At 53.0% G+C, this 84,773-nt stretch carries 88 protein-coding genes; 15 read left to right on the forward strand and 73 right to left on the reverse strand.

Annotated elements, in window-relative coordinates:
• Positions 1 to 238: 238 nt before the first annotated feature.
• The 10 genes from EVJ32_RS07275 to EVJ32_RS07320 form a co-directional block, all read right to left on the reverse strand.
• Entirely contained in the window at positions 239 to 649 is a 411-nt protein-coding gene (locus EVJ32_RS07275; protein WP_016510237.1) for a F0F1 ATP synthase subunit epsilon, read from the reverse strand.
• Between the two features lie 28 nt (positions 650 to 677).
• On the reverse strand, positions 678 to 2,096 hold the full coding sequence (atpD, locus tag EVJ32_RS07280) for a F0F1 ATP synthase subunit beta (protein WP_131457704.1): 1,419 nt from the start codon (positions 2,094 to 2,096) through the stop codon (positions 678 to 680).
• 34 nt (positions 2,097 to 2,130) lie between these two features.
• The gene (gene atpG, locus EVJ32_RS07285; RefSeq protein ID WP_131457705.1) at positions 2,131 to 2,988 is read right to left on the reverse strand and encodes an ATP synthase F1 subunit gamma; all 858 of its coding nucleotides are present in this window, start codon (positions 2,986 to 2,988) and stop codon (positions 2,131 to 2,133) included.
• A gap of 36 nt (positions 2,989 to 3,024) precedes the next feature.
• On the reverse strand, positions 3,025 to 4,533 hold the full coding sequence (gene atpA / locus EVJ32_RS07290) for a F0F1 ATP synthase subunit alpha (protein ID WP_131457706.1): 1,509 nt from the start codon (positions 4,531 to 4,533) through the stop codon (positions 3,025 to 3,027).
• A gap of 18 nt (positions 4,534 to 4,551) precedes the next feature.
• Positions 4,552 to 5,085: a F0F1 ATP synthase subunit delta gene (locus EVJ32_RS07295; RefSeq protein WP_131457707.1), complete on the reverse strand. Its 534-nt coding sequence runs from the start codon at positions 5,083 to 5,085 to the stop codon at positions 4,552 to 4,554.
• A complete protein-coding gene (atpF, locus tag EVJ32_RS07300) occupies positions 5,085 to 5,612 on the reverse strand; it encodes a F0F1 ATP synthase subunit B (protein ID WP_016510248.1) in 528 nt (175 codons plus the stop codon). The genes EVJ32_RS07295 and atpF overlap by 1 nt, the downstream gene beginning before the upstream one ends.
• A 71-nt stretch (positions 5,613 to 5,683) precedes the next feature.
• Positions 5,684 to 5,896, reverse strand: coding sequence for a F0F1 ATP synthase subunit C (gene atpE / locus EVJ32_RS07305; RefSeq protein ID WP_035386543.1), 213 nt, complete (start codon positions 5,894 to 5,896; stop codon positions 5,684 to 5,686).
• Positions 5,897 to 5,978: 82 nt separating this feature from the next.
• Positions 5,979 to 6,716, reverse strand: coding sequence for a F0F1 ATP synthase subunit A (atpB, locus tag EVJ32_RS07310; RefSeq protein ID WP_016510243.1), 738 nt, complete (start codon positions 6,714 to 6,716; stop codon positions 5,979 to 5,981).
• Positions 6,716 to 7,144 carry an ATP synthase subunit I gene (locus EVJ32_RS07315; RefSeq protein ID WP_070328179.1) on the reverse strand — a complete coding sequence of 143 codons (429 nt, stop codon included), beginning with the start codon at positions 7,142 to 7,144 and terminating at the stop codon, positions 6,716 to 6,718. The genes atpB and EVJ32_RS07315 overlap by 1 nt, the downstream gene beginning before the upstream one ends.
• On the reverse strand, positions 7,141 to 7,368 hold the full coding sequence (locus EVJ32_RS07320) for a hypothetical protein (RefSeq protein ID WP_131457708.1): 228 nt from the start codon (positions 7,366 to 7,368) through the stop codon (positions 7,141 to 7,143). The genes EVJ32_RS07315 and EVJ32_RS07320 overlap by 4 nt, the downstream gene beginning before the upstream one ends.
• 757 nt (positions 7,369 to 8,125) lie before the next feature.
• On the opposite strand from EVJ32_RS07320, the gene EVJ32_RS07325 reads away from it, so the two are divergent.
• Entirely contained in the window at positions 8,126 to 9,229 is a 1,104-nt protein-coding gene (locus EVJ32_RS07325; protein WP_442899283.1) for an ABC transporter ATP-binding protein, read from the forward strand.
• Positions 9,226 to 10,812 (forward strand): ABC transporter permease/substrate-binding protein, encoded by a 1,587-nt coding sequence (locus tag EVJ32_RS07330; RefSeq protein ID WP_131457710.1) that lies wholly within the window; start codon positions 9,226 to 9,228, stop codon positions 10,810 to 10,812. The genes EVJ32_RS07325 and EVJ32_RS07330 overlap by 4 nt, the downstream gene beginning before the upstream one ends.
• Before the next feature lie 91 nt (positions 10,813 to 10,903).
• Here EVJ32_RS07330 and EVJ32_RS07335 read toward each other — a convergent pair whose 3' ends face one another.
• From EVJ32_RS07335 to glyA, 10 genes are all read right to left on the reverse strand, one after another.
• Positions 10,904 to 12,055, reverse strand: a complete 1,152-nt coding sequence (locus tag EVJ32_RS07335; RefSeq protein ID WP_236636098.1) for a GGDEF domain-containing protein — start codon at positions 12,053 to 12,055, stop codon at positions 10,904 to 10,906.
• Positions 12,056 to 12,204: 149 nt separating this feature from the next.
• On the reverse strand, positions 12,205 to 12,834 hold the full coding sequence (upp, locus tag EVJ32_RS07340) for a uracil phosphoribosyltransferase (RefSeq protein ID WP_035386536.1): 630 nt from the start codon (positions 12,832 to 12,834) through the stop codon (positions 12,205 to 12,207).
• A 142-nt stretch (positions 12,835 to 12,976) separates the two neighbouring features.
• Entirely contained in the window at positions 12,977 to 14,338 is a 1,362-nt protein-coding gene (locus EVJ32_RS16475; protein ID WP_161568791.1) for an endo alpha-1,4 polygalactosaminidase, read from the reverse strand.
• 355 nt (positions 14,339 to 14,693) lie between these two features.
• Positions 14,694 to 15,935: a hypothetical protein gene (locus EVJ32_RS07350; RefSeq protein WP_131457712.1), complete on the reverse strand. Its 1,242-nt coding sequence runs from the start codon at positions 15,933 to 15,935 to the stop codon at positions 14,694 to 14,696.
• Positions 15,936 to 16,089: 154 nt separating this feature from the next.
• Entirely contained in the window at positions 16,090 to 16,761 is a 672-nt protein-coding gene (locus tag EVJ32_RS07355; protein ID WP_236636099.1) for a hypothetical protein, read from the reverse strand.
• Positions 16,762 to 16,877: 116 nt separating this feature from the next.
• Positions 16,878 to 18,116 carry a sensor histidine kinase gene (locus tag EVJ32_RS07360; RefSeq protein WP_131457714.1) on the reverse strand — a complete coding sequence of 413 codons (1,239 nt, stop codon included), beginning with the start codon at positions 18,114 to 18,116 and terminating at the stop codon, positions 16,878 to 16,880.
• 2 nt (positions 18,117 to 18,118) lie between these two features.
• A complete protein-coding gene (locus tag EVJ32_RS07365) occupies positions 18,119 to 18,796 on the reverse strand; it encodes a response regulator transcription factor (protein ID WP_131457715.1) in 678 nt (225 codons plus the stop codon).
• Between the two features lie 72 nt (positions 18,797 to 18,868).
• Complete coding sequence (locus EVJ32_RS07370; protein WP_131457716.1) at positions 18,869 to 19,138, reverse strand: hypothetical protein; 270 nt, start codon at positions 19,136 to 19,138, stop codon at positions 18,869 to 18,871.
• Between the two features lie 108 nt (positions 19,139 to 19,246).
• On the reverse strand, positions 19,247 to 20,185 hold the full coding sequence (locus EVJ32_RS07375) for a hypothetical protein (protein ID WP_131457717.1): 939 nt from the start codon (positions 20,183 to 20,185) through the stop codon (positions 19,247 to 19,249).
• Positions 20,186 to 20,188: 3 nt separating this feature from the next.
• Positions 20,189 to 21,442, reverse strand: a complete 1,254-nt coding sequence (gene glyA / locus EVJ32_RS07380; protein WP_070328192.1) for a serine hydroxymethyltransferase — start codon at positions 21,440 to 21,442, stop codon at positions 20,189 to 20,191.
• 130 nt (positions 21,443 to 21,572) lie between these two features.
• On the opposite strand from glyA, the gene EVJ32_RS07385 reads away from it, so the two are divergent.
• Entirely contained in the window at positions 21,573 to 22,358 is a 786-nt protein-coding gene (locus tag EVJ32_RS07385) for an alpha/beta hydrolase (RefSeq protein WP_236639497.1), read from the forward strand.
• A 38-nt stretch (positions 22,359 to 22,396) separates the two neighbouring features.
• On the opposite strand, the gene EVJ32_RS07390 is transcribed toward EVJ32_RS07385, so the two are convergent.
• The 10 genes from EVJ32_RS07390 to rho form a co-directional block, all read right to left on the reverse strand.
• Positions 22,397 to 22,930: a TIGR01440 family protein gene (locus EVJ32_RS07390; protein ID WP_131457719.1), complete on the reverse strand. Its 534-nt coding sequence runs from the start codon at positions 22,928 to 22,930 to the stop codon at positions 22,397 to 22,399.
• A 5-nt stretch (positions 22,931 to 22,935) separates the two neighbouring features.
• The gene (gene rpiB / locus EVJ32_RS07395; RefSeq protein WP_070328195.1) at positions 22,936 to 23,376 is read right to left on the reverse strand and encodes a ribose 5-phosphate isomerase B; all 441 of its coding nucleotides are present in this window, start codon (positions 23,374 to 23,376) and stop codon (positions 22,936 to 22,938) included.
• A 4-nt stretch (positions 23,377 to 23,380) separates the two neighbouring features.
• Complete coding sequence (locus EVJ32_RS07400; protein WP_131439172.1) at positions 23,381 to 23,881, reverse strand: low molecular weight protein arginine phosphatase; 501 nt, start codon at positions 23,879 to 23,881, stop codon at positions 23,381 to 23,383.
• Between the two features lie 21 nt (positions 23,882 to 23,902).
• Positions 23,903 to 24,913, reverse strand: coding sequence for an L-threonylcarbamoyladenylate synthase (locus tag EVJ32_RS07405; protein WP_131457720.1), 1,011 nt, complete (start codon positions 24,911 to 24,913; stop codon positions 23,903 to 23,905).
• On the reverse strand, positions 24,879 to 25,751 hold the full coding sequence (prmC, locus tag EVJ32_RS07410; protein ID WP_131457766.1) for a peptide chain release factor N(5)-glutamine methyltransferase: 873 nt from the start codon (positions 25,749 to 25,751) through the stop codon (positions 24,879 to 24,881). Before prmC ends, EVJ32_RS07405 begins: the two co-directional genes overlap by 35 nt.
• Positions 25,751 to 26,821: a peptide chain release factor 1 gene (prfA, locus tag EVJ32_RS07415; RefSeq protein WP_070328198.1), complete on the reverse strand. Its 1,071-nt coding sequence runs from the start codon at positions 26,819 to 26,821 to the stop codon at positions 25,751 to 25,753. The genes prmC and prfA overlap by 1 nt, the downstream gene beginning before the upstream one ends.
• Positions 26,822 to 26,933: 112 nt before the next feature.
• Positions 26,934 to 27,545, reverse strand: coding sequence for a thymidine kinase (locus EVJ32_RS07420; protein ID WP_070328199.1), 612 nt, complete (start codon positions 27,543 to 27,545; stop codon positions 26,934 to 26,936).
• Positions 27,546 to 27,661: 116 nt separating this feature from the next.
• Complete coding sequence (locus EVJ32_RS07425) at positions 27,662 to 28,885, reverse strand: cation:proton antiporter (protein WP_131457721.1); 1,224 nt, start codon at positions 28,883 to 28,885, stop codon at positions 27,662 to 27,664.
• Positions 28,886 to 28,984: 99 nt separating this feature from the next.
• Positions 28,985 to 29,227: a type B 50S ribosomal protein L31 gene (locus EVJ32_RS07430; RefSeq protein ID WP_021066109.1), complete on the reverse strand. Its 243-nt coding sequence runs from the start codon at positions 29,225 to 29,227 to the stop codon at positions 28,985 to 28,987.
• A gap of 82 nt (positions 29,228 to 29,309) precedes the next feature.
• A complete protein-coding gene (rho, locus tag EVJ32_RS07435; protein ID WP_131457722.1) occupies positions 29,310 to 30,650 on the reverse strand; it encodes a transcription termination factor Rho in 1,341 nt (446 codons plus the stop codon).
• A 377-nt stretch (positions 30,651 to 31,027) separates the two neighbouring features.
• Here rho and EVJ32_RS07440 point away from each other — a divergent pair, with 377 nt between their 5' ends.
• Positions 31,028 to 31,723, forward strand: coding sequence for a C40 family peptidase (locus tag EVJ32_RS07440; protein WP_131457723.1), 696 nt, complete (start codon positions 31,028 to 31,030; stop codon positions 31,721 to 31,723).
• A gap of 47 nt (positions 31,724 to 31,770) precedes the next feature.
• Here EVJ32_RS07440 and EVJ32_RS07445 read toward each other — a convergent pair whose 3' ends face one another.
• The 9 genes from EVJ32_RS07445 to EVJ32_RS07485 all read right to left on the reverse strand — a co-directional run bounded on the left by EVJ32_RS07445 (position 31,771) and on the right by EVJ32_RS07485 (position 39,068).
• On the reverse strand, positions 31,771 to 32,256 hold the full coding sequence (locus EVJ32_RS07445) for a DUF421 domain-containing protein (RefSeq protein ID WP_236634093.1): 486 nt from the start codon (positions 32,254 to 32,256) through the stop codon (positions 31,771 to 31,773).
• A gap of 56 nt (positions 32,257 to 32,312) precedes the next feature.
• The gene (locus tag EVJ32_RS07450) at positions 32,313 to 33,083 is read right to left on the reverse strand and encodes an ABC transporter permease (protein ID WP_131457725.1); all 771 of its coding nucleotides are present in this window, start codon (positions 33,081 to 33,083) and stop codon (positions 32,313 to 32,315) included.
• Positions 33,073 to 33,999, reverse strand: coding sequence for an ATP-binding cassette domain-containing protein (locus EVJ32_RS07455; RefSeq protein ID WP_131457726.1), 927 nt, complete (start codon positions 33,997 to 33,999; stop codon positions 33,073 to 33,075). The genes EVJ32_RS07450 and EVJ32_RS07455 overlap by 11 nt, the downstream gene beginning before the upstream one ends.
• A 100-nt stretch (positions 34,000 to 34,099) precedes the next feature.
• Entirely contained in the window at positions 34,100 to 35,068 is a 969-nt protein-coding gene (glpX, locus tag EVJ32_RS07460; RefSeq protein WP_131457727.1) for a class II fructose-bisphosphatase, read from the reverse strand.
• 17 nt (positions 35,069 to 35,085) lie between these two features.
• Positions 35,086 to 36,339, reverse strand: a complete 1,254-nt coding sequence (murA, locus tag EVJ32_RS07465; RefSeq protein ID WP_131457728.1) for a UDP-N-acetylglucosamine 1-carboxyvinyltransferase — start codon at positions 36,337 to 36,339, stop codon at positions 35,086 to 35,088.
• Between the two features lie 26 nt (positions 36,340 to 36,365).
• Entirely contained in the window at positions 36,366 to 37,016 is a 651-nt protein-coding gene (gene fsa, locus EVJ32_RS07470) for a fructose-6-phosphate aldolase (RefSeq protein ID WP_035385995.1), read from the reverse strand.
• Positions 37,017 to 37,242: 226 nt separating this feature from the next.
• A complete protein-coding gene (fba, locus tag EVJ32_RS07475; protein ID WP_131457729.1) occupies positions 37,243 to 38,097 on the reverse strand; it encodes a class II fructose-1,6-bisphosphate aldolase in 855 nt (284 codons plus the stop codon).
• A 156-nt stretch (positions 38,098 to 38,253) separates the two neighbouring features.
• On the reverse strand, positions 38,254 to 38,616 hold the full coding sequence (locus tag EVJ32_RS07480) for a response regulator (protein WP_236634094.1): 363 nt from the start codon (positions 38,614 to 38,616) through the stop codon (positions 38,254 to 38,256).
• Positions 38,617 to 38,723: 107 nt separating this feature from the next.
• Positions 38,724 to 39,068, reverse strand: a complete 345-nt coding sequence (locus EVJ32_RS07485; RefSeq protein ID WP_161567605.1) for a YxeA family protein — start codon at positions 39,066 to 39,068, stop codon at positions 38,724 to 38,726.
• A gap of 143 nt (positions 39,069 to 39,211) precedes the next feature.
• On the opposite strand from EVJ32_RS07485, the gene EVJ32_RS07490 reads away from it, so the two are divergent.
• Complete coding sequence (locus EVJ32_RS07490; RefSeq protein ID WP_131457731.1) at positions 39,212 to 39,631, forward strand: hypothetical protein; 420 nt, start codon at positions 39,212 to 39,214, stop codon at positions 39,629 to 39,631.
• A 44-nt stretch (positions 39,632 to 39,675) separates the two neighbouring features.
• Here EVJ32_RS07490 and EVJ32_RS07495 read toward each other — a convergent pair whose 3' ends face one another.
• The gene (locus tag EVJ32_RS07495) at positions 39,676 to 41,331 is read right to left on the reverse strand and encodes a glycerol-3-phosphate dehydrogenase/oxidase (protein ID WP_131457732.1); all 1,656 of its coding nucleotides are present in this window, start codon (positions 41,329 to 41,331) and stop codon (positions 39,676 to 39,678) included.
• 281 nt (positions 41,332 to 41,612) lie between these two features.
• Between EVJ32_RS07495 and EVJ32_RS07500 the strand changes: the two genes are divergently transcribed.
• The 3 genes from EVJ32_RS07500 (at position 41,613) to EVJ32_RS07510 (ending at position 44,012) form a co-directional block, all read left to right on the forward strand.
• Positions 41,613 to 42,728, forward strand: a complete 1,116-nt coding sequence (locus EVJ32_RS07500) for an NADH-dependent flavin oxidoreductase (protein WP_131457733.1) — start codon at positions 41,613 to 41,615, stop codon at positions 42,726 to 42,728.
• A gap of 264 nt (positions 42,729 to 42,992) precedes the next feature.
• Positions 42,993 to 43,205, forward strand: a complete 213-nt coding sequence (locus tag EVJ32_RS07505) for a hypothetical protein (protein ID WP_070328215.1) — start codon at positions 42,993 to 42,995, stop codon at positions 43,203 to 43,205.
• A gap of 39 nt (positions 43,206 to 43,244) precedes the next feature.
• On the forward strand, positions 43,245 to 44,012 hold the full coding sequence (locus EVJ32_RS07510) for a helix-turn-helix transcriptional regulator (protein ID WP_131457734.1): 768 nt from the start codon (positions 43,245 to 43,247) through the stop codon (positions 44,010 to 44,012).
• Here EVJ32_RS07510 and EVJ32_RS07515 read toward each other — a convergent pair.
• The 4 genes from EVJ32_RS07515 to rpoE all read right to left on the reverse strand — a co-directional run bounded on the left by EVJ32_RS07515 (position 44,004) and on the right by rpoE (position 47,878).
• Positions 44,004 to 44,558 carry a GNAT family N-acetyltransferase gene (locus EVJ32_RS07515; RefSeq protein ID WP_131457735.1) on the reverse strand — a complete coding sequence of 185 codons (555 nt, stop codon included), beginning with the start codon at positions 44,556 to 44,558 and terminating at the stop codon, positions 44,004 to 44,006. The two genes, EVJ32_RS07510 and EVJ32_RS07515, sit on opposite strands and share 9 nt — an antisense overlap.
• A gap of 42 nt (positions 44,559 to 44,600) precedes the next feature.
• Positions 44,601 to 45,416, reverse strand: a complete 816-nt coding sequence (locus EVJ32_RS07520; RefSeq protein ID WP_236636026.1) for a TVP38/TMEM64 family protein — start codon at positions 45,414 to 45,416, stop codon at positions 44,601 to 44,603.
• Positions 45,417 to 45,566: 150 nt separating this feature from the next.
• Positions 45,567 to 47,162 (reverse strand): CTP synthase, encoded by a 1,596-nt coding sequence (locus tag EVJ32_RS07525; RefSeq protein WP_131457737.1) that lies wholly within the window; start codon positions 47,160 to 47,162, stop codon positions 45,567 to 45,569.
• A gap of 236 nt (positions 47,163 to 47,398) precedes the next feature.
• Positions 47,399 to 47,878: a DNA-directed RNA polymerase subunit delta gene (gene rpoE, locus EVJ32_RS07530; RefSeq protein WP_070328219.1), complete on the reverse strand. Its 480-nt coding sequence runs from the start codon at positions 47,876 to 47,878 to the stop codon at positions 47,399 to 47,401.
• A 205-nt stretch (positions 47,879 to 48,083) separates the two neighbouring features.
• Here rpoE and EVJ32_RS07535 point away from each other — a divergent pair, with 205 nt between their 5' ends.
• Entirely contained in the window at positions 48,084 to 49,379 is a 1,296-nt protein-coding gene (locus EVJ32_RS07535; RefSeq protein ID WP_131457738.1) for a globin-coupled sensor protein, read from the forward strand.
• 45 nt (positions 49,380 to 49,424) lie between these two features.
• On the opposite strand, the gene mgtE is transcribed toward EVJ32_RS07535, so the two are convergent.
• From mgtE to EVJ32_RS07570, 7 genes are all read right to left on the reverse strand, one after another.
• Entirely contained in the window at positions 49,425 to 50,783 is a 1,359-nt protein-coding gene (gene mgtE / locus EVJ32_RS07540) for a magnesium transporter (protein WP_131457739.1), read from the reverse strand.
• Between the two features lie 96 nt (positions 50,784 to 50,879).
• Positions 50,880 to 53,009 (reverse strand): (Fe-S)-binding protein, encoded by a 2,130-nt coding sequence (locus tag EVJ32_RS07545; protein WP_131457740.1) that lies wholly within the window; start codon positions 53,007 to 53,009, stop codon positions 50,880 to 50,882.
• An 89-nt stretch (positions 53,010 to 53,098) separates the two neighbouring features.
• On the reverse strand, positions 53,099 to 53,815 hold the full coding sequence (locus EVJ32_RS07550) for a hypothetical protein (protein ID WP_131457741.1): 717 nt from the start codon (positions 53,813 to 53,815) through the stop codon (positions 53,099 to 53,101).
• 6 nt (positions 53,816 to 53,821) lie between these two features.
• Positions 53,822 to 54,340, reverse strand: a complete 519-nt coding sequence (locus EVJ32_RS07555; protein WP_131457742.1) for a GNAT family N-acetyltransferase — start codon at positions 54,338 to 54,340, stop codon at positions 53,822 to 53,824.
• A 47-nt stretch (positions 54,341 to 54,387) separates the two neighbouring features.
• Positions 54,388 to 54,816: a hypothetical protein gene (locus EVJ32_RS07560; protein WP_131457743.1), complete on the reverse strand. Its 429-nt coding sequence runs from the start codon at positions 54,814 to 54,816 to the stop codon at positions 54,388 to 54,390.
• Entirely contained in the window at positions 54,813 to 55,232 is a 420-nt protein-coding gene (locus EVJ32_RS07565) for a YwiB family protein (protein ID WP_131439225.1), read from the reverse strand. Before EVJ32_RS07565 ends, EVJ32_RS07560 begins: the two co-directional genes overlap by 4 nt.
• Positions 55,233 to 55,359: 127 nt before the next feature.
• The gene (locus tag EVJ32_RS07570) at positions 55,360 to 57,063 is read right to left on the reverse strand and encodes a glycoside hydrolase family 13 protein (protein ID WP_131457744.1); all 1,704 of its coding nucleotides are present in this window, start codon (positions 57,061 to 57,063) and stop codon (positions 55,360 to 55,362) included.
• Positions 57,064 to 57,283: 220 nt separating this feature from the next.
• On the opposite strand from EVJ32_RS07570, the gene EVJ32_RS07575 reads away from it, so the two are divergent.
• Complete coding sequence (locus EVJ32_RS07575; protein ID WP_236636024.1) at positions 57,284 to 57,745, forward strand: GNAT family N-acetyltransferase; 462 nt, start codon at positions 57,284 to 57,286, stop codon at positions 57,743 to 57,745.
• 199 nt (positions 57,746 to 57,944) lie between these two features.
• Here EVJ32_RS07575 and EVJ32_RS07580 read toward each other — a convergent pair whose 3' ends face one another.
• From EVJ32_RS07580 to EVJ32_RS07615, 8 genes are all read right to left on the reverse strand, one after another.
• Positions 57,945 to 58,598, reverse strand: coding sequence for a hypothetical protein (locus EVJ32_RS07580; RefSeq protein ID WP_131457745.1), 654 nt, complete (start codon positions 58,596 to 58,598; stop codon positions 57,945 to 57,947).
• Between the two features lie 76 nt (positions 58,599 to 58,674).
• Positions 58,675 to 59,376, reverse strand: coding sequence for a hypothetical protein (locus EVJ32_RS07585; protein WP_131457746.1), 702 nt, complete (start codon positions 59,374 to 59,376; stop codon positions 58,675 to 58,677).
• Between the two features lie 28 nt (positions 59,377 to 59,404).
• Positions 59,405 to 60,535: a glycosyltransferase family 4 protein gene (locus tag EVJ32_RS07590; RefSeq protein WP_131457747.1), complete on the reverse strand. Its 1,131-nt coding sequence runs from the start codon at positions 60,533 to 60,535 to the stop codon at positions 59,405 to 59,407.
• Positions 60,523 to 61,854 (reverse strand): nucleotide sugar dehydrogenase, encoded by a 1,332-nt coding sequence (locus EVJ32_RS07595; protein WP_131457748.1) that lies wholly within the window; start codon positions 61,852 to 61,854, stop codon positions 60,523 to 60,525. Before EVJ32_RS07595 ends, EVJ32_RS07590 begins: the two co-directional genes overlap by 13 nt.
• Before the next feature lie 10 nt (positions 61,855 to 61,864).
• Complete coding sequence (locus EVJ32_RS07600) at positions 61,865 to 63,232, reverse strand: phenylacetate--CoA ligase family protein (RefSeq protein WP_131457749.1); 1,368 nt, start codon at positions 63,230 to 63,232, stop codon at positions 61,865 to 61,867.
• A 24-nt stretch (positions 63,233 to 63,256) separates the two neighbouring features.
• A complete protein-coding gene (locus tag EVJ32_RS07605; protein WP_131457769.1) occupies positions 63,257 to 64,600 on the reverse strand; it encodes a phenylacetate--CoA ligase family protein in 1,344 nt (447 codons plus the stop codon).
• Positions 64,600 to 65,628, reverse strand: a complete 1,029-nt coding sequence (locus tag EVJ32_RS07610; RefSeq protein ID WP_131457750.1) for an NAD-dependent epimerase — start codon at positions 65,626 to 65,628, stop codon at positions 64,600 to 64,602. Before EVJ32_RS07610 ends, EVJ32_RS07605 begins: the two co-directional genes overlap by 1 nt.
• Positions 65,625 to 67,538 (reverse strand): polysaccharide biosynthesis protein, encoded by a 1,914-nt coding sequence (locus EVJ32_RS07615; protein ID WP_131457751.1) that lies wholly within the window; start codon positions 67,536 to 67,538, stop codon positions 65,625 to 65,627. The genes EVJ32_RS07610 and EVJ32_RS07615 overlap by 4 nt, the downstream gene beginning before the upstream one ends.
• A 448-nt stretch (positions 67,539 to 67,986) precedes the next feature.
• On the opposite strand from EVJ32_RS07615, the gene EVJ32_RS07620 reads away from it, so the two are divergent.
• Positions 67,987 to 68,739: a homing endonuclease associated repeat-containing protein gene (locus EVJ32_RS07620; protein ID WP_131457752.1), complete on the forward strand. Its 753-nt coding sequence runs from the start codon at positions 67,987 to 67,989 to the stop codon at positions 68,737 to 68,739.
• A gap of 35 nt (positions 68,740 to 68,774) precedes the next feature.
• Here EVJ32_RS07620 and EVJ32_RS07625 read toward each other — a convergent pair whose 3' ends face one another.
• The 4 genes from EVJ32_RS07625 to speE all read right to left on the reverse strand — a co-directional run bounded on the left by EVJ32_RS07625 (position 68,775) and on the right by speE (position 72,012).
• Positions 68,775 to 69,725 (reverse strand): sodium-dependent bicarbonate transport family permease, encoded by a 951-nt coding sequence (locus EVJ32_RS07625; RefSeq protein WP_131457753.1) that lies wholly within the window; start codon positions 69,723 to 69,725, stop codon positions 68,775 to 68,777.
• 198 nt (positions 69,726 to 69,923) lie between these two features.
• On the reverse strand, positions 69,924 to 70,292 hold the full coding sequence (locus tag EVJ32_RS07630) for a Na-translocating system protein MpsC family protein (protein ID WP_131457754.1): 369 nt from the start codon (positions 70,290 to 70,292) through the stop codon (positions 69,924 to 69,926).
• A gap of 2 nt (positions 70,293 to 70,294) precedes the next feature.
• Positions 70,295 to 71,176, reverse strand: coding sequence for an agmatinase (speB, locus tag EVJ32_RS07635; protein ID WP_131457755.1), 882 nt, complete (start codon positions 71,174 to 71,176; stop codon positions 70,295 to 70,297).
• Positions 71,173 to 72,012, reverse strand: a complete 840-nt coding sequence (gene speE / locus EVJ32_RS07640) for a spermidine synthase (protein ID WP_070328241.1) — start codon at positions 72,010 to 72,012, stop codon at positions 71,173 to 71,175. Before speE ends, speB begins: the two co-directional genes overlap by 4 nt.
• Before the next feature lie 205 nt (positions 72,013 to 72,217).
• On the opposite strand from speE, the gene EVJ32_RS07645 reads away from it, so the two are divergent.
• On the forward strand, positions 72,218 to 73,138 hold the full coding sequence (locus EVJ32_RS07645) for an EAL domain-containing protein (protein ID WP_201738335.1): 921 nt from the start codon (positions 72,218 to 72,220) through the stop codon (positions 73,136 to 73,138).
• A gap of 36 nt (positions 73,139 to 73,174) precedes the next feature.
• Here EVJ32_RS07645 and EVJ32_RS16200 read toward each other — a convergent pair whose 3' ends face one another.
• The gene (locus EVJ32_RS16200) at positions 73,175 to 73,327 is read right to left on the reverse strand and encodes a hypothetical protein (RefSeq protein WP_161566971.1); all 153 of its coding nucleotides are present in this window, start codon (positions 73,325 to 73,327) and stop codon (positions 73,175 to 73,177) included.
• Positions 73,328 to 73,565: 238 nt separating this feature from the next.
• On the opposite strand from EVJ32_RS16200, the gene cls reads away from it, so the two are divergent.
• On the forward strand, positions 73,566 to 75,095 hold the full coding sequence (gene cls / locus EVJ32_RS07650) for a cardiolipin synthase (protein WP_131457756.1): 1,530 nt from the start codon (positions 73,566 to 73,568) through the stop codon (positions 75,093 to 75,095).
• On the opposite strand, the gene EVJ32_RS07655 is transcribed toward cls, so the two are convergent.
• From EVJ32_RS07655 to ypfJ, 9 genes are all read right to left on the reverse strand, one after another.
• Entirely contained in the window at positions 75,071 to 75,604 is a 534-nt protein-coding gene (locus EVJ32_RS07655) for a TVP38/TMEM64 family protein (protein WP_236634096.1), read from the reverse strand. The two genes, cls and EVJ32_RS07655, sit on opposite strands and share 25 nt — an antisense overlap.
• A gap of 49 nt (positions 75,605 to 75,653) precedes the next feature.
• Positions 75,654 to 76,916, reverse strand: coding sequence for a dicarboxylate/amino acid:cation symporter (locus EVJ32_RS07660; RefSeq protein ID WP_131457758.1), 1,263 nt, complete (start codon positions 76,914 to 76,916; stop codon positions 75,654 to 75,656).
• 156 nt (positions 76,917 to 77,072) lie between these two features.
• Entirely contained in the window at positions 77,073 to 77,576 is a 504-nt protein-coding gene (locus tag EVJ32_RS07665) for a YwhD family protein (protein ID WP_070328246.1), read from the reverse strand.
• Between the two features lie 57 nt (positions 77,577 to 77,633).
• Positions 77,634 to 78,686: a DUF871 domain-containing protein gene (locus tag EVJ32_RS07670; RefSeq protein ID WP_131457759.1), complete on the reverse strand. Its 1,053-nt coding sequence runs from the start codon at positions 78,684 to 78,686 to the stop codon at positions 77,634 to 77,636.
• 53 nt (positions 78,687 to 78,739) lie between these two features.
• The gene (locus tag EVJ32_RS07675) at positions 78,740 to 80,113 is read right to left on the reverse strand and encodes a PTS transporter subunit EIIC (RefSeq protein WP_131457760.1); all 1,374 of its coding nucleotides are present in this window, start codon (positions 80,111 to 80,113) and stop codon (positions 78,740 to 78,742) included.
• 13 nt (positions 80,114 to 80,126) lie between these two features.
• Positions 80,127 to 81,020 (reverse strand): N-acetylmuramic acid 6-phosphate etherase, encoded by an 894-nt coding sequence (gene murQ / locus EVJ32_RS07680; RefSeq protein ID WP_131457761.1) that lies wholly within the window; start codon positions 81,018 to 81,020, stop codon positions 80,127 to 80,129.
• Positions 81,021 to 81,159: 139 nt separating this feature from the next.
• Positions 81,160 to 81,618, reverse strand: a complete 459-nt coding sequence (locus EVJ32_RS07685; protein WP_131457762.1) for a GNAT family N-acetyltransferase — start codon at positions 81,616 to 81,618, stop codon at positions 81,160 to 81,162.
• Positions 81,615 to 82,463, reverse strand: coding sequence for a MurR/RpiR family transcriptional regulator (locus EVJ32_RS07690; protein ID WP_070328251.1), 849 nt, complete (start codon positions 82,461 to 82,463; stop codon positions 81,615 to 81,617). Before EVJ32_RS07690 ends, EVJ32_RS07685 begins: the two co-directional genes overlap by 4 nt.
• A gap of 114 nt (positions 82,464 to 82,577) precedes the next feature.
• The gene (gene ypfJ, locus EVJ32_RS07695) at positions 82,578 to 83,432 is read right to left on the reverse strand and encodes a KPN_02809 family neutral zinc metallopeptidase (protein WP_131457763.1); all 855 of its coding nucleotides are present in this window, start codon (positions 83,430 to 83,432) and stop codon (positions 82,578 to 82,580) included.
• A 156-nt stretch (positions 83,433 to 83,588) separates the two neighbouring features.
• Here ypfJ and EVJ32_RS07700 point away from each other — a divergent pair, with 156 nt between their 5' ends.
• Positions 83,589 to 84,368 (forward strand): VLRF1 family aeRF1-type release factor, encoded by a 780-nt coding sequence (locus tag EVJ32_RS07700; protein ID WP_131457764.1) that lies wholly within the window; start codon positions 83,589 to 83,591, stop codon positions 84,366 to 84,368.
• A gap of 66 nt (positions 84,369 to 84,434) precedes the next feature.
• A complete protein-coding gene (locus EVJ32_RS07705) occupies positions 84,435 to 84,623 on the forward strand; it encodes a 2-hydroxymuconate tautomerase (RefSeq protein ID WP_070328254.1) in 189 nt (62 codons plus the stop codon).
• Positions 84,624 to 84,773: the final 150 nt, after the last annotated feature.

Raw genomic sequence — 84,773 nt, forward strand, 5'->3', positions numbered from 1 at the left:
ACAGCGTCGCCCCGAGGGCACGCCGACTCCCGGGGGAACAGCGGGCAAGGCGAGACCCAGCAGCGACATCGTCGCGATGCGGCTCGCTGACCGCCCCCAGGAAAGCGGCGTGCCGGACAGGGCGGCTTGAAGGGCAATGAAAGCAGAGGAGCGCCATCCCATCCGGGATGACGCTCCTCTGCTCAAAATTATTTGAAGTTTTTCAGTGCCCTCACTTAAACGTGAGAGAGGATGCTCATCATTCTTTAATATCGCGAATGCTCAAGCGGTTGACAGCTTTCTTGAGCGCCAGCTCCGCACGTCGGAATTCAGTATCCGAAATCTTCGAATCTTGAAGGCGACGTTCGGCGCGGAATTTCGCCGCAGAGGCGCGGTCGTAGTCAATCTTATCCGCCATTTCGGCCGTTTCAGCTAAGATCGTCACCATATCGGGACGAACTTCCATGAAACCGCCGCTGAGTGCGATCAGCGTGCGTCCACCATCTTCGTGGCGCAGTTTAAGGACCGAGACGTCGAGTGGCGTCACCATCGGGATGTGTTTCGGCAAGATACCGAGTTCACCTGTCACCGATTTGGCGACGACCATTCGTGCCTCGCCCTCGTAGGCTGCACCATCCGGGGTGACGACGTTGACGTGAAGAGTATTCATCGTCTAGTTTCCCCCTTCCGTGTAGGTCTTAGACCAACGTCTTCGCTTTTTCGATGACGTCTTCGATTGGACCAACGAGACGGAATGCGTCTTCTGGAAGATCATCGTGTTTACCATCGAGGATCTCTTTGAAGCCACGGACTGTCTCTTTAACTGGTACGTACGAACCTTGTTGGCCAGTGAACTGCTCAGCCACGTGGAAGTTTTGTGACAAGAAGAACTGAATCCGACGGGCACGGTGAACCGTGAGCTTATCGTCTTCAGACAACTCGTCCATACCGAGGATCGCGATGATATCTTGAAGCTCTTTGTAACGCTGAAGCGTCTGCTGGACGTTACGCGCGATTTCATAGTGCTCAGGTCCGACGATGTCAGGCGAGAGAGCACGTGAAGTCGATGCGAGCGGGTCAACGGCTGGGTAGATCCCCATCTCCGAGAGACGACGCTCAAGGTTGGTCGTTGCATCAAGGTGGGCGAACGTTGTCGCTGGAGCCGGGTCAGTATAGTCATCGGCTGGTACGTAAACCGCTTGGATCGATGTGACCGATCCTTTAGCTGTCGACGTGATCCGCTCTTGAAGCATACCCATTTCCGTCGCGAGTGTCGGCTGGTAACCTACGGCAGATGGCATCCGACCGAGAAGGGCCGATACTTCAGAACCTGCCTGTGTGAAACGGAAGATGTTATCGACGAAGAGAAGAACGTCTTGTCCTTGCTCATCGCGGAAGTATTCTGCCATCGTGAGACCCGTCAAGGCAACGCGTAGACGCGCGCCCGGCGGCTCGTTCATCTGACCGAATACCATCGCCGTCTGCTTGATAACGCCTGATTCCGTCATCTCGTGGAACAAGTCATTTCCTTCACGCGTACGCTCACCGACTCCTGCGAATACAGAAATCCCGCTGTGCTCTTGCGCGATGTTGTTGATGAGTTCCTGGATGAGGACGGTCTTACCTACACCGGCACCACCGAAGAGGCCGATTTTACCACCTTTGATGTACGGTGCGAGAAGGTCGACGACTTTGATCCCTGTTTCCAAGATCTCAACATTTGTCGACAATTCATCGAACGTAGGTGCGAGACGGTGAATCGGTGCCCGACGTGCAGTCGGTGAAAATTCTTTATCGTCGATTGGGTTACCAAGTACGTTGAAGACACGACCGAGCGTCTCTTCTCCGACTGGTACTGAAATCGGTGAACCTAAGTCAAGTACTTCCATGCCGCGGCGAACGCCGTCCGTTGAGTCCATCGCAATCGTACGGACCGTGTCATCCCCAAGGTGAATCGCCACCTCGAGCGTCAAGTCGACACTGACATCTTGCGCCGTCTCTGCCACGTACGTGACTTTGAGGGCGTTGTAGATGTTCGGTAAGTGGTCCTCGAACTTAACGTCGATAACTGGGCCCATGACTGCGACTACGCGGCCTTTCATGCCGTATTCGTTCATCGTGTTAGCCTCCTACAATCTAGAGGGCGTGCGCTTATTCAAGCGCAGCCGCACCTCCGACAATCTCTGTGATTTCTTGTGTGATCGCCGCTTGGCGCGCGCGGTTGAACTTGAGCTTGAGTCCGCGGATGAGATCATCCGCATTGTCTGTCGCGTTCGCCATCGCCGTCATCCGAGCCGCGTGCTCCGATACTTTCGCATCGAGAAGCGCGCCGTAGATGAGCCCTTCCGCGTAACGCGGGAGGAGCGCTGCTAAGATCGTTTCTTCTTCTGGTTCGTATTCATACATCACATTAGATGCGGTCTGTTCGATATTCCCAAGCGGAAGCAGTCGATCCATCTTCACTTCTTGGCTGATGACAGAGATGAACGAGTTGAAGCAGAGCTTCAATTCATCGATCTCGCCTTCACTGAACGCGCCGACCGTCTGTTTGACGATCTCCGCGACTTCAATGAATGTTGGCTGGTCGTTAAGTCCTGTCATCGCACTGTACACCGGAATGTTACGTGTCTTGAAGAACTGAACGCCGACCTTCCCGATCACGTACAGACGGTACTCGTCTGTCGAATCGTGTTTGGCTTTCAACTCGCGGTACACGTCGCGAAGGACGCTGGCGTTGTATCCACCAGCAAGTCCGCGGTCCGACGTGATGACGATGTAGCCGGTCCGTTTGACAGGACGGACTTGAAGCATCGGGTGTGTTGCGCCTGAAGTACCGCCGGCAATCGACGAGATGACTTCTTGCAACTTGGTCATGTACGGCTTGAAGTTGGCGTTGCTCCCTTGAGCGCGGTTCAATTTCGAGGCCGACACCATGTTCATCGCTTTCGTGATTTGCTTCGTGCTTTGGGTCGAGGTGATCCGCATCTGGATCTCACGTAATGATGCCATTTCGATTCACCACCTTAATAGACGCTCGTCACCGGATTAAACCGATGGCGAGAACGTCTTTTTGAATTCCGCAATTGCATCGACCATCGCCTCGTCAGCAGGAAGGTTTCCTGTTTGACGGATTTCACGGCAGAGGTCCGCACGGTTTTGGTCGAGCCATGCGTTCATGTCTTTTTCGAAACGACGGATGTCTTCGACTGGGACGTCATCGAGATGACCTTTCGTGAGGGCGTAGATGATGAACACTTGCTTGTCGACCGAGAGCGGTGCGTTCAATTCTTGCTTCAAGACTTCAACCGTCCGTTGTCCACGGTTCAACTTCGCTTGTGTCGCTTTGTCGAGGTCTGACCCGAACTGGGCGAACGCCTCGAGCTCACGGTATGACGCGAGGTCAAGACGGAGCGTACCGGCAACTTTCTTCATCGCTTTCACTTGAGCCGCACCACCTACACGCGATACCGAGAGACCGGCGTTGATCGCGGGACGTACCCCTGAGAAGAAGAGGTCCGACTGAAGGAAGATTTGACCGTCTGTGATCGAGATAACGTTCGTCGGGATGTAAGCCGAGATATCCGACGCTTGTGTCTCGATGAACGGAAGAGCTGTCAGTGAGCCGCCACCGAGTTCGTCGTTCAACTTCGCCGCACGCTCAAGAAGGCGTGAGTGGAGGTAGAAGACGTCACCTGGGTAGGCTTCGCGGCCTGGAGGACGACGGAGAAGCAGCGAGAGCTCACGATAAGCTGCCGCTTGTTTCGAGAGATCATCATACACGACGAGGACGTGTCGTCCGCGGTCCATGAAGTACTCACCCATCGATACCCCTGCAAACGGCGCGAGGTAAAGAAGTGGGGCTGGCTGTGAAGCCGAAGCCGAAACGATGATTGTGTAATCGAGGGCACCATTTTTACGGAGCGTCTCAACTACGCCACGGACAGTTGATTCTTTCTGACCGATTGCGACGTAGATACAAACCATGTTTTCTTCTTTTTGGTTGATGATCGCATCGATTGCGACCGATGTCTTACCAGTTTGACGGTCACCGATGATGAGCTCACGCTGACCGCGACCGATTGGTACGAGGGCGTCAATCGCCTTGATCCCAGTTTGGAGCGGTTCGTGAACTGACTTACGGGCCATAACGCCGTAAGCTTTACGTTCGATCGGGTTGTATGTGTCCGTCACGATCGGTCCAAGACCGTCGATTGGTTGTCCGAGCGGGTTGACGACGCGTCCGAGGAGCGCATCACCGACTGGTACTTCCATGATGCGGCCCGTACGTTTAACCGAGTCGCCTTCTTTGATACCTTTGTAGTCGCCGAGGATGATAATCCCGACGTTGCCTTCTTCTAAGTTTTGCGCCAAGCCCATTATGCCGTTTGAGAACTCTACGAGTTCTCCTGCCATAACGTTATCGAGTCCGAATGCACGAGCGATACCGTCACCTACTTGAATGACTGTACCTGTCTCACTAACTTCGATTTCAGAACCGTACGAAGCGATTCGCTCTTTTAGCAGGGCGCTGATTTCTTCAGCTTTGATCGTCATTGAATTCACCCCTATTTCTTACGCATTCAACAATTCACGCTCAAGGCGTGTTAGTTTAGTTTCGATTGTGTCATCATACGTCGTATAACCGATCTGGACACGAAGTCCACCGATAACCTGTTCATCGACGACGTTCTTCAATTGAAGCGTCTTGTTCATCTTCTGACCGAAGACGAGTTCGACTTCTTTCAACTCTGCTGCCGACAACGGGTAAGCACTTGTGACGAACCCTTCAGCGATGCCGCGGAAGTCGTTGATGTAATCTAAGACGTAACGCGGCAGCCCGCGAACTTCGCTCGCACGGTCGTTCTCGACCATGACGAGAAGTGTGTTAAGCACGATATCTGTCATATCACCAAAGCTGTGTGTTAAAAGCTGTACAAGCTCGCTGTCGCTGACTGCTGGATTCGTTAAAATGTCCATCAATTCAGGCGTCGCGTGGAGCACTTCATCGAGCAGACGCACTTCCGCTTCGACTTGGTCGAGCGTGCCTTGTTCCCGCGCTAAGTCGAAGAGCGCTTTGGCATAGCGTTTTGCTAACGATGTGTTCATCAGTTAGCACCTTTCGCTTTAGACAGGAAGTCTGTGACGAGGGCACGTTGTTTCACTTCGTCGCCCTTAAGGTCTGACTGAAGGACGTGGCGTGCTGCCGAGAGCGCCTGTGTGACGACTTCGGTTTGAAGCGACTGTTTCGCGAGCTCGCGCTCACGCTCGATCGCTTTTCCAGCCTCGATCTTGATTTTTTCGGCTTCCAAACGCGCCTGCTCCACCAAGCGTGCTTGTTCGGCTTCTGCTTGACGACGGCTTGAGTCAAGCATCTCTTTTGATTCTGTACGTGCGGCGCTTAATGCGTCACGTTGTTCGACGACATATGTCTCCGCGTCTTTGCGGCTCTTTTCAGCAAGCTCGATTTCGTTCGCTACATACTCTTCACGCTGTCTCATCATTCCAAGGAGTGGTCCCCAAGCAAATTTCTTCAACAGGGCCAAGAGTACGAGGAATGTGAAAAGTGTAAAGATCATATCCAGGATGCGGAGGCCTTCGCCACCGGCACCAGCTGCAATCATCATCGTATCCATGCATACCCTCCTCTTGACTAAATAAGTGAGGGAGGCTTGCTCCCTCGTTTGTTGTTCTCGTTAACTCGTAATCAAGAGTTGAGGAGAAGGAAACCGACAGCCACACCGATGATCGGGAGGGCCTCAACCAAACCGATACCGATGAACATCGTTTGACGAAGTTCGTTTTTAAGTTCTGGCTGACGTGCTTGTCCTTGTACTGTTCCGTATACGATGAGACCGTTACCGATACCAGCCGCGAGTGCTCCGAGACCGATAACGATTGCTGTTGCGAGAAGATTCATTTGTTCCATTGTGTATGTTCCTCCTAAAAGTTAAGTAAATAGTTTTTTTGTTCAACGCTTTGGCGAGGCCAACTTATCCGAATCAATGCTCGGCTGAAGCTTTATGCCCGATGTACACCATTGCAAGCGTCAGGAAAATGTAGGATTGGATAACCCCGATAAAGATTGAGAAACCTTGCCATAAAATCATCGGCAGGATTGCGAACACAGCACCAAGCGGGTTAAGTGCCCCTTGTGCGGTAATTGCGAGTCCCAAGATGATGGTAATCATGATTTCACCGGCAAAGATGTTACCGTAAAGACGCAGACCGAGCGTCAAGGTGTTCGCGAACTCCTCGATGAGCTTGATCGGCAATAAGAACCAGACCGGCTTCACGAATTCCGCCGAATAGTGCTTGAAACCGTGTAGCTTCACGCCGTAATAGTGTGACATTGCAACGACGAGTGTCGACAATGCCAATGTGACGTAAGGATCGGCCGTCGGTGAGTTGAACCATAGATAGTGACCGGAAATGACGTTGAACGGCAGACCCATCAAGTTCGAAATCAGAATGAACAAAATCAACGTCATCCCAAACCCGATAAAGCGGCCTCCTGTCTTCCAATCCATCGCACTCGAGATAATCCCGCGTACGAATTCCGCGAAGAATTCCATCAAGTTCTGCTTACCTGTCGGCTTCATGGCCAAGCGTCGTGTTCCCCAAACGGCGAACGCAAAGACGAGCAGTGATGCGATTAGCACCGTAATGACGTTCGTCCAGCTCCCATATAACGTATAGTCTCCAAGTTGTAGAGAATATGTGGGAAACTCATGACCCATTAGTATTCACCTCTTTTCCTGCTGAGCTGGGCAAGTGTGAACTCGCCAAATTGTATGATGTGGCCGGCGATTAGACCAGTTACCACTGCAATCAGCGATACTCGATCCTCATAGAAGAGACCGACTATCACGGCTAACGCACCGACTGCCATTCTTGAAACAGTCCCGTGCGATTTCGGGCGTCGCCCATGTTCGATCACGTCAAACATCCGAATGACGCTGCGATTCTGCATATGTAGAATGATCAGACTGGCGACCCCACCCAGGAACAAGCCGAGAAATACCGGTTTGTACACAGGGACGATGAGCGCTCCGACGAGGAGAATGGCGAACCATCCGACAAACCACTTCGTATAGCGTTTCATCAACTCTTGCTGTGCTTTTCTGTCTGCTTGCACTTGTTGTAGTTCCGTTTGTTCTAGCTTCATTCGTCCTCTCCTGTCATTAAACTCCGAAGGGTGAGTACGAGCGCGGTGATCCCGATAAACATTCCGAGAAACACCGACACATTCCAACCAAACGTGCCCCAAAATTCACGTCTCGCTCCATATTGGCCGACGAGATAACCGATGACGATCGGTCCGGCGAGCGCGGTCGAGATTTGTGAGGCGAGCGTGGCGTAGGATAGGTAACGATTGTCTTTTTTCGTCATCCTAGTCCCCCTTTCTAACTGGCAGCCAGCACTTCATCTTCTTCGATTTACACTCGCATGACTATCAAAAGTCACACAAGTTCAGAGTACTGGAAATAGCATAAGAAGTCAATTGATTTCACAATTATAAAAGCGCTTTAAACCGAGTCATATCAAGGCTTTTACGCACTTCACAAACTAAATTAAAATCACTAAATTTTAAATAAGTGTGAAAAAACAGTGAAATAAAAATGTTGACTTTGTAATATTTCACAAACCGAATCAGATGAGGAATAGTTCAGTTATACATCCGCGTATTGGAAAATACAACGTAAACCGCCCCACGTTCACAAAAGGTTTTAAAACGGACGCTGATTTCGTATTGAAATCGTTTTCATTATCCTGTATCAGTATACCGATTATCTTTTTGCCGTGTCGAGCGATTCCGACAATTTTGCAGTGATGAATCTCACATCGCCATTCCCAAGCACGCATCGGCTGAAAACCCAACGCTAGCACCAGTTGGAATGGCTACGTTCAAGATATAAGTGCCATCAATAAATGTATCAATTTCGCGACTTATAAACCGACGCCCGCATTATAAGTGTTATGATTGGCTCTTAACACCGTTTAAATCGCAAGGGATATTCCCCTGTTTCACAAAATGTTAAACACTTTCTCTGGAAATAACGTTTAAAATCTTTCAACAATGGGGAAATAAGGTTATGTAAAAATAATTATTGAAAAGGGTGAATGCATGATTGAGTTTAAAAACGTGATGAAGTCCTTCAAAAACACAACAGTGTTGAAGGAAATGAATCTCACCATTAACAAAGGAGAGCTCGTCGTCTTTATCGGCCCCTCCGGCTGTGGTAAAACGACGTCGCTTAAAATGATTAACCGCTTGGTCGAGCCGACGGAAGGAACCATTATCGTCGACGGTCAAGACACACGGAAAATGGATCCGATTCAACTACGACGCCAAATGGGCTACGTCATTCAACAGACGGGCCTATTCCCGCATATGACGATTCGTGAGAATATCCAGCTGATTGCCAGCCTCGAAGGACAAGCTGAACAGGATATGGACGCTCGAACCGAGCAACTGCTTCGAATGGTCGGCCTCGAACCCGAGCAGTTCATCGATCGCTATCCGAGTGAATTGAGCGGTGGTCAGCAACAACGCATCGGCTTCGTCCGCGCCCTCATGAACGATCCCAAGGTCATCTTGATGGACGAGCCGTTCAGTGCCCTCGACCCCGTAACACGTAGCGATCTCCAAGAAGAGCTGTTCAACCTGCAAGAGGAAGTCAAGAAAACGATTGTGTTCGTCACCCACGATATGGATGAGGCGATCAAATTAGCTGATCGTATTTGTATCATGCGCGACGGGGAAATCGTCCAGTTCGATACACCGGAACAGATTCTTCGTAATCCAAAAGATGCGTACGTCGAATCATTCATTGGCAAAAACCGGATTTGGAACAGCCCTGAATTCATCAAAGCGAAAGACATCATGATCACCGACCCAGTCTCAATCAGCGGGAAACGCACTGTCTTGCAGGCGATTGAAATCATGCGCTCACGCAAAGTCGACAGTTTGCTTATCACAGACCGGGAGCAGGTTCTACAAGGTCTCATTAAATTGAAAGACGTCCACGGGATCCAAGATAAGACAAAACGACTCGAGGAAGTCATGAACGTGAACTATGCTTTCGTCTCAAGCGAAGATTCATTGCTCGACATTTTAGATGTTATGAACACGAGTGATCAAGGCTATCTTCCGGTCGTCACCGGGGCGACGCTAAATGGACTCATCACACGCAGCAGTTTGCTTTCCGTCCTCAGTGAGCAATTCATGCAAGAGGAGGAAACGCTATGAATACAATCCAATCATTTTTAAATTACTTTGCGAGCAACACCGACCAAATCGGTACATTGCTCTTTGAGCACTTACAACTGACCGTCTTCGCCGTCTCGCTTGCGGTAATCATTGGCGTACCGCTCGGTATTCTAATTTTACGGATGCCGCGATTCGCTAAACCGGTTCTCGGTCTGACGAGTGTCGTCCAGGCTGTACCGAGTCTCGCCCTGCTCGGTTTTCTCATTCCGTTTATCGGGATCGGGTCTACCCCGGCCATCATCATGGTCGTCTTGTACTCACTTCTCCCGATTGTGAAGAACACGTACACGGGTTTGTCGAGTATTCCAGGTGACACGCTCGAGTCCGCTAAAGGAATCGGTCTCACTGACCGTCAAATCCTAAGCAAGATTCAACTTCCGCTCGCACTCCCGATCATCATGGCCGGGATTCGGATTTCAGCGGTTACAGCCGTCGGTCTCATGACAATCTCGGCATTCGTCGGAGCCGGCGGTCTAGGGTATCTTGTCTTTGCAGGCATCCAGACAGTCGACAACAACCAGATTCTAGCAGGTGCGATTCCGGCCGGCCTACTTGCGCTCTTGATCGACTTCATCGTCAGTCGTATTGAGTATAAAGTCGCCCCGAACGGAATCGTTCTTGCAGACGGCCGCGTGAAGAAAAAAAAGCATCGTTCCGCAAAGAACGTGAACAAACCGCTCATCATAATTGCGACAACGTTCATCGTGCTTCTCGCCGTTTCGATCTTCGCCTTCACCCGTGAAGACGATACGATTGTCGTCGGCTCGAAAAACTATACTGAACAGCTAATTCTCGGCAATATGGTCGCCGATTTAATCGAAGACAAAACCGACCTCGAAGTGAAACGTCAACTCAATCTCGGTGGCACACAAGTTGCGTTTAATGCGCTTCGTACCGGCGAGATTGACACGTATATCGAGTACACGGGCACGCTCTACGTCGATGTCTTAAAACAAGAAGTCGAGAACGATCCAGAAGTCGTCTACGAAAAAGTCCAGTCGCAGGTCCAGGAACGTTTTGACATTCGTACGCTCGACCCAATCGGCTTCAACAATACGTATGCTATCGCCGTCAAACAAGAAGCTGTAGACAAGTATAATCTAACTACCGTGTCTGATCTCGCCGCAGTGAGTGACGAGCTCATCTTCGGTCCCACGATCGAATTCTCGAACCGGGAAGACGGCTATCTCGGGTTAAAAGAAGCTTATCCGTTTAATTTCCAAGACGTGAAGCCCGTTGATGGCGGACTTCGTTATACGGCACTTATGAACGATGAGAGTGACGCCATCGACAGCTTCTCGACTGACGGTTTATTAAAGCGATTTGAACTTGTCGTCCTTGAAGACGATAAAAAGTTTTTCCCGCCTTACTACGCCGTACCAATCGTCAGTGAAGAAACGCTCACAGAACATCCTGAGCTCGCCACCGTATTGAACTTACTCAGTGGAAAAATCACGGATGAAACCATGCAAGAGTTGAACTACCTCGCCGACGTCGAAAAACAACGTCCTGAGAAAGTGGCTCGTGATTTCCTCGTCTCTGAAGGTTTAATCGAAGAATAAAGACAGAAATCCCGCCCCTCGAAAAGGGCGGGATTTTGTCTGTCCGTTTGGTGATCACTTCCGTCGTTTTCGACGCCTCGAATCGAACGGCCTACATCGCTTTCCCCATCGAAACGCGGTTGCGCCCGCTTTGCTTCGCCTGATAGAGCGCTCGGTCAGCCGCCTCGATCAAATCAGACTTCTCGACGTCCAGTCCCGGGATGTGTTCTGCGACGCCGATGCTGACGCTCACTTTACGAAGCGGCTGATACGCTTCGTGCAGAATGTTCAGCTTAAGAACCGCTTGGCGAATCCGCTCCGCGACTTCTTTTGACTGACGGGCATGGTGTGGCCGAAGTAACACCGCGAACTCCTCGCCGCCATAGCGGGCGACCATCCCATTTTCCCCGACCGCTTTATCCACGGCGTGTGCGACCCGTTCGAGACAGGCGTCTCCCGCCAAATGACCGTACGTATCGTTATACAGTTTGAACGCATCGATGTCGAGCAGGAGGAGCGCGACGTCCGTACCTGATTCTTCCGCCTCATCCCAAAGCCGCTCGAGCTTTTCATCGAAGGCACGACGATTCCAAACGCCGGTCAAGGCGTCATGAAGCGACCGATAAATCAGCGCCTGCTTGCTGCGCTCGAGCCGAAACGTGTGCACGAATGCGAGCAACAAGAGGATGGCGATCGCGACGACGATGACAATCACCCACGTAGCCGAATTTGAGGCACTGACACTTCGCTGTGACGCCTCTTGAATGATCTTGTCGATGTCTTCCCGGATGTCGGCGTCAACGTCTCGGAATTGATTGATGTAATCGATCCCGCTATAGCGCCGCGAATTCGCTTCCACAATTTTACCCGCACCGACGAGGTCAAGCTGTGACTCATAAAATATCTCCATCTCATTAATGAGCGGAAGCGCCTCTCCTTGAATGATTTCCTGCATAATCGGATGGCGGTGGTCAAGCTCGTGGATGACTTGAATCGTCTCAGCAAGAGCATACTTCGTCTCATTATATTGTCGGAGCGACAACATATCTTGATTATATGTATAGCCACGGACCGATAACTCTTGATCGAGCAGGAGCGCGAACAGTTCAGACGCCGCGTTCGCGATCGGGATCGCCTCTTCGACGATACGCTCGTTCTGCCGCTCGATATTTTGGAAAGCGCTGTAGCTCCATAGACTCGTCAAAAACAGCGCTAATAACGCAATCAACAGGTAGGCTTGCAAAAGTGACAGTTTAGGCCTCATGGTCGTTCTCTTCCTCATTTCAACAGATGACATTCACTTCTGTCTTCACTATCGGCTGTTGCTTCGATTTTCTCAACTATTTTGGATCGGTTTTGACAGATTGAGCGCACAAAAAAGGAGGATCCGACTGGAACCTCCTTCCGTCTTGCTTATTTTGTTCCGAACAAACGGTCACCTGCATCACCGAGTCCTGGCACGATGTAGCCATGTTCGTTCAACTTCTCGTCGAGTGCGGCGAGATAGATTTCAACGTCTGGGTGCTCGGCTTGAACGCGTTCGACGCCTTCTGGTGCTGCGCAGAGACAAGCGAGTTTGATCGACTTCGCGCCGTGTTTTTTGAGGGCTGCGATGGCATCAGCTGCAGATCCGCCGGTCGCAAGCATCGGGTCGACGACGATGAAGTCACGCTCGGTAATATCTGTCGGCAACTTGAGATAGTATTCGTGCGGCTCGAGCGTCTCCGGGTCACGGTAAAGACCGATGTGACCGACTTTGACGTTCGGCATCATTTTGAGGAAGCCATCCACCATGCCGAGGCCTGCCCGTAAAATTGGGACGATTCCCAATTTCTTGCCGGCAATCATCTTTTGTGTCGATACCGAGACCGGTGTCTCAATCTCCACATCAGTAAGCGGAAGGTCGCGTGTAATTTCATATGCCATGAGTGAAGAAACCTCTTCTACGAGTTCACGGAACTGCTTCGTCCCCGTCTCTACTTTGCGCATAATCGTCATCTTGTGCTGAATCAATGGGTGATCATAAACGTGTACTTTTCCCATTTTGCTTCACTCCTCTCTAAATCTCTCTCGAGCATTGTACCCCAACTTCTCTTAGAAAGGTAGGGTCAACTTCCGTTTTTGAAGAGGTCAGACGAAACCCCAAGGGCCAGTTTGACACCTTGGGGTTGATCTGCCTTCTAGATTAGAATTTGAAGAAGTTCAAAAAGCCGGCTGTCTTGTGCTTTACTTTTGCACACATGTTGCCTTTAGCTTTTTCGTGCTTTACGAACTTGGCATGCTTAGCAGCATGTTTTTTCGCGTGCTTCTTCGCTTTCTTTTTCTCTTTTTTCAGTTCTTTTTTTGTTTTCTGCTTTGGCTCAGCTTGCTTCGAATCTTTTTGCTCGACTGGTTTCGTTGTCGTGCTCGTCGATGTAGCAGGCTTCGTCGGCGCTGTCGTCGGTTTTGGCGCAGTCGACGTTTCCGTTACTGGCTTCGTCGCTTCCGGTTTTGGCGCAGTCGACGTTTCTGTCGCTGGCTTCGTCGCTTCCGGTTTTGGCGCAGTCGACGTTTCCGTCGCTTCCGGTTTTGTTGCTGTTGACGTTTCCGTTACTGGCTTCGTCGCTTCCGGTTTTGGCGCAGTCGACGTTTCCGTTACTGGCTTCGTCGCTTCCGGTTTTGGCGCAGTCGACGTTTCCGTCGCTGGCTTCGTCGCTTCCGGTTTTGTTGCTGTTGACGTCTCTGTCGTCGGTGCTACTACGACAGGTGCCGGAGTTGGTGCAGTGTCTTTCGTCCGTGTCACAAGACCTGCGTTCCAGTTCACGTAAGCGTCTGCTTCGTGGAAGTGGATAAACTTCGAGTCAGCGGCAAGTTTGTGGCTTTCCGCACTTTGACGCGTCGAGATCGTGAGCGTTTTGACCGAATGTTTCGTGTCGACTGCTTGAAGTTTTTTGATCATGTTTTGTGACCAGGCGTCGCTTTTGATCGTGTCAGCGTTGAAGCTCTCCCACATGATGCCATCGACGTAAGGTGCTGTCGACGTTTCGAGTGTGTCAAAGCCCCAGTTTTGGACCATAGCGATGCTGCCGTAACGGGCACGCGCTTCTTTCAAGAAGTTGACGAGACCGTCACGTTGCTGCTTGAGCACGGTCGGGTTGTTCAAATGTTCGTTGTCGATATCGCCGACCGTATCCATGAACACGCCATCGATCCCTTTAGCGATGACTTGGTTTTGGATTTCCGTGAGCAAGAGCCCTTGGAAGTGCGGTGAAGCGATGTTCGTCAAGTAAGAATCCCATTCCGGGTAGTGGACACGTTGTCCGTTACGCGTGAAGAAATCACCTGACTGAAGTTTTGACATGAGACCGGTGTTCCACGTCGCGACTTCCATGACACTAATATAACCGAGTACTTTCGTACCGCGTGACTTGATCTGTTCAACTTGAGCTTTTGTATAATGAAGCGGCTCGATGATGACGAGATCATAGTTTTGCATATCTTTGATGATCGTTTCGGTCGGGTGACCATAATACACTTGATAGTTCTTCACACCGTCGAGTGGGTTCATCGTTTGCGCCCCCGTTTTTGACATGTTCAGACTAACAATTAACAACACTACCGTTAGAGACATAATAAACTTTTTCAATTTCAATACCTATTCCTCTCCTGATGACTGACAAAACTTGGTGACGGACAATGATGGTTGAATTGAGATGTGTCTCTCCGTTCCCCCTTTTCTTCATAATTTGATGACGAGAAGGTTAGTGCTGTGTGTTTTATAGATGTATCGGATTCATGTATGTAATGTTGAACCTTCGCAAAAAAAATTATAGGATAGTTTTCCAGCAAAATATAGTGTCAATTTGACGACAAAAAACCGCTTCATGACATAATCTTGTCATAAAGCGGGTAATATATCTAGTTCAGCTATTATATCGAATCGATCGATTCAACAATTCCTCGAGCCGCATCAGGTCGATGGCGTACGTTTGTTTCGTCGTCAGGTCGATGAGGTGGACACGTTGATTCCCAGGCTCGACCCAAACCTCGAAATGTTGCTCTTGCAAGTGTTCGTACAAGGAGAGTGTCCCGTGTTGGACGGCTGCTTCTGACTTGGTTCCGCCTGTCACATGCGTCAGTAGTTTGAACAGCTCTTGCGTATTCGGCCCATCGAGATATGACGTCTCCCCATTCGTTTCGTACGTGGCGAGTTTCGTCTTCACCGAACGAGCGGATGAACTCATCAGCTTCGTGGTCATCGGCCGTCTGACACTGCCCCACACTTCGATGACCGCGTCATATTGTTTAGACAATGTGAGCGAGGTGACGTCGCTTACGTCTTCAATCGGCTGTTCAGAAAGCACGACTCGTTTCAACAGTTGGCGTTTTGAATGATCGAGCGTGAACGCATCAGTTGTCGAATCGGTATATACATACTTTCCGGTGAAGGCGCTCGGAAGAACGGTGCGGGCCCATGACGATTCCGTACCCATCTGTAGCGCGACCCTACCATCCGCTAACTTCGTAAGGAAAGCGTATCCGTCATTCTTCCCGCTCTCGAATACGAACAGCCCCGGTTCGATCGTCCGGTCGAGCGTCCGTCCGTTCCGCATCACCTCATACGTCACGTACAACGAACCGCTGTCCGGCGTCTGATAGCGGAATGTCGATCCCGGGACGATTGTTTCATGCGCTTGATTGATCCGGAACAAGTTGACAATTTTTGCGACATCAGGCTCCGGATAAAACGTGACCGTCTCTCCGATGTCGACCTCGACTAGTTCACTCGAGACGAGCGATTCGAATTCGTGGACGGGTTCGATTTGGAACGTCCGCTCGATTTGTTCGTGGCTGTTCGCACAAGACAAATAACGGTCGTCGCCGCTCACCCAATACTTAATCGTCTGGCTACCGAGCTCTGCATAAAGCGGATGACGGAACGTCACTTCAGCCACCTCGCCCCGGCGTGACGGGAGCCGTTCCGTCGTTTGTTGTCGACAATACGCCAGCAGTCGCTTCTCTGTTTCCGGTAAAACGCGAACCTGCTCATCTTGATTCGTCGCGTATGCTTCGAGCGGGCGTAACGCGAGGGCGTTCATTTCTTCTTTTGACCCGCAGCCGCTGAGGTAACAGAGGGCGAGCAGGGCAGTCCAACTCAGTCTCATCACTCGTCTCCCCTCTCCCTACATCGTCGTTATCTGTATTATGTTATATCGACATAAATTCCCTCTCCATCATATCATAAGATACGAATCGATTATGTTTGCAGAAATATTACGAATCAAAAACGGGTGCCTCCAGCGGGCACCCGTTCGTTCATCAATTGTCGTCATCACGACCGTCGTCACTATCAACGCTATCGTCTGCGCTGTCACGGTCATCATCACGTTCGATCTCTTTGACTTGCTCTTGCATGTTCAATTCAAGTTTGACGCGATCACCGGCTGTTGGCATCTCATCATCGACTTCATAGCGCGCGGCGAGTGGGTACGTCACTTGCTTCCCGTCACGCTCAATGACGACGTCTCGAGCTGAGAGGCTGACGAAACTACCGTAAATATCGAAGTCGTCGCTCTCCCGGTCGACTTCTTTCACTTCATTGTTTTGATTGAACTCGAGTTTGACACGGTCACCGGCTTTCGGGGTGTCGTCATCGATCTCGTGGCGTGCCGCAAGTGGGTACGTCGATTCTTTTCCGCTGAAGCTGATCGTCACGTCCTGATCTGACAAGCTGACGAGCGTCCCGTATAGTTCATAGTCGTCATCGTCGACCGAACGGACGGGCACGTCACTTGAAGATGAGTTCGATTCGGAAGTAGCGGCAGCTTCCTTCGCAGCGTCGTCTTTCGCGTCGTCGGTTCCACTATTGGCACTATCAATGGCGCGTGGGATGATGACCGTATCCGTCTTGTCGTTCGCGACATACAACCCGATCCCCGCGACAGCGAGTACGGCCAGGCCGACCCCTAAAATCCACCCAAGTAATTTCATGATGTTTCCTCCTCGTTCCATGTGCTGTTCCGTCTCTACACCTTCATCATAGAACGTTGACGTTAGAGCACCACGAGGATTTCATTAGAAAATGATGAGTGCCTGAGAAACTTTCCTCATTTCGTGACGAAGAATACGCTCCCGTCCGGCGCGTTCGCGTAACTTCCAACCTTCCAGCCGTTCAAATCGGCGACTTCTTTGGCGATGGCCAGCCCGAGACCGCTGCCGCTCCGGTCGCGCGCTTCATCAAGCCGATAGAACCGGTCGAACAACCGCGCACGCGCCTCCTCGGTCAGAGTCGTCCCATGGTCGCGCACCTCAATCCGATTTGGTGTCATCGTCACGCTCGTGTCGGTCGCGTACTTCAAGCTGTTATCGATGAAGATGACAATCAATCGTTGCAACGAGTCGCGATGTCCCGTCCAACTCCCTGCCGCTTCGATCGGGACGTGGTTTCCGTGCGACCGTTCGAATCGTTCCTCGAGTTGGAGCGCGAGGTCGCTCAAGTCGATCTGTTCGACTTCGATGTCCTCTAAAGCGGCGAAGCGGCTCAGTTCGAGCATCGGTTCAATCAAGTCCTCCCGCATCTGTCTCGACTCGGTCAAAATATGGTCGATCGCCTCGTCGCGTACGACGGGGTCATGTTGACCCCAACGTCTGAGCAACTTGGCGTACCCTTCGATGACGGTGAGCGGGGTTTTGAGTTCATGTGAAACATCCGCGACGAAACGGCGTTGTTGCTCCATCGACCCTTCGACACGGGCAATCATCTGATTGAATCCGGTCGCGAGCGTCGACACCTCATCTTGATTCGGACCGACGTCAATCGTCTCGAGCGTCCCCGACTCCGTGATCCGGCCCATCGTCATCTCGAGCCGCCGGAGCGGATCGAGTCCTTGGCGCACGATCCATAAACTGCCGACGAACGTCATCGCCACCGCGATCAGGAAAATGATGAGGAAGATCGTCGCGAGCGTCTGTAACGTCTCACTTACCGCCGCGTCTTGAAAGGCAAAACCGAGACCGTTCGACGTGGCGATGACGAACCAGTCATCGATCAGTGCCGGCTCTCCAAAATTGATGGGAAAACTCAAACCGTCTGCCGCTCGTCCGCCGATGATGCCCCAATCGCCATTGCTCTGCCGCTCGAGGACGATACTGTCCTCATGCAGTGACAGCACGGCCTGACGGTTCCGCTCATCCTCCTCGAGCAGACTGAGCGCTTGACGGAGCACGTCATAGCGGGCGTCGACAATTTGCTGACGCGAGACGACCCAGGCGACCCCGAACGACGTGATGAGCAAAAACAGCATGAACCCGGCCATCGCGAGGGCGATCTTCGTCCGTAATTTCATACTCACTCACCACGCTTCAGCATGTAGCCGACGCCTCGTACCGTCTGAATCCAAGAACCTCCGAGTTTCTTCCGTAAGTAACGCACGTAGACGTCGACGACGTTCGTGTCCCCATAATAGTCGAAACCCCAGACGTGCTCGACGAGTTGGTCGCGCGTGAGCACGCGTTCCGGATGCTCGAGCAAATAGACGATCAAATCGAATTCACGACGAGTCAACTCGACTTTCTGTCCCTCGCACGTCACCTCATGCCGGTTAACGTCGACCGTGAGTCCCTCATAGGACAAAACACGTTCAGTCGCATCGACATGGACGTGCTGGCGCATCCGCAAAAACGCACGGATCCGGGCAAGCAGCTCCTCCATCTCGAACGGCTTTGTGATGTAATCATCCGCCCCAAGGTCGAGCCCGCTCACTTTATCGTACCGGTCGCCCCGCGCCGTCACCATCAAGACCGGGAGCAACGGTTGTTCTTCCTTCACCCGACGGACGACCTCGAGCCCGCTCATTTGTGGAAGCATCACGTCTAAAAGCATCAAGTCGACGCCCCCGGCGAGCGCTCGTTCAAGCCCGCTGCGTCCGTCGTGGGTGACCTCGACTTGATAACCGGCGTGCACCAGTTCAAGTTCAAGCAGTCTGGCAATTTTGGCATCGTCTTCTACGACGAGGATTGTCGGCATATAGTTCATCCTTTCTTGAAAAAAAGCGCCGAGCAGTCCGCCCGACGCATCCTTATTCTGTTCCCGGATTCATCAGTCGAAAAACGGACGAACCGCTTCTGGAATCGCCTGTTTGACGCGCAGCTCGATCGAGTCGCTGAAGCGTTCAAACGAGGATTCGATTCCCTCCGCTTGGAACGACACGTCAGTACCGAATTGAACGATTTGATCGAGCCAGGCGTTCCCGGTCAGCGTGAAAATCAAAAATCCTGCCACTCCCGCTGCCATCAACGTGAGTGCGAGAGCCCCGATGATAGCGCCTTTCATGAATCGGGCGAATTTACCTGTTGTACTGCGTTGCATGTGCCTCTCCCCCTACTTCTTTTTCTTTACTGTACGGGAGCGGGTTGAGAAACGTTGGTGAACCAGATTAGAATTTGATGAGAAAAAGGTTGCGGCATGGCCGCAACCTCATTCATCTTCCAGTACCGATTTCGCAATCGGTGCCCAATATGTGCCTTCCATCGCGGCGACTTCGGCGAGCGTCGTCCGGTACGCTTCGTCCCCGGCCTTCTTCTCAGCGATGCCCTTCATCCACAGGACGTCTGTCTTGTAGCCCGATTCCGGGTACGTTTCGACGTACGCCGCATAATCCGAAACTTCCGCTTCTCCGAGCTTGTTGTCGACGAGGAGGCGATAGAAACCGACGGCCTGTTCTTGCCCGGCTTTCGGCGTGCCTTCGAGGAGGGCGTCCGCCTCTTTATAGCGTTTGTCTTGGACGAGCGTCTCGACATCCGCAAGCGGAATGACTTGCTGTGTCGGTGTCGCCGACGCTTCCTCTTCGACCGGCGTTTCTTCCGTCTGCAACGCCTCGTTCGCTTCCTCGAGACGGGCGACTTCTTGCTCGAGCTCTTCTAGCCGTTTGGCGAGCGCCTCGTCCTCGGTCACCGTCTCGACCCGTGGCGCGTCTTCAGCCACCGGTACGGCGGGTGGAGTCGCTTCAGGCCAAAACGCGAGGGCGACAAGCGCCAACGCGACGACAGCCGGTAGTCCGAGCCACTTCTTATCCCATTTAAAGGCGGTACGCCATGGCGAGAGGTCCGCATGCTGCATGACGGCTGGCGACAACGAACGAAAGCGGCGCTTGGCCGCCTTCTTGCCGTTCGCTTTCATTTCGAGGGCGAGTCCGAGCCGATGGAACGCCGCCGGCACTTTCATCCCGAGAAGCGGCACAATCCGTTCGCTCGCCTCGACGTAATACCCGTGGTCAAGGAGGGTCATCACGACGCCAAACTCGTTCGCGACGAGACGGAACGTCGGGTCATGCTCTCCTTTTCGGATGAGCCATTCCGTCATATCGATGAGCGGCAGTTCTGCAAGTTCCCGTTCTGCTAGTGTCCGTGCGTCCATTCGTCAGCCTCGTTCAGGATAGAGCGAGAATTTCGCCGTCAAGGCACGTACGTCTTCGTGCGCCTCGGCGAGCACTGCTTCATCTTCATGGTTTGTCAGGACACGACCGATCAGACGGGCGACTTCACGCATGTCGTCTTCTTTCAAACCGCGTGTCGTCATCGCTGCCGTCCCGAGACGGATCCCGCTCGTGACGAACGGTGATGCCGGGTCGAACGGGATCGTGTTCTTGTTGACCGTGATACCGGCTGCATCGAGCGCATGCTCGGCCGCTTTACCGGTAATGTCGATGCCACGAAGGTCGACGAGGAGGAGATGGTTGTCCGTACCGCCCGATACGATGCGGAGCCCTTCTTCTTCTAAACCTTGCGCGAGCACTTGCGCGTTTTTGATGACTTGCGCCTGATAGTCTTTAAACTCAGGTTGGAGCGCCTCTCCGAACGCCACCGCTTTCGCGGCGATGACGTGCATGAGCGGGCCGCCTTGAATACCAGGGAAGATCGACTTGTCGATCGCTTTGGCGAACTCTTCTTTACAAAGGATCATCCCGCCGCGCGGGCCGCGAAGCGTCTTGTGCGTCGTCGTCGTCACGAAGTGCGCGTGCTCGACCGGGTTCGGATGGAGTCCGGCCGCGACGAGTCCGGCGATGTGGGCCATATCGACCATGAGATAGGCGTCGACGCTGTCGGCGATTTCACGGAACTTGGCGAAATCGATCGTCCGCGGGTATGCTGACGCTCCGGCGACGATCAGTTTTGGTTTATGTTCTTTCGCGAGGGCGGCGACGACGTCATAGTCGATGTGTTCTGTGTCTTTGTCCACACCGTACTCGACGAAGTTGTACTGGACGCCCGAGAAGTTGACCGGACTTCCGTGCGTCAAATGGCCACCGTGCGACAAGTTCATGCCGAGCACCGTGTCGCCCGCTTCAAGCACCGTGAAGTAGACGGCCATGTTCGCTTGCGCACCCGAATGCGGCTGGACGTTGGCGTGTTCTGCACCGAACAGTTCCTTCGCCCGGTCGCGTGCCAAGTTTTCGGCCACGTCGACGAACTCACAACCACCGTAGTAACGGCGACCTGGGTAACCTTCGGCGTATTTGTTCGTGAGAACCCCGCCTTGCGCTTCCATGACCGCTTCTGAGACAAAGTTCTCCGAGGCGATCAGTTCAATGTTCTCCCGTTGACGGGCGAGCTCGTGTTGCATCGCTTCAAACAATTCCGCGTCCTGCACTTTCAACTTCGTCGTGTTTACCATGTTGAAACCCCCTCTGAATGTCTAAAAATCAACAACCCCATCGTACCATATGCTCGTTTTTTTGGGTATCGTCATAATCGGGCGTAAAGTTGGGTATGATATTGAAGAAGAACAGTAGAGGAGGATTATGATGATTGAGACGAGACAAGTGACGATCACCCCGTTCGAGCGCGAGCGGACGGTGCGGATTTATACGCCGAACGACTACGAGCTGACGGACAAACGCTATTCGGTGCTCTATATGCACGACGGACAGAACGCGTTCGACGACGCGGACGCGAGCTACAATATGAGCTGGCGCGTCGGGGAGTATTTGGACGCTTCAAAGCGCGACTTGATCGTCGTCGCCATCGATAGCGCACCGGGTGAGATGCGACTCGACGAATACGGCCCTTGGGAAAATCCGTTCGTCGGAGAAACGTTGTACGGCCGAGACATGACGTTAGGCGGCCAAGGATCGGCCTACATCGAATATGTCGTCCAAGAGCTGAAGCCGATGATTGACGCCGAATATCGGACGAAACCGGACGAGACCGGGATGATCGGCAGTTCGATGGGCGGCCTCATTTCAATTTATGCCGCTTGCGTCTATCCGGATGTCTTCCAACGCGTCGCTTCCCTGTCGTCAGCGTTCTGGTTCAACCAGACCGAACTCGAGCAGTTGATCGAGTCGAGTGATTTGACAGGTATCGAACGCCTATATATGGACGTCGGCCGTAAAGAAGTCGAGCAGCCGTCAGAGGACGGGCCGACGAACGAGATGTATCTCGAGTCGAGCGAGCGCGTCTACGCCTTGCTCCGCGACAAAGTCGATCACTTACGCTTCGAGGCAATCGAAGAGGGCGTACACAACGAGCTCGCCTGGCGCGAGCGTTTCCCGATGGTCGTCTCGTATCTGTTCAGTGAAGAGGTATAACGCAAAAGACAGCCGGTCGCTATGACCGGCTGTCTCTGTTATTTCGCTGGATAATGGGCCCGAGGGCCACCGATCAATTTCGGTCTCGTGACGGCGAACGTGACGTACGCCTCGCCGAGCTGTTTCGCCGATAACCGGACCGGGATCGCGACCGGCTTTAAATGCATGCCGATCAGCGTCGAGCCGATGTCGATCCCAGCGTCCGCTTGAATCGCTTCGACTACGCACGGCGCGTTGAGGCGCTCATACGCTTTCTCCGCCATCGCCCCACCCGCTGAGCGGACCGGGACGACAGTCACTTCGGTCAGACCGAACTGCTTCTGCGTCCGACGCTCGACGGTGAGGGCACGGTTAATGTGCTCGCACCCTTGAAACGCCAGATGGACGCCCGTCTTGTCGCGAAACGCGAGGAACGCTTCGATGAATTCCGACGCCACATCGATCGATCCGGCTTTCCCAATCGTCTTGCCGATGACTTCGCTCGTCGAACAGCCGATGACGAGGATTTTGTCCTCATCAAGCGGAAAGCGTTCGTGCAGCTCCAACAGCAGGTTCGAAAGTTCAGCTTTCATCGCGGTCACTTCGTTTCGTAAGCGCTCATTTTGTCGACACGGTTCGAGTGGCGTCCGCCCTCGAAGTCTGTATCGAGCCACGTTGCCACCAAGTCAATCGCGAGCCCGGGTCCGACGACACGCTCGCCCATCGTCATGATGTTCGAGTCGTTATGTTGACGTGTCGCCTTGGCGCTGAACGAGTCGTGAACGAGTGCTGCGCGGATCCCTTTAACTTTGTTCGCCGCGATGCCGATGCCGATGCCTGTGCCGCAAATCAAGATGCCGCGGTCGAACTCGCCGGCAGCGACAGCCTCAGCGACCGGGATGGCTACGTCTGGATAATCGATCGACTCGGCCGAGTGTGTCCCGAAATCTTTATACTCGTGTCCAAGCTCTTCTAATAAGCCGATAATGTCTTTCTTCAAGTTGAATCCGCCGTGGTCGGCGCCGATTGCAATTTTCATGTGTTCATTCCCCCGTCTTCTTTGGTAGGCGTCTCGGTGGTTTCGTCACCTTTGACCCGTCATTCGTCAATTTTAGCACAAGTCGATTGACGAGTGGTTCGAGTTCGTTTCGGACTTGGCGATAGACGTTCATCGAGCCTCCGAACGGGTCGTTAATGTCACGTTCGAGTCCGGTCACGAACTCATATAATGTGAACGTACGATCGGCCAAATCCGGATACGTATCCCGAATCTGTTCGCGGTGTGCCCGCGTCATTGTCAAAATGACGTCTGCCCAACGTCCGAGTACGTCATCGAACGTTTGCGTCACGTGTTCGAGTTCAATCCCTCGTTCACGTAATACTTGAAGAGCGTTTTCTGAGGCATCAAACCCTTGCATTGTCCGAACTCCAGCCGAACGAATATCAAATTCGTCGCCCGTCACTTTCGAGCGGAGCAGGGCCATCGCCATCGGGCTTCGGCATGTGTTCCCACTACATATGAATAATACGCGTTTCATTGACATCGCGTGATCCTCCTCATGTCCTTAAGCCTCTTCCTCTAGACGGATAATTTTCCCGCCTGCCGCTTTATACAAGCGATTATATACGGCAAGGGCGACTCCCGTCGGTTCAATCCGATTCACGTAAATCTCTTCTACATCTGTCTCATCGAATTTGCGCAACGCCTCGTAAAGTCGCTGGGCCGCCATCTCCATCGTGTCACCGAGAGAAAGCGTGACGTCAGCCGGGGTCGTTGCTTCATCAAATACGAGCGCGCCGATCCGTTTGCCCGCCGCCTGCCGCATCGTGATGGTACGGACGAGGTCATCGCGTCCGCCATCAACTAAATACAAAGGTGCGCTCGGGGCATAGTGGGTGTACTTCATTCCTGGTGATCTGGGCGCGGCCGCTTCATCACTTAAATTCGCATCGAGCGCGACTGGCCCGATGACGGCCTCGATCGCTTCTTTCGTCACGCCACCGGGACGCAAAATCGTCACCGGTTCCGTCGTGCAGTCGATCACAGTCGACTCGACGCCGATGCCTGTCGGTCCCCCATCCATAATACCCGCGATCCGACCGGTCAAATCATCGGCCACGTGCTCGGCCGATGTCGGTGACGGTCGTCCTGAACGGTTCGCACTCGGCGCCGCGAGACCGAGACCGGACGTGCGGATGAGTTCGAGTGCGGCCGGATGGTCCGGCATACGGAGGCCGATCGAGTCGAGTCCGGCCGTCACGAGTGACGACGCTCGACCGTTCGACGGTAAGATGATCGTCAAGGCACCGGGCCAAAACGCTTCCATCAAGCGTTTGGCTACCGGCGGGATGGTTTGCGCGAAATGTTCGGCCTGTTCGACCGTAGCCACGTGGACGATGAGCGGGTTGTCCGATGGTCTTCCTTTCGCCTCGAAAATCTTGCGGATGGCGATATCGTTCGTCGCATCCCCGGCGAGGCCGTACACCGTCTCTGTCGGAATCGCGATCACCTCGCCCATCTTCAAGAGACGAACCCCTTCCTCAACTTCTGTTGGCTTGATCCATTTCGTTTCCATGCGCAATCCCTTCCCTCACGGCGTAGACAATTCGGTCTTTACCGTTTATATCTTTTAAAATACCCGTTTCTGCTTCAGGATAACGTTCGGACAGGTACGATTTCACAACTTGTCCTTGATTATACCCGATTTCAAACGCAATCAATTGCCAATCGGCACGTAGCACGCGTGTTGAGTCCGCGATGATTTTCCGGTAGAACTCGAGACCGTCCGCCCCCCCGAATAATGCGAGGTGCGGTTCGTACCCTGCGACCGTTTCATCGAGCAGTTCATCAGCTTCGATGTAAGGCGGATTTGAGACGAGCACCCGAATCGAATTGTCGGCGACCGGGCCGAGGCAATCCCCTTCATGAAACGTCACACCGGCCCGAAGCACTTCCGCGTTACGTTTTGCCACCGCGATTGCTTCCCGGGAAATATCGACCGTTTGGACGCGGACACCAAGCTCGAGACTGAGCGTGATGGCGATCGCACCACTGCCCGTGCCGACGTCGACGATCGTATCGTCTTCAATCGGTCCAACGTGCTCGACGACCCATTCGATCAATTCTTCGGTCTCCGGCCGTGGGATAAGTACGTCCCGGTTCACTTCAAACGTCCGGCCATAAAATGGAGCGTAACCAATCAAATGTTGGACCGGCTCACCGGCAAGCAGTCGCTCGAGCCCGGACTCGAACGCAGTTGTTTCGTCGTCCGAGAGTTCTTCGGATAACCGAACGATCAGACCCGTCCGGTCGACGCCGAGCACGTGCATGAGCCACCATTCGGCGGTCGATGGGTCACGCCCCGCGTCAACGAGCATGCGTTCCGCTTGTTTCAACCTTGCGGCAACCCGCATCACTCCATACCCTCCATCAAGCCGGCCTGATCTTCCATGACGAGCGCATCAATGATGTCTTCAAGCTCCCCGGCGAGCACCCGGTCGAGTTTTTGAAGCGTGAGGCCGATACGGTGGTCGGTCACGCGACTTTGCGGGAAGTTATACGTCCGGATCCGCTCCGAACGGTCGCCCGTCCCGACGGCCGACTTCCGCTGCGCCGACAGTTCTTCGAGATGTTCGCGCTGCATCTTGTCGTACAGGCGGGCCCGCAAGACTTTCATCGCCCGATCTTTATTTTTATGCTGTGATTTCTCGTCTTGGCATGACACGACGAGTCCTGACGGGATGTGTGTCAACCGCACGGCCGACTGGGTCGTGTTGACCGATTGACCACCCGGCCCTGACGACGTGAACGTGTCGACGCGGACGTCTTTCATGTCGATGTGCACTTCGACGTCTTCCGCTTCCGGCAAGACCGCGACAGTGGCTGTCGACGTGTGGATCCGTCCACCCGACTCCGTCGACGGGACGCGTTGCACACGGTGTGCCCCATTCTCGAATTTCAGTTTCGAGTAGGCACCGGCACCGTTGATCAAAAACGTCACTTCTTTAAAGCCGCCGAGTTCCGTATAGTTGGCGTCGATCAGCTCGGCTTTCCAGTTTTGACGCTCGGCGAATCGGGTGTACATCTTATACAAGTCGACCGCAAACAGTGCCGCCTCGTCACCACCGGCCGCCCCGCGAATCTCGACGATGACGTTCTTGTCGTCGTTCGGGTCTTTCGGGATGAGCAGGACGCGCAGTTTCGCTTCGAGCGCTTTCACAACTGGTTCGAGCAGCGCCATCTCTTCTTTCGCGAGTTCGCGCATATCGGACTCGAGCGTTCGGTCTTCTAACATCGCTTTCGCTTCTTTGTAGGCCGTACTCGTCTCTTTATAGCGTCGATACGCTTGTACCGTCTCCTCGAGTTGAGACTGTTCTTTTGAATATTGACGCAGTTTATTCGAGTCGCTGAGCACTTCCGGGTCAGCGAGCATCTCATTCAATTGCATATATCGTTCTTCTAAAACGCTTAAACGGTCAAACATCATGATCCGTCCTTTCTGTTCACCAAATCGTTCTCTTCATTATACCAAAAAACGAACCGAGCTAGCTCGGTTCGTCGACAAATTGAATACTTAGAGCGAACCAGCCAAATCCTCAATCCGCTACTGTATGACGGATCGGGCGCGGTTTGTTCGGGACGTCATGGCAATGGCGGCAACGCGGTTCGTACGACTCGGCGGCACCGACTAAGATGACCGGGTCCTCAAAGCGAGCCGGTTCTCCGTTGATCAAGCGCTGTGTCCGAGACGCCGGGGCGCCGCACGACAGGCAGATCGCCTGCAGCTTCGTGACGAACTCGGCACGCGACAAGAGCTCCGGCATCATCGTGAACGGTTCGCCACGGAAGTCCATATCGAGTCCGGCGCAGATGACACGTTTGTCTTCTGACGCCAACTGCTCGATGACGTCGACGATCCCCTCATCAAAGAACTGCACCTCGTCGATGGCGATGACTTGCGTCTCTTCGCGCACCGCATCGTACACATCTTGACTCGTTCGAGTCGGGACGGCCACGACCGAGTTGCCGCTATGGGAGACGACGTTCTCTTCGTGGTAGCGGTCATCGATGGCCGGTTTGAACACTTGAACCGGGATCTTCCCATAGTGCGCCCGACGGACACGACGGATCAATTCCTCCGACTTCCCAGAAAACATACTGCCACAAATCACTTCAATCCAACCGTAACGGTTCGTCACATGCATCATTCTACTTCGCCCTCTCCATCGTTAATCGCTTTCCGATTATAACCATCTTTCAGTCATAGGAAAAGGGTTGACTTCTAACAAAAATCGGAGCGACATCATCCCGTCCCGATTTCTCTTCATTCTTCCGCTTCCTCTTCTTTTTTATAATCAATCAAGTTCAATTTGCGCGCGAGCGGTCGAATCGTCAGCCCGTGCAACGTCACCGAGGTAAAGACGAGTCCGATCGTGAGCGGTAGCATCTGTGACGCATCCTCAATCCCGAGACCGGCCACTTCCTCCGCGAAAAAACCTGCGACCGTCATCGCGACGATGCCGCGCGGGGCAATCCAACCGATAAATCCGCGTTCTCTGAGCGGAAGTCCCGCACCGGCCGTCGATACGTAAATCGCCAACGGACGAACAAGAAACAAGATGCCGGCAATCGTCAACAGCAATGGCCACTGGAAGATATTCAATAGTTCTTCACGCGACAGCGACGCCGTCAGCAAGATGAACACGGATGAGATCAGCAAGATCGAGATGTCTTCCTTGAACGACTGCAGTTCCTCGATGATCTGTTCATCGCGAAGTTTCGTGTTCGCCATCGTCATGCCCATCGCCGTCACGGCAAGGAGACCGACTTCATGCATCATGAACTCGCTCAAAGAGAATAAGATCAAGACGGCCGAAAGCGTCACCGAGGCGCGTAAGTAACGTGGAATCTTCTCACCTACGAACCAGCCCATCAAAACGTGACCGAACACGTAACCGAGACCGATACCGACGAGACATGCTCCCGCAAAGAGCAGTTGCATCCACAAGTCCATGCCTTCATAGACGATGTAGCCGATTCGAATCACGAACAAGCCGAGCAACGCGCCGACCGGATCGACAATGATCCCTTCCCACTTTAAGATGGCACCGACCCGATCTTTCAGATGGGCTTGCCTGAGCAACGGGATGACGACCGTCGGACCGGTGACGACGAATAGCGCTCCCATCGTCCAAGCGACGACCCAATGGAGACCTCCTACGTATTGAATCAACAGCGAAGCCCCGACGAACGACAACGTCACACCCGCTGTCACGATGCGGACGATCGAACGACGGAATTGGTTGATCTCGCTGAAATGAAGCCCTAAACTTCCTTCAAATAATATGATCGCGACCGCAAACGAAATGATCGGGCTGTACAAATCACCGAGCAACTCTCGCGGTTCAAACAAACCAAAGATTGGACCGGCCAGCACGCCGGCGACCGTCATGACGATAATCGCCGGAATTTGGTAGCGCCACGCCAACCATTGCGAGACGATCCCGACGCCAACCAACAGGCTAATGCTAATCAATATATACTCCATGGAAGCCCCCTCACGTCAGTCTTCCGTCTCTTTACCCTCGCTTGGACAACAAAAAACCGCCAAGGGCAATCCCTAGGCGGTGTGCATACAACTTGACGATTAACGTTGGTACTTCTTGTTGAAGCGCTCGATACGACCGTCCGCAGATGCGAATTTCTGGCGACCTGTGTAGAACGGGTGCGAATCAGAAGATACATCGACACGGATGAGTGGGTATTCGTTACCATCTTCCATCGTGATTGTTTCGTTAGAGTAACGAGTCGAACCACTGATGAATTTAAACTCAGTCGTTGAGTCCATGAATACGACTTTACGGTATTCTGGGTGGATTCCTTGTTTCATTGCTTTTCAACTCCTTCTGCCCTAAGTATTCTTTCAACCTAGAGAAAGTTCACTAGAATATAATAGCACCCGGCTCACGGATTTACAAGTCCGTTTTCGTTTTTTTCACCGGGCGGCGACTCTTTTTCTTATCGGCCTCGAGCGCCGCAAAAAAGTCGAGATTTGTTTGCGTCTCACGCACACGACGCAAGAACTGATCGACGAAGTCCGGCGACTCGTTCATCGTACGACGAATCGTCCAAAGCGAGTCGAGCTCGTCCTGGCCGAGGAGGAGTTCTTCTTTCCGCGTACCCGAACGACGGATATCGATGGCCGGGAAGATGCGGCGTTCCGCGAGCTTCCGGTCGAGGTGGAGCTCCATGTTGCCGGTCCCTTTGAACTCTTCATAGATGACGTCATCCATCCGCGAACCGGTATCGATGAGCGCCGTCCCGAGAATCGTCAAACTGCCGCCGTCCTCGATGTTACGGGCCGCCCCGAAGAATTTCTTCGGTTTGTGGAACGCTGCCGGGTCGATTCCGCCCGAGAGCGTACGCCCGCTCGGCGGGACGGACAAGTTATAGGCGCGCGTCAACCGAGTGATCGAGTCGAGCAAGATGACGACGTCTTTCTTATGTTCGACGAGGCGCATCGCCCGCTCTAGCACGAGCTCCGAGATGCGGGTGTGATTCTCCGGTGTCTCGTCAAACGTCGAATAGGCGACGTCTGCCCCCGGCACCGAACGTTGGATGTCCGTGACTTCTTCCGGACGTTCGTCGATCAATAAGATGATCAGTTCGACGTTCGGGTGGTTCGTCGTGATTGAATTGGCGACTTCTTTCAATAGAGACGTCTTCCCGGCTTTCGGTGGGGCGACAATCAAACCACGTTGTCCGAAGCCGACCGGTGCGATCATATCCATGACACGGACCGATAGATGGTTCGGCTCCGTCTCGAGCACCATTTGCTTTTCCGGATAGATTGGCGTGAGCGCAGGGAAATAGTCGCGGTTCCGGGTCGAATCGGTCGTTTCCCCGTTGACCGCCTCGACGCTCAAGAGCCCTTGGAAACGTTCATTTTCTTTCGGTTTCCGGACTTTCCCGGTGACGAGATCCCCGTTGCGCAAACTAAAGCGGCGGATCTGTGAGGCGGCGATATAGATGTCTTCGGACGATTGGGAGTAGTTGATCGGTCGGAGGAAACCGAAGCCACCTTCATTTTGTGACTGCGGGTTCGGAGGGATGATCTCAAGGACGCCTTCGAGGAAGTAGAGGTCCTTCGATTCGGCTTGCGATTTTAAAATTCGGAACATGAGTTCACGTTTCCTTGCTTCCCGATATTGAGGCACATTCACTTCTTTTGCGATTTCATACAATTCTTTCAACGTCTTCGTTTCGAGTTCACGAAGCGTATAGTTTTTAGCTGGTTCTGTACTTTGTGTCATTAACGTCACCTGTCTTTCTTGTGATTCTATATTTGAAAAGTAATTGTAAAGTTCTTATTCATCTAATCACAATTCGATCATGCCGTCACTTTATATAAATGGCTATATGACAGTCTATTCCCCTGATATTCAAATAATAACAACTTCTTCTTTCCTTATGTAACAAAAAGGTCTCTATACCTACATATTGTTTCAAATATGTTACAAGAAAACTATTTTTGACTTGTGATTGAAAAACGCCATCGGTCTTACGCATGATATAGTTTATTTGCACAGGAAACCGGGTAGCAAACTCACCTTGTGCTCAACTATCGTAAACACACATCGATCATATACACTCACAGGGTTTTATTTTAAAAAACGGAGGGAATTATATTATGTTGAAGCGTTTCGCATCTATCATCGTCGCCGCCACTATCGCTTTCTCGGGTCTTGCATTCACAACAGGTGAACAAGCAGAAGCAGCTACTGGAACATTCGCTTACTCGAAAGTCAACGGCTTGAACATTCGGACATCAGCATCACTCAGCTCGTCAGTCGTTACGAAGATGAATAAAGGTCAACGCTATACATACCTCGGTAAAGTTGGCTCGTTCTACAAGATCAACTACAAAGGGACTCACCGTTACATCTCAGCATCATCGACGTACACGTACTTGAAGCCGAACACGAAAACGGCTACTAAAGTGACAACGACTTCTTCTTCAAGCGCTCGTACGAAACTTGTCGCCGAGTCGAAGAAATACCTTGGCACACCGTACCGTTACGGCGGAACGACAACAGCTGGATTTGACTGCTCTGGTTACACAGGACATGTTTACAAGAAAGCGATCAACAAGTCGATCCCACGTGATTCACGCTCACAGTACTCAAGCTCGAAAAAATTGTCGAAGTCAGCGATTCAAGCAGGCGACCTCGTGTTCTTCTCACATAACGGCGGCACGATCCAACACGTCGGTATGGCAATCAGCAAGACACAAATGATCAACTCAGAAACAGGCGGCGTTAAATACGCGAGCTTCACATCAGGTTACTGGGCACCACGTTACGTCGGTGCTGGAACGTACCTCTAATTCAATAAAACCTCAAACGACTCGGTTCAACGGAACCGAGTCGTTTTTCATTTACGCACGTTTTGCAAAACAGCTTCCGTACTCGTCAACACCGAGAACGTCCCGTCTGTCTCAAGGACAACCGCCTCGACTTTGTCGTGAGCGGTCCCACTCGAGCGGATGGCTTGGAGCACTTCGATCTCAAGTACTCGTTCTTTACGCATCTCCGCTTCTAAGTAACTCCCCCGATAGTATAGCATCGTCGGTGTCGATTTAATCAGCTCGTTCACTCGTTTTGACCGATTGGCCAGCTTCGCCATGACGTATTGCAACGCGACGAGCGTGGCAAAAGCGACGAGCCCATTCAGTAGCGGCGTCTGTCGGCTCGTGAGCGTCGTCGCTAAAATCGAACCGAGCGCAACGGTCACGATAAAATCGAAGGCGTTCATTTTCGAGAGTGTCCGTTTTCCCGATACACGTAATATAAAAATGATGGAAAAGTAAGCCCCAATCCCTGTCAAAATGATTTGCATCATCGTTTTGAGTTGATCCATCGTCTCCCCCCTTTTCTGTTTTTGAACAATCACTTCGAAAGTTCACTCGTCGTTCATCATTTTTGTTTCAAGGCCCCGCGTGCGTTCGTCGCCGCGAAGACGATCATGATGACACTTATCCCTCCAGCCACGGCAAGGCCTGCCGATAAGGCGCCCCAGTCGATCGTCGGTTGGGTCAACACGGCCCGCATGCCTTCGAAGATGTACGTCGTCGGATTGAACGTCGCCGCCACTTTGAGCCATTCCGCCTCGATCAACTCTTTCGGGACGAACGTCGTCGACAAGAAGATGAGCGGGAAGAAGAGAAGTGTCCCGGCCTGTGCGGCTTGGGCGTTCCGTGTCTTCAAGGCGACACCGACCGAGTATCCGGCAAAGCCAAGTCCGAAACCGAGCGCGAGCAGAACCGTGAACAAGAACCCGGCCACACCGACCGGAATCGATAACCCGAGTAAGAACGCGACAGAAAAGATGAGCAGCGTTTGAACGAACAGCTGTAGCATCCCGGCAATCATCGGCCCGAGCACGATGGCAGTCCGTGTCGAAGGTGTGAGTAGCAACCGGGCGAAATAGCCACTCTCGATGTCACGCACTAACGCTTGGCCGGCCCCCCCGGCCCCGCCGACAGCACCTGACACGATCGATACCGGCAAGATGAAATTCAAGTAGTCGCCACCACCGAACTGCGGCAATGCGGCCACACTCGACAGCCCGCTCGTATAGACGAGCAAGAAAAAGACAGAAATCATCAAGTTCGGGATAAATGAAAATGGGTTGCGGATCGTCGTCACCAGACTCCGCTTTGTAAACAACCACGTTTCAGTCCACACTCGCCACACCTCCTTCGTACGATTCACCCGTCACTTTCAAGAATACGTCGTCAAGCGACGGCTGTTTCACAGTGAGTCGCTCCGGTTGTAACGCCTGCTCATCGAGTTTCCGGACGACGTCGGTCAACGTGTAGTCGCGGAGTTCGAAGACGAGGCTCGGTCCGGTCGCGGCTTGTCCGAATAGCTCAGCGGCGGCTTGTGCTTCTGCATCGGTATGAAACACTAGAGTAATCGACTCGCCTCCGACGGTCTGCTTCAATTCCTCCGCTGTCCCTTCGACGACAATCTTACCGTGATGGATGATGGCGATGCGATCGGCCAGCTCGTCCGCCTCCTCTAAATATTGTGTCGTTAAAAAGATGGTCGTCCCGAACTCTTGATTGAGACGCCGTACCTCTCTCCAAATCTCGATTCGACTCGCCGGGTCGAGTCCTGTCGTCGGCTCATCTAAAAACAGTACGATCGGACGATGGACGAGCGTGAGCGCCAAATCAAGCCGACGCCGCATCCCGCCGGAGTACGTGCCACTCTTTCGGTCAGCCGCATCCGCGAGCGAGACGACCGACAGCAGTTCCTCGGCCCGTGCTTCTGCTTCACGTTTCGTCATCTTGAACAGCCGTCCTTGAAGGACGAGCAATTCCCGGCCGGTCAACACTTTATCGATGCCCGTCTCTTGGAGGGCGACGCCGATGGACAACCGGACGTCCTTCTCCTGCTTGACGACATCAAACCCGTTCACGCGCGCCGACCCGCTCGTCGGTCGAATGAGTGTCGTCAACATCTGTATAGCTGTCGATTTCCCGGCCCCGTTCGGACCAAGAAACGCAAAGATTTCTCCTTGTTTCACTGAAAACGATATTCCGTCGACGGCCGGTACATCCCCGAACGTCTTGACGAGTGACTCCACTTCGATCATCGACCCCACCTCCTGCCTTTCTCATTCCCGTTCTATTCATGTTTTAAATATGAAAGAACGCATCAAAAAAGCTGCAGAGAGAATCTGCAGCTCGAGAGAATTAAGGTTTCATGACCATTTTCGGTTTTTTCTTCAATGAATGAATCCCTTCGACGAAACGGACCGTACCCGATTTGGCGCGCATGACGACCGAGTGTGTCTGACCGCCCTGACCCGTGAATTGGACACCACGGAGCAGTTCACCGTCTGTCACACCTGTCGCCGCGAAGATACAATCCTCGCCTTTGACGAGATCGTCAAGAAGCAGGATGCGCCCCGTGTCGGCGATACCCATATCTTGGCATCGTTTTTCCTGGGCCGTGTCTTCCGGCAACAACCGTCCCTGGAAGTCACCACCGAGGCACTTCATGGCGACGGCTGCGATGACGCCTTCCGGCGCTCCACCTGAGCCGAGCAAGAGATCGACACCGGTTTTCGGGAACGCCGTGTTGATGGCGGCCGCGACATCGCCGTCTGGGATCAACTTGATACGAGCTCCCGTTGCCCGAACCCGTTGAATCATCTCTTCATGACGGTCACGGTGCAAAATCGTGACGACGACGTCTTCGACGTTCTTGCCCTTAGCCTTGGCGACGATCGCGATGTTTTCTTCGATTGAGTTATCGAGGCTGATCAGTCCCGCCGCTTCTGGACCGACCGCAATCTTATCCATATACATGTCTGGCGCATGAAGAAGATCACCTGCGTCCGCGACCGCGAGCACCGCGAGCGCGCCCCACGTTCCCGTCGCGACGATGCTCGTCCCTTCGAGCGGGTCGACGGCGACGTCGAGGCGTGAGCCGTAACCGTTCCCGACTTTCTCGCCGATGTAGAGCATCGGTGCCTCGTCCATCTCACCTTCCCCGATGACGACGATCCCTTTCATCGGAATCGTATCGAACACTTCGCGCATCGCTGTTGTGGCTGCGTCGTCCGCTTGTTCTTTCAAGCCCTTCCCCATCCAGCGGGCCGAAGACAGCGCTGCCGCTTCTGTGACCCGGACCAATTCCATTGATAAACTACGTTCCACCCGAATTCTCCCCTTTGTTACTCGGACACCTCATCGACCCAGACGAGGGCGCCGAGTTGTTTTAGTTTGCCGACGAAGTCGACGTACGAGTCGTTCAGACGTTCTGCATAGAGAACCGTCGACTCTCCCGTTGCCTGCAGACCAGCTAAGACGAGTGCCGCGGCGCTCCGAGCGTCGGCAGCCTCCATCTCAGCGTTCGCCAGCCTCGTCCCGCCACGAATGACGGCCGACGAATCTTCAAGCGTGATTTGCGCGTTCATCCGCCGCATTTCGGCGATATGACGGAAACGTTGGACGTATAGCTTATCCGTCACGATGCTCGTCCCGTTCGCTTTCAACAAAGCGGCTGACATGACCGGTTGCAAATCGGTCGGATAACCCGCGTAGTGGAAGACGCGAATATCAATCGGTTCAAAAGCTTTCGCCCGAACCGTGATCGCTTCTTCCCCGACCTCGACTTCAGCACCGTAATCCATCAATTTTTGGATGACCCCTTCTAAATGGGTCGGAATAACGTTTCGAACCGTCACTTCCCCTGCAACCGCACCGTAAATCATAAACGTTCCGGCTTCAAGACGGTCCGGGATGAGCGTATGTGTACAGCCGTGCAAGCGCTCGACCCCTTTAATTCGAATCTCATCGGTCCCGGCACCGATGACGTATGCGCCCATCGATGTCAGCATCGTCGCGACGTCGACGACTTCCGGATCAGTCGCGGCATTTTCAATGACGGTCGTCCCTTCGGCCAGGACCGCGGCGAGCATCGCGCTCACCGTCGCCCCGAATGAACGAAGGTCGAGATAGATCCGGTTGCCGGCCAACTTGTCGGCGTTGACGTGATAGAGACCCGACTCGTTCTCGACTTTAATGCCGAGACGTTCTAGCGCCTTCAAATGTAAATCGATCGGTCGTGGACCAATCGCATATCCCCCTGGTAATCCAACGGCCCCTTTCCCAAAACGAGCTGCGAACACACCAAGTAAGTAGACAGCGGCCCGGACTTTCCGAGTTTCTGAGCCGAGCAGCGGCATGGCGACGGCATCTTTTGCATGAAGCGTCATCCGCTCCCCGTCCCGCTCGATTGTCACCCCGAGTTCTTGTAATAGGCTGAGCATCACTTCGACATCTTCGATGACGGGGACGTTCTCGATTGTCACCGGTTCTTCGGTAAGAAGTGCTGCGACGAGACAAGGCAAGGCACTCTGTTTGGCGCCACTAATGTCAACTGTTCCTTCAAGCTTCTGCTGTCCAACGATATGGAGAATTTCCACGATGATCAAACCTTTCTACGACGAACTTATTTGGATTGAGCGTTATTCCAATCCGCTAAGAACTGCTCAATCCCTTTGTCAGTGAGCGGATGATTCATCATCTGTTCGATGACTTTGTATGGCACCGTGGCGATATTAGCCCCAAGCAGGGCTGCTTTCGTCACGTGGACCGGATGGCGAACGGACGCGGCGATGATTTCCGCATCGATGCCATGGATGGCAAAGATATTCGCAATCGTCTCGACGAGGTCGAGACCGTCGTGGCCGATATCATCAAGGCGACCGATGAACGGCGAGACGTATGACGCACCGGCCCGAGCTGCTAAGAGCGCTTGGTTGGCGTTAAAGATGAGCGTCACGTTCGTTTTGATGCCTAGCTTCGAAAACTCATTGACAGCGATCATACCGGCTGCTGTCATTGGCACCTTAACTGTAATATTCGGCGCGATTGCCGCGAGTTCCTTTCCTTCTTTGACCATACCCTCTGCGTCGAGTGCAATAACTTCCGCACTGACTGAAAGGTCCCCGACGACCTCACAAATCTCACGGAGCCGCGTATGGAAATCGACGCCTTCTTTCGCGACGAGCGATGGATTCGTCGTCACGCCCCCGATAACGCCCATTTGGTGGGCTTTCTTAATGTCTTCCACATTTGCCGTGTCAATGAAAAAACGCATGTACATGTCCTCCTCGAATCGGATTGTAATCGCTTACTCTCTTATTATGAGGAAATCGACACGGAATTGCTATACCCTTTACACCAGCGCGGCAATGCCGAGCATCGAAGTGGTGAGGAAGGCGATACCGGCGAGTGTACCGACGGCTGTCCAGACTATGACTTCCCATAATTTTTTTCGACAAAAAAGCCGGTTCTCACGAGGAGAACCGACTGATGTGACAAGATTACGCTTTGTTGCTTGAACCAAACTCACGCATTTTGCCAGTAACGACGTTGTAGATCGCTTCGACACCAGGGCCGATGACTTTACGTGGGTCATATACTTTCGAGTCAGTGTTGAGCTTCTCACGTACCGCACGAGTCCATTCTTGTTGGCACTCTGTGTTGACGTTGATTTTGCTGTGACCGAGCTCGATTGCTTTTTTGATTTGGTGCTCAGGGATTCCTGAACCGCCGTGAAGAACGAGTGGCGTTTTCGTCGCTTCCGCGATTTCTTCCATCTCTTTGAAGCCGAGGTTTGGCTCGCCTGCGTATTCTCCGTGTACAGAACCGAGTGCCGCTGCAAGAGCGTCAACTTTCGCTTCCGTTACGACACGTACACACTCGTCGAGGTCAGCGTATTGTACGCCGCCAACGACGCCGTCTTCTTCGCCGCCGACTGTGCCGACTTCCGCTTCAACTGAAGCGCCTTTAGCGTGTGCGTATTCAACGACTTGTTTCGTCATTTCGATGTTTTCTTCGATCGGGTGGTGTGAACCGTCGATCATAACAGACGTGAAACCAGCGTCAATCGCTGCTTTACACTTGTCGAATGAAGAACCGTGGTCGAGGTGGATCGCAACTGGAACAGTGATGTTGTAGTCGTGCATGAGACCTTCAGTCATTTTAACAACTGTTGTGAAGCCACCCATGTATTTCGCTGCACCTTCTGATACACCGAGGATAACTGGTGATTTCTCGTCTTCCGCAGCGCGAAGAATCGCTTGCGTCCACTCGAGGTTGTTGATGTTGAATTGGCCGACTGCATACTTGCCTTCGAATGCTTTGTTAAGCATTTCTGTCATTGATACTAATGGCATAATGATGTCCTCCTCTGTTCGCTGTTGTGCACTGTGGGGAAAAGTGCCCCTGTGCAATTCGTTCCCATTATAACACACGTCAAAACTTGTGCCTATGCTATTCACATATAGAAATGGCCCCACGCAAGCGTTTACATATGTCATCTTCGTGACGATTCACTGAATGTTGAGCACTTCTTTCACTTTCTCGATCATGCCGTAAATATCGAACGGCTTCTCGAACTGAGCCGTGATCCCGAGGCGACGCACTTCTTCGATTGTCGATTTCTCCCCAAATGCGGTCATGATCATGACCGGTGTGTCGATGTCGTTGTTCCGCATGTTCCGTAACACTTCATGCCCGAACATGCGCGGCATGTTCATATCGAGCAGCACCAAATCGTAAGTACTTTGTTCTAGCTGTTCCCAAGCGCTCAAGCCGTCCTGGGCCGTGTCGACCTCGATGCCCAGATTTTTAAACACTTGGGCGAGCATCAAGCGAATTCCATCTTGGTCGTCTGCGATTAACATGCGTGACATCCAGTTACCTTCTTTCCGTAGCTTCTATAGCTTTGTGCGATAATATAACCATACCAAAATCATTTTCGTTTGGCGACGCATCATTTTCTAAAAGATGGAAACGAGGCTCACGTCCCCGCCTCCCCGGCTTGCTCAGTTTTCAATTCAAAGGGAACGTCTCGTTCGTCGGCGATTTCATACGACGTCACCGTCCCTTCATCTTTCACGTACAATTGCAAAAATTCACCTTCTGCGAGCCGTGAGTCAGACGTGAATGTGAGCGAACGTTTTTTTCGCTCCTCATCATAGCCGATTGTTGTATACACATAGTCCGTCCCATCTCGCTCCGCCGTCTCTGCCCTCGGGATTTTCACATAATATGTATCCGCGAACAGACGGTCCAAATCGATGACCAACCATCCGACAAAGACCGCGATACCGAATGTGACGATGAGTACTCGGTTCCGTTGCATGGGCATCCCTCATTTCTCTTGATCGCTATCTTCCAATACCATATATGAGCGATTCCTAAACGCAACGCTTCTTGTTATACTCGACGTACAAGACATGATGGGAGACACGACATGAAGCATCTATTCGGATTTTTACTTTTTTAGTGACGCTGGCCGGAGGTGTCGCCATCACGGCTGGGACGTTCGGAGAAGAGCCGTCCGCCATCGCGTATGAAGAGGGGTATGAAGACGATATACCGCTCGCTACTTCAATAGATGCGGAATTAGAAGACGTACCCGAGACGTTCAAACTCATCTCCGAGGTTTTCGACGAACCGATTCCAGCAGAAGACGTCGAGCGCATGCATCTACTCGTCTCCAATCCAGATTTAGACGAGGCGACCGTGCATCCGCTCGGTGAACTTGAAGTCACGTATGACGGACGACCGACAACGCTCATCGTCGAAGCGGAAGTGTATCGCGAGGACGGAACGTATATTGTTTTCTATTTTTCGGGCGACGAGGATCTGGTCTTCGCAATCGATGACCGGATCACAGCGTACTATGAAGAATTAGGCATATGAAAAGGAACTTCGCTCGCTTGAGCGAAGTTCCTTTCGGTATACGTTTAGTCGATCGTGACCGGGACGACGGCGAGGTCGATCTCTTTCTCGACTTCTTCCCGCTCCTCGGCGAGACGTGCATCCGACCATTTGAAGACATCGGCCATACAGCGCAAGATACCGTCTTTATAGTCTCTGACGAAGTCGATGTCGAAGAACATCGCCCCTGTCCGACGGACGAGGAAGTCAATGGCACGGACGACCGACTCTTCTTCGATACCGTACATCAACTGCGCGTAGACGATCTCGGGCAGGTCATAAGCGTTCGTATCCATCCGCTCGACGACGCGATCGATGTTCGACCCGTAGAGACGGACTAACTGCTCCGCTTTCACGTCATCGAAACCAAGGTTTGTCAGCTCGTCTGTCTTCTTCGTCAAGAAGTCGTCAAAGCCGTTCGAACCACCCACATGTCCACCTGACATCGGCATATGTTTCGTCCGTGACGCCAAGAAGACGATGCCCTCGTCTTGTTTGAGTAGCTTCGCGACGAGATCGACGACCGTCTCAGACATCTTCCGGTAGCCTGTCAACTTACCGCCGGCGATTGTGATCAGGCCGCTGTCCGATTGCCAGATCTCATCTTTCCGTGAGATTTCGGACGGGTCTTTGCCTTCCTCATAGATGAGCGGACGGATGCCGGCCCAGCTCGACTCGACGTCATCTTCCGTCAACGACACATCCGGGAACATATAGTGGATCGCGCCCAAGATATAGTCGCGGTCTTCTGTCGTCATGCGTGGGTGTGCCTTATCTTTATCGAAGAACGTGTCGGTCGTCCCGACGTACGCTTTGCCGTCACGCGGGATGGCGAACACCATTCGGCCATCTGGTGTATCGAAGTAAGTCGCTTGTTTGAGCGGGAACTTCGATTGATCGATGACGAGATGAATCCCTTTCGTCAGACGAAGCATCTTGCCTTTATTCGAGCCGTCCTGCTCACGGAGCACGTCGACCCATGGGCCGGTCGCGTTGATGACTTTTTTCGCATAAATTTCATACGTCTTCCCGTCGATTTGATCTTCGACGTTCACGCCGACGACTTTGCCTTGCTCGTATATGAGACCGGTCACTTTCGAGTAGTTTAAGAGGAGTGCGCCATGGTTCGCTGCTTCTTTCGCGACTTCGATCGTCATGCGCGCGTCGTCCGTCCGATACTCGACGTAATAACCGCCACCGACGAGCCCATCTTTTTTGACGAGCGGTGACTTCTCGATCACCTCTTCGGGCTTCAACATCAAACGGCGCTCCGCTCGTTTGACGCCGGCCAAGAAGTCATACACCATCAGCCCGAGCGCGGTCGATAGCGGTCCGAACGTGCCGCCCTTGTGCATCGGTAGAAGCATGCGCTCCGGCGTCGTGACGTGCGGTCCGTTCTCATAGACGATGGCGCGTTCTTTCCCGACCTCGGCGACGAGCGCGACTTCGAACTGTTTCAAATAGCGCAAGCCACCGTGGACAAGTTTCGTCGAGCGGCTCGATGTTCCGGCCGCGAAGTCTTGCATTTCAAGAACCGCCGTCTTCATTCCCCTTGAAGCGGCGTCGAGGGCGATTCCGGCACCGGTGATGCCCCCACCGACGACGAGGATGTCATGACGCTCACTCGTCAATTGTTCGTATCGCTTGGCACGTTCTTTTGCTGAGAAGTTTCTGATTTCCACTTTATTCCCTCCTATAATGAATCCGGTTCGTATAAACAAAGAGACCACAACAAAATAAGGCTTCGCCTCCTATGTCGTGGTCTCTCTGTCGTCTCCAACCGGTTATCAACTTTTCTCCTGTATTATACCCTATTCTCTATTGTTCAACCATCGACATTCTCTATTGTTCAACCATCGATCGGCTCACCAGATGCGCAACCTGCCTGAGCGAAAGCGTCACGCTCGCAATTTGAAATTCAGAAGACTAGACTTCAAAGTATCACTACGAAGGAGGAGTTTTCATGAAACGCATGTTACAATCTTTTCAATTTAAAAACGGCGTCGAGCTTCATAACCGGCTCGTCCTTGCGCCGATGACCCATTATTCGTCCGAGCCGACAGGTGAGGTTTCGGAGCACGAACTCGCCTACTATCGGAAGCGAGCGAAAAATGTCAGTCTCGCCATCACGGCGTGTGCCTATGTGACAGAAGACGGTAAAGGATTCCCGAACGCGTTTGGCGCGAGCGACGATCACTTCATCACCGGTCTCCGTCAACTCGCTGAAAGTTTGAAGGCGGAAGGCGCCAAAGCCGTCCTGCAAATCTTCCACGCTGGGCGCATGTCTCCTCCAGAGCTCGTCCCGAACGAACAACCCGTGAGCGCAAGCGCGGTCGCACCCGTCCGTGAAGGTGCCGCCACACCGCGTGCCCTCGAGACAGAAGAAGTCGAGGCGATCATCGAAGCGTTCGGTGAAGCGACACGTCGTGCCATCGAAGCTGGATTTGACGGCGTCGAGATTCACGGAGCGAACACGTACTTGATCCAACAGTTCTTCTCACCGCATTCAAACCGCCGAGACGACCGCTTCGGAGGCGACGTACAGGCGCGCCTAACGTTCCCGCGTGAAGTCATCCGTTCTGTGAAAGCCGCGGCGAAAGACGCTGACGATTTCTTGATCGGCTACCGCTTCTCACCAGAAGAAGTCGAAGAGCCAGGTATCACGCTCGACGACACGGACGTATTGATCGACATGTTGCTCGAGGAAGGACTCGACTACCTTCACGCCTCGCTTTGGAACTTCAATATCGGTTCGATGCGCAACGAGAACGTGACTGAGCGCTCGATCGACCGGATCGCGAAACGCATCAACGGTGCCGTCCCGCTCATCGGAGTCGGACAACTTCAGCGCCCAGGTCAAGTCGAAGACGCTTTGAACGTCATCGACCTGGCCGCGCTCGGCCGTGAACTCATCATCGACCCTGACTGGCTTGAAAAAGTGCAAACGGATCGTGAAGAGGAGATCGAAACGGCGCTCGACTTGAACAAGCAAGCCGAACTCGCTGTCCCGGCCCCACTTTGGAACGCCATCACGACACGTGCCGGCTGGTTCTCGATCAAAGATGAAGCAGTCAAATAAGCAAGCTGTCCGCAGACATATGTCTGCGGATTTTTTATTGCGTTCGGAGACGAGACCGGACTGTGACACAAATAAGTCTCTACGGACACATTTTCGTCACATTTATCATCTTTTTCACCGCTCCTTTCGTGTTGACCTAACTTTCCAAGCATTCGCCCCATTCGTAAGCTAAGGACAGGAAGCGTTTCCTCATTGAGACCGCGGCTCGAGACCAATCATTCGTTCCGCCTGTCTGTTTGACCTTGTTTTGAAAGGGGCATATATATGACAAAAAAGCCGTTTGATCTCGATGTACACAACAAACAGCTTAATCAACATCACCAGCGCACAAAACAAGCGGCTGAAACGTATCGCAACAAAAGCAAAGAACTCGAACACCACCTCGAATCATCCACACGTTCCCGAGAAGAAGCACTCGCCAAAGAAATCGCCGAGCTGAAGCAGGCGACGATGCGAAACGCTCAACGAGACAAATGAACGATTCCCGATGGTACGATGAAAGAAGTGACTTGACCGATGGAAAACAAAATCGAACGCCAATTTATGAACCACTTGCAGCGCGACAAAAACTTGTTTGCTGACTTTCAGCTGCTCGATAACTTTTATGCGCTCGACCAACAGATTGTGAGTGCGCTCCGGAGCGCCCATCCGGTCCGGGCCGAACAATTGCTTGAAACGTTGACGTTCGACCTTCTGAAACTTCCGGTCACGGATGAATATAGGAGTGTCCGCTTCTACTATCGCGGACTCGTCTACCATGTCATCCGCATGATCCCGGTCGACAACCCAAACGTCCAGACCGCGCTCACATATACGAGTGCGCTCCTCATCTTGATCGACGAACTGACGACGACGCTCGACTTCATCTATGCCGTCCCGGTCATCGTCGATTCCTTGACGAAAATGATGGCTTTCTTGTCCCCACCCGTATCGACCAATCCGAACGTGACGACGATCATCCACTTGATCGAGGACCATCTGCAAGAACCGGCGTTATCGCTCCCTTGGATCGCCCAACGAATCGGTATGTCGAACAACTATCTGTCGGCCCTGTTCAAACAAGAAGTCGGGGAAAGTGTGCCAGAACGGATTCGCAGGCGACGGATCGATGCGTCGATCGCCGACCTGCTCGGTACGAATCTGCCGATCTGTGCCATCGGCGAAAAATACTGTTTTGCCTCTTGCACGGCGTATATCACCACGTTCAAGACGTACAAGCAGATGACCCCGCTCCAATACCGCCAATTGTTTCTCACGTCTAAAAAGCGCGATGCCTCAACTTGAGACGTCGCGCTTTTGTTCGTCTGCCCACTCTTCCCGGAGCATGCCCATTCGAATCGAATCGTAACGCTCGCCACGGACGACGCGGACACGTCGCATCCGGCCTTCGAGCTGCATGCCGATCTTTTCAGCGACGCGCACCATGCGCTCGTTCCCTGACCACGTCGTCAATCCGACCCGAACCGTCGAGAGCGTCCCGAACAGATGGTCGACCCAAAGCTTGAGCGCCCTCGTCCCGACACCTCGATTCCAGCGGTCTGACTGATGAAGGATGATCCCGACTTCGAGCCATTCCTTCCCGGCGTCTTCATAATAGTAGGACACCGTACCGAATACCGTCCCATCGACTTCAACGACCCACATGTCGTCACGTCCGACGTGCCGATCCGCACCTTCCCGATACGCATCATAGCTTTGCGCGCGATGTTCAAAATACGGTGCGTCCCACCGTTTCCATTCAGGCGCCTCTTCTTTGTAAATCAATTCCCATAATCGGTCCAAGTCGTGCGCCTCGATTGGTCGGATGACCAGTTCTTCATCTCGATACATAACATCGTCCTCTCTATATGTGCCCACCACTCATTCGAGACGTTAGTTCGAATTCCCTTTTTTCCGTTTCCGCCAGACGAGCGCCAAGATGACAAGGATCAAGCTTGCCGTCACCGAGACGACCGCGAACGGGCTCGTACCGGTCACGAACAGTTCACCGAGCGAGACCGAATAAGCTAACCCGAACGACGTGACGAGCTTCGCTCCGGCTGCGATCATCACGAAACGGACGAACGGCACGCGGCTGAATCCGGCGGCTATGCAAATCACTTCGTCCGGTAAGATCGGGATGATGAACAAGACGAGCAAGACACCGAGACCGTACTTACCGACATAACGATCATACGTCGCGAGTTTATCCGCATCGATCAAGTGCATGACCCGCTCCCGGCCGAACCGCGCGAGCCCGTACATGACGAGAATGCCGAGCGTCGTCGCGACACTGCCGATCAAGGCCGCGCGCAACGGACCGAGGGCGACACTGCCGATCGGGACGCTGATCGCTTCCGGGACCGGCAACGCGATCGGTTGCAGGAAACTGAAGGCGGCGAACACCCAGACCGCATGATTTTCATAACGTTCGAGCAGACGATCGAGCCCATACGTATCGTATAAGATGAGACCGAATGAGACGTAATAGATCAAGACAAATAATAAAAACAACGTGAATGTCACTTTCAACATCTGCTTCAAATAGACGCTCGACCCTTCACGGATCGACCGCAACAGACCGATCGATAGAGCCAACAGGACAACCCCGGTCCATCCGAGTTGATACGGCAATAAGAGTGTCGGCAGGACGACAAACGGCAATATGCTCAACGCGACTAAAGCGACCCCATACCCCCAGTAAATCATGTTTCGTTCCCCCATGTGACATCGCCCTCCCCCGTTCTACTCTTAGTTTACCCGGATTTAGGTGAACATGTATCCATCCTAAGCTGTTGAAGCGGTCAGTCTTTTGCCCGAGAAAAAAGGCCACGACCGAAAACGGTCGTGACCTCTTCCTCACTCTGCGAGTGCTGCTTGGATGAAATCGTGGAACAAGCGCTGCGGGCGCTCAGGACGCGAAATCAATTCTGGGTGGAACTGTGACGCGACGAACCACTTGTGTTCTGGAATCTCGATGATCTCGACGAGACGGCCGTCCGGGCTCGTCCCCGAGAACTTGAAGCCTTCCGCTTCGAACGCTTCACGGTACTCATTGTTGAACTCGTAGCGGTGACGATGGCGCTCATAGACGAGCTCTTGGTTGTAAGCGGCGTGCGCTTTCGTGCCCGGCTCAAGCTTACAAGGGTAAAGGCCGAGGCGGAGCGTACCACCGAGATCTTCGATATCTTTTTGCTCAGGAAGAAGGTCGATGATCGGGTAGTTCGTCGTCGGATCGATCTCCGCCGAGTGGGCGCCATCTAACTTCAAGACGTTACGGGCAAACTCAACCGTCGCGAGTTGCATCCCGAGACAGATCCCGAAGAACGGGACGTTGTTCTCACGCGCATAACGCGTCGCTTCAATCTTCCCTTCAATCCCACGCTCGCCGAAGCCGCCCGGGACGAGAATACCGTCGGCGTCGCCGAGAAGCGCATCGACGTTTTCAGCCGTCACGTCTTCTGCGTTGACCCAGTCGATGTCGATGTCGGCGTTGAACGCGTAACCGGCATGCTTGAGCGATTCGGCGACCGAGATATAGGCGTCGCGGAGTTCGACGTATTTTCCGACGAGTGCGATCTTCACTTTCTTCTCGAGGTGCGTGACCGTATGGACAAGGTTTTTCCAAGCCGTCATGTCAGCCGGTGGCGTGTTGAAGCCGAAGTAGTCGTTGACGAGCTGGTCCATGCCTTGTTTTTGAAGGTTGAGCGGCACTTCATACAACGTCGACGCGTCTTGTGCCTCGATGACCGCTTCTTTGCGCGTGTCACAGAAGAGGGCAATCTTTTCACGCATGTCTTCCGGGATATCATACTCGGTACGGAGCACGATGATATCCGGCTGGATTCCGTAACTGCGGAGCTCTTTGACGCTGTGTTGTGTCGGTTTCGTCTTCATCTCGCCAGCTGCGCGAAGGTATGGGACGAGCGTACAGTGAACGTACATGACGTTCTCTTTACCGATGTCATTCTTCACTTGACGAATGGCCTCAATGAACGGAAGCGACTCGATGTCCCCGACTGTTCCGCCAATCTCTGTGATGACGACGTCCGCGTTCGTCTCGCGGCCGGCACGGAAGACGCGGTCTTTAATCTCGTTCGTGATATGCGGGATGACTTGGACCGTCCCCCCGTTATAGTCACCGCGACGTTCTTTTTTCAATACCGTCGAGTAGATGCGTCCCGACGTCACGTTCGCGTTTTGCGACAAGTTGATGTCGATGAAACGCTCGTAATGACCGAGGTCAAGATCGGTCTCGGCGCCGTCGTCCGTGACGAACACCTCACCGTGCTGGTATGGGCTCATCGTCCCTGGGTCGATATTGATATATGGGTCAAACTTTTGAATCGTTACGTTCAAACCTCGGTTTTTAAGCAGACGTGCGAGTGAAGCGGCTGTGATCCCTTTACCGAGTGAAGATACTACCCCACCTGTTACGAAAATATACTTTGTCATCATCATTCTCCTCTCTTGAATGCCCACATCGGGAAACGAAAAACAAAAAAAGCAAAAGTGCCCCCACTGACATGGGGGACACTTTTGCTGCATCGTACGTGCTAAACTAGCCCATGACTAATTTACGTCAGAGACGATGCAGTCGTCAAGTTATTATTTTTTTCTTGGTTACGTGTGCCAAAAAAAGAAAAAGAGACACGCCTAGCCGGGACAAATGCCCGGCTTTTTGCGGTCTCTTATAAGTCGTCCTCGTCTTCAAGGTCGAGGTCGTCGTCTAAGTCGTCGTCCTTGAACTCGTCAAGGTCTGGTACTTTTTCAGTTTCATCATCCGCATCAAATTCAGATGCATCAAAATCTTCACCTTTAGCAAAGACGTCAAGGTCGTCTTCGATGTCGACGATGCCTTCGTCCGTCTCATCGAGATCTTCCTCGAACTCGTCGAGCTCGCCGCGTTGGCGTGCCTCGATGACGAGATCTTCGTCTGACTTATCGAACGGATACCAAACACGAAGCGCCCAACGGTTAGCTCCCAAGTTGACGAATAGTCCGTCGATGTTCATGTCCGTGTAGAGTTGCGCGATTTTCTCGAGCTCTTCCTCTTCACTTGTGAACGTATAGTTTTGTCTGATCTGCTCGCGGATTTCATCAAATGAAACTGGTTGCTCCCCAGTCTTTTGAAGAATTTCGTAAACAAAATCGATCAACGATTTATTCATTAAAGGACACTCCTTTTCCGTCACTAGTTAAACATCACTCCTCATTATAAACAAAACCGATATAAAAAAGCTAGAGGAAATTATTTTCTTGCTTTGAACACCATGGAACGGGTGGAGAACACATCGACCACTCAGTAATTTCAAAAATCAACCGATATAGAAGTGACACCTCTATTCTATGTATGATGAAAAAGGAGATTTTTGAATGGCACTCTTCCGTAAACCAAAAGCACCTGTTTATACCGCATCAATCGCTTTCCCTGACGCAACGACCATTGCACAACCGTCAGACAAACGTCTGAGCGGACGCGCGCATTACATGGGTTATACGTCAACTCAAGTCGAACGACTTCAAGCGATGGCACCGCTCGTCGAATCCGTGCTTGATGACGTGCTAGAAAGCGTACTCGACCATTTGATGTTGCAGCCTGACATGGTCAAGATCGCCAACGCCTCATCGACGCGCGAGCGTTTGAAAAAAGTATTCGCCGACTACTTCCGCAGCTTGTTGACGGGTCGGATCGATGAGAAGTTTCTCGCCATGCGTAAACGCATGGGACAGACCCACCATAATTTCTCGGTACCGGTCGTCTGGTTCCTCGCGACGTATTCTGCCTTCAACACGTTGCTCGTCCCGAAAATCGTCGAGCACTATCAACACGATCCGGCGGCGATGACCGAGTCGTTGCTCGCGTTGTCTCACGCGATGAATTTAGACGCTCAAATCGTGACCGAGCAGTACGTCGACGCCAGACTCGGTGAAATCGAATCGGCAAACGCGGCCCGGACCGATTTGTTGACCGATATCGGTCGTGTCAGCACGGAAGTCGCGACGACGATGGAACGGACCGGCGCCGCCATGTCCGAGACGAGCGACCGGGCCCACCAAGTGTTGTCTGAAACCGAACAGACGGAGAAGATGAGCCGTCACTTGATGGAACTGACGCAAACGAACGGCAAACAGATCGAGCAGATGGAGACGGAGTTCACGCAATCGGCGACATACGTCGACGCCTCGCTCGAGCGCATCACAGCACTCAAAGACGGCTCGCAAGAGATCGTCAGCATGACCCGCAGCATCGAACAGATCGCCAACCAAACGAACTTGCTCGCGTTGAACGCCTCAATCGAGGCGGCCCGGGCCGGTGAGCACGGCAAAGGCTTCGCCGTCGTCGCGACCGAGGTCCGGACGCTCGCCGAGAACGCCAAACAGCTGAGCAGTCAAATTAACGTACTCATCCACGAGAACGAGACGAACATCGCCGCCCTGCTCGACCAGATGGGACAAATGCATCGGACGAACGACGAGGCGATGCGTCAGTTGAGCGCGGTCAAAGTCGGCTTCTCGACCGTGAAAGACGAGATGGGCAACTACGTCCTCTCATTCGAACGCAACAAGCAAGACCTCGGACGGATGGTCGAGACGATCTCAGCCATCAACGAGACGACGCAAGGACTATCTCACCTGACGTCTTCACTGCTCACAAAATCCGAAATGTAAGTAAACGAAAGCCGGGCCTGGTCGCTGACCAAGCCCGGCTTTGTTTTACATCAGTTTTGTCAAAAATGCCGTCGCGACACCGAAGTAGATGAGCAACGACAAAATATCGTTGATTGTCGTAATGAGCGGACCCGACGCGACGGCCGGATCAACGTTTAATCGATACAAGATGAGCGGGATAATCGTCCCGGCGAGCGTACCGATGATGAGCGTCATAAGCAGCGAACTACCGACGACGAGACCGAGCGTCCAACTGTCCTGCCAGAAAAATGCGATTACTGCAATTAGCACTGCACACGTGACACCGATGATGAGGCCGACCTTCAGTTCCCGGAAGATGAGTGCGCCAACTTGCCTCGGCGTTAAATCACGGGTTGCGAGTCCTCGGACGACGACGGCGAGCGACTGTGTACCCGTATTCCCGGTCATCCCGGCAATCATCGGCATGAAGAACGCGAGCGCGACGACTTGTTCGATCGTACCTGAGAATCTATCGATGATACTGCCAGAAATCAAACCGATGAACAACAGTAAAATCAGCCACGGTAAACGCCGATAGGCTGCGACGAGCGGTAACGTGTCAAAATCAATCGACTTACCGGACGCAGACAGTTTCTCGATATCCTCGTTCGCCTCTTGAATGACAATATCGATGATGTCATCGATTGTGATGACGCCGACGAGCCGGTTGCCGTCCTCGACGACAGGAATCGAAATGAAGTCATAACGACCAATCAACTTTGCTACATCTTCCTGATCGGTCATCACGTCGACTTTAACGACGCGTTTGTACATGACGTCCGCAATCGCCTCGTCCGGTTCGGCCAAAATTAAATCTTTATACGAAACGACACCGACGAGTCGTTTTTCTTCATCCACTACGTATAAATAGTTCAGGTACTCAGCGAGTGCGGCGAAATCTTTTAACTTCCCTACCGCCTGACGGATCGTAAACTGTTGCGGAATCCAAACGAACCGGTTGTTCATCAGACGTCCCGCCGTCTCCGCCGGATAGGTCATCATATTTTGGACGACACTCGATTCCTCATCTTTCATCTCAGCTATGAGTTCCTCGACTTTTTCCGGATCGAGTTCAGACAAAAACGACATGACATCATCATTTTCCATTAAATCGAGGACTTCGGTCGTCCGCTCAAAACCGAGCCGGTGTAGTACTTGAAGCCGGGTCGTCTGATCGAGTTCTTGAATCATGTCGGTCATTTGTTCGATAGTCAAGTACAATAAGAATTTATTCTGATGTTTGCTCGGCAACAGTTTGTATTGCTGGGCGACATCGTATGGCTGCAGTTCATCAACGATGTTCTGGAACTCGTTCTTTTTGGCTTCTTTTAATGCTTGAATGATGGCCAAAGCAATCTCGTTATCGGTCATCAATTCGACCATACGCTCACGTCCTTTATTCGGTCTAATCTTTGCTTATTCCTAATTTTACGATGCGACGAACAAAAAAGACAGAGCACAAAGGCTCCGTCTTAGCGATTACTGTACAAGCGGTTCTGGTACTTCGATCGGCTTCAGTGAACGATCGAGCAGCTCGACGACGTCGAACGTTCCGACCGTCTCATCGACTTCTTTCGCTTTCGTACCGTCCGAGAGCATCGTCAAGCAGTATGGACATGCCGAACCGATGACCGTCGGCTTCGTCTCGAGCAACTGCTCGGTCCGAGCGACGTTGACACGCGTCCCGACTTTCTCTTCTTGCCACATGAGTCCACCACCGGCTCCGCAACACATGCCGTTCTCGCGGTTACGTTCTGCTTCGACGAGCTCGACACCTGGAATCCGTTCGAGGACGAAACGCGGTGCGTCATAGACATTGTTATAGCGCCCGAGATAGCACGAGTCGTGGTAGACGACGCGTTCGTTCACGGCCCGGTCCGGTTTGACCCGTCCCGTATCGAGCAGTTCGGCGAGCAGCTCGGTATGATGGTACACTTTCACACCAGTCAGCCCGAAATCCGGATACTCGTTTTTGAACGTGTTGTACGCGTGCGGGTCGACTGTGACGATTTTCGTGACCCCGTACTTCTCGAACAGTTTGATGTTCGCCTCGGCGAGTTCTTGGAACAACAGTTCGTTCCCGATGCGACGCGGCGTGTCACCTGAGTTCTTCTCCTCGTTCCCGAGGATGGCGAACGAGACGCCGGCCTTGTTTAAGACACTCGCAAAACTTTGGGCGACTTTTTGGCTACGGCTGTCATAAGAGCCCATCGCCCCGACCCAGAAGAGAAATTCGAACTCTTCCCCAACTTTCTTCTTCTCTTTGGCCGTCGGGATGACGAGCTCTTCCCGGTCGTTGCGCCAGTTCTCGCGCTCTTTCCGGTTCATGCCCCACGGGTTGCCTTGGCGCTCGATGTTCGCGACCGTGCGCTGCGCCTCAGGGTCCATCTTGCCTTCCATCATGACGAGGTAACGGCGAAGATCGATGATCTTATCGACGTGCTCGTTCATGACCGGACATTGGTCTTCACAGTTCCGGCACGTCGTGCACGCCCAAATCTCTTCTTCCGTGATGACGTTGCCGATCAACTCATCGGCGACGAGCATGTGCCCGTTCTGGGCCGCGGCCGCGATCTCCGCACCTTGCGTGTTCTGGAACATGAGGGCCGGTGCCCACGGTGATTTCCGTGTGATGGCCGCACCTTTCATGTTCATATGGTCACGCAGCTTGACGATGAGATCCATCGGCGACAGCATCTTGCCGGTACCGGTCGCCGGACAGACGTTCGTACAGCGCCCACACTCGACACAAGCGTATAAGTCGACGAGTTGCTTCTGGTTGAAGTCCTCGATTTTGTTGACACCGAAGACGACTTCTTCGTCCGACTCTTCCGCGTCTTCCATCGCCGAGAAATCGACCGGCGCGAGACGGCCGACTTTGTGCGTCCGGCCGAGCCAGACGTTTAACGTGCCGGCGATCAAGTGGGCGTGCTTGCCTTGCGGGATGTAGATCATGAAGCTGAGCAAGAACATGAGGTGTAGCCACCAGAAGACGACGAACAAGGCGAAAGCGACGCCCCCAGGTACCCAAGCGAACGCTGAACCGATCAGTGTCGCGACCGGTTCGCCCCACATCGGCAGCTCTTCTTTATAGACGAGATAGAACCCGTTGCCGAACAAGACCGATACCATGAGCCCGCCGATGAAGATGAGGGCGAGGCCGGCCATAAAGTTCCGCTTCAAGCGCACGAGTTTCTCGACGTAACGGCGGTAGAATCCCCAAACGACCGCGACGAGAATCATGAGCATGACGATTTCTTGCATGAACGTGAAGATCGGATAGACCGGTCCGAGCGGCACATGCGGGAAGCGTGTCCCGACGGCGAGCCCTTTCCAGATGAAGTCGATGGCCCCGAACTGGACGAGGATGAACCCATAGAACATCATGACGTGGATGATCCCGCTCTTCTTATCCTTCAGTAGTTTCTTTTGACCGAACACGTTGATCATGACTTGTTCGAGCCGTTCCTTATTCGTTTGGCTCCATTCTGCCTTCTTCCCAAGCTTGATGAACGTATAACGCTGATAGACGAGCGTCGCGAACAAATACAGTCCATAGCCAAGAACGAGCAAGAATAGAATCCAGTTGACGATTAAAAATGTCGACATCCCCAAAACTCCCCCTTATGAAAACGGATTCAATCTTGAGTTCAGTATAACAAAAAGTGAATGAACAGTCATTCATTTTCTTGTTGGAATCAAAAGTCGAGCACATGTTTCAAGAACAACAAGATGCCGCCGTAGCCGAAAACGGCGAGCACGAACGTCCGGAAATGGAGGTTGCGGTCGGCCGGCAGCTCGAACTTGACGATATTGAGGATCATCGCCCCGGCGACGAACGCAAACAGGAGCGCCTCGACGTGCGTCGCGAGATCGATGAAACGGGCGAACAAGCCGCCAACGAGAATCCCGCCGCTCAAAAAATAACGGCCTTGTGCCAAATAACGTTCCCCGTAGTGACGGTACAAGTCGTGACCGACAGCGAGGAAATGGACACCGAGCGCCGTCGCATAAAAACTACGTGCCACAAACGTGACCGACGTCGCCGTGACGACGTAAGCCGAGAACGACATGTACGCCGTCAGAAGCGTCACTTGAAGCCAATACGACACGTTCCGGTCAATCGTCTCGTCTTGAAAGTACGGTGTCCGCACGAACCGCATCGTCCCGTAGAAGACGGTGAAGCCGAGCAGGCTGACGACGTATATTTCTGAAGGTAAAGCAAGGTCGAGCCAGTCGACCCGGAGCGTATCTTGGCGCTTATTGAGCGACGGCAGTAAATACATGAAAAAATACGTGATGGCGATCCCGCTCGAAAATGAGAACCATTTCTTAGACGGTATCCGGTCGCGTGGAAACAAATAAATCCCAAAGAAATTGATGAGCACTAAATACACGACAATCCAGTTCGCCATCCCATGTCACCCTTTCAGTTCAATCCAAAACCGCTCGACGACGTTTCCATCTTCTTCGGTATACGGTGTGTCGGCGACACCCCCATTGTTCAAAATGACTTGGCGAGAGGCGACGTTCTCTCGGTCACACGTGATGAGCGCCCGCTCAATCCCAAGTTCTTTCACCTTCTCGAGCGCGAGACGCAGCTGTTCCGTCGCCAAACCGCGTCCGCGCGCACTCGGCTTGATGCCATAACCGATATGTCCCCCGAAGTTCAACAGGTGGGCGTTTAACTCATGGCGAATATTCGCCGCCCCGAGCAACTCATCCCCGTCCGTCAACCAATACGTCGTGCTCGGCACCCAACCGTCCTCAATCTTTTCACGGTCTTCCGCTTCGAGGAGTCGTTTGACGTAGGCGTCAAAATCGCTCGTATCTTTATTAATCGTCGTCGGGACGATGTTGCTTCCGTCCTCTTTCCATTCGCTTAACAGGGCAAGAACTTGATCTTGCTGTTCGACTGACGTCTTCACGAGCCGTAACATAGCATTTCCCCCCTAATCATATGTATGAAAAAGACCGCAATGCGGCCTTAGTCTTCGAGTCCTAATCGTTTTGGCATCACGGGTGCGAGTTGTCTCGCTTCGTCTAAGCGACCGGCTTCGACGAGCGTGTGGAACCGTAAAAATTCCTCATGCTCAGCGTCACCGATTGCCGCCAAGTAGTCGATATAGCGATCGTACACCGATTTATCTTCCGGTCGCGCCTCGATCAACGCGATATAGAGTCGGACCGTGTCTTCTCCGTACAAGAGCGGGAACTCGTCGTTCAATTGGAGCAACTTGTCGACCGCATCCATATCGACGCCGGTCTCACTATCATAATGACCGATGACTTGTTCGGCATGGTCTTCGAGGCGGCCTCGCCATTCCTCATACTCTTCCTCGTTCGTCTCGAGCATCTCGAACCAATCCTCGTTCAACATCTCTTCAATCTTTTTCACACGTTCTGCAAAATTCATCTCGTTTCTCCTCCTTCAAACGTCCAAGCGACGTCGACTTCGTAGTCGCCCGCCAAGTCGTCATTCATCGCCAACTCGTAATGGAAACGGCAACGGCCGTCCCGGACATCGAGCCGCACCGTCGTCGTCGCCATCGTCATCGACATATATGGATTTTTGTATAGGCTTTGTGTCAGCCGTCCTTCAATGAAGGAATGGTTCATCTCGATCGGTCCTTTACAGATGAGGGCGAGCCGCCCGGTCGTATATTTCAACGTTGTCGGCACGATGCCGTCCTCACGCTCTTGGTCGAACATCAAGATGAAGCCGGTCTTTAATTCATAGTAGAGACCGTCGGCATGGAGCTCGATCGGTTCATCGACCTCACTGACTTTCGTCGTCTGCCGGACACGGACCCGTCGTGGTTCAATTGCCATGGTGATTCCCCTTTCCGCTGTCTCATCGTACCATATCTCCTAAACGGTCCGGAATCGCTAACTTTTTCTTTCCCGGTTCGTGCCAGCTTCACACTACAAAAAAGACAGGGTTTCCCCTGTCTTTTAGTCAGCTCAACTTGTAGACGCGTGCTTCGAACGGCTTCAAGTGGAGGAGCATCGTCTCATCATGCGCGTCGAGCGGCATGTTCCTCAAGACGACGTCGTCTGAACGAAGCATGATATCCGTCGCGAAGATCGCTTCTTTGCCCGTCAAGTTCGAGATGACGAGGTATTGCGTGTCACCGAGCGTCCGTGTGTAGGCGTAAATCTCCGGATGTTCCGGCAAGACGACGTCGTACTTGCCGTAGACGAACGTCTCGTCGTCTTTACGGAGACGGATCATCTCTTTATAGAAGTTGAGGATTGAATCCTCGTCCTCGAGCTGCGCGCCGACGTTGATGTCCGTATAGTTCGGATTGATACCGAACCATGGCTTCTCGGCGAACGTGAAGCCGGCGTTCGCGGCGTCGCTCCATTGCATCGGCGTCCGTGTGTTGTCACGCGACGAGTTCCACGTGATCTCCATCATCTCTTCATGGCTCTTGCCGTGCTCACGTCCGATATAGTAACGGTTACGTGTCGCGATGTCGTCGTACTGGTCGATCGAATCGAACTTCACGTTCGTCATCCCGATCTCTTGGCCTTGATAGATGAACGGTGTCCCTTGCATGAGGAAATACATCATTGCGATCGACTTGGCGCTCTCTTTCCAGTAACGCTCATCGTCGCCCCATGACGACACGGTCCGTGTCTGGTCGTGGTTTTCGACATACAAGGCGTTCCAGCCGTCTGCCTCGAGTCCTTTTTGCCATTTCGTCAAGACGTTCTTCAAATGGACGACATCTAATTTCGACTCGGCATCTTCACGCCAAAGGCCCATATGCTCGAATTGGAACACCATGTTCATCTTGCCGTCCTTCTCACCGACCCAAAGGTGGGCGTCGTCAGGCGAGACGCCGTTCGCTTCACCGACCGTCATGATGTCGTGTTTGTTGAACGTCTCGTCACGGAGTTCTTCCAGGTAGCCGTGGATGCCGTCGACGTTCATGTGCATCTCGAACGACGGCACGAAGTCGAGGCCTTCCGGGTTTGGAAGATCGCCGAACGACGGGTGTTTACGGATATGGCTGATGGCGTCGACGCGGAAGCCGTCGATGCCTTTGTCGAGCCACCAGTTGATCATGTTGTAGATCGTCTGGCGCATCTCAGCGTTCTCCCAGTTGAGGTCCGGCTGTTTCTTCGAGAAGACGTGCAAGAAATACTGTTCGGTCGTCTCGTCGAACTCCCAAGCCGAGCCGCCAAAGATCGACTCCCAGTTGTTCGGCTTCGAACCGTCGGGCTTCCCGTCGCGCCAAATGTACCAGTCACGCTTCGGATTGTCTTTCGAGCTCTTCGATTCGATGAACCACGGGTGCTCATCTGACGTGTGGTTGACGACGAGGTCCAAGAGCAGCTTCATGCCGCGCGCATGGACTTCTTCCAAGAGACGGTCAAAGTCTGCCATCGTCCCGAACTCGTCCATGATGTCCTCGTAGTCGCTAATGTCATAGCCGTTGTCGTCGTTCGGCGATTTGTACATCGGACAAATCCAGATGACGTCGACGCCGAGGTCTTTCAAATAATCGAGTTTGTCGATGATGCCTTGAATGTCCCCGATCCCGTCACCGTTCGCGTCGTAAAAACTGCGTGGGTAGATTTGATAGGCGACGGCTTCTTTCCACCAATTTCGTTGTAAAGTTTTTGTTTGTTGGTCACGTTGTAAAAGTTGCATATCTCAATAAGACTCCCTTGTCTCTAAACTCACTGCGCATCCTATATACTTATCCTATTACCAGTGCTATTTTTTCTTCTTACGGTTAGCGCAATCGTTTGCACGATTACAGTAAGTTTATCTTACCAAAAATCGTTCGCCGACACAAAGAAGTTTTAAATAGCTTACTCACCGTGTACCCTACACGATTTGAAAACTAATTGAAAGCGAGGCGACTCATATGATTCGTTTGGCCACCGTGTCCGACATATCTCCTATCGATAAGCTTATTTTAACGAAAGCAATGGAGTTTAAAGCAGCCGGCAAAACGCAATGGCAAAAATATTTAGAGCCGAGTCGGACCGATACTGTGACGTATGACGTCACGAACGGGACGGTGTACGTATATGAAGAGAACGACACCATCATCGGGGCGGTCAGTTTGATCCCGCCGACGTCGTGGGACGAGAACTTATGGAGTGACGCCGACACAGCCGTCTACGTGCATCGCCTCGTCGTCGACTCACGTCATAAAGGAAAACAGATTGGTACTCAATTGATGCGTCAGGCAATGGCCGGGGCAAAACGGATCCGGCTCGACTGCGTCGCGACGAACGGATTTTTGAACGACTATTATCTTCGCTTCGGCTTCAGCTACGCCGGCGAACGCGACGGTTTTTCCTTATTTGAAAAACAAGCTTGACGTGACGTCACGCTTTACGCTGCATTCAAGAAGGTGAGGCCTATGTAATCGAGTCAACAGCTCGCCAAGCTCGCCGGGACGACGGTTATCCTCTCTATGCGAAACGGGACGTACGATTCTGTTCTACCGGTCGCTCGATGTGATCCAACATTACTGCATCAAAAATAGCTGAAAGGCCAAAGCGAACTCGCTTTGGCCTTTACTCTGCCGTCCGTCGATCATACACGTCCTCTTCGAGCATCGATTCAATTTGACGACGCAAAAGCGGCAGAGCCGTCACAAGTTGAAGATAAGGATACGTCGCAAAGTTATCGGTGCCACCGACATAAAGGACGGACCGGTCGAGTACAGTCCAGCCTCTGTCGCTCCATTGTTCGATTTTCACTTCACAGACGTCAGGCTTAGCGCGAAACGCCCAGTACGCTTCAAGTTGTCCTTTGGCCATCGAAGGGCTGACCATTAAAATCGGACAATCAAGACGGTGCAGTCGGCTCATGTCGACGGATCCGGTCTCGTGCAAGATCACAAGTTGTGGTTGTAAGCGATCAAGCCACATCATCGTTCGTGCGTCATTCAGTGACGTGACACGCAACAGATGATGCGATGGGATCGGATTGTCGTTCAGCGGATAACGTGCTTGTAACTCTCGGACGCGCTGACGGCTGAATCGGCGCATGAGCGGTGACGTCAATCGAACGTATGATTGACGCATCCACTCGTTGATCGAGTCGGGCCGCACTTCAGCCGGACCGTCTTCTTTGATCACATGGGTCACCCCGAGATTCCGAATCGCCTGGTAAACATAAGTCGAAGTCGGATCCTCGCCGATACATAAGACGATCGGACGCGTCATAAGCCCTCCTCCTTCCCTCTCTTTGAAGCGTCATCGTCTGTCTCGTCTGTAAATTCTGGCCCCATCGCCGAAAGTGCTATGTCAAAAGAACCGAACATCTGTTGGATATCTTTAAGCGCCGGTCCTTTCCCGTCTTTTTTTGCCATATTTCATAACCCCATGGCGAGAGGACGGCCAAATCCTCACTCGCTTCTTTCAACGCCGATAGAATATCTTGTTCCGTGAACGCTTTACGCGTCGACAATCCGATTTCTTCGAGCGCTTGCGTCCAGGACCCGAAGCGCCGAACGACTTTTGTGATACTCGGACGTTGGTTCGCTTTCGCCCATTTCGCATACGTCGTCGAATTGAATGGTTCGATTTCATCGCTCGCATCGAGCAACGCTTGAATGATTTCAATCTTTTGGTCTTTTGCCATCATCCCGAGTAGATCGGCCTCGATCAATGCGACCTTCCAAGACCCAAACTGGATGACAACTTCCGTCAGCGTCGGAGCATCATGGTCGTGCGCCCATTTTCGGTAATCGGCACTACTGATCGAGCCAAGATCCTTCGCTGCCCGGCGAAGCGTTCGCAACATTTCCGACTTCGTGAAACGCGGCATCTGGTTTTCAAACCCGACGAGCCGCAGCACGTTCGTCCACGAACCATACACCTCTAACAGTTCGAGTACGGTCGGTCCGCCGTTCGCTTGTTGCCATTGCTGGTACATATGGATTGTGAGACGACCGTCATCGGCGGCCGTCCTCAACTGGTGAATCACTTGTTTCTCTTCCATGCCGCCTCCCCCTTTTATGTGTGACGACTCATCCCACTTCACGAGCGCTAATTTGCGCAAATAAATTGATTTGCCGTGTCAAAATTTTCGATTCATCGAACCGTTCCTCGACGACTTCGCGACCTCGGCGACCGTATGATTCGATACGATCCGAATGCTCGATGAACAATTCCATCGCCTCCGCGAGTGCTTGCGGTCGGGCCACCGGGACGAGGTATCCTGTCTCTCCGTCGATGACTTCTTCTCGACAGCCGCGGATGTTGGTCGCGATGACCGGAAGACCTGACGCCATCGCCTCTAAAATCGAGCGGGGGAGCCCTTCTCGATAAGACGGTAACAGAAAGATGTCATGACGGTTGAACAAAGACGGGGTGTCTGTGACGTATCCGACGTAATGAACGTTCGGATTGTCGACCAAGTGAGCTTCAACGAGTTTGGCGGTCTCTTGATCCCGCTCATTCGATAGCAACTCTCCGGCAATCGTGAGTGTCGCTCCCGGATGACGCGCAGACACTTCTTGAAACGCCTCGAGTAAATCGAGGATCCCCTTTTCTTTGACGAGGCGACCGACGAACAGAAACTTTAACTGCTTCGGGTCAACTGTTTTTTCAAGCGGTTGGAATCGAGCCAAATCAATCCCGTTCCCGAGATGAAGCAGACGGTCATCGCTTTTAAATTGTCGGGTCTTGGCAAGCGAATAATCTTCCTCACTTTGGAGCAGCAGCCAGTCGGTCGCGAGCGCGGCAAGCGACTTTTCGAGCCAAAACACGAGTTCGTAGGCGACCCGGCTCATCCGTTCATGGAAGTAAAAGCCATGGGCCGTGTACAGAATGTGCGGGGTGCGGGCGATTCGGGCCGCAACCCGTCCGAGCGCGGCCGCAACCGGCGTATGGACATGGATCGCGTCATACTTCTCCCGTCTCAGCAAGGCGACGAGCCCTTGAATCGTCTGCACGTTCCGCTTCGGATGGAATTTACGATCGATCGGCAGCGTATGGATGACCCAACCTTCCGCCCGCAACCGGTCCGTCCGGTCACCGTAGGCACAGGCGACATCGACTTGGTGCCCTTCGGCTTTAAGCGACTCGATGAGCGGACGCAACAGGACGTCAGCGGTCACGTCGACCGCGCAGAATTGAAGGATCTTTAAAGGCGCCATAAGTGGACCTCCTCTGGCTTCGTCGCTCGATTTAAGATGCCTTTCAAATCCATGACGATCCCTCGTCCCATCTTCAACTGACGTTCGGCGATTTTCCACCCGGCACTCACGAATTCATCGTGTGAGACGGCGTAGATGACGACTTCCGCCGGTTTGAGCTCATGGTAGGACTTTACTTGGAGCCCGTATTCTTGTTCGACTTCTTCATGGTGGACGAGCGGGTCGTACACTTGCACCTCAAGGCCGAACTCCTCGATTTCCCGCACGAGTGACGCGACTTTCGAATTACGGATATCACTGACGTTCTCTTTGAACGACATGCCGAGCACGGTGACCCGTGAGCCGAGTACCGGCATGTTTTGACGAATCATCGTTTTAATGAGCGACGTGGCGATGAAGCTACCCATCGTCTCGTTGATGCGCCGTCCGGCTAAAATAACCTCAGGGTGATAGCCGAGCATCTCAGACTTCATCGTCAAATAGAACGGGTCGACCCCGATACAGTGGCCACCGACGAGTCCGGGCCGGAAGTTCAGGAAGTTCCATTTCGTACCGGCCGCTTCTAACACTTCAAGCGTATCGATGTTCATCCGCTCGAAGATGATCGCGAGCTCATTCATCAATGCGATATTCAAATCCCGTTGCGTATTCTCGATCACTTTCGCGGCTTCGGCGACTTTGATTGACGAAGCGCGATGTACACCGGCATCGACGACCGTCTCATATACGGCTGCGACGATATCAAGCGTCTCCTCATCCTCGGCGGCGACGACTTTCTTGATCGTCCGGAACGTATTGACACGGTCCCCTGGATTGATACGCTCTGGCGAATAGCCGACTTTAAAATCAATCCCGGCCCGTAGACCCGACTCTCGTTCGAGTAGCGGGATGCACTCTTCTTCCGTCAGTCCAGGATAAACGGTCGACTCGTAGACGACAATCGCCCCGGGCCGTAGATACTTTCCGACGGTTCGCGTCGCGCTGCAGATCGGACCGAGGTCCGGTTGATTTTGTTCGTTGATCGGCGTCGGTACGGCGATGATGATAAAGTCCGCCTCTTCAAGCTGTGACGCGTCGGTCGTGTACGCGACTGAGGCGATTTCAAGCGATTCCCGCTCGACTTCTCGCGTGCTGTCGAGATGACCGTTCAGTTCGTTGATGCGGGCCTCATTAATATCAAATCCGATGACGTCTCCGACTTCTCCGAGCGCGACCGCGACCGGGAGACCGACGTACCCGAGTCCGACGACGGCGATATGGCGATTGGCAATGGTTCTTCGTGCTGTCCGTGATTCTGAGATGAGTTTGTCCATGTCCATCTGCCTCCAGTTATTGTGAAATTTGATTCATCAACTTTTCGACGACGATGACTTTTCCGTTCGGGCCTCGAGGAATTTGGTTGACCGGCGTCAACGTAATCTCGACGCCGTCTCCGACGAGCTCTTTCAACCCCCGTCGAAGCACTTGTTCATGCGACGAGGTGAAGCGATTTGGGTCTTTGATGTAGCGCATCTCGATGTGATGCAAATCGAACTGCCGAAACTGGACTTGAATGACCGAGTTCGGAAGCTCGCTGACGATCGTCGTCAAATCCCCTTCATAGACTTTGAGTCCTTTTGGCGTGACGATGAAATTAGTTTGCCGTCCCTCGATTGACTCGACATACGTCCCGCCTTGACCGCACGGACAAGTCCCTTCCCCAAACTTCATCCGGTCCCCGATCCGGTAGCGGACGAGCGGTGTGCCGTGGGTCGTAAAGCTCGTGACGAGAATTTCGCCGTCCTCCCCATAAGGCTCGATGACCCCCGTCTCGTGATGAAGATGCATCCGTCCATGACTGCACTCGCTCAAAATCGGTGCCCCTTCGGACGAGGCGTATTGGTCGAACACGGGCGCGTTGAACGCTTCTTCAAGCAACGACCGTCCAAACGCCGTGATCGTCTCTGACGTCGGGAACAAGGCGATCAGTTGGAAGTCGAGTTTGATGTTGTGCGCTTTAATGTATGAGGCCAGTTCAATCATGGCGGACGGGGCGCTATCGAGAACGATTGGTTTGAACCGATTCAGCTCCTCGATATAGTGCGGGATATTCGCCTCGGTCAGATGAAACAACGACAGCAACAGTTGATTCATCGGACGATTATACCGCCAAAACACGGGTGCCGCTTGATCCGGTTCACAAATGACGCGTCCCGTGAAACTGGCTCGTTTCATCCCTTTTTTAAAGCCGTGTTGTTCTTTAAAGTAATCCAAATGGGCCATCCGGATCTGATAATCTTCCGCTGTGAATTTCACTTGGAGCGACGCACCGGTCGTCCCGCCTGTCTTGCCGATAATGTCTGTCTTCACGTGCGAGTAGATTGCCGGGGTCGAGCGGACCGTTTCCTTCTCGAGTATCGGAATCTGTTTCAAATCTTCAATCGAGTCGAGCGGGAGCGATACGCCGGCCTCGTCGAATAACTGACGGTAATAGTCGTTGTTCGCTTCGCAAAATGCTAAAAAGTCATTGAGTCGTCGAAGCTGGTCTGCTCGAACGGCCGCGTCATCCGTCGGACGGTTGCGTAGTGCGACAAGTTCCTGCTCGTACGCTTTTCCGTAACGCTCTTGTGACAACTTCAAGCCGTAAAGTGACGTCATCCAGTTTTGAAGGCGGATCGGCGCCTTAAAATATACGTCCCGCAACGCGAAGATCGCCATAATCGAACTCCCCTTTTGTATGGGTCAGACGTGAAGTCGCTTCACGACCCGAATTTTTCCGTTTGGTTCTTTTTTGATGGCCGGCACATTTTTAAGACGGATTCGCATATTCGGTGTGAACAGTCGTTCCACTTCTTGCTTTAATATCGTCTCATGTTCGTTTTCGAACCGGTCCTCATCTTTGACATATAACATTTCAATCTGGTCGATCTCATGTTGGAGCACTTGGACTTGAAGTACCGAGTTCGGCAGTACGGCGACGGTCGCCGTCAAGTCGCCTTCGAACACTTTATAACCTTCCGGTGTCTCGACGTAATTCATTTGACGGCCATCGATCGACGAGATGACCGTACCCGTCTGGCCGCACGGACACGTCTCATCGCTGAGCGTCATCCGGTCTCCGATCCGATAACGGACGAGCGGCGTGCCGTGGGTCGTGAAGCTCGTGACGAGCACTTCTCCGTCCTCCCCGGCCTCAATGATGCCGCTCTCCGGATGGAGGTGCATCCGTCCATGCTGACATTCGGTGACGAGCGGTGCGCCTTCTGAAGAAGCGTATTGGTCGTATACCGGGGCGTCGAAAACCTCCTCGAGCAACGCGCGTCCCCATGGCGACAACGTTTCGGATGTCGGAAAGATGGCGATTGGCTTGAACGTCAAGCGCATATCCGTGTCTTTTAAATACTTGGCGACTTCGATCATCGCGGACGGCGAACCGTCGAGGGCGTCAGGTTGAAAGTCGTTCAATGATTCGACGTAGGCCGGGATTGTTTTCGGATGAAAGTGAACGACCGAGTAGAGCATCTGTTTCATCGGAGCGTTATAACGCCAATAGACCGGCTCTTCCTGGCCGCGCGGACAAATCATCCGATCGGTGAAACTCGCCCGCTTCATCCCTTTTGTAAAGCCGTGCTGCTCTTTAAAGTAATCCAAGTGGGCCATGCGGGCTTGATAATCTTCGACCGTGAATCGGACTTGGAGTGCCGTCCCGGTCGTTCCACCCGTACACCCGATAATTGGTGCTTTAACGTCCGAGAAAATAGTCGGTTCGGTACGAAGTGTCTCTTTCTCAAGCACTGGAATTTGTTTCAAATCGCTCAGTTGCAGAAGCGGTAGCTCCACGTGATGGCGGTCAAACAAGTCTCGGTAGTAGCTGTTATGCGTCTGACAGAACTTGAGGAACCGATTGAGCTGGTTTAATTGGGTTGTTTGCGGATCGACGAGCCGTTGACTTCGGAGCTTGGTCAACTTTTTATCGTAATAGGGACCGTAACGCTCACGATATAACTTCAACCCGTATAGCGAGATGAGCCAATTTTGGACTGGTAACGAGGAGTTGCTATAGATTTTGTCTTGAAGTGACATCATCACTCGATTCCCTCCTTTAACGCATGGTGATACGCGATATACCAATCGATAAATTCATGCACCCCTTGTTCAATCGGGGTCTGTGGTTGAAAATCAATCGCTTCATACAGTTCCGATGAATCGGCAAAACTTTCCGGCACGTCACCCGGCTGCAGCGGGAGTTCGTTCACGATTGCTCGCTTCCCGAGTTTTTTCTCGATGATCCGAATAAAATCCATCAGCTGGACCGGACTATGATTGCCGACATTGTACACACGGAACGGGACATCACTTCGGTCCGGGAGCGGGTCGTGATAGTCAAACTCTTCGTCAGCGAACGGTTGAACGTCCATCAAGCGGACGATCGACTCAATCACATCGTCGACGTAAGTGAAGTCACGGGCCATTTGCCCATAGTTATAGACGTCGATCGGTTCACCTTTTATAATGGCTTCTGTGAATTTGTACAGCGCCATATCCGGTCTGCCCCATGGTCCATAGACGCTGAAAAATCGTAACCCGGTCGTCTTTAGACCGAACAGATGGCTATACGTGTGGGCCATCAGTTCATTCGCTTTCTTCGAAGCCGCATATAACGAGAGCGGATGATCGACCGGGTGCTGTTCAGAGAACGGCATCTTTTGGTTCGAGCCGTACACGGAGCTTGATGATGCATAAATCAATTGCTCAATCGGGAAGTTCCGGCACGCCTCAAGGATGTTTAAAAATCCGACGATATTCGACTGTATATAAGCGTCCGGATTTTCAAGACTGTAGCGGACACCTGCTTGCGCAGCCAAGTTGACGACGATGTCAGGACTCCGTTTCTCGAACACCCGTGTGACAGCCATTTTGTTCTCGAGCGAGTCCCGATACAGTTTGAAGTTCGGGTGCGTCAAGACATAGAGACGCGCCTCTTTCAAATGAGGATCGTAGTAATCATTCACTTCATCAATGCCGACGACGTGGTGCCCTTCTCGCAACAGCCGGCGCGCCAAATGAAAGCCGATGAACCCGGCGACACCTGTGACGAGCACAGTCTTTTTCATAACGTCTTCCTCCTTTGAGTTGGGTCGCTCGAGCGAATTCGAACAGGCTCGATCTGAGGCGCGAACATATCTGCCATCACTTCTTCCGGGATTTCGCTATTGGCGACGAACAAGAGGAAGGACGTCAATGCGCTTTGTTGGTCAAGCAGATGTTCAATCGTACGTAAAATTGGTTCGACCGATTTGAACGATCGCGTACAGCCGACAAAAATTTTATCGTACACTTGATTTTCGCTGCGTTCGCTCGTGGCAAGCAGCTCCTCATACAACTTCTCGCCCGGCCGGATTCCGCTGTATTCAATCGGAATTTGCTCAAGCGTGAAGCCGCTGAGCGTGATCATCCGTCGGGCCAAGTCGACGATTTTGACCGGCTGTCCCATATCAAGGACGAACACCTCACCGCCATTCGCGCGAACACTTGCTTGAACGACGAGCCGACTCGCCTCGGGGATGGTCATAAAGTAACGCGTCATCTCGGGATGTGTCACCGTGATCGGACCACCACGTTCAATCTGTTCTTTGAACAACGGGACGACCGAGCCGCGACTGCCGAGGACGTTACCGAACCGAACGACCGAGAACGTCGTCGCACTATGACGCGCTTGTTGCTGCACAATCATCTCGGCGACCCGTTTCGTCGCGCCCATCACGTTCGTCGGATTGACCGCCTTGTCTGTCGAAATCATGACGAAACGTTCGACGTTAAACAAATCAGCGACTTCGACCATATTTTTCGTACCATAGATGTTGTTCTTCACAGCCTCTTTCGGGTTCCCTTCCATGAGCGGGACGTGTTTATGGGCCGCCGCGTGATAGACGATCTCAGGCTCGAACTGTTCGAATACTTCCATCAACCGCGCCCGGTCTTGGACGTCCCCAATGATCGGACAAATCTCCGTTTCCGTTTGTAAGTCTTTAAGTTCGCGGTCAATCGAATAAATGCTGTTCTCGCCATGTCCGAACAAGACGAGACGTCCCGGTTCGAATTTGATTAACTGCCGGCATAGCTCAGATCCAATCGAACCGCCAGCACCTGAAATTAAAATGGTCGTGCCTTTTAGCTTATGTGAGATCTCGGATACGTTGAGTTGGACCGGCTCTCGTCCGAGCAAGTCCTCAATCGCCACTTCCCTGATCTCATTCATCGATACTTTTCCGGAAGCAAGCTCTGAGAGCATCGGCAACGCATGTGATTCGACGCCTGTCTTCTCGATTCGCTTGAGCAGTTGCAGCCGCTTGCTGTAAGGCAGGGACGGAATCGCGAGAACAACGACTTCAATTCCGAGCTCTTCAATTTTTCGCTCGAGCGCATCAATCGGGCCAATGACCGGTGTCCCGTGGATATAGAGCCGTTGCAGGAACGGATTGTCGTCTAAAATACCGACAACGTTTAACACGCTCGTCCGATGTTCTTTCAACTCTTTCGTGATCTTTTGTCCTGAGTCCCCACCGCCGATGATGAGTGCCGCTTTCCCGCTCGGCGGAGCGTTCCGGAAGCGGAAGAAAGAGCGGGTTCTCGCCACGATCCGGATGAACAGCATCCCGTTGAACGCGAGCAGGCTCTGGACGAACAGCGCTTGATACGATACATTCTTTAACACGACGAGGGCACCACCGAGGACAAGTAAATCACTCGTGAGCAACACGAGGGCGAGCAATTGTAGCTCACGCATCGAACCGTACCGCCAGTCAATCCGATAAACGCGTGTCAGCCACCCGAGGACGAGCAGAGCTGTACTCTTCAGCGCTAAAATCGTCATCAACTTCGTCGTGTCGTCGGAGACGGTCGTGTCATGAGCGAACAACAGTTTGAACGTGAGAAAGATGGCCGCCGCCGCGATCGTCACGTCGAGCATCATAAGCATCGTGTTTTTTCGGTCCATCGGATAATGATTGAATCGAATAGTCATCCTGTCACCACCTTTAAAGATTGCCGAATGTAACCGGGTTATTCGCTGATGCTAGATTAGTACCCGTTCGAGATTCACAATCTGAAAGAAAACCATAGCTTTTTCATAGCAACGAAATTTAGCCATCAAACAGTTTTACGAATGTATGATGGCCATTTCTTTTTGTTTGTGAATATTTCCGCACTAAATGGGTAATATTGAAAGTATATGAGTCGTGAATTAGGTGTAAATTGTCAATAAGGAGGGGAATTTAGAAATAAGTAAGCATGCATGCTCGTCACATGATTTCTTCACGACTTGCTTACACCGTCAGTCACGAGCCATTTATGTTCGTTGTCAACCGCAGTCGCGCCCTCGACCGTTTAGGCTTTCCTTGAGGACCATTACTGTTCAACCACACCATGACCTTTGAAGCAATCAAGTGCTTCTAAAAAGGAGAGACATCACGATGAAAAGATGGACAGAGCAGCAAATCATCTCATGCCTACAACAAGCAGCGAATGAACTCAAAGAATTCGATACGAAACAATACACACTCTGGGCCCGCAGCAAAGACGTCCCTTCCCTCTCGACCGTGATTTACAAATTCGGTTCCTGGCGCGAAGCCGTTCAAGCCGCTGAAATCAAAATGATGTACCGCTATTATTCGGACGAAGATATTTTAACCGCATTAAACGAGGCTGCCGAAGAGCTCGACATCTTTACGAGCCAAACGTATCGGGAGTGGGCCAAAGTCGCACAAGCCCCATCGCTCACCCTGATCAGCAGCCGGTTCGGCTCGTGGTCAAACGCACTGCGCGAAGCGAAGTTGCAGACGACGACGGCCCGCAATAACGAGGAGCGCATCATTCAAGCACTCATCGAGGCGTCCGCCGAACTGACACGTCTCACTTCACAGCACTACGCTGTCTGGGCGCAGGAGAAGGGATATCCGACCGTGGCGACGATTGCCCGGAAGTACGGTTCCTGGAGCTACGCCTTGTTCGTCCTCGATATTGCCCCACCGAAACGAAAATGGGACGAAGAAGACGTCATCGAGGCGCTCCGGGTTGCTAAAGATGAATTAAACCATTTCAGCATCCTTCACTACCGCAAATGGGCCGAAGGACGAAACGTGCCGAGCACGTCGACAATCAACGCCTTGTTCGGCAGCTGGACCGCCGCTTTGAAATGTATGGAACAACAGCAAGTCATCACATGACAAAAGCGCCGTCTCTCGATGAGACGGCGCTTTTGTCATGTGACGATCGTGATGAACAGCGGGATACCGACGAGCAAATTGAACGGGAACGTGACGGCGAGGGCGAGCGTCAAATAAAACGACGGCTCGGCTTCCGGGACGGACGCCTGGAGCATCGCCGGCGCCGCGATGTAAGAGCCGCTCGCAGCGAGCGTCATGAGCAAGATCGTACCCCCGTCAGACAAACCGGCCAGTCCGGCTGCAAAGTAGCCGACAATGGCCCCGATGAGCGGGAACATCGTCCCGACAATTAAAAACTTCATGCCGTAGGCCGGGACGTCTTTCAGCTGATGGCCGACCTTGACCCCAAGGCTCAGTAAGAATAAGAGTAAGACGCCCGGGAACAAGTCGACGAAGAATGGTGTCAGCGCCGACGTGTCCGGCGTGACGAATCCGACGACAAGGCCGGCGATGAGCAAGAGGATGCTCTTTGAGAGCATACTGTCCCGGATGACGGTGAACGACTGGCTCGGGGCGGCCGTGATGCCGAGCACACGCGTCTGGTTGTACAGTAAGAGCGCGACGACGAGACCGGGAATCTCGAGGACGACGACGAGCGTCGTCATGAACGGTTCATAGCTGATACCGAGCCGCTCGAGCTGGGCGGTCGCAGCGACATACGTCACAAGCGAGACCGAACCGAACGTCGCCGCCATGGCGATCCGTTCGTGAAAGCTGAACTTGAGCAGACGACCGAGCCCAAAGGCGACGAGCGGTAAAACCATCCCGAGGACGAGCGTCACGGCGAGCGGTGCCGCAAGCTCGTCAAGCGAGACAGCGGCGAGTCCCATGCCGCCTTTTAACCCGATGGCGAGCAGCAGATAAATGTTAAGCGTCACACTGAGCGATTCGGGGATTCTTAAATTCGACTTTCCGAGGGCGGCAATCACGCCCGTCACGAACAGGAGCACCGGGGCGCTCGTCAATAAAAACGTCAATAGTTCCATTGTTTCCTCCTAGACGACAAAAGCGCACACCAAAGAAAGGTGTGCGCTGCATGCCGACGGCTCGAACACGGTCGTTCCGTCTAGCCGACAACTGTCGGGGTAGTTTTTGACAGCTCCGTTTCAGGACGGCGGTGGAAAGTTCCCGTAGGCATTCTCCACCAATCCTGACGCGTCTCTGCTTCTAGTGTAAAAATGTCGTTACGCCTTGTCAATCACATCGTCCCACGGTGCATCCAACCGAAAGACGATGAGGCGTTCGCCTGTCTTCGTGCTGATGTCCGTATGGAGCGACACGAGCCGTCTCCCGAGTACGTCATGAATGATTGTCTCGAGTTGGACCCGGCCGGATTCGACTAGGTTGTTGCGGTATTTCTTTAACTGATCGCGACCACTCGACTTCGCGGCGAGTTCATACTCGGCCGGGGTCAAGACGCCTTGCAGCGTCACGATGGCCAAATCGCGGAGCAGGTCACTCTTACACGTTAATGAACCGCGCCCGAGATACTCTTTCTCCCATTGGGTGATCCGGGCGCTCAGTTCCATCTCGAGCTGACCTTTTTTTTTCATCGTTACTTCACGAATCCGATCATCATCTCGCGAAGGATCTTCGCGGCGGCAATCGCCGTCATGTCTGACTGATCATACGCCGGTGACACTTCGACGAGGTCGGCACCGATGATATCAAGGTCAGCATTGGCGATGGCATGGACCGACTCGAGCAACTCTTTCGTCGTGATGCCGCCGATCTCTTGCGTGCCGGTTCCCGGTGCTGCCGACGGGTCAAGGACGTCGATGTCGATTGTGACGTACACTTTTTTGCCGGCGAGCGTCGGCAAGACGCGCTTGAGCGGTTCGAGTACTTCATATTTGTACAAGTTGTAGCCGACTTCTTTTGCCCAGTCGAACTCTTCTTTCATCCCCGAACGAATCCCGAACGAGTAGCAGTTCGACGGTCCAATCAAGTTGGCCGCTTTTTTGAGCGGTGTCGAGTGCGAGAGCGGCTCGCCTTCGTAATCGTCACGAAGGTCGGTGTGCGCGTCGATGTGCAAGATGACGAAGTCGGCCCCGTACGCGTCATGCATCGCTTTGATGACCGGCCACGTGACGAGGTGTTCGCCGCCCATACCGAGCGGGAACTTTCCTTCCTTGATGACGTCTTTGACGAACGACTCGATCATGTCGAGCGATTTTTGGGCGTTGCCGAACGGAAGCGGGATGTCCCCTGCGTCATAGACGGCCGCTTCGTTCAAGTCCCCGTCAAGGTACGGGCTGTATTCTTCAAGTCCGATCGACACTTCACGGATGCGGTTCGGACCGAAACGTGAGCCCGGACGGAAACTGACCGTCCAGTCCATCGGCATGCCGTAAAGGACCGTCTTCGCATCCGTCACTTCCGGCAGGCTCGCGATAAACACTTTTCCTGAGTAGGCTTCATCGAATCGTTTGATCATTTCGTCAAGTCCTCCACGAATTTAGGAAGTACGAACGCCGCCGAGTGAAGCGCTGGCGTATAGTATTTCGTCTCGATGTCGTGGAACCGCTCAGCCGGTACTTGAAGCGGGTCGTACTTCTTCGAGCCGATCGTGAACGTCCATAAGCCGCTCGGATACGTCGGTACGTTGGCTGTGTACAGCTTCGTGATTGGGAAGATCTCTTTCACGTCACGCTGTACCGTTTGGATGAGTTCTGGTGTGAACCACGGGTTATCCGACTGCGCGACAAAAATTCCATCGTCTTTGAGTGCTTTCGAGATTCCCGCATAGAACCCTTTCGTGAACAAGTTCGCTGCCGGTCCGACCGGTTCAGTCGAATCGACCATGATGACGTCGTACTCGTTTTCAGATTTCGCGATGTGCATGAAGCCGTCGCCGACGATGACTTCGACGCGCGGATTGTCAAGCTCACCCGCAATATTTGGCAAGTATTTCTTCGAATATTCGATCACTTTCCCGTCGATGTCGACAAGAACCGCTTTCTCGACTGTTGGGTGTTTCATAATCTCACGGATAACTCCACCGTCGCCGCCGCCGACCACGAGAACGTGTTTCGGGTTAGGGTGCGTGAACAGTGGCACGTGCGCCACCATCTCGTGATAGACGAATTCGTCTTTATCCGTCGTCATGACCATTCCGTCAAGCAACAACATTGTACCGAACTCGTCCGTTTCGACCATCTCTAGTCGTTGAAACTCCGTTTGTTCGCTCTCATAAACGTGGTTAACCCGGAACGTGATCCCGTAATCTTCTGTCTGGTGCTCCGTAAACCATAACTTTAATTTTTGGTCCATCGATAGAACCCCTTTCTGTTCAAAAAGTTGTTCGTATGCGAGTGGCGTTTTGAGGCGCTTCTTATTCATACGATAGGAAGTATACAAAAACTGTCCGCATTTTGCACGATTTTTTTATTTATTCGTCCAGATGTGTGATTTTTCCATGTGGTTTAGCCGATAAACTGGATATAGATGTATTTTATAACAGTAAAGGAGGGATCCTATGTGGTCTCCTTGCGTGGCCTGCTCCACGACAATCCCGCTCTTTGAACGGGGCTTGTTGGTCGTCAACGACCAACCTCAGCCATACGAATCATTTGATGAACTCAAGACTAAACTATCTTCGGTCGAGGACAATGTATATTGTGTCAACCCTGCCACGAAACAGCAAACGCCGATTCTACCAGCAGTCGATTTGCTCGAACAGATCGCCAACCGTGACACGATCGAGCTGATCCAACACGGGGAGTTCGAAAGTCACTTGCAACCGATCATCCATCTCGACACAGGTGAGCGGTTCGGTTACGAGGCGCTCCTTCGCAGCCCGAACAATATCTCGCCTGGGGAGCTGTTCCGCGCCGCCAACCGGTTCGGACTTCATTCGAAGCTCGACCAACGCGCCCGGTCCGAGGCGATCAAAGCGACGTATCACGCCGTCGCACCTCACGAGAAGACGTTCATCAACTTCTTGCCGTCGACGATCTACAATCCTGACTACTGCCTGCAACACACGTTCGAAGTCATCGACCACTACGGGCTCAGTGCCGACCGCTTCATCTTTGAAGTCGTCGAGACGGAGCAAGTCCAGGACGTCGCTCATTTGCAGCACGTGTTCGCCACATATAAGAAACGCGGCATGAAAGTCGCGCTCGACGATGTCGGCGCCGGCTTCTCGACGCTCGATATGTTACAGCGGCTCGAGCCCGATTACGTCAAAATCGATCGGTCGTATATTTCGTTCTGTGACCAAGATGCCGAGAAACGTACGTTCTTGAAGAATGTGCGTCAATTGACGCGCTCGATGGGTATCACCATCCTCGCCGAAGGGATCGAACGCGCCGAAGAGGTCGACGTCTGTCGCGAACTCGGTTATGATCTCGCCCAAGGTTATTTCTTCGGAAAACCGTCTCCATACGCGCTATGAAAACAAGGCCTAGAGCGCGTGCTCTAGGCCTTTGTTTCAATAGTCATCTTCTTCTGTATCTTCATTCATATCGTCTTCTTGCATTTCCGTGTCATCGTTGTTCATCGGTTCCTCGTCCGCTCCCCCGCAAGCGCCGAGAATGATGCCTGTCGCGAGAAGCGACGCGGCCAATGTACCTTTTCTTTTCATCAAACACACCCCTTTTTGAAAGTTCTGCCGTATAATACGGTTTATTCCCTTGGCTTATCCAATCAAACGTCTTTTTAGAGTGAACTACTCACCACTTATTTGCTTCGCAAGCGATTCATCTCCCACCTACGCTGGGCTTCGCCCCAGACGCTTAGAGGTGGGAGAATTCTCGCTTAATTAGATTAAAACTGTCTGATTGGTGGAATCAATTTAATGATGACAACTGAACAGAAAGAAGGTGTACCTTTTGAAACGACGTGTCTTACAACTAATCGGAATGTTCGTCCTCGGCATCTTCCTTCTGCTATCGCTTTACTCGATCGATGGATTGATCCCGTTTTTGATCGGTGTCGGCATCCTCGCGCCGCTCATCGTCGGTTGGAATATTTTGTTTGACCAAGTTCAGCCGCAAGCGAAGCTCGCCTGGCTGCTCACCGTCTTATTCATCCCGTTTCTCGGCGCCCTCGCCTGGGTGCTATTCGGCCGGACACCGAAACGCCACCGCCGAATCAAACGAACTTCGTCTGAGATTCGGATGTTCCGGCAAGCGATCGAAGCCGACCGCGTCGAGACGACGAATGACGTATCCGACCGATTCCCTCTCACGAGAGCGCTCGAGAAAATGGGTGCGACCGGTGCCGACGGCCATACGGCGACGAAACTGCTCGTCAACGGAGATGAAAAGTACGACGCCGTGCTCAAAGATATCGAGCAAGCGACGCACCATATCCACGTCCAATATTATTTGTTCCGGACCGATGAGATCTCCCTGAAGATTCGCGACGCCTTAATCAAAAGATCCAATGAAAACATCACCGTCCGCTTTCTTTATGACGGTCTAGGCAGCCAAGAGATCAGTGAAGATTTCCTAGAGCCTCTCCGCGAGTCGCGGGTGCACGTCGAAGCGTTCGATCCGGTCGTACATCCGCTGCTCGTCTTTAACGCCAACTTCCGAAACCATCAAAAACTCATCGTGCTCGACGGACGAATCGCCTACACCGGTGGGCTTAATGTCGGCGATGAATATCTCGGCAGACATAAGAAGCTCGGTTTTTGGCGAGATACGCATTTGCGTGTCGAAGGACCGCTCGTCCGGGAGCTTCAGCGTCTGTTCATCGAGAATTGGCTTTATGCCGGACACGAAGAAGATAGCGAGACGTGGGACTTGTTCGCCGACGCTAAACACCTTCCAGAATATTTCATTAACGAACCGCAAGACGCGAACGGGGCGACACAACTACTCGTGACGTCTCCCGGTAAGGACGTCACGATCCGGGACGGGCTGATGCGTCTGTTGATGGAAGCGAAAGAATCGATCTGGATCACGACCCCTTACTTGATTCCGCCGCCCGAACTGCTCGCCGTGCTAGAAGTCGCGGGTAAGAGCGGCATCGACGTTCGCATCGTCGTCCCAGGACAAGGCGACGAATGGTTCAGTTTCCATGCGACCGAATATTATTTCGAGCAGCTGCTGAAACGTAACATCCGCATTTATAAATACAATCGCCATTTCATCCATGCAAAAACCGTCCTCATCGACGGCAAGATTGCGCTCGTTGGGACGGCTAACTTTGATTTCCGCAGCATGTATTTGAATCACGAGATGACGATCGCCCAGTTCGAGACGTCATCAATCGGTCAACTGCATGACGCGTTTTTGAAAGACTTCGACGAGTCGACTCTCGTCGACTGGTCGATGCTCCGAAAAAAATCGAACGGCAAACGGTTCATCGAGGCGCTCTGTCATATCTTCTCGCCGCTTCTTTGAAACGTACGCCAGAGGAGATAGATGAGCAAGAGTAGCGCGATCAGCACGAATTGCCAACCGGTCGCAACACGCATCACGGCCGTGACCGTGAGCGCCTCGATAAGGAGCGCCGGGATTTTCCCAATCGTGCTCGCCGCGGCGAACGACGGGAGCGTCATCCGGCTGAACGCGGCCGATAACGTGACGAGTCCGGACGGGACGAACGGCATGAGTCGCATCCCGAGGACGAGGAACCACGCCTCAACCCCGCTCGCTTCGCGGAGACGCTTGAAGCGCTTTCCGTTCGGTGACGTATACGTTTGTAGCGCACGTCGGTACAGTACGAAACTGATGACCGCTCCGACCGCCTCACCGATGATTGAGACAGTGACGCCGAGACCGAAACCGAGAATGTTTACGTTCAGCGCCGTCAAAAACGCGCTCGGCAACACGCCAGCGACGGCGACGGCACTGTTTAAGACGATGCTGATGACGACAAACAGCGGGATCGGGAGCAGTTCCCATTCCATCATTCAAACCCCATTTCAAAAGGCTGACCCCGCGAGGTCAGCCTTTGTTTTATTTCGCTTCGACTTCATCCCACGCGTCTTCGTCGACAGGTGGAAGGTGTTTCTCTTCAAGCTTCGCTACAACGACCGCACATGTCGCGTCACCCGTGATGTTGACGGACGTACGGAGCATGTCGAGGATACGGTCGACCCCGATGATGAGGGCGATCCCTTCGACCGGCAAGTTGACCGACTGTAAGACGAGTGCGAGCATGATGAGCCCGACACCCGGCACACCAGCCGTCCCGATTGAGGCGAGCACTGCCGTGATGACGACCGTCACGAGCTCGGTGATCGTCAAATCAGCGGCGAACACTTGAGCGATGAAGATTGTCGCGACCCCTTGCATGATGGCCGTTCCGTCCATGTTGACTGTCGCGCCGAGCGGCTGGACGAATGACGAGATCGAACGTGGGACGCCGAGCTTCGTTTGGGCGAGTTCCATCGACACCGGAAGCGTCGCGTTTGAAGACGACGTTGAGAACGCGAGCGTGATCGCTTCATAGAAGTTTTTAAAGAAGAAGACCGGACTCATCTTGCCAAGCAAGATGAGCGCTCCGCCGTAGACGATGGTCGCATGTAAGAACAACGTCAAGACGACGGCAAACATGTACCATGCCATCGCTGCGACAGCATCAAACCCGATACCGCCGATGGCCGAGGCGATCAACGCGAAGGCACCGTATGGGGCGAGCTTCATGACCAAGTGAATGAGATGCATCATGATGCGGTCCCCTTGTTTCACGAAGCGACGCCACGTCTTGGCACGTTCGCCGAGGGCGATCATCGCAAACCCGATCAACGCCGCGAAGACGATAATCTGTAGCATGTTCCCTTCAGCGAGCGCTTGAATCGGGTTCGTCGGAATCATATTGACGAACGTCTGGACGATGTTCGACGATTCTTCTGTCGTTGTCGATTCAAATGCTAGATTGGCTGTTTCGAAGTTGCCGCGTTCACCTGGCTTGATGACCGACGCGACACCCATCGCGAGTACGATAGCGAGCGCTGTCGTCGTCAAGAAGAATAGAAGCGCCTTCGACCCGACGCGCCCGAGCTCTTTCGGGTCACCTAGGCCCATGACACCGAGAATGATCGAGAAGAAGACGATCGGGACGACTAACATTTTAATCAAGTTCAAAAACACTGTCCCAACTGGGGATAGTATGTACGTATTGATCACGTCGTAGACGTTACCGGATAGGCCGGCGAGCCCGAGACCGACGATGACCCCTAAGGCGAGGCCAATCAAAATTTTCTTAGTTTCACTCATCGTGTCACCCTTTCTTTTTTACACAGTGCGTTTAGTATAGCATAATGCTAAATTTTCTTACAATTCCGCTTGAAACACACGCCATAACACGGTCATTTTCCCAAGTTGCTTCAAAAGAAAACAAAAAAGATTGGAGACCGTGACGGTCCAATCTTTTTACTCGGCAGCGAGACGCGCGAGTTCAGTATGAAGTTCGGTCGACTGGTCCCAAATCTCCGGACGGTGCTGTTGCAGAAACTCCGCGAGCACGCTCCGTGACGGCGCATCCATCATATCGATGAGGATCCGTCCTTTGAGCGATTTGTCCATTTGGTTGACGTGATACGGGAGCAATTTATACCCGCGACGCGCCTCCAAGTCAATCGACATGTCACAAGCCGCAATCCCGCCGTAGTAAAACCCTTCCGGCTTGCGTCCGACCGTCACCCAGACAATCCAATACGGTTTACCGTTCGGCACCGCTTCCGGGTCGGTCAAAAACTTGATCCGCTTCTCGATCGCCGACTTGGCGTGCATCGCACCCATGTCGATCACTGCCGTACCTGCCTCGACGTCGATGATGACGGGCGACATATTGTTCAAACTGAGCGATCCGACCCCAAAACCGCCGTGGCCGTCCGTCGCATCGTCAGCGATAATATTAAAGTTGATATCTTTCATGGCATTCCCTCCCCCTCTACTGTACACAAAGACGAGGGAACGTGGCAATCGCGAACGTCAGCCCCACTCGATTCGAAACTTCGTGCCGGGTCCAACCGAACGAAGGAGCGGACGATCCGCTTCGATGACACGTCCGAGCACGTTGACCCGCTTGTCGGCCTGAAGGTCTGTCTTCGTCACTTGCATTTCGCCAGCATAGCGCCCGTAATCCATGTTGTCAATCGTGATCGTGCCGAGCGGTCGCTGTTTCGCCGCAACCGGTTCGAGCAAGCGATCCCCGGGGCGACTATACGCCCGTGATTCGACGGAACGGATGACGTCGCGCGCCGGGTCCATCCGGTTCGTCTGGACGCGGTAGAGCGCCGCCTCGACCGTCGTATACGCCTCGGCCCGGAGGACGAGCATCCCGTCCGCGTATGACGCGAACTGTTCGACCGTCGCATCCGCTAGTCCCGGGTCCCCAATCAAAATGCGGTCGACGCTCCCCGTCAACTCTAAATAAGCGGCGAACGTCGACAGCTGCCGGTGGTCTTCAAGCGTCGGCAGTCGTTCGTATAGCGGTCCGCGGAGCGTCCCATCTCCCGGGATGAACGCCTGCACGCTCAACCCTTGTCGTTTCAGCCAGTCATTTTTTTCGTCAAACCATTGCCGGTCGAGCCCGGTCTCTGGCCGCGGGTAGAAGTTGTGCCATGCTTCGACATTGTCTGTCATGAGCCCTTCCCGTTTCATCTCGTCGAGCTCTTCAGCAGTCAACGTGCTCGCGTTCAAGGCGACGGTCATCCGTTTCGACAAATCGGCGACCTGTTTCGGGGTCACCCCGTAATCGACGCGGAGGCCGGTCACGCCCCAGTCGATGAGCGTATGGGCGTCGTCCCACGTCTTCCCGAGCGCGGCGAGCGAAGTCGGGGCGATATCGGCGAACAGTTCCATGTCATGCTGTCGAGCGAGCGTGCCGAGTCGACGCAACCGCTCCGTGTAGACCGATGGATCGTCTTCCGGGATATGTAGCGATGTGAACAGTGACGTGAAACCGATCTCACGCATGCGTTTCATCCACACCGTGAACGCTTCTGTCAGCGGTTCGCTCAAGTAAACAGATAATCCTCTCATATAAAACAGCCCTCCCTATTCAAAAAGGTGACTCGAAAGAGCCACCTTGGTTGTTAAATACCATCCGCCATCTCTTCTTTGAAACCGAAGAAATACGTGAAGATGAAGCCAGCCGTATACGAGATGACGAGACCCCCAATATACGTCAAGTACATCCCATTGTCGATGAGCGGTGTGAGCGAGAGACCCGAGACCCCGATCCCGAGCGCTGCCGTCTGCATCGACGCTTGGAACGCACCGCCGACCGCGGCTCCCATACAAGCCGTCAAGAACGGACGACCGAGCGGAAGCGTGACCCCATAAAGAAGCGGTTCGCCGATGCCGAGGAATCCGACCGGGATCGCCCCTTTGATGATGTTGCGGAGACGTTGGTTGCGCGTCTTCACGAAAATCGCAAGCGCGGCCCCGACTTGTCCCGCTCCTGCCATCGCAAGGATCGGCAAGAGCGCCGTGTTGCCAACGGTGTTCAGTAACTCAAGGTGAATCGGCGTCAAACCATGATGCAAGCCGACCATGACGAGCGGCAAGAAGAAGCCAGCGAGGACGGCCCCTGCGACCGGTCCGCCGATTTCAAGCACGGCATTCAGTCCTTGCATGATGCCGTCTGACAACACGCCCGCGACCGGCATGATCGCATAGAGCGCCGTGAAGCCGACGACGAGCACCGTAAGCAGCGGCGTAAAGATAATATCAATCGAGACCGGCATGAAGCGGCGGACGTGTTTTTCGATATACGTCATGAGCCAAGCGGCAAAGATGACACCGAACAGTCCACCCCTTCCGACGACGAGTGCTTCCCCATAGATGACGATGTCGGCGAGTAACGGGTTGAACAAAATCCCCCCGGCAATCGCTCCGAGCACTGGCGTCCCCCCGAACTCTTTCGCCGTATTCCACCCGACGAGGATGGCGAGATAGGCGAAGACCGTGCTCCCGAGCACAAGCAGAATTTGCATCCACGTCTCGGTCCGGTCGACACCAGCGTTGACGGCAAAGTTTGCTGCCCCGTTGATGATCCCTGAAGCGACAAGTCCCGGGATGAGCGGGATGAAGATATTCCCTAAGCGACGCAAGAAACGTTTGAACGGTGACTTCTGTTTATCTTTCACTTTTTGACGCTCGATGGCCGCCCGCTCGTCAGGCGTCAAGTTCGCATCGACTGCCTCTTCCCCGATGGCGAGCCCCGTCTCACGGCTCAAGTGATCCGCGACACGGTTGACCGTCCCCGGTCCGACGACGATTTGCAGCGTCTCGTCATCGATGACGCCCATGACGCCGTCGATTTTTTTCAACGCCTCGATGTTCACTTTCGTTGGGTCTTTCAACGCCAACCGGAGGCGTGTCATACAGTGCGCGAGTTGGCGGATGTTCTCTTTTCCACCGACGTGCTCGAGTATGGCTTGCGCCAACACCTCTTCTTTCTTCATCTCGTAATCCCCCTTAAATCGCGTCGCGGACGAATCCGTTCGCGCGCTGTAATCGTTCGACTGCCTCCGCATAAGAGACGTCGGCTAAAATCATGACGATCGCCGTCTTGACGTGGCCGTTCGATGAAGCGAAATAACGCGCGGCCGTCTGTTCGTCGACCCCTGTCGCTTCCGCAATCATCCGTTTGGCCCGAACTTCCAATTTCTCGTTCGTCGGCTGCACGTCGACCATCAAGTTTTGATACACTTTGCCCACTCCAATCATCGACGCCGTCGAAATCATGTTGAGGACGAGTTTCTGGGCCGTCCCCGCCTTCAAGCGCGTCGATCCGGTCAATACTTCCGGTCCCGTCTCGACTTCGATTTTGAACTCGGCGTGGTCGCTGATTTTCGAGCCTTTGTTGCAGGATAGCGCCGCCGTCGTCGCACCGACTTCACGCGCGTAATCGAGTCCGCCGATGACATACGGAGTCCTGCCGCTCGCGGCGATGCCGACGACCGTATCGTCCGGACTCAAGTGAAGCGCTTTCAAATCGTTGATTGCCAAATCCATGCTATCTTCTGCTCCCTCGACCGCTTTGACGAGCGCGCGTTCACCCCCGGCAATCAAGCCGACGACCATGTCCGCTGCCACGCCGAACGTCGGGACACATTCTGCCGCATCTAAAATACCGAGTCGTCCACTCGTCCCCGCACCGATATAGATCAAGCGTCCGCCTCGTTTAAACGATGTGATCGCTCGTTCTACGACTTGTGCGATGACCGGAAGCTGTTGCTTGATCACGTGAGGCACCGACTGGTCCTCTTCATTCATCACGCCGAGCAGTTCCTCAACCGTCATGTCGTCTAGGCGCATCGTCCGTTCGTTCCGTCGTTCCGTAGCCAATTTGTCTAACATCGCCACCATCCTTTCTTCTCTCTAGTTTTATTGTACTAATTTGAAATTAAAAGTCAAATTTATTTAAAAAAATAAAGAATTATAATTTCATAAACACTCAACTCGAGTGCCAACAAAAAAACTCGGCCGTTTGAGGACCGAGTTCGCTTCATTCGATGTCTTTTTTCAACACATGGACGTGGACACCATCCCCCGTGACCGAGTCTTGCTCATACACGTAGCCTTGCCGCTCCCAAAAACGACGGGCCCGCACGTTCTTCGGGAGCACACCGAGCCGGAACGTCGTCTGGAACGGACGCATGTGGTCCCGCTCGAGTTGATCGTATACCTTCTGGGCGAGACCGGTGCCGTGAAGTTGTTCGTCGACGAGGAGCAGGCCGAGCCAAAGTGAGCCGTCGATCGGGTGACGCCTCAACAAATCCGCCATCGCCACGATCGCCCCGTCGTCCTCCACGACGAGGCTGACCGTACCTGTCTCCTCGAAGTCAGCCAAATTCTCATCGCGGAACACTTCGAGCGTCTGAGCGTTCAATGCGGCGAACGCTTGTTGTGTCATGAGGAAAGCTGCCACTCGTTCGCGGTCTGACGCTTCATATCGGCGAATCATCGGCGCAGCTTCACCATCTCGTCGCGCGCCTCGGCGTAACGATCGATCAGCCCTTCGCCTTTTCGGTGCAACAGACCCATGTAGAGCGTGTCGATAATCGTCAATTGTGTCATCCGTGAGGCGATGCTCGCGATTCGGTAATCTCGTTCGACAGTCGGTGTGCACAGACGGACGTCCGCCTCGCGGTAAAGCGGCGACTTGTCGAGGTCGGTGATGGCGACAACGGTGACGCCTTTTTTCTTGGCGAACCGGACGAGCTCGAGCACGTCTTTCGTCCGGCCCGACGTGCTGATCGCGACGAAGACGTCGGTCGGCCCGAGATGCGGGATGAGCGACAGCATGTAGTGAAAGTCTTGCGACGTCAGAGCGGCGTAGCCGAGTTTCGTGAACTTGTACTGCGCGTCATAGGCGGCCGTCGATGACCCGCCGACTCCGTAGAAGATGACCCGGTTCGCGCGAGCGAACGTATCGATCGCGTGTTCGAGTTCGCGTTTGTCCATCGCCTCGGCACATGCCTCGATGGCCATCTTGTTCACGTGGATGACTTTTTGGAACGAGTCGTACGGCGTGTCCTTCTGTTGGAGGACGTTAAAGTCAGTCAGCATCGTCTCTGTGATCGCCAAGTCTTTGACGAGGGCGAGCTTGAACGATTTGAAGCTGTCGATCCCGACGACGCGCGCGAAGCGGACGATGCTCGCCTCTGACACGTCGGTCTTTTGGGCGAGTTCTTTCGTCGTCATATTCGGGACGAGCGTCGAATGGGTCAAGATGTAGTCCGCGATTTTCTTTTCGACGGACGTCATCTCGCCTTGGGCGAGCTCGATTTTTTTCAGTAAGGATTCCATCAGGTCATCCCCTTCCTGCTACTAGTTGCTGTATTTAATGATAGCGGATTCTTTCCCTACATTCCAACTTGGACACGAAAAAGGCTGAGCTCGCGCTCAACCTGTAGGTGAGACTTACAAGTTTTTTGTATTGAACGTGTCGCCGCCTTGGATTGTTCCATTTTGAAAACCTTTATCAAACCACCGTTTCCGCTGTTCCGACGTCCCGTGCGTGAACGAGTCCGGCGTGACGTAGCCACGCGCTTGTTTTTGTAGCGTATCGTCACCGATTTGATGCGCCGCGTTCATCGCCTCTTCGACATCACCCGCCTCTAAATAACCCATGCCTTGGGCGTGATGCGCCCAAACACCGGCATAGTAGTCGGCTTGAAGTTCGAACCGTACCAAGTACGTGTTGAACTCGGTCTCGCTCATGTCGTTGCGAAGCGGCATGATCTCGTCGGTCGTACCGAGCAACGTCTGCACGTGGTGTCCGACCTCATGGGCGACGACGTACGCCATCGCGAAGTCACCCGGCGCGTTGAAGCGCTGACTGAGTTCGTCATAGAAACTCAAATCGATGTACAGTTTCTGATCACCTGGGCAATAAAACGGTCCGACCGCAGAGCCAGCAATCCCACATGCCGACTCGACTTGTCCTGAGTAGAGGACGAGCGTCGGTTCCCGATACGTCAACCCGTTCTCGGCAAAGATGTCGGTCCACACTTCTTCGGTGTCACGCAGGACAACCGAGACAAAGTCCGCCATCTCTTCTTCCCGCGCCGAGCCTTGATACGTCTCAGAAGACTGCGGCTCACCGATTCCGATATTGTTGACGATGTCTCCCGGGTTACCCCCGTTCAAAAGCGTGAAGACGATGACTAAAATGAGGCCAAGACCGCCTCCGATTCCCGCAATCCCTTTCCCCCCAACACTTCGCCCCCGTCGGTCTTCGACATTCCGACTCGCCTGTCTGCCTTTCCATTTCATACGATTGTTCCTCCTACTGCTAGTCTGTCTTGTTACTTACCCGGATTCATCTCGTTTCGCACCTACTTTTTCACATTTTCCCATCGTATTCGGTGTTTGAGTACTAACCAAGTAGGAAACAGGTTAATAGAACGTTTACTTTAGGGAGGAATTAAGATGGGATTAGCAAGCGACTTGAAACAATTGCGTCAGATTGAATGCAAGGACAAGTGTGTGCTATCGGTCTACCTTAATACAGGACCTAACCAGCAAGGCGACTGGTCAATCCACTTGAAGAACGGTTTGAAGCGAATCGGTGAATATTTAGAGGCGTCCAGTGACGAGACGCAACTGAAGAACTTCAAAAAAGTACGTAAGCAAGTCGATCAAGAGCTCGGCAAACATCGGAACGACTTGGCGCGAAGCTTAATCATTTTTGCTTCGGAAGAAAACGATTTATTTGAAACATACTACCTTCAACACGATGTCGAGACGTCGTTCCACTGGGAAACGAAGCCAGTACTTGAACCACTCGAGGCGTTACAACAAAAATTTCCGTCCACCGGTATTATTTTGACGAACCTCGACCACGTGACGGTACTCGACACCTCACTCGGGCACATCGATGCGACGTTCGAATTCGCGTTCGACCCTGAGACCGAGGAGTGGGTTCGGTTTGAAGGGACGGCTTCGGGTGACCGTATGGCGTCGAGCAGCTCGCAAGTCGATAAATTCGATCGTCGACTTGCCGAAAATCTCGGTCGGTTCTACCGTGACCTCGCCCAAACCGTCGAACAGATGAAAGGTGCACACGACTGGGAAGCGCTTGTCGTCATCGGAGAAGCCGAGCTTTCCAACTCGTTCCGTGACGAGTTGCGGACGAAACCAGAGCGCGTCGTGCACAAAAATTTGTCGAAATCGAGTGTACCTCACATCATCGAAGCTGCATTCCATTGATTTTTCGCTTTCCTCTCGACTAGTGATTCTCTAAAATAGAAGAGAACTAGAAAAGGAGGAAATGATATGCCATACGTTACCGTAAAAATGCTCCCGGGCCGTACCGTTGAACAGAAACGTGCCTTGATTGAGAAAGTGACGGACGCCGTCTCAGAGACGACGAACGCACCGAAAGAAAACATCACCGTCTTCATCGAAGAGATGGACGCGACGAACTACGGTCAAGCCGGTGTCATGCACGCCGACAAAAAATAACGCCAGACACCCGCGCATCCAATTGATATGCTCCCCAATAGGTAGACAGATGAAATAACAAATCTGTTTATCTGATTGGGGAGTGTTTTTTTATGGCGAGAAGTCGACATTCGATCGAACAAAAACTGAGTGCGCTGCGTATGATGGACG

This window comes from Exiguobacterium sp. SH5S4 (assembly GCF_004337045.1).
GTDB lineage: Bacteria > Bacillota > Bacilli > Exiguobacteriales > Exiguobacteriaceae > Exiguobacterium > Exiguobacterium aurantiacum_A.

Bases quoted from the DNA above. Each gene is read 5' to 3' on its own strand.
- EVJ32_RS07275 (WP_016510237.1), bottom strand. From the start codon at position 649: ATGAATACTCTTCACGTCAACGTCGTCACCCCGGATGGTGCAGCCTAC.
- atpD (WP_131457704.1), bottom strand. From the start codon at position 2,096: ATGAACGAATACGGCATGAAAGGCCGCGTAGTCGCAGTCATGGGCCCA.
- atpG (WP_131457705.1), bottom strand. From the start codon at position 2,988: ATGGCATCATTACGTGAGATCCAGATGCGGATCACCTCGACCCAAAGC.
- atpA (WP_131457706.1), bottom strand. From the start codon at position 4,533: ATGACGATCAAAGCTGAAGAAATCAGCGCCCTGCTAAAAGAGCGAATC.
- EVJ32_RS07295 (WP_131457707.1), bottom strand. From the start codon at position 5,085: ATGAACACATCGTTAGCAAAACGCTATGCCAAAGCGCTCTTCGACTTA.
- atpF (WP_016510248.1), bottom strand. From the start codon at position 5,612: ATGGATACGATGATGATTGCAGCTGGTGCCGGTGGCGAAGGCCTCCGC.
- atpE (WP_035386543.1), bottom strand. From the start codon at position 5,896: ATGAATCTTCTCGCAACAGCAATCGTTATCGGTCTCGGAGCACTCGCG.
- atpB (WP_016510243.1), bottom strand. From the start codon at position 6,716: ATGGGTCATGAGTTTCCCACATATTCTCTACAACTTGGAGACTATACG.
- EVJ32_RS07315 (WP_070328179.1), bottom strand. From the start codon at position 7,144: ATGAAGCTAGAACAAACGGAACTACAACAAGTGCAAGCAGACAGAAAA.
- EVJ32_RS07320 (WP_131457708.1), bottom strand. From the start codon at position 7,368: ATGACGAAAAAAGACAATCGTTACCTATCCTACGCCACGCTCGCCTCA.
- EVJ32_RS07325 (WP_442899283.1), top strand. From the start codon at position 8,126: ATGAAGTCCTTCAAAAACACAACAGTGTTGAAGGAAATGAATCTCACC.
- EVJ32_RS07330 (WP_131457710.1), top strand. From the start codon at position 9,226: ATGAATACAATCCAATCATTTTTAAATTACTTTGCGAGCAACACCGAC.
- EVJ32_RS07335 (WP_236636098.1), bottom strand. From the start codon at position 12,055: ATGAGGCCTAAACTGTCACTTTTGCAAGCCTACCTGTTGATTGCGTTA.
- upp (WP_035386536.1), bottom strand. From the start codon at position 12,834: ATGGGAAAAGTACACGTTTATGATCACCCATTGATTCAGCACAAGATG.
- EVJ32_RS16475 (WP_161568791.1), bottom strand. From the start codon at position 14,338: ATGAACCCACTCGACGGTGTGAAGAACTATCAAGTGTATTATGGTCAC.
- EVJ32_RS07350 (WP_131457712.1), bottom strand. From the start codon at position 15,935: ATGAGACTGAGTTGGACTGCCCTGCTCGCCCTCTGTTACCTCAGCGGC.
- EVJ32_RS07355 (WP_236636099.1), bottom strand. From the start codon at position 16,761: ATGAAATTACTTGGGTGGATTTTAGGGGTCGGCCTGGCCGTACTCGCT.
- EVJ32_RS07360 (WP_131457714.1), bottom strand. From the start codon at position 18,116: ATGAAATTACGGACGAAGATCGCCCTCGCGATGGCCGGGTTCATGCTG.
- EVJ32_RS07365 (WP_131457715.1), bottom strand. From the start codon at position 18,796: ATGCCGACAATCCTCGTCGTAGAAGACGATGCCAAAATTGCCAGACTG.
- EVJ32_RS07370 (WP_131457716.1), bottom strand. From the start codon at position 19,138: ATGCAACGCAGTACAACAGGTAAATTCGCCCGATTCATGAAAGGCGCT.
- EVJ32_RS07375 (WP_131457717.1), bottom strand. From the start codon at position 20,185: ATGGACGCACGGACACTAGCAGAACGGGAACTTGCAGAACTGCCGCTC.
- glyA (WP_070328192.1), bottom strand. From the start codon at position 21,442: ATGGTAAACACGACGAAGTTGAAAGTGCAGGACGCGGAATTGTTTGAA.
- EVJ32_RS07385 (WP_236639497.1), top strand. From the start codon at position 21,573: ATGATTGAGACGAGACAAGTGACGATCACCCCGTTCGAGCGCGAGCGG.
- EVJ32_RS07390 (WP_131457719.1), bottom strand. From the start codon at position 22,930: ATGAAAGCTGAACTTTCGAACCTGCTGTTGGAGCTGCACGAACGCTTT.
- rpiB (WP_070328195.1), bottom strand. From the start codon at position 23,376: ATGAAAATTGCAATCGGCGCCGACCACGGCGGATTCAACTTGAAGAAA.
- EVJ32_RS07400 (WP_131439172.1), bottom strand. From the start codon at position 23,881: ATGTCAATGAAACGCGTATTATTCATATGTAGTGGGAACACATGCCGA.
- EVJ32_RS07405 (WP_131457720.1), bottom strand. From the start codon at position 24,913: ATGGAAACGAAATGGATCAAGCCAACAGAAGTTGAGGAAGGGGTTCGT.
- prmC (WP_131457766.1), bottom strand. From the start codon at position 25,751: ATGCGGGTTGCCGCAAGGTTGAAACAAGCGGAACGCATGCTCGTTGAC.
- prfA (WP_070328198.1), bottom strand. From the start codon at position 26,821: ATGTTTGACCGTTTAAGCGTTTTAGAAGAACGATATATGCAATTGAAT.
- EVJ32_RS07420 (WP_070328199.1), bottom strand. From the start codon at position 27,545: ATGATGCATGTGACGAACCGTTACGGTTGGATTGAAGTGATTTGTGGC.
- EVJ32_RS07425 (WP_131457721.1), bottom strand. From the start codon at position 28,885: ATGGAGTATATATTGATTAGCATTAGCCTGTTGGTTGGCGTCGGGATC.
- EVJ32_RS07430 (WP_021066109.1), bottom strand. From the start codon at position 29,227: ATGAAACAAGGAATCCACCCAGAATACCGTAAAGTCGTATTCATGGAC.
- rho (WP_131457722.1), bottom strand. From the start codon at position 30,650: ATGACACAAAGTACAGAACCAGCTAAAAACTATACGCTTCGTGAACTC.
- EVJ32_RS07440 (WP_131457723.1), top strand. From the start codon at position 31,028: ATGTTGAAGCGTTTCGCATCTATCATCGTCGCCGCCACTATCGCTTTC.
- EVJ32_RS07445 (WP_236634093.1), bottom strand. From the start codon at position 32,256: ATGGATCAACTCAAAACGATGATGCAAATCATTTTGACAGGGATTGGG.
- EVJ32_RS07455 (WP_131457726.1), bottom strand. From the start codon at position 33,999: ATGATCGAAGTGGAGTCACTCGTCAAGACGTTCGGGGATGTACCGGCC.
- fsa (WP_035385995.1), bottom strand. From the start codon at position 37,016: ATGCGTTTTTTCATTGACACGGCAAATGTGGAAGACATTAAGAAAGCC.
- fba (WP_131457729.1), bottom strand. From the start codon at position 38,097: ATGCCATTAGTATCAATGACAGAAATGCTTAACAAAGCATTCGAAGGC.
- EVJ32_RS07480 (WP_236634094.1), bottom strand. From the start codon at position 38,616: ATGTCACGCATGTTAATCGCAGACGACCAAGATGGAATTCGCTTGATG.
- EVJ32_RS07485 (WP_161567605.1), bottom strand. From the start codon at position 39,068: ATGCAACGGAACCGAGTACTCATCGTCACATTCGGTATCGCGGTCTTT.
- EVJ32_RS07500 (WP_131457733.1), top strand. From the start codon at position 41,613: ATGAAACGCATGTTACAATCTTTTCAATTTAAAAACGGCGTCGAGCTT.
- EVJ32_RS07505 (WP_070328215.1), top strand. From the start codon at position 42,993: ATGACAAAAAAGCCGTTTGATCTCGATGTACACAACAAACAGCTTAAT.
- EVJ32_RS07510 (WP_131457734.1), top strand. From the start codon at position 43,245: ATGGAAAACAAAATCGAACGCCAATTTATGAACCACTTGCAGCGCGAC.
- EVJ32_RS07515 (WP_131457735.1), bottom strand. From the start codon at position 44,558: ATGTATCGAGATGAAGAACTGGTCATCCGACCAATCGAGGCGCACGAC.
- EVJ32_RS07520 (WP_236636026.1), bottom strand. From the start codon at position 45,416: ATGATTTACTGGGGGTATGGGGTCGCTTTAGTCGCGTTGAGCATATTG.
- EVJ32_RS07525 (WP_131457737.1), bottom strand. From the start codon at position 47,162: ATGACAAAGTATATTTTCGTAACAGGTGGGGTAGTATCTTCACTCGGT.
- rpoE (WP_070328219.1), bottom strand. From the start codon at position 47,878: ATGAATAAATCGTTGATCGATTTTGTTTACGAAATTCTTCAAAAGACT.
- EVJ32_RS07535 (WP_131457738.1), top strand. From the start codon at position 48,084: ATGGCACTCTTCCGTAAACCAAAAGCACCTGTTTATACCGCATCAATC.
- mgtE (WP_131457739.1), bottom strand. From the start codon at position 50,783: ATGGTCGAATTGATGACCGATAACGAGATTGCTTTGGCCATCATTCAA.
- EVJ32_RS07545 (WP_131457740.1), bottom strand. From the start codon at position 53,009: ATGTCGACATTTTTAATCGTCAACTGGATTCTATTCTTGCTCGTTCTT.
- EVJ32_RS07550 (WP_131457741.1), bottom strand. From the start codon at position 53,815: ATGGCGAACTGGATTGTCGTGTATTTAGTGCTCATCAATTTCTTTGGG.
- EVJ32_RS07555 (WP_131457742.1), bottom strand. From the start codon at position 54,340: ATGTTACGGCTCGTGAAGACGTCAGTCGAACAGCAAGATCAAGTTCTT.
- EVJ32_RS07560 (WP_131457743.1), bottom strand. From the start codon at position 54,816: ATGAATTTTGCAGAACGTGTGAAAAAGATTGAAGAGATGTTGAACGAG.
- EVJ32_RS07565 (WP_131439225.1), bottom strand. From the start codon at position 55,232: ATGGCAATTGAACCACGACGGGTCCGTGTCCGGCAGACGACGAAAGTC.
- EVJ32_RS07570 (WP_131457744.1), bottom strand. From the start codon at position 57,063: ATGCAACTTTTACAACGTGACCAACAAACAAAAACTTTACAACGAAAT.
- EVJ32_RS07575 (WP_236636024.1), top strand. From the start codon at position 57,284: ATGATTCGTTTGGCCACCGTGTCCGACATATCTCCTATCGATAAGCTT.
- EVJ32_RS07580 (WP_131457745.1), bottom strand. From the start codon at position 58,598: ATGACGCGTCCGATCGTCTTATGTATCGGCGAGGATCCGACTTCGACT.
- EVJ32_RS07585 (WP_131457746.1), bottom strand. From the start codon at position 59,376: ATGGAAGAGAAACAAGTGATTCACCAGTTGAGGACGGCCGCCGATGAC.
- EVJ32_RS07590 (WP_131457747.1), bottom strand. From the start codon at position 60,535: ATGGCGCCTTTAAAGATCCTTCAATTCTGCGCGGTCGACGTGACCGCT.
- EVJ32_RS07595 (WP_131457748.1), bottom strand. From the start codon at position 61,854: ATGGACATGGACAAACTCATCTCAGAATCACGGACAGCACGAAGAACC.
- EVJ32_RS07600 (WP_131457749.1), bottom strand. From the start codon at position 63,232: ATGGCGATCTTCGCGTTGCGGGACGTATATTTTAAGGCGCCGATCCGC.
- EVJ32_RS07605 (WP_131457769.1), bottom strand. From the start codon at position 64,600: ATGATGTCACTTCAAGACAAAATCTATAGCAACTCCTCGTTACCAGTC.
- EVJ32_RS07610 (WP_131457750.1), bottom strand. From the start codon at position 65,628: ATGAAAAAGACTGTGCTCGTCACAGGTGTCGCCGGGTTCATCGGCTTT.
- EVJ32_RS07615 (WP_131457751.1), bottom strand. From the start codon at position 67,538: ATGACTATTCGATTCAATCATTATCCGATGGACCGAAAAAACACGATG.
- EVJ32_RS07620 (WP_131457752.1), top strand. From the start codon at position 67,987: ATGAAAAGATGGACAGAGCAGCAAATCATCTCATGCCTACAACAAGCA.
- EVJ32_RS07625 (WP_131457753.1), bottom strand. From the start codon at position 69,725: ATGGAACTATTGACGTTTTTATTGACGAGCGCCCCGGTGCTCCTGTTC.
- EVJ32_RS07630 (WP_131457754.1), bottom strand. From the start codon at position 70,292: ATGAAAAAAAAAGGTCAGCTCGAGATGGAACTGAGCGCCCGGATCACC.
- speB (WP_131457755.1), bottom strand. From the start codon at position 71,176: ATGATCAAACGATTCGATGAAGCCTACTCAGGAAAAGTGTTTATCGCG.
- speE (WP_070328241.1), bottom strand. From the start codon at position 72,012: ATGGACCAAAAATTAAAGTTATGGTTTACGGAGCACCAGACAGAAGAT.
- EVJ32_RS07645 (WP_201738335.1), top strand. From the start codon at position 72,218: ATGTGGTCTCCTTGCGTGGCCTGCTCCACGACAATCCCGCTCTTTGAA.
- EVJ32_RS16200 (WP_161566971.1), bottom strand. From the start codon at position 73,327: ATGAAAAGAAAAGGTACATTGGCCGCGTCGCTTCTCGCGACAGGCATC.
- EVJ32_RS07655 (WP_236634096.1), bottom strand. From the start codon at position 75,604: ATGGAATGGGAACTGCTCCCGATCCCGCTGTTTGTCGTCATCAGCATC.
- EVJ32_RS07660 (WP_131457758.1), bottom strand. From the start codon at position 76,916: ATGAGTGAAACTAAGAAAATTTTGATTGGCCTCGCCTTAGGGGTCATC.
- EVJ32_RS07665 (WP_070328246.1), bottom strand. From the start codon at position 77,576: ATGAAAGATATCAACTTTAATATTATCGCTGACGATGCGACGGACGGC.
- EVJ32_RS07670 (WP_131457759.1), bottom strand. From the start codon at position 78,686: ATGAGAGGATTATCTGTTTACTTGAGCGAACCGCTGACAGAAGCGTTC.
- EVJ32_RS07675 (WP_131457760.1), bottom strand. From the start codon at position 80,113: ATGAAGAAAGAAGAGGTGTTGGCGCAAGCCATACTCGAGCACGTCGGT.
- murQ (WP_131457761.1), bottom strand. From the start codon at position 81,020: ATGGTGGCGATGTTAGACAAATTGGCTACGGAACGACGGAACGAACGG.
- EVJ32_RS07685 (WP_131457762.1), bottom strand. From the start codon at position 81,618: ATGATTCGCCGATATGAAGCGTCAGACCGCGAACGAGTGGCAGCTTTC.
- EVJ32_RS07690 (WP_070328251.1), bottom strand. From the start codon at position 82,463: ATGGAATCCTTACTGAAAAAAATCGAGCTCGCCCAAGGCGAGATGACG.
- ypfJ (WP_131457763.1), bottom strand. From the start codon at position 83,432: ATGAAATGGAAAGGCAGACAGGCGAGTCGGAATGTCGAAGACCGACGG.
- EVJ32_RS07700 (WP_131457764.1), top strand. From the start codon at position 83,589: ATGGGATTAGCAAGCGACTTGAAACAATTGCGTCAGATTGAATGCAAG.
- EVJ32_RS07705 (WP_070328254.1), top strand. From the start codon at position 84,435: ATGCCATACGTTACCGTAAAAATGCTCCCGGGCCGTACCGTTGAACAG.